The following is a 113,557-nucleotide window of genomic DNA, read 5'->3' on the forward strand; positions in this document are numbered from 1 at the left end:
ATTTTGCAGTGCAACAGAAAACGTCGATGTGTGCAGCAAAAATGTTGCGATGCAGCAAGAGCTGTACTAGCATTCCCTCGGGTGGGCCAACAGCGGTCGAGTGTTTATGCTGCATGTCTTGTACCTTGTGCACGACGTTTCCGACCCGGCGGTGCGCCGGCGGATCACGATGCTCAGGGCAGGTGGGGCCCAGGTCACTTTGGCCGGCTTCCGTCGCACCGCGAATCCGATTGCGGATATCGAGGGACTGCGGCCGATCGACCTCGGCGCGACGCGTGACGGGCGATTCGGCCAACGCCTCGCGGCCATCGCCAAAGCAGCCGTTTCGACAGGCTCGAAGCTTGGCGGCATGCCAAAACCGGATCTCATCATCGCGCGCAACCTGGAAATGCTGGCGCTTGCCCGCCGCGCCAGGTCAGCCTTCGGTGCATCGGTCCCGATCGTATACGAGTGCCTCGACATTCATCGGCTTGTGCTGCGCAACGATGTCCTGGGCAAGGCGCTGCGCGCCACCGAACGCTTTCTGGCCAGGGATGTGAAGCTGCTGGTGACCAGTTCTCCTGCCTTTATCGCCAATTATTTCAAGCCGTTCGGCCAGGTCGCGGCACCCATCGAGCTGGTCGAAAACAAATATTTCGAGGCCGCGACGATCTTGCCCGGCGCTCCGGAGGCTGAAGAGAGCCCGGCCGGTCCGCCATGGCGGATCGGCTGGTTCGGTGCGCTGCGCTGCCGCCGCTCGCTCGAGCTGCTGGCCGATTTCTCCCGCCGCATGGAGGGCCGCTTTGAAATCGTGCTGCGCGGACGTCCGGCTTTGTCGGAATTCCCTGACTTTCACGGCTTTGTCGAAGCCGAGCCGTGGCTGTCGTTTCTCGGGCCCTACCGCAATCCGGAAGACATGGCGGCGATCTACAACGATGTCCATTTTTCCTGGGCGATCGATTTCTTCGAAGCGGGGCAGAACTCCGAATGGCTTCTGCCCAACCGGCTCTACGAAGGCTGCCGTTTCGGCGCGGTGCCGATCTCTATGGGCAACACCGAGACCGGGCGGTTCCTCAAACAGCAGGACATCGGCGTGCTGTTGCCGCAGGCTTCGCCCGAGGCACTCGAAGCCGCGCTAGGCAAGATGGAAGAGCATCGCTTCGCCAGGCTGAAAGGGCGTGTTCTGGCGCGCAATCCGAGGACCTGGAGCTACGATCGCAGCGACTGCCGGGCGCTTGTCGAGCGGCTGCGCAGCCTGACGGCCGTGCCCGGCTCCTTTGCCGCCGAGGCATTGGCATAGGATGGCCGGGGATGGACAGAGGCAAGATGGACAGGGGTTGATGACGCAAACCGAAAGACCCTCATCCAACCTGATCGTTATTCCGTGCCTGAATGAAGCCGCCCATATCGGTGCGCTGCTCGATCAATTGCGGCCCGCGGCCGCCCGGCTTGGCGCCCGGATCATCGTCGCCGATGGCGGCAGCACCGACGGCACGCTTTCCATCGTCGAGGACGTGATTGCCAAGGACCCGCGGGTTATCCTGCTCCACAACAAGCGGCGCATCCAGAGCGCGGCGATCAATCTCGCCGTCGGTACCTTCGGCGATGGTGCCGACTATCTCATCCGCATCGATGCGCATGGCGGTTATCCCGACGATTATTGCGACCGGCTGGTCGAGGAAGCCCTGGCTACATCAGCGGATTCGGTTGTCGTTTCGATGCTGACCAGCGGCAGCGGTGCCGTGCAGAAGGCGGCCGCTGCGGCGCAGAACTCCAAGCTCGGCACCGGCGGCTCGAAGCATAGGCATCTTTCGCAGGGACAGTGGATCGATCACGGCCATCATGCACTGATGCGGATATCGGCGTTCGGCGCTGTTGGCGGCTATGACGAAACGTTCAGCCATAACGAGGACGCCGAGCTCGATTATCGCCTGCGCAAGGCCGGCTACAAGATCTGGATGAGTGGCAAGACGCAGATGGTCTACTATCCGCGCGCCTCGCTCTCAGGCCTCTATTTCCAGTATCTCGGCTACGGTCGCGGGCGTGCCAAGAATGTGCTGAAGCACCGCGTCATCCCAAAGATCCGGCAGATGGTGCCGCTGGCGGTGTTCCCGGTGGTTCTTCTTGCGGCCTTCTCCTTCGTGCATTGGATTGCGGCAGTGCCTTTGTTGCTGTGGGTGTCGGTGTGCCTGGGCTACGGACTGGTGGCGGCTATCCGCCAGCGCAAGGCTGACGTTGCGCTGGCCGGTGTCTCGGCCATGGTCATGCATCTTGGCTGGTCGGTTGGCTTCTGGCTGCAGCTTCTCGGCCTCGGCTCGCGACGCGGAGTGGCCTGATGGCAGTGTCGGCAAAGAACCGCAGCATCGACATCGGCGTCTGCACGTTCCGCCGGCCGGAGCTGGCTGACACGCTGCGCTCGCTCGACGCCATGGAGATGCCGGCGGGATTCGATATCCGCATTATCGTCGCCGACAATGACGACACCCCGACGGCCCGTGACCTGGTGGCGGCGCTGTCGCGGGAATTGACGGTGCCGATCCACTATCGGCATGCCCCGGCGCGCAACATCTCGATCGCCCGCAATGCCTGCCTCGATGCGAGCACAGCGGATTTCGTCGCCTTCATCGATGACGACGAGACGGCCACGCATCAATGGCTCGCCGAACTGGTCGTGATGGCGCAGCAAAGCGGTGTCGCCGTCGTGCTCGGCCCGGTCAGGGCGCGCTATCGCCCAGATGCGCCGGACTGGATGCGGCGCGGCGATTTCCATTCGACCTTGCCCGTCTGGGTGCGCGGCGAGATCCGCACCGGCTACACCTGCAATGTTCTGCTGCGGATGGGCTCGGATAGCCTGCGCGGCCGCCGCTTCAGCCTGGCGCGTGGCCAGACCGGCGGCGAGGACACCGAATTCTTCGATCAGATGCACAAGGCGGGCGGCCGCATCGCGTTCTCGCCCGAGGCCTGGGTCGACGAGGTGGTGCCGCGCTCAAGGGCGGCATTCGACTGGCTCGGCCGCCGCCGCTTCCGCGTCGGCCAGACGCATGGCCATCTCCTGGGCAGCAGCGCCAGCGGCATCGGCCTGGTCAAGCAGGTCGGCCTGGCCTCGGCAAAGGCCATCTATTGCTTCGCCTCGGCACTTCCGGTCGTCGTCAGTCCGGTCCGCAGGAACCGCAGCGTGCTGCGCGGCATTATGCATGTCGGTGTCGTCAGCGGCCTCGTCGGCATCCGCGAAATCCGCCTCTATGGCCAGCCGTCGCCACAGGAGGGAGGCAAGCGTGCAGTCTGACGTCAGCTCTGTCCCCGATGTTTCCTTCGTCATTGCCGCCTACAACGCCGAGGCGACCCTTGATCGGGCGATTGCCAGCGCCATCGCCCAGAAGGGTGTCAGCGTCGAAATCATCGTCGTCGACGACAAGTCGCGCGATGCTACGCTCGACGTGGCGCGGGCCTATCCAGGGGATATCGTCCGTGTCGTCGCCCTGGCCAGCAACCGCGGCCCCGGCGGCGCCAGGAATGCCGGCCTCGACGCCGCCCGAGGCAGATGGATCGCGGTTCTCGATTCCGACGACGCGGTCTTTCCCGGCCGGCTCGCGGCCATGATCGCTCGTGCCGAAAGCGCGGATGCCCAGATCGCCGTCGACAATCTGCAGGTCGTTCGCGAAGATGGCGTCATCGAGGACGCGATGTTTCCGCGGCAGTATCTGGAAGGCTTGCGCGAGATTTCGCTGGCCACCTACATCGCCGGCAACGTTGTCTTCGAATCCAAGTTCAACCTCGGCTATCTCAAGCCGATCTTCCAGCGCGAGTTCCTGAACGAAAACCGGCTTCGCTACGACGAAAAGCTGAGGATCGGCGAAGACTACGTCCTGTTTGCCGAAGCCCTGGCCAAGGGCGGCAAATGCGTGGTCGAGCCCGATATCGGCTATGTCTACCATATTCGCAGCGGCTCCATTTCGCGCGTGCTCGAGCTTCACCACGTCGAAGCGATGCGCAGGGCGGATGCCGTGTTCGCTCAAACCCATCGGATGGATGAGGCCGCGCAGGCCGCGTTTGCCCGGCGCGGCCGCAGCCTGCGCAAGGCGGCATCGTTTCTGTCACTGGTACAGCACATCAAGGCGCGGTCCCCGCTCAAGGCGATCCGGACAGCGCTCAGCGACCCGGCGGCGGTCAGGCATATGGGCATGCCGATCGCCGTGCGGTTGCGAAGAATAGCGGCACAATTTGCCGTTGGGGCGGGGAGGTGAAGATGCAGGCACATGGAGGGATTTTTCGTGGCCTGTGAATGGACTGAAGTCGATCTCCTCAGAAGGAATTTGCGATGAAGAAAATCAGGAAGGCCGTGATACCGGTGGCGGGGCTTGGAACACGGTTCCTGCCGGCGACCAAGTCGATGCCGAAGGAAATGCTTCCCGTGGTCGACAGGCCTGTCGTGCAATATGCGGTGGACGAGGCCTTCGAAGCGGGCATCGAGCACATCGTCTTCGTGACCGGTCGCAACAAGGCGGTGATCGAGGACTATTTCGACCTGCATCCGGAATTGATCGGCACCCTGGAGCAGACCGGCAAGAAGACCCAGCTGGAGGCGCTCGAAAGCATGCTGCCTGTGGCCGGTGCCACCAGCTTCATCCGCCAGCAATCGCCGCAAGGCCTCGGCCATGCCGTCTGGTGCGCGCGCGAGGTTATCGGCAACGAGCCCTTTGCCTTGCTGCTGCCGGACATGGTGTCCTTCGGCGGGCGCGGATGCCTAGCCGAAACCGTCGAGCTTTATGAGCGCACGGGCGGCAACGTGATCGCCGTCGAGCGTTGCGAACCGAGCGAGACCAACAAATACGGCATCGTTGGCCGTGGCGCCGAGATCGGTGGCGGTTTCGAGGTGACGGCCATGGTCGAGAAGCCGGCGCCGGCCAATGCGCCGTCGAACTTCTACATCAACGGCCGCTACATCCTGCAGCCCGAGATTTTCGCTCTTCTGGGCAATCAGCAGCGCGGCGCCGGCAACGAGATCCAGTTGACGGATGCCATGGTTCGTCTGTCGAAGGATCAGCCGTTCTTCGCCCAGCCTTTCCTCGGCCGCATGTTCGACTGTGGTTCCAAGGAAGGGTTCATCCAGGCCAACATCGCCTTCGCGCTGGCGCGCGATGACATGAAGGGTCCGGTTTTCGAGATGCTTCAGGAGTTCGTCCGGTCGCATGAACGCCAGGAAGAAGCCGCATAATGCCCATCTTTCGGGAGCATGGTCAGATGGCTGGCGAAGAGGGGCCGGCAGGTTCTCGCCGTCTGGCACGACGCTTGCTTCGCTTCTGGCGATGCTCCCGATCTTCGAGGCGCCTGCAAGCCAAGGCATGATCCCGGAAAGTGGGTCCCGGTTTCCGGAAAAGATCATGTTGAAACAGTGAGATAGAGCCCATTGCGACGGACCGGCTCTAGAATTGGACCGAAGATGAATTATGCCAATTTTCCTCTCGACAAGAGGATGCCATTGCCGAATTCGGACGCAGGAGACGGCGAAGACTTCATCGATATCGAGCGGCTGCTTGGCATGGCCGCACGGCAGGCCAAGGTGGTTGCCGTGTGTGCCGTCATCGGTCTCTTCCTGGGCCTGTTCTATTTGCAGACAACGCCGCCCAAATATCAGTCGGTCGCGAGCGTGCTGATCGACGAAGGCTTGAACAAGATTGTCGACGATATCTCGGCGGCGTCGACAACCATGCAGACCGATTCCGCCATCCTGAGCCAGATCGAGATCCTGACCTCGACGCGGCTTGCCGCCGTGGTCGTCGACAAGCTGAAGCTCGACCAGAACGACACGTTCATGAATCCGCCCCAGTCGGCGCTTGCCCAAGGCATAGGCCTTATCCGCAGCGTGATTCAGTATGTCCGCCCCAGCCCTTCCCTTCCGGGTGGCGCCGACTTCAGCAAGCTCGACCCCGCCGCCCGCGATGCGCTGATCGCCACGTCGCGCCGCGACTACGCTATCCTCAAGCTGCAGAACGAGATCCGGGCGGAACGCGTCGGCCGAAGCTACGTCATCGCGCTCGGCTATCAGGCGACGGATCCGGCCTTGGCAAACGCCATCACCAAGGCCTATGCCGATGCCTATCTCGCCGATCAGCTCGATGCGAGCTTCGATGCCACCGAGCGGGCTGCGGTGTGGCTGCAGGGCCGGTTGACGGAGCTGCGCCAGAGTTCGCAGGCAGCTTCGCTCGCGGTTGAGAAATTCAGGGCCGAACATGGGCTGGCCGCCAACAGCGATGGCCAGCTGATGAGCGACAAGCAGCTTTCCGACCTCAACGCCCAGCTTATCGTGGCGCAGGCCGACACCGCACGCGCCAGCGCCCGCTACCAGCAGTACAAGGCCATTGTCGACAGCGGCTCCGAAAACGCCTTCAAGGATGCCGCCATATCGAGCGACCAGCCAAGCAGTTCGGTCATATCGGCGCTCAAGACCCGCTACCTCACAGTGGCCAAGCGGCTGCAGGACGTCGAGGCGAATTTCGGCCCCGAGCACCCGCAGGCGGTGGCTCTCTCCAAGGAGAAGGCCGACATATCGACGCAGATTTTCGGCGAGCTGAAGCAGCTGACCGAAAGCTATCGCAACGAGTATGAGGTGGCGCAGGCACGCGAGACCGCGCTCAGGGCCAACGTCGCGGCCGCGCAAGGCAAGAGTTCCGTCGACAACCAGACGCAAGTCAAGCTGCGTGAACTCGATCAGCAGGCGACGGCGCTCACCACGCTCTATCAGACATTCCTGGGTCGTTACGAGGAAGCCGCGCAGCAGCAATCCTTCCCGGTCGGCAAAATCCGCATCATCTCGGACGCCTCGATGCCGTTTGCCGCGTCAAGCCCGCGCACCATCGTCGTGCTCGGACTTTCGCTGGTGCTTGGCCTGCTGATGGGCGCCGGCTTTGGTGGGCTGAACGAGTTCAACGAACGCTTCTTCAGGACCGGCGAGGACGTGCGCGACCGCGTCAACCTGAAATTCCTCGGCTATCTGCCGACGATCGGCGGCAAGCTCGGCAAGGAAGAAAAGCCGGGCGATACCCAGGTGGACGCCAAGACCACTCAATCGCTGTCGGCGGCCGAAAGGCGGGCGCGCATGCGGGTCAGCATCGATTCTCCAGCCTCGATGTTCTCCGAAACGCTGCGCAGCGCCAAGATCGCCTTCGACGTCGTGATGGAAGGGCAAGGCAGCCGCGTCATCGGCATTATCTCGGTGCTTCCCGGCGAGGGCAAGTCGACGGTCGCGGCAAATCTCGCGGGCTTGCTTGCCGCCAATGGCGCCAAGACGCTGCTGATCGACGGCGACTTGCGCAATCCCGGCCTCAGCCGGGGCCTTGGCATGGAAGCCGAGCAGGGTTTGATGGAAGCGGTTGTCAGCGGCCAGACTTGGCAGTCTGTCGGCAAGATCGACAGGCAGACGAAGCTGGCGATCATCCCGGCGGTGCTGCGCGGTCACTTCTCGCATACCAGCGAACTTCTCTCCTCGGCCGGCATGCGGCGCTTCATCGAGAACGCCAAGGAGACGTTCGAATACATCGTCGTCGATCTGCCGCCGCTCGGACCGGTGGTCGACGCCAAGGCCTTCGCCCCCTTGGTCGACGGGTTTGTCCTGGTCACCGAGTGGGGGCGCACGCCTCGCGCGATGGTCAGGTCGATGCTGGAATCCGAACCCTATGTCGCCAACAAGATCGTCGGCGCGGTGCTGAACAAGGTCGATTTGAAGAAACTGGCCAAATACGGATCGTTCGGTGGCTCGGAAAAGTTCTTCGATAAATATTCGAGCTACTATCTGGAAAAGTCGGAAGTGCGCGGCAAGGCGCCGGTCTGACATCGGTCATTGCGCGCGTGGGGCCACTTTGAGGTGTATCGATCTTCAGGTCAGCACACCTGAACATCGATGCGTCAGGAGAAGATCAGCCTGCCTTGCTTGTCGGCGATCCTGACGGCGGTCAGGCGTCCGCTCTGGAAGGCGGCTGTGTCGATGCCGAGCCGGCGCCCTTCGAGCTTCGGGACATCCACCGGCGTATGCCCGTGCACCACCCAGCGGTCGAGCAGGTGTGTTGCCTCGAAGAAGTCCGAACGGATGGTAATTAGGTCGTGGTCGGTTTGCGCCGCAAGGTCGACGCCGGGCCTGATGCCGGCGTGGACGAACACGAACTTCCGCGAGCGGACCATGATCGGCAGCCCGCGTAGGAAGCTGACGTGATCCTCTGGAATGATCTCCCTTATGCGCCTGTCGATCTGCGCGCTGCTCCCGTAGAGGCTGGTGAGGCGCGCCGGATCGATGCCGTAGGAAAACAGGGTTTGCAGGCCGCCCGTCGCCAGCCAGGGCTCGCGCGACAAATGTCCGTCGAGATAGTTCAGCATGGCCACTTCGTGGTTGCCCGCAAGACAAATGCGCTGAAACCCTTTCGGCGCCGGCGCCAGAAGGTGATCGAGCACCCGCGCCGACTGGAGCCCCCGGTCGATGTAGTCGCCAAGCATGACGATGATCTTGCGGCTCTGGAAGCGCAGCGAATCGAGCAGGATGTTCTGCTCCAGGGCGCGGAGTTCCTTGTAGCAGCCATGCACGTCGCCGATCGCGTAGACAACGGCATCCTGCATGTCGATATCCAGGCGCGGACGCGCCGCGATGCGGGGTTTTCGCTGGAACAGGGTCACGTGCGGCGTCTCGAGGCGAACTCTCATGCGGAAGGCATAAGCGCCTGATATCTTGCCCGAAACGGAGAATTCCGCAATCGTGGAAAATGCAACCACGCCGGGTTGGGACCGCCAATGCATGTCGCCCAAAAATGAGCTCGGTTTTGGAAGAACGGCCTGTGTGGAAACAAAGCCTGAATCCGCTCAGGCGCGACATGCTTTACGTCGGCCGTTGGGCCGGTAATGCCGGATCGTCGTCAGGCTGCCTTGAGCCGATAACGGAAAACGGTGTGGTCGAGCAGCAGCCGGATGCGTGGTTCGGCCTCGATCGCCACCAGCCAGCTTGCCGCGATCATCGTCGCGCCGACGACCGCCATCGAGAACAGATGTGGCAGACCGGCGCGGACCAGGATGCCGAGCAGGGCCGCGCCGACGACATCGTGCAGCAGGTAGAGCGGATAGGTCATCAGGCCGATCCGGCGCCAGCCGCTCCACGAAAGGTCGAGCCGCAGCGACCATGCCATCAGCGCGATGCCGATGAGGAAGATGAGGATCGGCGGCGCGAACGGCATATCCCGCCCGACCTTCAGGATATGAACGTCGACCGAACTAGCGATCTGCAGCACACCACCGGCCAGGAACAGGGCGCAGAAGGCAAGTCGGGCGCCTGTCACCGCCTTGAAGCGCATCAGCCACAGCATGACGCCGGTGGCGAAGAAAACGCCGTGATGCACCAGAAGCAGGGCGAGCGTGCGTGTTTCGGCAAGATCGGCCCAGCCGAGCGGGTAATACAGGCACCAAAACAGCGTGCTGACCAAGCCGATGGCGACGGCCACAATCTCCATCAGATGGAAGCGGCCAAGGCTGAGTAAGATCCAGACGATAGCATAGAAGGCGATCTCGATGCCCAGCGTCCAGTAGACGCTGTCCACCCAAGGCGCGTACGGAACGAACAGGCCGGTGCGTAGGAGCCTGATAACGGCATCGGTCGGCCAACTGAGGCCGACAAGCAGCAGCACCACCGCCGTGACCGGTGCGCAGATCCAAACCGCCGGCGCCAGCCGTTTCACCCTTGCTTCGAAAAACTGTAGGGGTGTCGACCTTTCGGCGCTGAAGGCGATGACGAAACCGCTGATGACGAAGAAGATCTGGACGCCGACCCAGCCGGATTCGACCCAGGCGCCTATTGCCGGCTGCGGGGGAACGCCGCCCGTCGCGCGCGCCGAAACACCGTCCGGATACGCCCACACCCAGAAGCCATAGTGGTAAACCATGACCATGAGGGCGGCGAGAAAGCGCAGGATGTCGACGCCGCCAAATGTAATCTTCTTTTGAGCCATGCGACCTGTGTCGATGGCCCCCCGCAAGCACTGTAGGGCGCATTGCTGCGTTGCACAATAAAAGATTGCTCGTCGATCCGAAAAGCGGCCTCGACAAGCCAAAGCCTTCAGCCGCTCAAAGGCCGATCCCACGGTCCTTCAGGGCCTTGGTGATCTCCTCGAGGATGATCGGATCGTCGATCGTCGCCGGCATGGTCCATTCTTCCTTGTCGGCGATCTTCTGCATGGTGCCGCGCAGGATCTTGCCCGAACGCGTCTTGGGCAGGCGCTTGATCGTCACCACCGTCTTGAAGGCGGCTACCGGGCCGATGCGTTCGCGCACCAGGCCGACCACCTCGTTCTCGATGGAGCCGACATCGCGGGTTACACCTGCGTTCAACACCACGAAGCCCAGCGGAACCTGGCCCTTCATGGCGTCGGCAATGCCGATGACCGCGCATTCGGCGACATCGGGATGGGCCGAAAGCACCTCTTCCATGGCGCCGGTGGAGAGCCGGTGGCCGGCGACATTGATGATGTCGTCGGTGCGGGCCATGACGTAGAGATAGCCGTCGTCGTCGACCATACCGGCATCCGCCGTCTTGTAGAAGCCGGGGAACTCGTCGAGATAGGCTTGGCGGAACCGTGCGTCGGCATGCCACAGCGTCGGCAGGCAGCCGGCCGGCAGCGGCAGTTTGACCACCACATTGCCCAGTGTGCCGCGAGGCACCTGATGGCCAGCATCGTCGAGCACGCGGATGTCGTAGCCGGGCATCGGCACGCCGGGCGAGCCGTATTTCACCGGCAACAGGCCAAGGCCGGCGGGATTGATCGTCATCGGCGAGCCGGTCTCGGTTTGCCACCAATGGTCGACCACAGGCACACCTAGCTTCTGCTCCGCCCATTTGATGGTTTCCGGGTCGGCGCGCTCGCCGGCAAGAAACAGCGTGCGGAATTTCGAGAGGTCGTGTTTGGCAATGAACTCGCCCTTCGGGTCCTGCCCCTTGATGGCGCGGAATGCGGTCGGCGCGGTGAACAGCGCGACCACGCCATGCTCCGCTATCACCCGCCAGTAGGTGCCGGCATCGGGCGTGCCGACAGGCTTGCCCTCGAACAGGATGCTGGTGCAGCCATGCAGCAGCGGTCCGTAGACGATGTAGGAATGGCCGACCACCCAGCCGACATCGGACGCCGCCCAGAACACCTCGCCCGGCTTGACGCCGAACTCGTTTTCCATCGTCCATTTCAGCGCGACCATGTGGCCGCCATTGTCGCGCACGATGCCCTTGGGCTGGCCGGTCGTGCCCGATGTGTAGATGATGTAGAGCGGATCGGTGGCCAGCACCGGCACGCAATCGACATTGGCGCCCGCTGCCCGTTCGCGGGCGACCGCATCGGCATAGTCGATGTCGAAATGCTCCTTCATCTCGCAGCGCAACTGGTCGCGCTGCAGGATCAGGCAGGCGTCCGGCTTATGGCGGGAGATCTCTATCGCCTTGTCGAGCAACGGCTTGTAGGCAACGACGCGGCCCGGCTCCAGGCCGCAGGATGCCGAAATGATCAGCTTCGGCCTGGCATCGTCGATGCGGGTGGCAAGCTCATGCGAGGCAAAGCCGCCGAAGACCACCGAATGCACCGCGCCGATGCGGGCGCAGGCGAGCATGGCGATGGCCGCCTCGGCCACCATCGGCATGTAGATGATGACGCGGTCGCCCTTGCCGATGCCGCGATTCTTCAGCACAGAGGTGAGTGCAACTACCTCGCGCTTCAGCTCGGCATAGGTGAACTTCCTGACCATTCCTGTGATGGCGCTGTCATGGATCAGCGCGATCTGATCGGCGCGCCCGCCCGCGACATGGCGGTCGATGGCGTTGTAGCAGGTGTTGCAGGTGGCGCCGGTGAACCAGCGGCCATAGACGCCGGCCGCGGCGTCGAACACCTTGTCCCAGGGCGAATACCAGTCGATGCCGCTAGCCGCGTCCGCCCAGAAGCGCTCCGGGTCGCGCTTCCAGCCTTCATAGACCTCGTGATAGCGTGAAGCCATCCGTACCTCCCCGGGAAATGTTTTCTTCCTTCCAGATAGCGCGCTCTAACCTTGGCCGCAAATCCACGCCATTGTGGCGACGGCATCGACCTGGCGCTTGGGGGCAAGCAGCTATGAATTGCGAGACAGGATTGGGGTTGGTGATGTTTGCTGCTGTGCGGTTCATCGGGCGCTTTGCGCAATCATCGGTCACGGGCGCCCTACTTGCTATGTCCACCGGAACCGCTGAAGCCGGCGATGCCGCGGCACGGCACATCATCGGCTTTTCGCCGGATGGCGCTTATTTCGCCTTCGAGCAATATGGAACGCTCGACGCCGGTGTCTCGGACTCCGGCTGGTCGCAGATCGATATCATCGATACCCGTACGGATCAGGTGGTTGGCGGCAAGCCGATCCTCGTCGTCGACGAGACGGAGGAAGCGACACTGACCCTGGAGCAGGCGAGGGCGCAGGCCGCCGCTCAGGCAGCGCCCGTTCTCGCCCAATATGCGATCACATCTGTGGCCGAGCAGGCCGCTTCCGACAAGTTTACCTTCCCGGGCGAAATGGTTGCCTACAACGACATCTCCCGCCTCGAACAGGTGTCGCGGAAATGGCTGGCGCCGCTCCATGGCGAAACAGGCATTTCGACCATCCAGCTCGACGAAATCCTGACGGCCAGCGCGACCGATTGTTCGGCGAGTTTCGATGCGACGCAGCAAGGCGACCAGGCACTTCAAGGGGAAAAGCCACTTCAAGGTGAGAAGGCAGGCAAGGCGCTCGGCTTCCGGCTGACGCTCCAAGGCCAGGATGGCAAGCCGATCAAGATCCTGCACGAGGACAAGACCGTGCCGGGCTCAAGAAACTGCCCGACCTCCTACAGCCTGTCGGAATCCTACCAATTCACCCCGGCCGGCAAGCCGGCGGTGATCGTCGTGCTGGTCCAGCGTTTCAGCCAGGGTTTCGAGGGGCGCGATCGTCGCTTCCTCGCGGTGACCGGGCAGCCACGCTGAGAGGTTGCGCCCAGGCGCCGGCAGCCGCTGTGTCTGAAGGTTGTTTCTAGATCGGCAGGGCCACAAGCATGAAGCCAATGCCGCCAGCGATCAAAATGGCTGTAGCCAGCGCTTTTCTGTGACGTTCGAAGCTCGTCGGAGCTCGCTCCCAATTGTAACGCATACGCTATCTCCCCAATACCCGGACAGGTTTTATCTTACTTAGGGGAAGAAATGCAACGTCCGCTGCCGGCCGGCCCGCTGCTTGTCACATTTCACCGATGACTATTTCTGGGACGAATGCGGCCGGGAAGACGCAACCGAGCAGGTTCTAACGCGACTGGGGCGGAGAATCTGTCAGCAAAGCCGTTGGTCCGGTGCACTGGGCTCCCATGATCGGCTGATAGACAGCGCTCCACCTCCGCGCTATCTGATTTCCGGGATGAGCGTGGCTTGGAGGGGCGTGGTGGAAATAGTCTCTGGAACCGTTCTGCGGCTAGCCGAGGATGCCTCCGTGCAGCATGTGGGCGATGGCGCAGTCGTGCTTTTGGCGCGCAGCGGCCAGCTTTATACATGCAACGGCACGACCGAAGCCTTTCTCGACAAGGTGGACGGCGCGCGCAACCTCGACCAGATCGTCGACCTGCTTTGCGAGGAGTTCGAGGTTGACAAGGGGACGCTCGATCAGGACATGGCGGCACTGGCCACGGATCTGATCTCTGAAGGTATCCTCGCCGCGCCAGGTGCTTGATGGCTGACGGCCCGCTCCTGCGCGCTCTGTTTCGCTGCCATCTCTGGGCAAGCGCGCGGCTGATGCCGGTCCTTGTCACCAACCGGAGCTTCGAGGAGGTGCTCAAATGGGCGCCGCTCGCCTCGTCGACGCCCTATCGCGGTCTGCCGTCCGCCTACATCGTCGCGAGTGTCAACCGCGCCGTCCGCCATCCCTGGCTGATGCGTGACCGCAGGTGCCTGAGGGAGGGTCTGCTAGGTCATCGTTTCCTGCGCCTAGCCGGTTTCGATCCGGACCTGCGCTTCGGCGTCGATCCGCAGTCGATGCAAGCGCAGCGCCTGGCAGCGCATTGCTGGGTCTGCCTCGATGGCACGCCGGTGGTCAGCGACAAGCTTCCCGGCATGGTCGAAATCTATCGTCATCATGCCGATGCCGTAAAGGCGCGCCCCGCTTGACCAGACCTTCAGCCTGCTATGGCCTCAACGGCCTGATCCTTGGCATATCGGCCGAGCGCCCCGAGCTGTGGCAGGATTTCGACCGGATGCTGGGCAGCCTGCGTATCGCGGAACCCGTCGAGCCGGACTTTCGTCTCGAGATCGCCGAGACAGTCACCTTGGACGAGGCACCCAACGGATCCCTCGTCTTCGATGGCGAGGTGCCGGAGGATGGTCACTGCCGGATGATCGAGGATGGTGGTATCATCCATCTGGTCTTTCCCGAGCGTCAGACCGTTGCCATCAATGGCGTGGCGGGCTGGGCCGAACTCCGGATCCGCCCTGGCGCGAAAGCCGCGTGGACACCGGCAATGCTGGTGCTCGACGCCGCGCTCGACGCCGGTGGCCAGCATATGCTGCACACTGCCGGCTTGACGTTGCCGGACAGCGATGCGGTGGTGCTGATCCATGCTCCGAGCGGCACCGGCAAGACCACGACGTCGCTCGCGCTGGCAACACAGGGCTTTGGCCTCTGCTCCGACGACGCCATGATCCTGAATGTCGCTTCTGGCAAGGTCGTCGCCTGGGGCTTGCCGCGCGCCGTAAAAATCCACCAGAAGACTGCCGAAATGATCCCGCAGGTGGCGCGATGCCTTGGCCAGACGTGGGATCGCAACAGCGAACAGCCCGTCCCGCTTGAAAGGCTGAGTGGGATCGTTCGGGTCGAAAACGCGACCGCCCGGCCGGTGGCGGCCCTCCTGCACCTGGCGCGTTCCGCCGACAGCCAGACCCGGCTCGTCGCCATGGCCGGGACCGACGCAATGGTGGCGCTGGCAGTGGACAATGTCCGCACGGGCATGACCGGGCTGCTGCCCATGCAGAAGCGCCGGCTGGCGACCATCGGCGGGCTGGTCAATGCGGTGCCGACCTTCCGGCTGGAGGTGGGCGCGCGCCCGGCTGACGCTGCGGCGCTGATCAGCGCCACCCTGGATTGACGTCAAGTCAGGCTACTTGCGGCCTGGCCTTGGCCAATCTCTGGATCCACCGGAAGGCGTCGCGGCGCAGGCGCGAGCCCAGTCTGTCCCTGGAATTGACGCCGAGCAGCGTATTCGTGGTGATCAACCGCTTGGCCAGCCGTATCGAGAGATCGGGCTTGATCCGGGCGGCGAGTTCAAGCGCTCGGCTCTCCTTGAACAATTGGCCCGTCACATCGAGCACAACAGCCAGTTCGAGTTCGATGCCGGTCATGCGGGCAGCATCGAACAGGCATGTTTCCGCTTCCGGCGACTGCAGCGCCCGCACCCCTTGCAGCACGTCGACGCAAAGCTGCAGCCGGTGGAATTTGTGGCCGCCGGCGGCGTGAACGATGGCGATCGTCAGAAGAGCCGCCGGCGTGTCGGTCGCGTCGCCGTCAATGGCGCGCAATTCTGGGAAACCCAGCGACAGGCGCCGCCGCATGCCGGTGTCATGCACGAGGTCGCCATGCAGTTCGACCAGCAGGCTGGAATTCTCCTTTTCGAGCCATTTGAATTCCTGCAATTCGTAGGATTCGGCCTCGTTGCTGCCAAGCTCGAAGCCGCATGCCGCGATCACCCGGTTTGCCCTGGCCAGATTGGCGGGTTCGACGAGGATGTCGATATCGGTGAACGGCCTGTCGGCGACGTTGCGGTAGAGCTTTCGCGCGAAGGCCGGCCCCTTGACGATCCGCGCCGGAATATTGTCCGCCGCCAGTCCCTTCATGATGCGGTCGCCATGATACTTCAACAGCATCGACTGGCCGGTGGCGATCGTCGCTTTCTGGCGCAGGTCCTCCAGTTTGTCTCCCAACTCCTGATCCGATGGCAGTTGCGCGTCGCCGCTGAGCTTGCGCAGCATGATCGGCAGGACGCCATGGAATTCGGCGTTGTCGAGCAGCGACATCAGCGTCTTTGCCGACAAATTATCGACGTCGACAGTCGGCGCTTCCGGATCTGCGTAGCGCAGCAGCAGCTTTTCTTCGGCAGGGGTAAGCGGTGGCAGCATCAACCCGGACAATGTTGCGATTGAAGGGAAAGATGTTGCAGAAAAGCAGGGTGGAAGCCAGCTTTACATACCCCAGCGCAGCGCTGCCGTGTGTACCGGCGCATCCCAAAATCCGGTCGTCTCGTCGTCGAGCATGGTCAGCGTGATCGAGCAGCCGGCCATGTCGAGCGAAGTGACGTAGCAGCCGACCAGCGAACGGGCCACCGTCACGCCACGCTTCTCGAAGATCAGCCGTGCGCTGTTGTACATCAGATAGAGTTCCATCAGCGGCGTGCCGCCGAAGCCGTTGACGAACAGCAGCGCCGGGCCTTTCGCCTTGTCGCCGAGATCGCCCAGGATCGCGGCACAAATCTCCTGCGCGATCGCATCGGCGCTTTTCAACGTGTCGCGCCGGCGGCCGGGCTCGCCATGGATGCCGACGCCGAATTCCATCTCGCCGTCGCCGATGCCGAAAGTCGGCTTGCCCGCCGCCGGCACCGTGCAACTGGTCAGCGCCACGCCCATCGAGCGGGTTGCCGTGTTGACGCGGTCGCCCAGCGCCTTCAACGGCGCCAGCGCCAGGCCATGTTCGGCCGCCGCGCCGACGATCTTTTCCACCACCAGCGTGCCGGCGACGCCACGCCGGCCCGTCGTATAAGAAGAATTCTCGACGGCGACATCGTCATTGGTCACGATCTGCTGGACGCCGTCCGACATCTCGGCCGCCATGTCGAAGTTCATCACGTCGCCCTCATAGTTCTTGACGATGAACAGGCAGCCGGCGCCGGTGTCGACGGCTTGCGCCGCCGCCAGCATCTGGTCCGGTGTCGGCGAGGTGAACACCTGGCCGGGGCAGGCGGCGTCCAGCATGCCGTGACCGACAAAGCCGCCATGCAGCGGCTCGTGGCCGGAGCCGCCGCCCGAGATCAGCGCCACCTTGCCCGGCCGCAAGGTCTTGCGCCGGATGAATTTGTGCGCGTCGCCAAGCACCAGGATGTCGGCATGGGCGGCCACGAATCCGTCGAGGCTCTCGGTCAGCACCGTGTCCACCGAGTTCATGAACTTCTTCACGATCGTCTCCTCCGGAAATAGGCCTTCCAAACAATTCCAGGAAAAGTGTGTCGCGTTTTTTCCGGAATTGCGTAAAACAAAGCGTTCGATCAGCTACCCTTGCCAGTGATGCTGGTGATCTTCTGGATGAAGTCGTTTACCGCTTTGTCGAGCGCGGCGTTCTGCTTGTCGTCGCCGAAATCCGGCACGATCAGCGAGACATGCCGCGTCTTGCGCATGCCTGATGCGATCGACATTTTTCCCGGATGCGCCTGATGGTAGGCGGCGAGAAACTGGTCACGCTCGGCCGGGCTGAAATGGCACACCGAAAAGATAGCCGGCAAATGTTTTGACGGAATCGGGATCGAATAGGCCGGGCTGGAAATCTGCGTGACGAAGCTGCGGTGCTTGCCAAGCGCATCGGCAAGGCGCTGGCGCATGCCGGATGGGCGCTGGTCGATGACGTGCGACAGGATCGTCTTGTAGGCGCGGATCGCCTCCTCGGAGCCAGGTTCGGGTTTGATGTCGACCATGCCAGCCGCGCCTAGACAGAAACGTCCGCGATGGCTGCCTTGGCCATGGCGAGTTGCGCCGGAGCGACGGAAAGATCGCGCAGGCCGGCCTCGAGCAGTGACGGTATCGAGGCGGGATCGCCGCCGGCATCGCCGCACAGGCTGACCGGTATTTTTTCTCGTTCGCCAAACGCGGTCACGGCAGCGATCAGCCGCAGCACGGCTGGATGACGGACCGAATTGAGATGGGCCACGGCAGCGTTGTCGCGGGCGGCCGCCATGACATATTGGGTGAGGTCGTTGGAACCGATCGAGAAGAAGGCGGCCTCTGTAAAGGCTTCCGGCACGATCGCCACCGAAGGCACCTCGACCATGATGCCGAGCGGCGGCATCTTGTTCGCGATACCGCGCGCGGCAAGTGCTGCCTGTTCCTCGGCGAACATCGCCGCAGCCTGTCGGTATTCCTCCACAATGGCGATCATCGGGAACATCACTTTCAGACTGCCATGCACGGCGGCGCGCAGCAGCGCACGGATCTGTACACGAAACACCTCCGGTCTTGCCAGCGACAGCCTGATTCCGCGTTGGCCGAGGAACGGATTGCTCTCGTCGACCGTGAAGCCTGGCACCGGCTTGTCGCCGCCGGCATCGACGGTGCGGATCGTCACCGGCTTGTCGCCGGCCCACTCCAGCACCTTGCGGTAGGCGCGATACTGCGTCTCCTCATCCGGCAGCGACTTGCCGAACAGGAATTCGGTGCGCATCAGGCCGACACCGTCGCAGGTGGCGATGTCGATGCCGTCGACTTCGGACGGGTCGGCGATGTTGACCTGCACGCGTACCGGCGTGCCGGTCCTGGTCGCCGCCGGCCGCGCCAGGAAAGTCCCGGCTTGGTCGCGGCGCACCGTGAACGACGAAGACAATTGGCGGAAGGCGTCGATTTCAGCCTTGGACGGCAACAGCACGATGCCGCCATGTTCGGCATCGAGCAGTACAATGCCGGCAAAGTGAGCCGGCAAAGCACCAAGCCCGACTATCATGGGCACGCCGCGCGAGCGCGCCAGCATGGCGACGTGGCTGGCTGTGCTGCCCGCCTTCAGCGCGATGCCGCCGCCGCTGCTCCAGTCGGTTTCGAGAAAGCGCGTCGGCGCGATGTCCTCGCCGTAGAGAATGGCGCCGGCTGGAACCTGGACGTCACCAGCCTCGGTCAGTGCCCGCAGCACCTGATCCCTGATGTCGCGTATGTCGGCGGCACGTGCGCGAAAGTAATCCTGGTCGGAAGCATCGTAGCCGGCGATTTCGGCGTCGAGCGCCTGCCGCCATGCCTGATCGGCCGGCTGGCCGGCGTGGATAGCGGCAAAGGCCAGGCTGCTCAGCGCATCATCTTCCAGCATGGCGATCTGGAACTCGAGGATGTCGGCGGCGTCGCCTTCAGCCGCGTCTATCAATGCGGTGAGGCGGCCCGCCGCGATGGCGATTGCGGTTTCGAGCGCCGCCTTCTCGTCGTCGGCCGTTTCTTTGCCGACATAGGAGCCGACAGTCTGGTCGAGATCGAACAGCGGCCCTTCGGCATAGCCGGCCGAGGCCGAAATGCCTTGCAGCCTAAGCGGTTCGGACATGGTCCGTGCCTTCGTCGAAATCGCGGCGCACCAGCTCGACCAGCGCATCGACGGCATCATCGGCGCCGTCGCCGCTGGCCCTGATATGCAGCAGCGTGCCTTTCGGCGCCTTGGCCGCCATCACCTTGACGATGCTCTTGGCGTCGAACCATGGCCCGTTGGCGGCCAGCGCTATTTCCACCTCGGCGGCGAAAGTCTTGGCCAGCTTGGTGAACTTCACCGAAGGACGCGCGTGCAGGCCCACCTCGTGGGTGACGACAACGGTCGCTTCGGCGGATGCGGACATGTCTTCAAGCTTCCCGTTCACTCACGACGGCGACAATTCGTGCGCCGTCGCCACCACTTCCCTGAGCGAGGCGCCGCCTGAGGCCTCGGTCGCCGCCATCACCGCGCCTTCGACGATCGGGGCGTTGCAGACGATGATCTTGTGCGAGCGTGGCTCGCCGATCATCTCCACCGCCATTTCCGAGTTGGTCTCGGCACCGCCGAGATCGACCAGAATGGCGACACCGGCTTCCGACCAGGCCTTGTCGATGGCGCCCATGATCGCCTCGACATTGGTGCCGAGCCCGCCATGGCCGTTTCCGCCGCACCATGCAAGCGGCACTTCGTCGCCCACCATCTGGCGCACCATGTCGGCCGTGCCCTCGGCAACCAGCGGCGAATGCGAAACGATGACGATGCCGACATTGCTCATGGCTGACCTTCCAACGTTTCGACGATCGTGCGCACCAGAAGCGCGGTCGAACGTGCACCGGCATCCATGTGGCCGATCGAGCGGTCGCCAAGGAACGAGGCGCGGCCACGCAAGGCTTTCATAGGCACGGTCGCCTCGGCCGCCGCGTCGGCGATATCGGCGATTTCAAGAGCTGTCTTTCCCTGCAGCAGCGCGTCATGCACCGGCTGCAGCACGTCGAGCAGGGTTTTTTGTCCGATCTGCGATTTGCCCCGCGCGGCCACCGCTTCGATCGCCTTGCCGAACGCTGCCGTCAGATTGGCGCGATCAGGCGCCGCTGAAATCTCCTTGCCGAGCGCCAGGAACAGGGTGCCGAATAGCGGGCCGGAGGCGCCGCCGACCGTCATCACCAGCTTGGTGCCGATCGCCTTCAGGGCATCGGGCAGCGGTTTGGCCGAAAATGCTTCGGCTTCGGCGCGCACGGCCTCGAAGCCGCGCTTCATGTTCAGCCCGTGGTCGCCGTCGCCGATCGCCTGGTCGAGCGCCGTCAACTCCTCGGCGTGAGCGGCAATGGTATCCGCAGCGGCCGCGATCAGCCGGGCAAGGTTCAATGCCGCCATGTCACCCGCATTCCCGGTTTCCATGCCGCCCGCAGTATCGAAAGAACGCTCATTCGACAACTGGAGCATGAATCAGGCCGCTTCGTGGAGCGCGGCCGCCGCCGCGAAAACCTCGGCCACTGCATAGGCGCCGGGGTCGGCCACGCCTTGCAGCTTGCTGCCGACATAGGCGGACCGCCCGGATTTTGCCCTGTCCATGGCAGCGGTGGCCTCGGCACCATGGCGAGCCGCGATAGCCGCTTCGTCCAGGCTCTTGGCATCGAGCGCTCTGAGGGCAGGCTCCAGGGCATCGACCATTGTACGATCCCCCATCCTTGCGCCGCCATAAAAGGTCATCCGCTCAAGGCCGGCAAGCAGCGCCTTGGCCAAGCTCGCGCCGCTATCCAGAGCCTGCGCCGCCGCCGTGAAGAAGATCGACAGCAGCACGCCGCTGGAGCCGCCCATCGAGGCGCTCAGAATGTCGCCCATCGCGCCAAGGGTCGCCGCCGGCTCGGCAAGCGGCAGCGCATCAAGCCGCTCGAGGATGCTGCGCGCGCCGGTCGCCACCGTCGAGCCCGTGTCGCCGTCGCCCGCCTTGGCGTCGAGCCCGTTCAACGTGGTTTCCAGCGCGATCAGTCGTTCGCAGATGGTGACGAGAAGAGAGCGGGTCCGTGCATCCTGGCTGGGCTTGCGTGCCGCGCTCTGTCCGGCCGCTTTCGCCATCGGCACCACGGCAGGCGGCACAACCGGCTTTGCCGGCATCCAGGCGTGCGGACCGACCGGCGCCTGCAAGGCCGTCTCGCGCGCGGGGTCGAGCCGGATCAGCGACAGCGAGAAGCCGTTCATGTTGAGCGCCGTCATCAGCGGGCCCGGGCCGATCGCCAGCTTGATGGTTTTGGCCAGCGGCGAGGCAAGCACTGCGTTGGCGATAACGGACATTTCGAGCGGCGGCACCGAACCGAGATTATTGATCAGCAAGGCGTGGCCGGCCTTGGGATCAAGCCGTGCCGCTAGGCGCGCCGCCATGATCGCCACCAGCCTGTCGGCGCTCTGCACCGCAATCCGCTCGACGCCCGGCTCGCCATGGATGCCGAGGCCGAGCTCGCCATCGTTCTCGCCGAACCTGTCTTCGTGCGGCTGGCCGGGAATCGAGCAGGACGACAGCGACATGCCGAGCGAAACAACGTCCTTCGCTGCCGCTCGCGCGACAGCCGCTATATCGGCAAGATCGTGCCCGGTCTCCGACAGGTGGCCTGACATCTTGTGGACGAACAAGGTGCCGGCAACGCCGCGCGGCTGGGCAATGTCGGGCAGCGCGATGTCGTCGGCGACGATCACCATCTCGACGGCAAAACCCTCGGCGCGCGCCTTCTCTGCCGCGAGGCCGAAATTGAGACGGTCGCCGGTGTAGTTCTTGACGATCAGCAGGCAGCCGGCCGAACCGGTGACCGCGCGAATCGCTGCCAGCACCGCCTCGACGCTTGGCGAGGCAAAGATCTCGCCCGAAACCGCCGCCGTCAGCATGCCCTTGCCGACGAAGCCGGCATGGGACGGTTCGTGCCCGGCCCCGCCGCCGGAGACGACGCTGACTTTCGTCCTGTCCCAGTCGGTGCGCAGGATGACCTTGATCTCGGGATAGCCGTCGAGGCGCGCGAGATCGCCGGAGCCAATGGTCCGTAACAGGCCGTCGAGCGCCTCGGTGACGATCGTTTCCCTGCGATTGAAAAAGTGCTTCATCGAATTCGTCCCGTACTGGCAAAGTCAAAACCGGTGCTGAATCACCGAAAACCGCTCACATCAATCGCTGTCCATCGGCGTCGAAATACAGCGGCGCCCGGTAGCGGATCACCACTCTGTCGCCCTGCGCCAGATCCGTGTCGGGATCGGTCAGCGTCACCAGTTTCTTGGTCCCTACCGTCACATGCAAATGGTTCTGATCACCGAGATGCTCCACCCAGTCGACAACGCCGTCGGCGTGACCATTCGCGGCCTTCGCGATCGAAAGATGTTCGGTGCGCGCGCCGATCGTCTTGGTCCCGGCCGGTGCGCCGCCGTCAGGCAGCAGTCCGGTTGGCAGAAGATTGATCGCCGGCTGGCCGAGCCTTGCCGCGACATGCAGGTTTGCCGGCTCGGAATAGATGGTGCGCGGCGAACCGATCTGCACCAGCACGCCATCGGCAAGGATGCCGATACGGTCGGCCATGGTCATCGCCTCGATCTGATCATGCGTGACATAAAGCATGGTGGCGCCGAGTTCGGTCTGGATGCGCTTCAGCTCGAGCCTGAGATCGCCGCGCAGCTTGGCATCGAGCGACGACAGCGGCTCGTCCATCAGGTAGATCGAAGGCTTGCGCACCAGCGCCCGGCCGATGGCAACGCGCTGCATTTCGCCGCCCGAAAGCTTGGTCGAGCGATTGGCGAGCTTGTGATGGATGCGCACCATCCTGGCCACCTCCTCGACCCGGCGGCGGATCTGGTCTTCCGGCATTTTCCGCGCCGGCGAGCGCAGCGGGAAGGCGAGATTGTCGAACACCGAGAGGTGGGGATAGAGCGAATATTGCTGGAAAACGAAGGCCGTGTCGCGCTCGGCCGGCGACAGTGTCGTGGCATTGTGGCCCCCAATCTCGATCATGCCGGAATCCGGCCGTTCCAAACCGGCGATGAGCCGCAGCGTCGTCGTCTTGCCTGCCCCCGTCGGCCCGAGCAGCACGACGAACTCGCCATCTGATATATGCAGATCGAGGCCGTTGACGGCGGCATGATCGCCGAAACTCTTGGTCACGTTCTTGATGTGCACCTCAGCCATGCTGGGTCCTCCGCTCCGAGGCGACATCATGGATTGCGGTTCTCACCGCGCGGCCCGATCCCTTCTCGAACAGCGATAGCCGCGCGCTGCTCAGCGTCAGGCCGACATGGTCGCCGGTGGAGAGCCGGATTTCGGCCGGCACGCGTGCCTTGATGATACCGTCCGCCGTTTCGACTGCGACGATCTGCGTGGTGCCGAGATATTCGGTGCCATAGATGGCGCCGCGCAGCTTGGAGGCGTCGTCGAAGCGTATGTGCTCCGGGCGGATGCCAAGGGCCATGTCGCTGGGTGCGATGTCCTCTCGCACCTCCGGCACCGCGACCTTCGCACCTTGCACGATGATCTCCCTGGCGCCTTTGGCCAGCCCGCCGCCAAAACCCAGAAAATTCATCGGCGGCGAGCCGATGAAGTCGGCAACGAACATGGTCGCCGGGCGGTCGTAGATTTCGCGTGGGCTTCCGAACTGTTCGATGATGCCATGGTTCATCACCGCGATCTTGTCGGCCATCGACATCGCTTCCATCTGATCATGCGTGACATAGACCGTCGTGGCACGGATGCGGTTGTGCAGTTCGCGCAGTTCATGGACCATTAGATCGCGGAATTCGGTATCAAGGGTCCCCAGCGGCTCATCCATCAGGAAGCATTTTGGCCGCCGCACGATGGCGCGGCCGAGCGCGACGCGCTGGCGGTCGCCGCCGGCCAGGCCGGAGACGGATTTGTTGAGCAGATGGTCGATGCGCAGCAGCTTCGCCGTCTCCTCGACACGGGTGCGGATTTCGGCCGAAGGCATGCCTTGCGCCAGGAGCGGGAAGCCGATGTTCTTGCGCACATTCATGTGCGGATAGAGCGCGAAGAGCTGGAAGACGAAGGCGATGTCGCGCTCGCGGGCCCGCAGCATGGTGACGTCGTCGCCGCCGAGCAGGATCTGGCCGCCGGTCGGCAATTCGAGCCCCGCGATCATGCGCAAGGTCGTCGTCTTGCCGCAGCCGGACGGGCCGAGCATGACGAAGAACTCGCCATCCTCGACAACGAAGTTGGAATCCTGCACGGCGACGAAATCGCCGAAGGCCTTTCTCAGGTGCTGGACGCGGATTTCGGCCATGATTATTCCGGGAATTTCGAGACGATGATGAACATCACGGTGCCGGCGAGCATGGTGATGAAGGAGTAGGTGTAGAGCGACAGCACGAAGGGCTGGAATAGCATCAGGAAGCCGATGGCGATCAGCGCCGTCGCGATGTTTTCCATCAGCCCGCGCCGTGCCCAGCGAGGCCATGATGATTTCCTGGAGATGGCGGCGCGCGTCATACGTAGCCTTCCTTTTCCACGTCCAAAGGGAGAGATGGCTGCCAGGTGGTTCCCCCACTCCGTCGCTGCTTCGCAGCGCCACCTCTCCCCCCTCCGGAGGGAGAGGAAGGGAGCCTGGCTGAATTAAGTTCGCGCCCTTCCTCTACCCCGTCGATCGGGGGAGAGGTGTCGAGCGAAGCTCGACGGAGTGGGGGTCGACCTGACGCGGCGCGAGACGATACACGTGCCTGCTTGCCATGCACGCTCTCGCTAAATGCTAAGCGTTCGCAAATGTGTCGATCCCGTAGCCGTGAACGAGGAGAGGGTAAACGGTGACACCGGCGGCCTCTTATTCCCACATCAATCATTTGCGCACCGCGCCGAAGGTGATGCCGCGCAGCAATTGCTTGCGAAGCAGGATGGTGAAGACCAGGATCGGCACCAGGAAGATCGTCGTGCCGGCTGCGACCGCCGGCCAGTCCTGGCCGCCTTCGCCGATGATGGTCGGGATGAAGGGCGGCGCGGTCTGCGCCGTGCCGGAGGTCAGAAGCGCTGCGAAGGCATACTCGTTCCAGGCGAAGATCAGGCAGAAGATGGCGGTCGCTGCAATGCCCGTGGTCGCCTGCGGCAGCACGGTGCGCCAGAAGGCCTGCAGCCGCGTATAGCCGTCGATCATCGCCGCCTCTTCGTACTCGCGCGGGATTTCGTCGATGAAGCCTTTCAGCAGCCACACCGCCAGCGAAACATTGACTGCCGTGTAGAGCAGGATCATGCCAAGCGCGGTGTCGGACAGGCCAAGCTCGCGGTACATTAGGTAGATCGGAATGGCGACGGCGATCGGCGGCATGAAGCGCGTCGACAGGATGAAGAACAAAAGGTCGTCGGCGAGCGGCACCTTGAAGCGCGAGAAGCCATAGGCCGAGAGCGTGCCGAGGAACACGGCGCAAAAGGTCGAGCCGAAGGCGATGATCAGCGAATTGACGAAGCGCGGCAGGAAGTTGGACGGGCCGGCGATCACCATGTTGCGCTTGCGCGTGGTCTCGTCGCAGAAGCCCGTCGCCGGGCCCAGCGAGTTGATGTATTCCGGCGTCTGCCGGGTCCGCGTCGTGAACAGATTGCAGTAGCCCTCGAGGCTGGGCTGGAACAGGATCTTGGGCGGATAGGCGATCGAATCCGGCGGCGTCTTGAAGCTGGTGGCGAAGATCCACAACAGCGGCACGATCGAGATCAGCGCATAGGCAATGATGATCGCGCCGGCGATCCGCTTCGAATTGCTGCTCGGTGCGACGACCGAGTGGGCTGTGGTCAGGCTCATCTCTGCTTCACCTTGTTGAGCGCCTTGACGTAGATGTTGGCGAGGCCGAACACCGCCACGAAAAGAATGATGGCGAAGGCCGATGAATAGCCGGTGCGCCAGCTTTCGAAAGCCTGCCGCTTCAGCGTTATCGAGGCGACCTCGGTGGTCGAGCCCGGCCCGCCGCCGGTCAACAAATTGACCATGTCGAACATCTTGAAGTTCTCGATGCCGCGAAACAGCACCGCCAGCATGATGAAGGGCAGCGCCATCGGTAGCGTGATCGACCAGAATTGCCGCCAGTTCGAGGCGCGGTCGACCTCGGCCGCCTCATAGATGTATTCGGGGATGGAGCGTAAGCCCGCGAGGCAGATCAGCATCACGTAAGGCGTCCACATCCAGGTGTCGACGATGATGATCGACCACGGCGCCAGCGACACGTTGGAGAGCATCTGGATATCGGTTGGCGGGATCCTCGTGACGAAGGAGATCGCGTAGGCGAACAGGCCGATCTGCGGCTCGTAGAGGAAGCGCCAGAAATTGCCGACCACCGCCGGCGACAGCATCATCGGCACCAGGATCAGCGTCGTCCAGAAGGCATGGCCACGGAACTTCCGGTCGATCAGCCAGGCCAGCGTGAAGCCGATCAGCGTCTGCAGCAGGATGGTCCAGAACACGAAATGCGCCGTCGTCTGCATGGCGATCCAGATATCCTTATCGCCGAGGATGCGCTGGTAGTTGGCGAGCCCGAGATTCTTCACCACCTCGTTCGGGCGGTTGGCCCGGTAGTTGGTGAACGACAGATAGATCGCCCAGAACAGCGGAAAGATGTTGATGGCCAGCAGCAACAGGATCGTCGGCGAGATGAACAGCCAGGCGAGGCCCTTGTCGCTGATGCCCCGGACTTTGCGGGCCAACGGCTCCGGGGTCGCCCGAACAACGTTCTCCGCGGTCCGATTGAGCATGGTGAGTCCTGCTTCGGTCACTTGGTCGTCTCTGTCATGGAATTTATCTGAACTGCGTCCCGTGCCAAGGGCGGCACGGGACGCTAGGGCCCTAGCTCGGGAGGAGCCGATTACATCTTGCCATCGTCCTGGAAGACCTGCGTCCAGTCCTTGACCAGGCCGTCTAGCGCATCCTTGGCCGAACCCTGGCCGGCCACGACATAGTCATGGAAGCGCTTCTGCGAAGCCTGCAGCAACGGTGCGTAGCTCGGTTCGGCCCAGAAGTCCTTCACGATGGCCATCGAGTCGAGGAAGGTCTGCGCGTAGGGCTGGCTGGCCGGGAAGCCCGGATCCTTGACCACCGCGTTGAGGCAGGAATAACCGCCGAGCGACCACCACTTGGACTGCACGTCCTTGTTGGCGAACCACTTGATGTATTTCAGCGCCGCCTCCTGCTTGTCGGAATAGGACACCACGGAGATACCCTGGCCGCCGAGCTGCGCGAATTGCTCGCCGTCAGGCCCCTTCGGGTTGACGAAGTAGCCGATCTTGTCGCCGCCGACATTCTCGTCCTTCTGCAGGCCCGGCCATGTGAAGGCGAAGTTCATGTGCATCGCCACCTGACCGGATTTGAAGGCATCGACGCCTTCGCCCATGTAGCTGTTCGACGCGCCGGGCGGCGTGCAGCAATCATAGAGCGCCTTGTAGAACTCCAGGCCCTTCACCGACTTGTCGGAGTTGACAAAGCCTTCCATTTCGTAGGGCTTCTTGGGGTTTTCGTACTGGAAGCCATAGCTGTAGAGCACGTCCATGGCGCCCATGGTGATGCCTTCAGAGCCGCGCTCGGTGTAGATCGAGGCGCCGTAGACGGTCTTGCCGTCGATCTCACGCTTCTGGAAGAACTCGGCGACCTGCTTCAGCTGGTCGAAGGTGGTCGGCGGGCCGAGATCCCAGCCGTACTTCTCCTTGAATTCCTTCTGCAGCTCCGGCTTGGAGAACCAGTCCTTGCGGTAGGTCCAGCCGACGACGTCGCCCATGGCCGGCAGCGCCCAGTAGTTCGGCGTGTTCTTCGGCCATTCCGAATAGCCGACGACGGTTGCCGGCACGAAATCGTCCATGCTGATCTTCTCCTTGTCGAAGAAGTCGTTCAGCTTGACGTAATGGCCGTTCTCGGCCGAGCCGCCGATCCACTGGCTGTCGCCGATGATCAGGTCGCACAGCTTGCCGTGCGAGTTCAGCTCGTTGAGAAAACGGTCGGCATAGTTGGTCCACGGCACGAACTCGAATTTCATGCCGATGCCGGTTTCCTTGGTAAAATCCTTGGACAGTTCGACAAGCGCGTTGGCCGGGTCCCAGGCGGCCCAGCACAGCGTCAGGTCTTCAGCGTGCGCGACGTTCGAGACGGCTGTCGACGCTGTGATCGCCGAGGTCAGTCCCAACGCCAGTTTCAAGCTCGATTTCATGCCTTCCTCCCATTTGCGAAACGCGCCCGGATGACGGTTTCAAAAAGCCCTCAACCCCTCTCCTCAGGGGCCCAAACATGGCGGCGCGATTACGCTGCGGATGTTTAGTAATTTGTTTAGTGATGCAATTTTTACTAAACAAGGCAAGCGAATTCGTTGCTGCGCCGCAGCATGCTTATGGCGATGTCTGAAAACGTTGGGAAAAGCGCGGGCCGCTGGTCGGCTTACCGAAGCTGCTCGGGCCGATTCTGACCAGGACGTGGGGCAGCCTCGGCTTTCAATCGACCCTTCTGGTGCTCACCATCACCTTGCGGATCGGCGGCGCCGGCGGCAGCAGCGCGCGGATATCGGCGAACGGGAACGACGGTTCGAAACGGAACGCTTCGGCCGATGAGCCTTGCGCGCTGTTGCACTGGCCGGCGCGAAAGGCGTTCTGTGTCCGCGCAATGTCGACGAAGCGGTCGGGATCCTGCGACTGATGCATGCGGATCGCCTGCGACTTGACGTCGGCGTACGCGGAAATGTCGACGTAGTGCGTCGGCGAAAAACCGGTGCCGCCCATCGTGTCGGCATGCAGCACCGGGACAGTGAAAGACGCCGCGATGCGCACGCCGTCCGACAGCGCGCGATGGTCGGCGTGATAGTCGTTGGGCGCATGCGTGATCACCAGATCCGGGCCGGTTTGACCGATCAGTGCTTTCAGAGCTCCGATCAGCGCCGCATCGGCCACCAACTCGCCGTCCGGAAAGTCCAGGAAGCGTGGCATTGCGCCTACCAGCGCGGCCGCGGCCGTTGCTTCATCGCGACGGACACGAGCGAGAACAGCGGGATCACTCGTGCCGCCCCTGGCACCATCCGTGGCCATGGCAAAAGTGAGCTCTGCGCCTTGCGCGGCATAGGCGGCCATCGTACCGAACATGAAGATCTCGATGTCGTCCGGATGCGCACCGAGCGCTAGGATTTTCAAATCACTCTCTCCCCGGAACTGGAACAACGTGACGAACGGAATCCTGCTCGCCCTGATCGCCTACGCAAGCTATTCGGGCAGCGATGCCGTTGTCAAAAGCCTGGGCGGTCAGCTCACGATCTTCGAGATCGGCTTTTTCATAACCTTGTTCGCGGGCTTCTTCCTGTTCTTCACGCGACCTGCGGGCGAACGCTGGCGCGATTTCTGGCGCACCAAAAGGCCATGGGCGGTGCAGGCGCGCGCCTGGGCGGGCATCGCTTCCGGCGTTCTCAGCGTCTACGCCTTCACCACCATTCCGCTGGCCGAGTCCTATGCGCTGATCTTCCTGGCGCCGCTCTGCGTCACCATCCTCTCCACGGTGATCCTCAAGGAGAAGGTCGGCCCCTGGCGCTGGCTGGCGGTGGTCGCCGGTTTTGCCGGAGTCATGCTGGTGGTGCGGCCTGGCTTTCGCGAGCTCAATCTCGGCCATCTTGCTGCCTTCGGCGTTGCCTTCCTCGCCGCCACCAGCGTCATCCTGATGCGCTCGCTGGCGCAGCAGGAAAAGCGCACCACCATGCTCGGCGTGCTGGTCGGTTGCGGACTGCTGTTCAACGGCATCGGTGCCGCCGCCACCGCCTTCACTGTTCCCAGCGGAAAGCAGTTGCTGTGGCTGGTGATGGCCGGTGCCTTCACCGCGGGCGGACAATTCCTTCAACTGCTGGCCATGAAATACGCGCCTGCCAACCGCGTCGCGCCGACGCATTATTCGCAGATCGCCTGGGCGGTGATCCTCGGCGCGTTGTTTTTCCAGGAATATCCGGACGGACTGTCGCTGGTTGGCCTGGCGGTCGTTGGCGGCGCCGGCCTGTTGACCATGGTGCGTGAGGAAGCGCGGCTGGGCACCGTGCGCTGGAACCCGTTTTCGCGCACCCGGCTTTGAACCGTCTCTGGTTGCGCCGTGGCCGTAACCGCTGATATGCGGGCGCCATGACCACAAAACCCCTGCCGGAGCTTCCTGTATCCGCCGTGCTGCCGGCGCTGCGCGAAGCGCTCGGCCTTGGCAACAGAGCCGTGCTGGTGGCGCCGCCGGGCGCCGGCAAGACGACGCTGGTGCCGCTGGCGCTGCTTGACGCGCCTTGGCTCGGCGCCGGCAAGATCATCCTGCTTGAACCGCGCCGCCTCGCCGCCCGCGCCGCCGCTCGCCGCATGGCTGAATTGCTTGGTGAGGAGCCCGGCGCCACCGTCGGCTATGCCATGCGCATGGAAAACCGCATTTCGGCAAAGACCAGGATCGTGGTCGTCACCGAAGGCGTGCTGGCGCGGATGATCCTCGACGATCCCGAATTGCCCGGCGTTTCGGCTGTGATCTTCGACGAATTCCACAAGCGCTCGCTCGACGGCGATTTCGGTCTCGCTCTGGCCCTCGACGTGCAAGGGGCGCTCAGGCCGGATCTGCGCTTAGCTGTGATGTCGGCGACGCTCGACGGCGCACGTGTCGCCAAACTCATGTCGGGCGCGCCGGTGATCGAGAGCGAGGGTCGCGCCTTCCCTGTCGACATCCGCTATGACGAGCGTCCCGCCGGCATCGCCATCGAGGATGCGATGGCCAAGGCGATCCGCGCCGCCCTTGCCGACGAAAGCGGCAGCGTGCTTGCCTTCCTGCCCGGCCAGCGCGAGATCGAGCGCACCGCCGAACGGCTGGCCGGCAAGGTCGGCACCGATACCGACATCGTGCCGCTCTACGGCATGCTCGACGGCAAGGCGCAGGACGCCGCGATCAAGCCGCCGCCGGCAGGCCGCCGCAAGGTGGTGCTGGCCACCTCGATCGCCGAGACCTCGATCACCATCGACGGCGTGCGCGTCGTCATCGATTCGGGCCTGTCGCGCCTGCCGCGCTACGAACCGGCCAGCGGCCTCACCCGGCTCGAAACCGTGCGCGTCAGCAAGGCTTCCGCCGACCAGCGCGCCGGCCGTGCCGGACGCACGCAGCCAGGCGTCGCCATCCGGCTGTGGCGGGCCGAGCAGACGGCTGCACTTCCCACTTTCACGCCGCCGGAAATCCTCGAGGCCGATCTGTCCGGACTGCTGCTCGATTGCGCTGCCTTTGGCGTTGCCGATCCGGCAGGGCTCGCTTTTCTCGATCCGCCGCCTGTTCCGGCCCTTAATGAGGCAAAGGGGCTGTTGCGCGCGCTGGACGCCATCGACGAGACGGGGCGCCTGACGGAGGCGGGTGCAGCGATGCGCAAGCTCGCTCTGCCGGTGCGGTTGGCGCACATGGTTGCCGAGGCAGCCCGGAGCGGCCATGCCTTCGAGGCGGCGATGCTTGCCGTGCTGCTCACCGAACGGGGTCTTGGTGGCGACGGCGCCGATCTGGAGCGACGGCTGATGCGCTTTCGCGGGGAAAGATCTCCGCGCGCTACCGCCGCCAAGCAGCTCGCCGAACGGCTGGCGCGGCAGGCCGGCACCTCTTCACCCTCCCCCTTGTGGGGAGGGTCGATCCGCGAAGCGGAGCGGGGTGGGGGTAGGCCGAGCGCTGCACCCCCACCCCGTCTCCCGCGCCTTGCTGCGCAAGGCGCGCTCGCCGACCCTCCCCACAAGGGGGAGGGTAAGTCAGCCGGTCCCCTGCTCGTCCACGCCTGGCCGGATCGGGTGGCGAAGGCGCGTGGCGAGCGTGGTCGTTTCGTGCTGGCCAACGGCTCCGGCGCCATGCTCGACGCCGGCGATCCGCTGGCGGGCGAGCCGTTTCTGGTCGTCGCCGACCTGCAGGGCAAGGCACAGAATGCGCGCATCACGGCGGCGGCGGCGATCGGCGAGGACGATGTCCGCGCTGCGCTGGCGGACAGGATCGAGGTCCGCCGCGAAACGAGCTTCGACCGCGACAAGCGCGCCGTGCGTGTGCGTGAAACCGTGCGCCTTGGCGCCATCACGCTCGCCGAACGCATGCTGCCGCCGCCAACGGGGCCCGACGCCGACCGCGCCGTCCTCGATGCGGTGCGCCAGCACGGGCTGTCGCTGCTGAATTGGAGCAAGGAGGCGCAAACGCTGCGCCAGCGGCTTGGCTGGCTGCATCGCGGCCTTGGCGCGCCCTGGCCCGACATGGCGGATGCCGCCCTCATCGAGCGCCTCGACGACTGGCTGCTGCCTTACCTCGCCGGCGCGGCATCGTTTGCCGCCATCGATGCGGGCGTTGTCTCGGCCGGACTGGCCAGCCTCGTGCCGCACGATCTGCAGCGCAGGATCGATACGCTGGCGCCGACCCATTTCGATGCCCCGTCGGGCAGCCATGTGCCGATCCGCTATGACGGCGAATGGCCGGTGCTGGCGGTTCGCGTGCAGGAGCTGTTCGGCCTCGACCGCCATCCCGCCATCGCCAATGGCAGTGTGCCGCTGACGCTCGAACTCCTGTCGCCGGCGCACCGGCCAATCCAGACGACGCGCGACCTGCCCGGCTTCTGGCGCGGCTCCTGGGCCGATGTGCGCGCCGACATGCGCGGCCGCTATCCCAAGCATGTCTGGCCGGAAAACCCGCTGCTCGCCGCCGCCACCGCCCGCGCCAAACCGCGCGGGACCTAGCGTTCCTGGTCCTACGGCTGTAATCCATGGCCATGATCAACGTTTTGCGTTCGCCCGATTTCCAGCAGAGCCAGAGACTGCGCCTCAACACGCTGATCCGGTTGCGCTGGCTTGCCATTGTCGGTCAGAGCCTGACGGTGCTCGTCGTCGCCTATGGGCTGAAGTTTCCGCTGCCGGTCAGCCTCTGCTTTGCCCTGATCGCCTGTTCGGCCTGGATGAACCTGTTTCTAGCCTTTCGCTTTCCGGCGGCGCACCGGCTCACGCCGCTTGCGGCCTTCGGCATCCTCATCTTCGACAGCCTGCAGCTTGCCGGCCTGCTCTACATGACCGGCGGCCTCACCAATCCGTTCTCGCTGCTGATGACCGTGCCTGTCGTCATTTCGGCGACATCGCTGCCCCTGCGCCTGACCGCCATCCTCGGCGGGCTGGTCATGTCGGCGGCGACCTTTCTGGTCTTTGTCCATCTGCCGCTGCCCTGGCATGAGGACGCGCCGCTGGCGATGCCTTTTCTCTATGTCGCCGGCATGTGGATGGCGGTGCTGTCCTCGATCGCCTTCACCGCCATATACGCCTTCCGGGTGGCCGCCGAAGCCCGGCTTCTGGCCAATGCGCTCGCCGCAACCGAGCTCGTGCTGCAGCGCGAACAGCACCTTTCGGCACTCGACGGGCTGGCCGCCGCGGCCGCGCACGAGCTCGGCACGCCGCTCGCCACCATCGCGCTTGTCGCCAAGGAGATGGAAAAGGCGCTCGGCAAGGATCCGAAATACGGGGAAGACGTGACGCTGTTGCGTTCGCAGAGCGAGCGTTGCCGCGAGATTCTCAAGCGGCTGACCAGCCTGTCCTCCGAGGGCGAGGCGCATCTTTCGCGGTTGCCATTGACTTCGCTGGTGGAGGAGGTCACCGCGCCGCACCGGGACTTCGGCATCTCGATCAAGCTTCGGCCGGGCGAACGCATCGGCCCCGAGCCGGTCGGGCGACGCAATCCGGGCGTCATCTACGGCCTCGGCAACCTGGTCGAGAACGCCGTCGATTTTGCCCGCAAAAGCGTCACCGTGCGCTGGAGCTGGGACGAGGCCACCGTCACCTTCTCGATCATCGATGACGGCCCCGGCTTTCCGGCCGAGATCATCGACCGCATCGGCGAGCCCTATATGTCGACGCGCCAGGGTAATGAAACCGGCGGCGGTCTGGGCCTCGGCCTGTTCATCGCCAAGACCCTGCTCGAACGCTCTGGTGCCGTGCTCGATTTCCGCAATTCGAGCGGCCTGGGCGAGGGCGCCATGGTCCAGATATCGTGGCCTCGTGGTGTGTTCCTCAATCCGGAAATCACTTCGGCCAGCATGTTCGACACCGCCTGAGAGCCTTTAAGGACCTCTAAAAATTGGACAAGGAGGCTCAGGAACTATATTTGCGTAAAATTAAGGCAGCAGGAATTTTGAGACTATGACAGGCGACGAGAATATTGGCGCAATGGTTGAAGGCGAGGACACCTCGCTGCTTGTCGTCGATGACGACAAGCCGTTCCTCACGCGTCTGGCCCGCGCCATGGAAGCCAGGGGCTTCGTGGTCGAGACGGCCGAGAGCGTCGAGGAGGCGGTTGCCAAGGCGCGCGCCAATCCACCCGCCTACGCCGTGGTCGACATGCGGCTCGGCGACGGCAACGGCCTCGACGTGGTCGCGGCCATCCGCGAAAAGCGCGAGGATTCCCGCACCATCATCCTGACCGGCTATGGCAACATCGCCACCGCGGTGACCGCGGTGAAGCTCGGTGCGGTCGATTATCTCTCCAAGCCCGCCGACGCCGATGATATCTTCGCGGCACTCACCCGCACCGCCGGCGAGCGCGCGGCGCCGCCTGAAAACCCGATGTCGGCCGACCGCGTCCGTTGGGAACATATCCAGCGCGTCTATGAGATGTGCGAGCGCAACGTCTCCGAGACAGCGCGCCGGCTCAACATGCATCGCCGCACCTTGCAGCGCATACTGGCCAAGCGGGCGCCGCGTTAAGGCCGCCGTTTGCCATCTTGCGGGATCGAAGCCCGCCAAAACAGACGGCATGACGGAGGCGACATGCAGGACTTGAAGCATCGGCCGGTTTCCGTCTTCCGCGAATTCCTCGATAGTGAAGCGGCTGGCGGCATCATCCTGATGGTGGCGGCGGCACTGGCCCTGATCGTCGCCAATTCGCCGCTCGCCGAAACCTATTTCTCCGCGCTCCACGCCTATCTCGGCCCGCTCAGCGTCTCGCATTGGGTCAATGACGGGCTGATGGCGGTGTTCTTCCTGCTCGTCGGACTGGAGATCAAGCGCGAGATGCTGGACGGCCAGCTCTCCACCTGGCCCCGGCGCGTGCTGCCCGGCATTGCAGCCGCCGGCGGCATGGTGGTTCCCGCACTCGTCTATGTGGCCGTCAACCGCGACAATGCGGCCGCCCTGTCCGGCTGGGCGATCCCGACCGCCACCGACATCGCTTTCGCGCTCGGCGTGCTGTCGCTGCTCGGCAGCCGCGTGCCGGCTTCGCTGAAGGTGTTCCTCACAGCACTGGCGATCATCGACGACCTCGGTGCCGTCATCATCATCGCCATCTTCTACACCAGCGGCCTGTCGCTGGCTTATCTGGGTGCTGCCTTCGCCGTCATTGCCGCGCTTGTCGTGCTCAACCGCATGCGGGTGATGACGCTGGTTCCCTATCTCGTGCTCGGCGTCATCTTGTGGATGCTGGTGCTGAAATCCGGCGTCCATGCCACGCTCGCCGGCGTGGCGCTGGCGCTGACCATCCCGCTTGAGCGCTCCGCCGGCATTGGCCACGATCTCGACCATTCGCCGCTGCACCGGCTCGAGCACGGCCTGCACAAGATTGTGGCCTTCGTCGTCATCCCGATCTTCGGCTTTGCCAATGCCGGCGTTTCGCTGGCCGGCCTCAGCGTCAGTGCGCTGATCGAGCCGTTGACGCTGGGTGTCGCCGCCGGCCTGGTGGTTGGCAAGCTGGTCGGCGTGTTCGGCTCCTCGGCACTTGCGATCCGGCTCGGTCTTGCCGACCTGCCCGCCAATGCCGGCTGGACGCACATGATCGGCATATCGCTGCTGTGCGGCATCGGCTTCACCATGAGCCTGTTCATCGGCCTGCTCGCCTTCGCCGGCGACGTGGCGCTGCAGGACGCGGTCAAGGTCGGCATCCTCGCCGGCTCCTTCATCGCCGCCATTCTGGGTGCTGCCGTGCTGCTCATGGCGCCCGCCAAGGGTGGCGTGGAGGACGATGAAGAGCAGAGCCGGTCATAGACTGAAGGACGGGCCGTTACTCGCTCTCACCCTCCAGCGCCGGCACCGACACGCCGGCAAGCTCTGCCGCCAGCAGCCGCGAAGCGCCGGCCCGCGCGACCCGCAGCATCAGCGCCTTGCGCGTTGCCGCTGCCATGCGGTGCTCGGGCGCATCGCGCAGGATCTCGGCGCCATAGCCGTCGGAAAGGATGAAGCCGCATTCCTGCGGAAAGATTTCCGAGGGCACGCCGGGATGGGTGGCGAAGAAGAAGCGGTCGGAATGCAGCCGGTAGTCGGGCCATTTGCGGTCGACCCTGAAATCCTCGATCGAGGATTTGATCTCGATTATCCAGATATCGCCCTGCCGGGTCAGCGCGACGAGGTCGGCGCGGCGGCCCGTGGCCAGCGACAGCTCGGGCAACACATGTGCGCCCATATCCATGAGCAGCCGCTGTACGCCGCGCCGCACCAGCATGGCGCGTTCGGACTGGCGGCCGTCGATGAGAGGATTGATGGGGATGGGGGAGATGATCGGCATGCCAGGCACCATGCCAGATTCTGTTCACGGTTTGAACCTGTTTTATGTGGGCGCTTTCAGGTAATCGTCGGGCTTCCACTCTTTCATCGCGGGCTACTTCCGCGCGATCCATTCCGCTAAACCGGGCTCAATGTCGTCGCTATCCGTATACTCCCGGATCAAAAGCTCGGCCTCGGCCCGCCATTTGTCCTCTGGAATGTTCTTCTGGATGACGATTTTTATGAACGCGCTGCGCAAAATATCGCAGTCAAAAGCCGATACCGAGCTATCGAACTGAGACATGGCCAACCTCCCATCCATAAGGGCGGGAGCTTAGCGTTACTCTCAACCACCGGTGCGCCGTTAACCCGTAGCCGGTGACCTTGGGATTTTAATACGCTGTGAGGTGGCTTCAATAAGGATTCACTGTACGTTTTTAACCAAGCGGCTGGGCCTCAATTGCCGGCCAATTCGCGCGCTCTAGCTCCCGGCAGGCGGCAACCCCTCAAAGAAGCCGCAGTGGCCGGCGCGGATCATCATTCATCCGGCAACCTGCGCCGGCCATTTTGGCGTTAGGCCTGTCAAATATATAACCGCCTTTATGTAGGCGATCGTGTAGTTGTCGGACCTCAATGAACGCCCGTTTTGGACAGCAGGTTTAAAACCAGCACTCCAGCCAAGATCAGGCCCATGCCGACAAAACCTGCCACGTCGGGCCGTTGCCCGTAGACAATCCAAGCGACCAGCGCGACCAGAACAATGCCGCCGCCCGCCCATACTGCATAGGCAACGCCGACCGGTATGCGGTCCAGCACCTGGGACAGAAAGAAAAACGCCGTGGCGTAACCGAGCAGCACCAACATCGACGGGCCAAGCCTGGTGAAGCCTTCCGAGGCCTTCATCGCGCTGGTCGCGATGACCTCACCGACAATAGCCAGGGCAAGAATGGCATAAGCTGGCATTCGATGAACCTCCAGTGGCGGGAGGCATCTAATGATCAGAACGCTACGATGGCGTCACGTTCACTTCCCGTGATCGTGCCTCGCCGCGAGCGGCGCAGGGTCTCGTCGATTGCAAGGGCGCGCGCCTGTCCGATGAGGCCACCCAGCTACACTCCGGGCTGCGTCGCTCCTGTTAATTAGCTAGAGAGAATATAAGTGAAAGGTGATATTTTCGAAGCAGCCGGGGCTCCCCCAATACACCCCGCTCCGGTCAGGCCCGGTGGCGGTCCACCCAAAGGAAGGCTACCGGGCCGATCCCTGCAACCAACCGGTGACCCGCTCGTTGACCCATGCCGGGTTGATCCCCCGGCACTCCAGGACCTGCCCGCTGCCGAGGGGCGGCGGGCCTTTTTTACCGATTGGGTTCAAGCCTGCAGCGATAGCGAAGGCGTCGGCGGACTCCGGGACCTTCGCGTTGCAGGTCTCGTCAGAAGTGGATCCAGAAGGATCTGCGGAAACACCTGCGGCGCCAGGAACCGTGGCGCCAATAGCGACGGCAAACCCGCCTCCACCCGCGTCGACGACGGCGGCGGTGCCACCTGCGGTGCCGCACGAACTCGACGCCGTCCTGGACATCGGGACCATCCGGGTCGAGAATGTCGTCGGACGGTTTGTCGAGCTCATCGAGAATGCCGGGCCCCGTATTGGGGATGCCGGCCAAGGCGGTGGCAGGACGCGCGATTGCGACGACGGTCGCAGCCCCTGCCAGCCCAAGCATTCCAGTCAGAAACAATCGCCGATCCATGCCAATCTCCATCGTTGATCATTGCAACAAGGGAAGACATAGCGCGTCAGATTGACGCGCCCAGATGCCGAAGAAAATTGGATCAATCGCTCTGCCGTGCCGGCGGTGGGCCTATTTAGCGATCTCTGACAATCCACGCGGCCAAATGCGCCTGTTCCCGGGGATCATTCCTCCGACAAGCCGGTCGCCGTTGCGTCCGTTTCGATGCTCACCGGCACGCCCTGGCGCAGGGAGTTGCTGACCGTGGAAATCGCCGCGGCCCTTGTGATGATCTCCGCCGGGTCGGAGCCGTCCAGCGTCGTGCAGGAAACCGTCATGGTTGACGAAGTCGCGAGCAAAGGCTTGCCTTCGAGGTTCAGCGTCACGGTCACGGCGATCTTGTTGAGCGTTATGCCCATTTCCTCGGCAACGTAGCGAAGGTCGTTCAGAAGCAGCCGCCGATCGCCAGGGCGAGCAGCTGGCCGCCATTGAAGCCCAGGCCCATGCCGCCGGCCTTGCCTTCGGGCCGGTCGACGATGATCGTGTGGCCGCCGACCCAGCCCATGGCCGCCTGCGTGCCCCCCATATTGCGCAGTTCGACGCTCATCGAGACCATTTGTGGACGTCCTCCCGGCAGGAGTCGACCAGGCGTCGGGCCTCGTCGACGTAGGGTCATTATGCAGCCGCAGAGGTGCCCCTGTCGCTGAGCAACGCCGCTCCCGCCATGTCATCAAGGATCGGACAATCCGGCCTTTCGTCGCCGTGGCAGGCATGGATCAGTTTCTGCAGCGTCGAGCGCATCGACTGCAACTCGCGCACTTTCTCCTCGATCGCCGTGACATGGGCGGCGGCGATTTCGCGCACGTTGTGGCTGGCGCGGCTGCGATCCTGGTAAAGCGCCATCAACTGGCGGCAATCGTCGATGGAAAAGCCGAGATTGCGCGCGCGGCGCAGGAAGGCCAGCCGATGGATGTCGTCTCCGGAATAATCGCGGTAGCCGTTGGCGGCCCGCGCCGGGGCGATCAGGCCGATCTCTTCATAGTAGCGGATAGTCTTGGCCGGCAGGCCGGAGCGGTGGGCGGCGTCACCGACATTCATGACGGTTCTCCTCGATTTCCAGGAGCCCATGGAGCAGGCCCATTGAATTTGCTTCACAATCCTGTGAGTCCTGTTGCCAAAATGCCATAGTGATACGCTTACCGGTACGTCAAGGCAGGCATATAGGCATCGCGCGCTTGGCAAGCAAAGCAAATGCCAGCATGAATGACGATGAGAGAGCGGCCGACTCGTGCCGCCGAATTTGGGCGGGGCACCGGATCACCTGATGCGCATGAAGTCGTTTGCAATCATCGCCGCACTGGCGCTCTCCACTGCTATCGCCGGTTGCAGCACCATCGGCTCGCAGATCTTCTCCAACGACTACGGCGCGGTCACCGACGCCGGTTATCAGCTACCGCGCATCCCGATCGAGAAAGTGCCGATGAAGTACCATCGGCAGGAAGTGAACTACGACAGCCCGGAAAAGCCGGGCACGATCATCGTCGATACGCAGAACAAGTTCCTCTACTTCATCGAGGGCGACGGCAGGGCCATTCGCTACGGCATCGGCGTCGGCCGCGAGGGCTTCGAGTGGCATGGCACCGCCCACATTGCGCTCAAGCGCGAATGGCCGACCTGGACGCCGCCGAGGCAGATGATCCAGCGCCAGCCGGAATTGGAAAAGTTTGCCGGCGGCATGGAGCCGGGCCTGAAGAACCCGCTCGGCGCGCGCGCCATGTACCTGTTCAACAAGGGCGGTGATTCAGGCTATCGCCTGCATGGCAGCCCGGAGTGGAATTCGATCGGCAAGGCTATGTCATCTGGCTGCATCCGCCTAATGAATCAGGACATTATCGACCTCTATGACCGCGCCTCGGTCGGCGCCAAGGTCATCGTTCTCTAGAGGCAGTTTTCGTACGCGGACCGTCTAGGCAACAACGGACGTCCCAAGCAGAAAACCGGGCAATTCGGCCCGGTTTTTTGTTGTTTGCCTCTAATGCGTCGAGAAGGAGGTCTCTACGAGACCTGCTCGACCTGCTGCACTTCCGGCACGAAATGGCGCAGAAGGTTCTGGATGCCGTGCTTCAGCGTCGCCGTCGAGGACGGGCAGCCGGCGCAGGCGCCCTTCATGTGCAGGAACACCGTGCCGTTCTCGAAGCCGCGGAAAGTGATGTCGCCGCCATCCTGGGCGACCGCGGGGCGCACCCGTGTATCGAGCAGTTCCTTGATGGTGATGACCAACTCCTCGTCGGCCTTGTCGTAGAACTCACCGGTCTGGCTGGTCTCGGCGGCCGGGCCGGCTTTGGCCATGACGGGCGCGCCGGACATGAAATGCTCCATGATGGCGCCGAGGATCGCCGGCTTCAAATGCTGCCAGTCGGGGCCATCCTTGGTCACGGTGATGAAGTCATAACCGAAGAAAACGCCGGTGACGCCAGGAATTTCGAACAGCCGGCCGGCCAGCGGCGAGGCGACGGCGGCACTGTCGGCATCGCGGAAATCGGCGGTGCCTTCCAGAAGCACTTCCTTGCCGGGCAGGAATTTCAGCGTCGCCGGGTTTGGCGTCGATTCAGTCTGGATGAACATGGCCGTCTCCGTGCCCGTTTGGGCATCTAGTTTGGAACAATTCTAAATAGGCTCAATTGGCTGGACATTCAAGCGAAACGCATCGCCGGAACAGCTCGCTGGCGGAATGTTTTTTCGCGCCCAAAATCGGACCGGCATCACCTGAAGAGCAAAATCTCAGGCCAGGCTGTCTATTTCCTCGTCCGACAGGTTCTGCGGCACCACAGTCACTGGGATCGGGAAGGCGGCCCCCTTGCCGGCCACGGCGCCGACAAGCGGCCCAGGGCCTTCCTTGCCCGCACCGGCGGCCAGCACCAGGATGGCGATGTCCTGGTCTTCCTCGATCAATTTGTGGATCTCTTCCGTCGGCTTGCCTTCGCGCACCACCATCTCGGGCTCGATGCCGAGCTTCTGGCGCACCTTGTTGGCATAGCTGTCGAGTGCGGCGCGCGCCGTGGCGTTGGCTTCCTCGCGCATGATCTTCTCGACACCCAGCCAATGCTGGAAATCGTCCGGCACGATGACATAGAGCAGGACCAGCGTGCCGCTGGTGCTCTGCGCCCGTTTCGAGGCATAGGCGACGGCGCGCTCGCATTCCGGCGTGTCGTCGATGATCGTCAGGAATTTCCTGCGATGGCCGGCTTCGCGGCTGAGGCGTTTGGAGACCATGTCTATCTACTCGGTGTCGTGCGGCCGCAATCTGCCACTGCGGGGGACCGGCGGCAAGCCGCCGGCCTTGTGCCAGTGCACCCGATGTCGCGATCAGCCCTGCAGCAGGCCGATAATGTCGCGCACCGTCTTCATCGTCGCTTCGGCCAGCAAGCCGGCGCGCTCGCCGCCATCCTTGAGCACCGCGTCGACATAGGCGCGGTCATCCGAAATGCGGCGCATCTCGCTGGCGATCGGCGCCAGTTTTTCCACTGCAAGATCGGCCAAGGCCGGCTTGAACACGGAAAACTGCTGGCCGGCGAATTCCTTGAGTACATCCGCCTTCGACATCTCGGCGAGACCCGCATAGATGCCGACCAGGTTCTCCGCCTCGGGTCGGCCGGCCAGGCCGTCCGGCTCGCTCGGCAACGCTTCCGGGTCGGTTTTGGCCTTGCGGATCTTCTTCGAGATCTCGTCGGCATCGTCGGTCAGGTTGATGCGCGACAGATCCGACGGGTCGGATTTGGACATTTTCTTGGAGCCGTCGCGCAGCGACATGATGCGCGCCGCCGGCCCACCGATGACCGGCTCGGTCAGCGGGAAATAGCCGTTCACGGTCTCTTCGCCGACCTGCATCTCGACGCCGATGCCAAGGGCCGCGATGCGGTCGGAGAAGTCGTTGTTGAATTTCTGCGCGATGTCGCGTGTGAGTTCCAGATGCTGCTTTTGGTCCTCGCCCACCGGCACGTGGGTGGCACGGTAGAGCAGGATGTCGGCAGCCATCAGCGAAGGATAGGCTAGCAGGCCGAGCGACGCGTTCTCGCGGTCCTTGCCGGCCTTGTCCTTGAACTGCGTCATACGGTTCATCCAGCCGATGCGCGCCACGCAATTGAAGATCCAGGCAAGCTCGGCGTGCTGCATGACCCGCGACTGATTGAAGACGATGTGCTTCTTCGGGTCGATGCCCGAGGCCAGGAACGCAGCGGTGATCGACCGCGTCTGATCGGCTAGGTCTTCATAAACGAGTTGGGCTGTCAGCGAATGCAGGTCGACGACGCAATAGATGCAATCGGAGGTGTCCTGCAGGGCGACGAATTTCTTGATGGCGCCGAGATAGTTGCCGAGGTGCAGATTGCCGGTCGGCTGGACACCGGAAAAGACGAGTGGCTTGAAGGCGGTCATGATTGTCCTCATGGCTTGTGGAGGGCCGTATAAGCGTGATTCCGAAAAGTTGCAGACTTTTCGGAGCCAATCACGCGGCTGGAAACCGCGCGCGGCGAAAGTCTTGCGACGGCGCGCTTATGGACGAGAGCGGTGAGAGGATCAAGAGGCCATTGGGCCTTGGAGCAGACTATAAGGAACAGGGACAAGAAACCGGGAGTGTCTCGGTTTGAAGTTTGAAATATGCGAAAGCACCCATATGCTTCGCGGAAAGCAGGGGCCGGAGACTTGGCGCGAGTTTGGAAGATTGTACGCCACGGGGCGCCCGATCAATGGGAGGATTCCATCCCAGAGAAGTCGCTGGCCGAAGGGCAATTAGTCGTGCTTCTATCGCGGCTAGCCGCGAGCCATCTGCCACTCGTCGCCACGACCCCATTACCACGAAACGCTCCGCGGTTCACTACGTCGCTCACTGTCAAAAACGACCGCTTTGGCAACAAGCACTTCATCATGTACGCGAGCGGCAGCCGGGTGCATTACATAGCGACCTTGGAGGAGACGCCTTGAATGCCCACCGGATCTGAAGGTCAGAAGCGCCCCGCCGGCGTGGTCGGTATGCAAGAGGCACTGCAGCGCAGGCGCAGCCGCGAGACGCCGCTGGAGACCGCGGCACGGCTTCGGGCCGAACTCGGAATTGAACTGAGGGGGCAGGCGCGCAACACCTTGCCACCCTCCGTCTATGACGAATTGTCTGGAGAAGACTAATGTTTGTCGAAGCAGCCGCTATCGTCGCAATGAGGGGTGGGACATTGCAATAAATTCCGGCTCACGGATCTGGAGACTGTTCCCTAGTCGGCGGCGATCCTTTCCGTCCGACATTGCGCCGGATCATCCCGAAATCGGCGCCGCCGGTGGCAAACGCGGTGATGAAATAAAGCAGCGCCCCACCGGCAACCAGCGACAGCAGCGTCGCCGCCTTGACCACCAGCGGCGAGCCCGGCCCAAGCCTGATGGCGAACCAGTGTTCGGCAAAATAGAGCGCAGCGCCCATCACCACGGCGGACAGCACCAGACGTGGAATGCGCTTCATCAGCGGTACGTCGCGGCCCCAATGGCCGCGCCGGATCAAGACGCCGAGCAGCATCACCGCGTTGACCCAGCCGGCGACGGCCGAGGCCACCGCAATGCCGGGCGCCCCCATCCGTGGAAACAGCGTCAGCGCCGTGGTGACGTTCACCGCCACCGAGATGGCGGCAAAGATCATCGGCGTGCGCGTATCCTCACGGGCGAAATAGCCTGGGGTGAACGCCTTGATCAGCACGAAGGCCGGCAGGCCGAGGCCGAAGATGGCCAGGATCGCCGCCACCGTCGGCGTCGATCCGTTGGCGGCGAACGCGCCGCGCTCATAGACCAGCCGCACGATCGGCTCAGACATCACCCAGAGTGCCGCGGCTGCCGGCAAGGTCAGGAACAGCGTGAACTCGACCGAGCGGTTCTGCAGATTGGCCGCCTCGATCAGATTGCCCGACTTCAGCGCCCGCGACAGTTCGGGCAACAGCACGATCGCCACCGCAACACCGACCACGCCGAGCGGCAACTGGTAGATGCGGTCGGCATAGGCGAGCGAGGACACCGCGCTGTTCTGCGCCGAGGCGATCGCCGTACCGATCAGCTGGTTGATCTGGGTGATGCCGCCGGTGATGGCCGCCGGCAGCGCCAGGATCAGCAGCCGCTTGACCGCGGGCGTCATTTTGGGACGGCGAAAGCCGATCGAGATGCCGGCATGGCGCACCGCCACCCAGACGATCGCCAACTGCACCAGTCCGGCGGCAAGCACGCCCCAGGACAGCCCGTAGCCGACTGTGAGGGCATCCGAGCCCTTGTACCAGGCATAGGCGAGCACGCCGATCAGGATGATGTTGAGGAACACCGGTGCCACCGCGGCGGCGAAATAGCGGCGCAGCGAATTCAGCATGCCCGCCATCATGGCACCCAGCGACATGCAGATCAGATAGGGAAACATGATCGTCGCCAGCGTCACCGTGGTGTCGAACTTCCCCGGCGTGCCGGCAAAACCCGGCGCCACCAGATAGCGCACGATCAGCGGCATCGACAGTTCCATGATGATCGTCAGCGCCAGCAGCGCCGTGAACAGCACGCCGAACACTTCCTCGGAAAAGCGCTTGGCGCCGTCGGTACCGTGGGTCTCGATCTCCTTGGCGAATAGCGGCACGAAGGCGGCGTTGAAGGCCCCCTCGGCAAACAGCCGGCGAAAGGTGTTGGGAAACTGGAAAGCGGCGTTGAAGGCATCGGCAACCGGTCCGGTTCCGAGTGCAGCAGCCATCAGCATCTCGCGGCCGAAACCGAGCGCGCGGCTCATCAGCGTGCCGGAAGCGACCGTTGCGAATTTCTTGACGAGGCTCATGCTTTTGGGAACTGCCTGCGCAATTGGGACAAAGTGATGGTCGTTGTCACTCGGCCGCCGCCCTGGGCTTGCCGCCGCGTTCGGGCACGATGCCTTCGAGCGTTGCCATCAGCCGATTGCGGATGGTGGCGATGCGGGCCGGGCTATCTATCTTCTGGCCAGTGAGATCGGTGACATAGAAGGTGTCGATGACCTTTTCGCCGAAGGTGGTGATGTGGGCCGATGCGATGTCGAGCGACAGGTCGGAAAGCGTTCCGGTGATCTCCGACAGCAGTCCCGGCCGGTCGAGGCCCTCGACCTCGATGACCGAAAAACGGTTTGACAGCGTGTTGCGGATTTCGGCACGCGGTGGGATCTTGAACACCTTGGAGCCGCGCCGCGGCTTGGTGCGCTTCTCGATCATTTCCGGCAGCCAGCTCTTGCCCGACAGCACGTCCTCGATCAGCCGGCCGACACGCTCGGCACGCCGGCGCTCGTCCTCGTCGCGATCGAATTCTCTGCTGATCAGGATCGTGTCGAGCGCGCGGCCATCCGACGTCGTGAAGATCTGCGCGTCGACAATGTTGCCGCCGGCTCCGGCGCAAGCCCCGGCGATGACCGAGAGCAGGCGGGGGTGGTCCTGCGCCAGCACGGTGATTTCGGTCACCGCCTCGAACTGGTGGGTCTTGACCATGGTGGCAAGCTTGTTGCCTGACACGTCCGCTTCGCGGATGAACTCGGCATGGCGCAACTGGTCTGCGAGATCGACGGTCAAAAGGTAATTCTCGTAGTGTTGGCCGACATAGCGCTTGCGGGCCTTGTCCGGCCAGTCGGCAAGCGCCTCGGCCAGGCGCTCGCGCGCCGCCGCCGTGCGCTGCGCGCGCGACACTTCCGAAAACCCGCCGGTCAGCAGCAATTCGGTCTCGTAGTAGAGCGTGCGCAGCAGCTGGCCCTTCCAGCCGTTCCAGACACCGGGTCCGACGCCCCTGATGTCGCAGACGGTGAGGATCAAAAGCAGCTTCAGCCGCTCGACCGACTGCACGATCGCGGCAAAATCCTCGATGGTCTTGCGGTCGTTGAGGTCGCGGGTCTGCGCCGTCATCGACATCACGAGGTGGTTCTCGACCAGCCAGGCCACGGTTTCGGTATCGGCAGGCGACAGCCCCATATGCGGGCAGATGCGACGGGCGATCCTGGCCCCCGCCTCGGAATGGTCCTCCGGCCTGCCCTTGGCAATGTCGTGCAGCAATACGGCGACATAGAGCGCCTCGCGGCTCTTCTTCAGGCCCGGCATCAGCGTGTGCGAGAGGGGGTGGACCTTTTCGCCGTCGCCGCGCTCGATCTCGGCCAGCACGCCGATGCAGCGGATCAGGTGCTCGTCCACCGTATAGTGGTGGTACATCGAGAACTGCATCATGGCGACGATCTTGCCGAAATCCGGGATCAGCCTGCCGAGCAGTCCGGCTTCGTTCATGCGACGCAGATTGAGTTCGGCATTGCGATCCGAGGTCAATATGTCGAGGAACAGCCGGTTGGCCTCCTCGTCGCGCCGCAGCGACTTGTTGACCAGGCCGAGCGAACGGGTCAGCAGCTTGAGCGCGTCAGGGTGGAATTCCAGACCGTGCTTGTCGGCGAACCAGAACAGCCTGAGCAGATTGACCGGATCGCGCTCGAACACCTGGTCGTCGGCGATGTTGATGCGGTGGTTGTCGACAATGAAATCGGAGGTGCCGGCCAGCTTGCGTTTGCGCCTGGAGAAAGTCAGGAAGATGCGGTTGAAGCCAGGAACGTGCTTGGCCTGCTCCTCCTCGAGCGCCGCGCAGAAGATGCGGGTCAGGTCGCCGACGTCCTTGGCAACGAGGAAGTAGTGCTTCATGAAGCGCTCGACCGCCGACAGGCCGGGGTGTGTGGTGTAGCCGAGCCGTTCGGCGATCTCGCGCTGGATGTCGAAATGCAACCGCTCTTCGGCCTTGCCGGTGAGGAAATGCATGTGGCAGCGTACCGCCCACAGGAAATCCTCCGCCTTCTGGAACTCGCGGTATTCGCCCTCGGTGAAGACGCCCTTGTCGACCAGTTCCTCGCCGGTACGCACCCGATAGAAATATTTGCCGATCCAGAACAGCGTCTGCAGGTCGCGCAGGCCGCCCTTGCCGTCCTTGACGTTGGGCTCGACCAGATAGCGGCTTTCGCCGGCCTTGGCATGGCGGTCATCGCGTTCGGCAAGCTTGGCCTGGACATATTCGGGGCCGGTCGTGCGCACCACCTCATGATCGAACCGCAGCATCAGTTCATCATAGAGCTTTTCCTCGCCCCACAGGAAACGTGCTTCGAGGATCGAGGTGCGAATGGTGACATCGGTGCGCGACAGGCGCAGGCATTCGTCGATGTTACGGGTGGCGTGGCCGACCTTCAGCCCCAGGTCCCACAGCATGTAGAGCATGTATTCGACTGTCTGTTCGCCCCACGGCGTCTGCTTGTAGGGCAGCAGGAACAGAAGGTCGATGTCGGATCCGGGCGCCAGCGTTCCACGGCCGTAGCCGCCGACAGCGACGACGGCCATGCGCTCCGCCGAGGACGGGTTCTTGACCCGGTAGACATGGGTGACGGCGAAATCGTAAAGCGCCCGGATGATCTCGTCCATGAGATGCGACAGCCGCGCCGCGCAGGCGCTGCCGCCGCCATCGTCCATCAGCATTCGTTCGGCAATGGCGCGCCCTTCCGCCAGTCGTCCCTTGAGCAGTTGGAGCACGCCATTGCGCGCGGCCTGCCCTGAGCCATCATCCGCCGTGGCCGCGGTCAGCGCGGTCATCTCGCGGCGCAAGGCTTCGCCGTCGATCAATTCGTCGAGCTTCAGGGAGATTCTTGCCATATATCCAGTCGGCCTTGCCGTTCGGCGGCGTCTATAGCGCGTTTTCGTGGCGCTGGGTATGGGGCGTTGAAAGCCGGTTCAAGACCCGGTTGAGCTTTGGCTCGGATAAGTAAATGGAATAACCATTCTCCGCTTCAGTCGACAGAAATCGACAATGCGCTTGCCTATCCGCCGAGCCTCGGCTTTGACCTTCGCTATGGCTGTCTTTCTGCGTTTCCCGGTCCCGGCGGCGCACTGGATATCCCGCTTTTCCCTGAGCAGGCTTGGCAATTGGAGCGCCCTGTCGCCAAGGAACTGATCTTGCGCGCAGAGCGCAGGAACAAGCTGATAGATTGTCTCGCCTCGCAAAACCGAAAACTCGGGGTTGAAGACAAGGTCGTCGACAGCGATGCCGATCTCCTCGGTGGCCTTGATCAGGTCGAGCGCGGTTTGCCTGGAGATGATGTAGCCGGCGGTTCCTATATGTCCAGCGTCGAGTTTGGATGTGGAAAAGCCGTGACCGATGTCAATGCGCTTGCGTCGGATCACGGTCTTGCAAAAATAGCTTTCGAGCTTGACGACTTCGGCATCGGCTGGAATCCAGTTGCTGTCGCGAAGCAATGCGCCGGCTTTCGCGGCAAAGACGATGTCGTCCTCGAAGATTGCCCCGTAGCGAGCGTCGCCTTGCGCTATGGCGGCCCAGCAGGCCCGGTGACTGAGCAGGCAGGCGATCTCGCCGTCAGTCAATGGCAGCCTGTTCCGATATCCGACATTTTGCGGCAGCTGGTCCAGGTCCGGCCGATCCCGTGCGTCGATGGCCTGAACGCGTTCGAACGGGACGCCGATGCGGGCAAACTCCGCCGTCACACGGGCAAGGCGATCGGGAGACCGATCGAGATTGATGACCAGACGCTTCATTGCCAAAGAAAATCTCACCCCCGGGACGCTCGCTCTCTAGCAGGCGTGGTGTTGCCGCGTGAGACTTTTCTGGGGGAGGATGGACGCGCCGTGGACCGGAGAAGAAAAGTCGAAACAGCCCTTGACCTTCCAGTTACTGGAAGCCCTATCTCCACGTCACACGCCGATAAATCAAGGCATTTTCGAATGACGCATTCCGATCACGATCATCACGCGCATAGTAGCTGCTGCTCGACAAAAGGCGCCGTGCCCACCACGAAGAGCGTCGTCCGCGATCCGGTCTGCGGCATGACTGTCGATCCGGTCGCCGGCAAGCCGACGACCGAGCATGATGGCCATCCCTATCATTTCTGCAGCCAGGGCTGCCGCACGAAATTCGTCGCCGAGCCGGAAAAATTCCTGACGGCCACCGATCCGGTCTGCGGTATGAGCGTCGATCGCGCGACAGCCAGGCACTTTGCCCGCCACGAAGGCCAGGGCTTTTACTTCTGCTCGGCCGCCTGCCAGGCGAAATTCGAGGCGGAGCCGCAAAAATATCTCGGCGACAGGCCGGCACCGCAGCCGATGCCCAAAGGCACGCAATACACCTGCCCGATGCATCCCGAAATCATCCGCGACAAGCCAGGATCCTGCCCGATCTGTGGCATGGCGCTGGAGCCGATGGGCGTGCCGACGGGCGATGAAGGGCCAAATCCCGAGCTGGTCGATTTCACCAGGCGGTTTTGGGTGAGCGCTGTCCTTTCGGTCCCCCTTCTGATCATCGCAATGGCGCCCATGATCGGCTTGATGTTTGAAGGCCTGGTCGAGGACCGGACAAAGGTCTGGATCGAACTGGTCCTGGCAAGTCCGGTGGTGCTTTGGGCCGCCTTTCCCTTCTTCCACCGCGGCTGGGACTCGCTGGTCAACCGCAGCCCCAACATGTGGACGCTGATCTCGCTCGGCGTTGGCGCTGCCTATCTCTACAGCGTCGTCGCCACGCTGTTTCCGGACATTTTCCCGCATCAGTTCCGCGGCCATGGCGGTGCGGTGCCCGTCTATTTCGAGGCTGCCGCCGTCATCGTTGCGCTGGTCTTCCTTGGTCAGGTGCTGGAGCTGCGCGCCCGTGAAAAGACCGGTTCGGCGATCCGCGCCTTGCTCGATCTGGCGCCGAAGACCGCGCGGCTGATTGCCGCCGATGGTTCCGAAAACGACGTGCCCCTCGACGCCGTCAAGGCCGGCGATCGCCTGCGCATACGCCCCGGTGACGCCGTGCCGGTCGATGGCACGGTGCTGGAAGGGCGGTCCTCGATCGACGAATCGATGATCACGGGCGAGCCGTTGCCGGTCGAGAAGGTCGAGGGCGATGCGCTGACCGGCGGCACGCTCAACAAGAATGGTGCGCTGATCATGCGCGCTGAGAAGGTTGGCGCCGAGACGACGCTGGCGCGCATCGTCGAGCTCGTCGCCAAGGCGCAGCGCTCGCGCGCCCCGATTCAAGGGTTGGCCGATCGCGTTTCTTTCTACTTTGTCCCGGCCGTCGTCCTTGTCGCGATTGTCGCTTTCACCGCCTGGGCCGTGTTTGGACCCGAGCCCAGCCTGATCTTTGCCATCGTCTCGGCGGTGTCGGTGCTGATTATCGCTTGCCCCTGTGCGCTCGGCCTTGCCACGCCGATGTCGATCATGACCGCCACCGGGCGCGGAGCGCATGCCGGTGTGCTGATCAAGGAGGCCGCAGCACTCGAACGCTTTGCTTCCGTCGACACGCTGATCGTCGACAAGACGGGGACGCTGACCGAAGGCCGGCCGAAGCTGACCGATGTCGTTGCGGCAAACGGTTTTTCCGAGGAGGAATTGCTGGCGCTTGCCGCCGGTCTGGAGAAGGGGTCGGAGCATCCGCTGGCTGAAGCCATCGTCGACGGCGCCGCTACGCGCGGCGTGACAGTTGCCGAGGCCAGCGCCTTCGAGGCGGTCACCGGCAAGGGCGTGTCCGGTTCGGTCTCGGGAAAGACGGTCGCGCTCGGCAATGCCGCGATGATGGCCGACCTTGGCGTCGACATCGCATCCATCTCGGCCAAGGCCGAGGCGTTGCAACTCGAAGGCAAGACGGCGATGTTCGTCGCTGTCGACAAAAAACTGGCCGGCATCGTCGCCGTCGCCGACCTTATCAAGGCAACGACGGCCGAGGCGATCAAGGCGCTGCATGAAAGCGGCTTGCGGATCATCATGGCAACCGGCGACAATGAACGCACGGCCAACGCGATCGCCAGAAGCCTCGGCATCGACGAGGTCCGCGCCGGCCTGCTGCCGGAACAGAAGGCAGCCCTTGTCGAGGAACTGCGCGCAAAAGGCGCCGGCGTTGCCATGGCCGGCGACGGCGTCAACGACGCACCGGCCCTTGCCGCTGCCGATGTCGGCATCGCCATGGGCACCGGCGCCGATGTCGCCGTCGAAAGCGCCGGTATCACTCTGGTCAAGGGCGACCTCAACGGTATCGTGCGCGCCCGCACGCTGGCGCAGGCGACGATCCGCAACATCCGCCAGAACCTGTTCTTCGCCTTCCTCTACAATGTGCTTGGCGTGCCGGTCGCCGCCGGCGTGCTCTATCCGCTCACCGGCACGCTTCTGTCGCCGATGCTGGCGGCGGCGGCGATGAGCCTGTCTTCGGTGTCGGTGATCGCAAACGCATTGCGGCTGAGAACATTGAAACTCTGACCAAAGCCCCCAAATACGAAACCCACTCAACAGGAGACCATGAATGACCTTGGCCAAAAAACTCGTGCTGCTGCTGATGGCGGCCGGAATGCTGGTTGCCGTCTTCCTCGAAAGTGTTCCGGCGCAAAGTGAGGAGATGAAACACGACATGGGCGCCATGGCGACGGATGCGACCAGCCCCTCGACCGAGGGCTACAAGGCAGCGATGGACAAGATGCATGCCGACATGATGGCATCTGAATATACCGGCAATGCCGATGTCGATTTCGTCAAGGGCATGATCCCGCACCATCAGGGTGCCATCGACATGGCCAAGGTCGAGCTTGCCAACGGCAAGGATCCGGAAATCCGCAAGCTGGCCGAAGGCGTCATCGCCGCGCAGGAAGCCGAGATCAAGCAGATGCAGGCCTGGCTCGCCGCCCATCCGGTGAAGTAAGTCTTCAGCCATCGCCAGCTCGGCGAGAACGCCTCTGGATTTCTCGTCCAGCCTGTGATGCGATCGGCCCAAATGGAGCCCGCCATGCCGCCGACCATCAGAACCACCAAACTGCCCTCAGGCGAAGCCGTTCAGGTGCTTGGCCAGGGCACATGGAAGATGGGCGAGGATATCAGTCGCCGTGCCGATGAGGTGAATGCCCTCAAGCTCGGCCTCGACCTCGGCATCACACTGATCGACACTGCCGAAATGTATGCCAGCGGCGGCGCCGAGGAGGTGGTGGCAGAGGCTATTGCCGGGCGCCGTGACGAGACCTTCCTGGTCTCGAAAGTTCTGCCATCGAACGCTTCGCGCGCGGGCGTGCAGCGCGCCTGCGAAAACAGCCTGAAGCGCCTGCGCACTGACCGCATCGATCTCTATCTGCTGCATTGGCCGGGCAGCGTGCCGCTGGCGGAAACGGTCGCGGCCTTCGAGGCCCTGAAAAAGGCGGGCAAGATCCGTCACTGGGGCGTCAGCAATTTCGACACCGACGAGATGGAAGAGCTGATCGGCTTGTCGGATGGCGGCAATGTCCAGACCAACCAGGTGCTCTACAATCTGGTCCGGCGCGGCCTCGAATTCGACCTGGCGCCGTGGAGCCGGCAGCGCGGCATTCCGCTAATGGCTTATTCGCCGGTCGAGCAGGGCGCGCTGGCGCGCAATGCCAGGCTGGAAGCCATTGCCGCCCGCCACAAGGCCACGGCGGCACAGATCGCCCTGGCCTGGGTGATGCATCAGGAGGGCGTCATCGCCATCCCGAAGGCCAGCAGCCAAGAGCATGTCCGCCAGAACGTCGCGGCGCTCGACATCAAGCTTACGCCGCAGGACATCGCCGATCTCGACCGTGGCTTTCCGCCACCGACGCGCAAACGCGGGCTGGAGATGATTTAGGCGCGCAGATAGCGAAGGCCGCGTTCCGTCACACCCCCCTCTGGCCTGCCGGCCATCTCCCCCGCAAGGGGGAGATAGGCAGCTTCCGCGCTCCGCTCTCCTTGCATGGTGATTGGCGAAAGCCAAGGTGACGTCCGATCTCCCCCCTTGCGGGGGAGATGCCCGGTAGGGCAGAGGGGGGTGCTGTCCCGCCGACCTTTACTGGCTACGCCAGTCCCTTAAGCCGGTAAAGCGCCTCCAGCGCTTCCCTTGGCGTCATCTCGTCGGGATTGATGTCGCCGAGCGCGGCACCCAACGCGTCGCCCTTGGCCGGCTTCGCCGCTTCCCGCTTCACCGCCACCGAAAACAGCGGCAGGTCGTCGACCAGCCGGTTGGTCTTGCCGGAAACCTCGCCTTCCTCCAACTGGTGCAGGACTTCCTTGGCCCGGTCGACCACCGCTTCCGGCAGCCCGGCCAGCCGCGCCACCTGCACACCGTAGGAGCGGTCGGCGGCGCCCTTGCCGACCTCGTGCAGGAAGACGACGTCGTTTTCCCATTCCTTGACCCGCATGGTGACGTTGTGGAGCCGCGCCAGCTTGCCGGCCAGCGAGGTCATTTCGTGAAAGTGAGTAGCGAAGATCGCCCGGCAGCGGTTCTTCTCATGCAGATATTCGACCGCCGCCCAGGCGATCGACAGGCCGTCGAAGGTGGCGGTGCCGCGGCCGATCTCGTCGAGGATCACCAGGGCGCGCTCGCCGGCCTGGTTGAGGATTGCCGCCGTCTCGACCATCTCGACCATGAAGGTCGAGCGGCCGCGCGCCAGATCGTCCGAGGCGCCGACACGCGAGAACAGCCGGTCGACGACGCCGATATGGGCCGAGGTCGCTGGCACGAACGAGCCGGTCTGCGCCAGGATGGCGATCAGCGCGTTTTGCCGCAGGAACGTCGACTTGCCGCCCATGTTGGGGCCGGTCAGAAGCCAGATCGCGCCATTCTTGGCGCTGCCCTCCGGCGACAGGTCGCAATCATTGGCGACGAACGGGCCTTCGCCCGAACGGCGCAAGGCCTGCTCGACCACCGGATGCCGGCCCCCCAAAATGTCGAAAGCAAGGCTCGAATCCACCACCGGCCGGCACCAGGCTTCGCTTTCCGAGAGAAGCGCAAGTGCCGCCGAGACATCGAGCACGGCCAGCGCATCCGCACCGGCGCGGATCTTCTCCGCTTCGCCGACCGCTTCCGCCGTCAGCGCGTCGAAGGCGGCAAGCTCGATGCTGAGCGCCCGGTCGGCGGCGTTGGCGATCTTGGTCTCGAGTTCGGCAAGCTCGGTCGTCGTGAAGCGCATGGCGTTGGCCATGGTCTGGCGGTGGATGAAGCGAGCCTTGGCGCCGTCGCTGCCGGTCATGATCGCGTGGTGATTGGCGGTCACCTCGATGTAGTAGCCAAGCACATTGTTGTGGCGGATCTTCAGCGAGCGGATGCCGGTCTCGTCGATCAGCGAGCGCTCCAGCCCGGCGATCACTTTGCGCGACTCATCGCGCAGCGCCCGCATCTCGTCGAGATCGGGGTGATAGCCGCCGCGAACGAAGCCGCCGTCACGCTTGAGCAGCGGCAGTTCGTCGCCAAGCGCCTGTGTCAGGTGCTGGGCCAGCGCCTGGGGCAGCGCGTGGATGGCAGCGAGTGCCGCCGTCAATTCCCTGGGCAGGGCGGTCGCGGCAAAGATCTCGGCGATCGCGCCGGCAGCCTCGAAACCGGCGCGCAGCGCGCCAAGGTCGCGCGGGCCGCCCCGGTTGAGCGCCAGCCTGGACAGCGCGCGCGGCATGTCGGCGACGCTCTTCAGGCTCGACCGTACCGCCTGGCACAGCCGCGTTTCGGCACGGAAGAACGAAACCGAGTCCAGCCTGCCGCCGATCGCCACCGGGTCGGTCAGTGGCGCCATCAGCCGGTCGGCGAGCAGCCTTGCGCCGCCGCCCGTCACCGTGCGGTCGATCGCCTTGAACAGCGAGCCTTCGCGGCTACCCGACAGAGTGCGTAAGAGTTCCAGATTGCCGCGCGTGGCCGGATCGATGAACAGGGTCGATCCTTGCTCTTCGCGCTCGGGCCGCGATAGCGGCGGGCGCTCCGCCTTCTGCGTCTTCTCGACATAGGCGATGGCGCCGGAGATCGCCGACAGTTCGGCGCGCGAAAAGGCGCCAAAACTATCCGGTGTCGCCACATCGAAGAAGCGGGCGATGCGTCCCGTGGCCGAGGCCGAATCAAACAGCGACGGCGGCTGCGGGCTGGCGACGCGGCCAAGCACGTCGAACACCGGTTTCAACTCCGGATCGTGGAACACCGGCTCGGCGACGATCAGCTCGCGCGGATCGACGCGGAAAATGTCGGCCAAAAGCCGGTCGGCGGTGGTGTCGGTGACGCGGAAGGCGCCCGTCGAGATATCGATCCAGGCCAGCGCAAAGGAGTGGTCCGCTCCGCCTTTCACCCGCCCCAGCGCCATCAGGAAACTCGATTCCGACGGCGCCAGCAATTTGTCCTCGGTGATGGTGCCCGGTGTCACCAGCCGCACCACGTCGCGGCGCACCACCGATTTGCCGCCGCGTTTCTTGGCCTCGGCCGGATCCTCGATCTGTTCGCAGACGGCAACGCGGAAACCCTGGCCGATCAGCTTTTGCAGATAATCGTCGGCGGCATGCACCGGCACGCCGCACATCGGAATGTCGAGCCCTTGATACTTGCCGCGTTTGGTCAGCACGATGCCCAACGCCCGGCTCGCCTTCTCGGCATCGTCGAAGAACAGCTCGTAGAAATCGCCCATGCGATAGAACAGCAGCGAATCGGGGTTCGCCGCCTTGATCTCGATGAATTGCTCGATCATCGGCGTGGCGCCGGCGTGGGCGGTCGGCACCGGCGTCATCGCCTCGGGGGCGTCTGGCTCGTTCGGGCTGTGCATGTTCATGCGCGGCACGCTAGCAGATGTGATGATGCGGTTTAATGCCAGAGCTTCGAAAAACAGGGGACGACGGGACGGCAGCTTGTCCGCAATTGCCGATGCGGACGGCGATTCCAGCGCGCTGGCGGTTTACACGCGGCGGCGCGTGGTCTTAATTCGGTCCGACACAAAGCACCCGCTTCAACGAGGTGCTGCACCGGTGAGGAAATCAAGAACATCATGGCCAGGAAAACCGAGAACAACGGTCCGTCCGTCAGTGCGCAGGAAGCGCTCGAATTCCACGCCATGGGTCGCCCCGGCAAGCTGGAGGTCGTTGCCACCAAGCCGATGGCGACGCAACGCGACCTCAGCCTCGCCTATTCGCCTGGCGTCGCGGTTCCTGTTCTGGCCATCGCCGAAGACCCCTCGCGCGCCTTCGACTACACGACGCGCGGCAATATGGTCGCCGTCATCTCCAACGGCACCGCCATTCTCGGCCTTGGCAATCTCGGCGCGCTGGCCTCCAAGCCGGTGATGGAGGGCAAGGCGGTGCTGTTCAAGCGCTTCGCCGATGTCGATTCCATCGACCTCGAGGTCGATACCGAGGACGCCGACGAGTTCATCAACTGTGTGCGTTTCCTCGGGCCCTCTTTCGGCGGCATCAATCTCGAGGACATCAAGGCGCCGGAATGCTTCATCATCGAGCAGCGCCTGCGCGAATTGATGGACATCCCGGTCTTCCATGACGACCAGCACGGCACTGCGATCATCTCGGCCGCCGGCCTGATCAACGCGCTGGAAATCACCGGCCGCGACATGAAGACCACAAAAATGGTCTGCAACGGCGCCGGTGCAGCCGGCATCGCCTGTATCGAGCTGATGAAGGCGATGGGTTTTGCCCCCGAAAACATCACTTTGTGCGACACCAAGGGTGTGGTGTTCCAGGGCCGCACCGAAGGCATGAACCAGTGGAAGTCGGCGCATGCGGTCAAGACCGAGGCGCGCAGCCTCGCCGAGGCGCTCGACGGCGCCGACGTCTTCCTCGGCCTCTCCGCCAAGGGCGCGCTGACCACCGCCATGGTGCAGTCGATGGCCAAGAACCCGATCATCTTCGCCATGGCCAATCCCGATCCGGAAATCACGCCGGAGGAGGTCGCCGAAATCCGCACCGACGCCATCATGGCCACAGGGCGTTCTGATTACCCCAACCAGGTCAACAACGTGCTCGGCTTCCCCTACATCTTCCGCGGCGCGCTGGATGTCAGGGCAACCACCATCAATGACGACATGAAGATCGCCGCCGCGCAGGCGCTGGCGGCATTGGCACGCCAGGATGTGCCCGACGACGTCGCCGCCGCCTATCAGGGCAACCGGCCGAAATTCGGCCCCAACTACATCATCCCGGTGCCGTTCGACCCGCGCCTGATCTCGGCCATCCCGATTGCGGTGGCCAAGGCGGCGATGGATTCCGGCGTCGCCCGCAAGCCGATCCTCGATCTCGATCGTTACGCGCAGGAACTGTCGGCCCGCCGCGACCCGATCGCATCGACCCTGCAGCGCATCTACGACCGCGTGCGCCGCCAGCCCAAGCGCATCGTCTTCGCCGAGGGCGAGGAGGAGCAGGTCATGCGCGCCGCCGTCTCCTATGTGAACCAGCGGCTCGGCACCGCCATCCTGCTCGGACGCGACGACGTCATCAAGGAAAACGCCAAGCACGCCGGCATCGACCTCAACAAGCAAGGCATCGAGATCATCAACGCCCGCCTGTCGCGCCGCAACGGCATCTACACCGACTATCTCTACGAGCGCATGCAGCGCAAAGGCTTCCTGTTCCGCGACTGCCAGCGGCTGATCAACAACGACCGCAACCATTTTGCCGCCTGCATGGTGGCGCTGGGCGACGCCGACGGCATCGTCACGGGTGTGACCCGCAACTATTCCACCGCACTCGACGACATCCGCCGCGTCATCGACGCCAAGCCCGGCCACCGCGTCATCGGCGTCTCGATCGTGCTGGCGCGGGGCAAGACCGTGCTCGTCGCCGACACCGCCGTGCACGACATGCCGAACGCCGAGCAGATCGCCGACATCGCCGAGGAGGCCGCGGGCTTTGCCCGCCGCATGGGCTATGAGCCGAGGCTCGCCATGCTCGCCTATTCGACCTTCGGCCATCCGCAGGGCGAGCGCTCCGAGCGCGTCCAGGAAGCGGTGCGCATCCTCGACAAGCGCCGCGTCGATTTCGAATATGACGGCGAAATGGCCGCCGACGTGGCGCTCAATGCGCGGGCCATGGCGCAATATCCGTTCATAAGGTTGACCGGCCCGGCCAATGTGCTGATCATGCCGGCGTTCCACTCGGCCTCGATCTCGACCAAGATGCTGCAGGAACTCGGCGGCTCCACGGTCATCGGCCCGCTGCTGGTCGGCTTGAACAAGCCAGTTCAGATCGTGTCGCTCAACGCCAAGGACTCGGACATCGTCAACATGGCGGCGATCGCGGCGTATACGGCGGGGACTTGAGCGGCGAGCCTTAGCGGTGAGTCTGCGAGGCGTTCAGCCCGGCGCGAATACGCGCGCGGCTTCGATCACCTCGTCGACCTGATCCTGCCGAAGCAGGTCGACGGGAATGCGGCCGTCGAGCTGCGCCGAGGGCCGCGTCAGCCACAGCCATGCGAGCCTTGGATTGGTGATCAGCGACAGCACGTCGCGAATGCCCGCAACCGGCCGTCCATCGACGAACTGCGCCAGCGGGAAGACATGTTTGCGGCCGCCCTTGCGCAAGGCGATGACCTCGCCCCGCCGTTGCCAGCGATGCAGGGTCGAGCGGGCGATACGCAAATTCTCTTCCAGATAGGTCGAGCCGGCGACGCGGCCCGCCCAGTCCTCGATCAGCATCGATTCGAGATCGTCGGACTTTGGCAGCGAAGGAGGCTCGACATCGGCCAACGGGGTCGTCGGCGGATTGATTACGCCGGCTATACCGGCTTCGCTGCGGCGCGCGGCTTCCGCCGCCAGCGCGCGCACGAATTTCGAGGCCAGGCCGGGCAGGTCGGCATGGATGGCGTCGATGGCGCGCTGGTGCTTCGGTGACAGCAAGGTGACGGCGGACGCTATGCTGCCGGCGATCTTGCCGACCGAGACCATGGTGGGCTTGTTGATGGCCTCGTCATAGTGCGCAAGCGCGCGCTCGACGTCCTCCGCGACCATCTCCGCGAAGTCGTCCTGTTTGAGGCCCTGGATCTGAAATCTGTTCATGCATCTGTCTTTTGGCCGCGCGCTCCCCTCAGCTGCGGCCGATTGTTGAATTTCTAGTGCGGAAAACGGAAATCGCGGCGGCAACGAATCCGGCCGCCCGACAGCATGCTGTCCAGCATTTCTTGACACCCCAACTGACTGAGGGCGCACCGAAATGTCAGTCGCGGGACGCCCAGATTGCGTGTAGGTGCGATGTATGACAGCCGCGCGACGGTGAGAAGCGGTCCGCGCAGCGGACGAAAAGCCAATTGCTTGGCTTTTCGAGCTTCGAACGCCCTGAGCCTGCGAAGGGCAGCGGCGCGACCGGCCGCCTACGGCACAAGCGCCGGGCTTTAGGGTTACAGTAACCCCGCCTGCTCGGCCTCGCGACGCAAATTCTGCCGCGGCCTGGGGCCGATCTGCTGGATCACCAGTCCGGCCGCCAGTGAGCCAAGGTCGCCGCAGGTCTGCAGGTCGCGGCCTTGCGTGTAACCATGCAGGAAGCCGGCGGCATAGAGATCGCCGGCGCCTGTCGTGTCGACCAGTTCCTTGATGGCGGTCGCCTTGATGACCACGGTCTCGTCGCCGCGCACGATCACCGAGCCTTTTTCCGAGCGGGTGACGGCGGCGATCCTGCAATCCTTGCGGATTTGCGCCAGCGCCTCGTCGAACGACGACGTCTGGTAGAGCGACTTGATCTCGTGGCTGTTGGCAAATACGATGTCGACCGTGCCCGAACGCATCAGGTCGAGGAATTCGTCGCGGTAGCGGTCGACGCAGAACGAATCCGACAGCGTCATCGACACTTCGCGACCTGCCGCGTGCGCCAGCCTCGCCGTCTGGCGGATTGCTTCCTTGGCGCGCGGCGGGTCCCACAGATAGCCTTCGAAATAGGTGACCTTGGCGCCGGAGGCCTTGTCGGCCTCGACGTCCTCCGGTCCAAGCTCGACGCAGGCGCCGAGATAGGTGTTCATCGAGCGCTCGCCGTCGGGGGTGACGAAGATCATCGAGCGCGCCGTCGGCGGCTCGCCCTTGAGCGGCCTGGTGTCGAAGGCGACGCCCTGCGCATGGATGTCGTGGGCATAGATTTCGCCCAGCGCATCGTTGGAGACCTTGCCGAAGAAGGCGGCGCGGCCGCCGAAACTGGCGACGCCGGCCGCCGTGTTGCCTGCGCTACCGCCGGAGGCTTCGATCGCCGGCCCCATGCGGCTGTAGAGCAGTTCGGCGCGCTTTGTGTCGATGAGGTTCATCGCGCCCTTGATGATGCCGTTGGTCTCGAGGAATTCCTCGTCGCACTGGGCGATGATGTCGACAATGGCATTGCCGATGCAAAGCACGTCATAATCCGGCATCAAAATCTCCGCCAAAAACCCGAGCCGGCTTCTTGCCACGCCGGCCCGGCGCGGGTCTAGCGATTTGAAACCGGTTTGCCTAGGGCGAGACACGCAACTTTGGCGGAACAGGCAAAAGGCGCCTCAGCCGCGAGGCGCTATGACAATTCGACCGTGGCCGAAGCATTTCTTCGCCGCACCGCCTACAAGCCTGGTTCAGCCGATCCCGTTTCGAAGGCGAGCCAGCCCCATGTCTACAAAGAAGATCTCGACAAAGAACGAGCCTGCAAAGAACGACATGACCACCGACCTGGCGCTGCTCGTCGTGCTGGCGGTGCTCTGGGGCGCCTCCTACACCTTCATCAAGATCGGCGTCGAAACCATCCCGCCGGTCACCTTCATTGCCGCCCGCACCCTGATTGCCGGTGGTATCCTGTTCGCCATCCTCCGCTGGCGCGGGCTCGCCATGCCGGGCGATGCGGCAAGCTGGCGCCGCTTCGCCTTCCAGGCCTGCCTCAACAGCGTCATCCCGTTCACCCTCATCGCGGCGGCGGAACGTTCGGTCGATGCCGGCCTCGCCACCATCCTGAATGCCACCTCGCCGATCTTCACCTTCCTCTTGACAGCGCTCATCACCCGCCACGAGCCGGTCACGGTGCGCAAGCTGATTGGCGTCGGCGCCGGCATTGCCGGCATCTGCCTCATCATCGGCACGCAGGCACTGGGTGGCCTCGGTCACGAGTTGTGGGCGCAGTTGGCCATCGTAGCGGCAACAATCTGCTATGCGGGTGCGGCCATTTTCGGCCGTGGTTTCAAGGGCCTCGACCCAATGCTGCCTGCCGCCGGTTCCATGCTGTGCGGCGCCGTCATACTCGTGCCCATCAGCCTTGTGTTCGACCAGCCATGGACGCTCGCGCCCTCGACCGCATCTATCCTGGCCCTGCTCGGCCTGTCGGTGTTTTCGACGGCGCTGGCCTTCGTCATCTATTTCCGCCTCATCCACACGCTGGGTTCGGTCGGCACCACCTCGCAGGCCTATCTGCGGGTGCCGATCGGCGTCGGCATCGGCGCCCTTTTCCTCGGCGAAAGCCTAGGCTCGACGGCATGGCTGGGCATGGCGTTCGTCGTGGCCGGGGTCGCTGCCATGACCATCCCGATTCGAAAGCCGGCGTTTGCGCGGTAGAGCAATTCCAGGAAAAGTGTGAGCGGTTTTCCCGGGAAAAGCGGATAGCGCTTTCCCTTGGGAATTGCGTCAAAGCAAAGAACCAGCCCGCTTGTGCTCATGGCCTGCGCTGCCTATCTCGGAAGCATCCGCCTTTTAGGCGGCGTCCGCTAACCGGGGTGTGACAAGGTGATTTTCGACGCTGCCCGCACTGCGGCCCTCGAGCTGCTCTCGCCTCCCTTTCGGGCCGTGTTCCTCAAGACATTGGGTCTGACGCTGCTGGCGCTTGTCGCCTTGTGGTTCGGCCTGACCAGCCTCGTCGAGTGGCTGGCGCTGCCGTGGCTGCAGACGCTGTTGCCCGGCATGCCGTCCTGGGCCGGGTGGCTGGGCGGCATCATCGCGGCAATAGCGCTTGCCTTCGGCATGGCGTTGCTCATCGCGCCGGTGACGGCTGTTGTCGCCGGCCTGTTCCTCGACGATATCGCCGAAGTGGTCGAGCGCACCGACTATCCCGGCGATCCGACCGGCCGCGCCATGCCGGCGCTGCGCTCGCTGGTGCTGTCGGCGCGATTCCTCGGCGTCGTCATTCTTGGCAACATCGTCGCGCTGCTGCTTCTCTTGGTGCCGGGCGTCAACATAGCCGCCTTCTTCATCGTCAACGGCTATCTGCTCGGGCGCGAGTTCTTCGAATTCGCCGCCATGCGCTTTCGTAGGGAAGAAGAGGCCAGGGCCTTGCGCAGGCACTATGCCGCCACAGTGTTTCTCGCCGGGCTGCTCATCGCGGCTTTCCTCGCCGTGCCGTTGCTCAACCTGCTGACGCCGCTGTTCGCCGCCGCCATGATGGTGCATCTGCACAAGGCGATCTCGGTGCGGGAAGTGGCTCGCTCCTCGCGCCACTGAGCATTTTCTTCAGAGCAACAGGAATCCGCGTCCGAGCTCGTCGTCCGCTTCGACGATAAACTCAGTCCTGCCACTATAATAGGCGCGGCCGCCGACGCGGGCGATGATCGCCTCGTGCGGGCCAGCCTTTGCAGTCCGCACCACGGCTCCCGAAAAACGCGAGCCGGCAATGCTTTCGAATGTGCGCGTCTGTCCGATCGCGATCTCGCCCTTGGCATGCATGGCCGCCAGCCTTGCGGTGACGCCGGAGCCGGTCGGCGAGCGGTCGACCTCCGCCTCGGCGAAGACGCAGATGTTTTTAGTCACCTCGCTGGAAAACGCATCGCGGCCATCGGTCAGGATGGTGCCATAGAGGAAGGCTAGGTCGGCATGGTCGGGATGCGACAGCGGCAATTCGGCCTTGAGCCTGTCCGTCAGCGCGGTTGCCGCATCGACGAAATCGCGCACCCGGCTTCTGCCGAATTCAAGCCCGAATTGGTGACAATCGGCCAGCGCGTAGAAGGCGCCGCCATAGGCGACGTCGAAGCCGATCGTGCCATGGCCCGCCAGCTCTATCGTCTGCCCGCCGGCGAACAGGAAGGCCGGCACGCTTTCGAACGACACCGCACCGGCCTTGCCGTCCCTGACCTCGACCGAGGCGACGACCAGCCCGCACGGCGCCTCGATATTGACTGTCGTGATTGGTTCCTGTTTCGCCACCAATCCCTCATCTACGGCGTAGCGGCCGAGCGCGACGATGGCGTGGCCGCACATCGTCGAGTAACCCTCATTGTGCATGAACAGCACGGCGAGGTCGGCGCCGGGCAGGTCCGGCTCGACCAGCAAGGCGCCATACATGTCGTAATGGCCGCGCGGCTCGAACATCAGGATTTTCCTGAGACGATCGAGATGGTCGCGCACATAGGCGCGCTTTTCCAGGATGGTGCCCTTCGGGATATCCGGATAGCCGCCGGTGACGATCCTGAGCGGCTCGCCGCCGGTATGCATATCGACGACGGTCAGCGTCATGCGACGGGCCCCATTAATCCGAAGATTTGCCGAAGAGGGCCTGCAATTTGCCGAACGGCATGGCGGCGCGGGTGAAGCCGAAGGTGCCGTCCTGCTGGATCTCGCGTGCCGCCGTTTCCAGCATGCCATAGGCGAAATTGGTCAGCCACGGCCCGAGCGAGATGCGCTTGACGCCGGCCATGGCGAGGTCGGCGATGGTGAAGCCAGGCTTTGCCATGACATTGACCGGCTTGCTGACCGCCGAGCAGAGCGTGCGGATCATCTCGACGTCGCCGATGCCTGGCGCATAGAGCACGTCGGCGCCGGCCTTCTCGAACGCCTGCAGCCGCTTGATGGTATCGTCGAGGTCGGACTTGCCCCACAGGAAATTCTCGGCCCGCGCCGTGAAGACGAAATCGCGCTTCAGCGCCCGCGCCGCCTCCACCGCCGCCGCAACGCGCTCGACAGCGTGCGCGAAATCATAGATTGGCTTGTCGGGGTCGCCGGTGTGGTCTTCGATCGAGCAGCCGGCAAGACCGGCCGCTTCGGCCGCGAAGATGGTTTCGGCGGCCTGCTCGGCGCCGTCGCCCTTGCTTTCTCGAGGTCGGCCGAGACCGGCAGGCTGGTCGCCCCCGACACCTCGCGGCAATGGTGGATCATCTGGTCGAAGGTCACCGCGCCGTCCGGCAAGCCGCGCGAAAAGGCAAAGCCGGCGCTGGTTGTCGCCAGCGCCGTGAAGCCGAACGAGCCGAGCAGCTTCGTCGTGCCGATATCCCAGGGATTGGGCATGACGAAGGTCGAGGCATGCAGGTCGCGGAAGATCTTGCCCTTGTCCATGGTAGTACCCCCATCATATGCGGTGTGGCTAAGTGGATTTTATCCTGCCCCATTTGGCCGGGCAAACGAATGCGGTTGGTTCAGAAGCGTTTGGCGTTCTCTCCTGCCAATTTGTCCAGCGTGTCGGAATCCTTGATGTAGTGCGATGTCTTCTTGTCCCAGTGATAGATGACGGAAATCGCGTGGGACTCTGGTCGGGGCGGAGTGTCGTCGCAGCTTTCGCCGTTGAGCACCGTGGCATCGGTCACCGTCACTTTGATGGCAGCATAGGACTTCCCCTCCGCGATGGCCTGAAAAGCTACATCCTGCTTGCGGCTGTAGGCGCACAGGTTTTCGTCGAACGTATAGATCATGTCGATCAGTTCGAATTTGTCGTCGCGGACCATGATCAGCGGCGTGATCACATAGTTCTGGCTCGAGTTGAAATGCGCGCTCATGGTGATCAGGACGTCATCGTTGGCGCTGACCGAAAGCTTGCCCGGTTCGCGGAAGTAGGTGCCGCGGTCGAGCGCGACATTGACGGCGTCGAGCAATTTTGGCTTGGCCGTGACGTCGTAGAGCGCCAGCACCGCATAGCCTTCGGCGCTGTCGGGAGAGTCACCGAGGTCGAACAGCATGGCCAGCCGGTCCTTGCCGCCGGCCTTGATCGCAAGCACCGCGGCATTGGAAAAGCCCGAAGTTTCGGGCGGCGAACCGCCGCCATCCGGTCGCTCGATATGTCGCATCTCGATCGGTAACCCGCCCCTGTAGAAGCCGTCCTGGTCCGCGGCGAGATCTGGAATGACCATCCTCGCGAGGTCGAGATAGGTGGCATCCGTGCGGCCGGGCAAAGCACTGCCGAGTTCCGGGAAGCCGACGGCTTGCGCGCCGGCCGCAGTCCACAAAAACGGCAGCAGCGTCAAGGTAAGGAAGAAGCGGAACAGGGCGGGTTTCATGCGTGGCCTCGAATTGGCGGGGCCAAGCTAGCACGGACGATCGAGGCGTACAGCCGCGGGCTGAAGATCAGCTTAGTGGATCGGCACCAGCCCGGCCAGCTCGCGCATGTCGTCGAACAGGATGCCGCCGGCCTGGATCAGGCCAGCGCGGTCGGAATAGGGATCGGCATGATAGGAAAACACCCGCATGCCGGCGGCGATCCCGGCCTGCGTGCCGGCGACGCTGTCCTCGATGACGATGCAGTCGGCGGGCGCGAAGCCCATGGTCTTGGCCGCATGCAGGAACAGGTCCGGGAACGGCTTGCCACGGCTGACCATGGTCGAGGAAAACATCGCGCGTTCGAACAGCGGCAACAGCCCGGTCTGGCCAAGCGTGATGTGCATCTTCGACACTCGGGCCGAAGTGGCGACGCAATAGGCGATACCGGCTGAACGCACGGCTTCGACGAACTCGCGGACGTAGGGGATCGCTTCGACGCCGTGGGCAAACAGATCCGGCAGGCCGGCGTTCCAGCGATCGACGAAATCGACGCCGAGCCTGACGCTGGTCTCTGCTTCGATCTCTTTCTGCACCGACGCCATGCTGCGGCCGGAGAAATTCTTGCGGCAATATTCGAAGCTTGTCGGATAGCCGGCAGCGGTCAGCCATTCGGCGAGACGCCGATTGGCCAAATTCTCTGTATCGACCAGGATGCCGTCGCAGTCGAAGATGACAAGTTTAGGCAGTTCAGACATCAGGCGGTGCCGGTCGATCCGAACCCGCCCGAGCCACGCGCCGTGCCGCCGGCCAAAGTGCGCTCTTCCACGGCCGCCTGCGTCACCGCCGCGAAGACGATCTGGGCGATGCGCATGCCGCGCGTCACCGCGAAATCCTCGTCGCCGAGATTGATCAGCAGCACCTTCACCTCGCCGCGATAATCGCTGTCGATGGTGCCGGGCGTGTTGAGCACGGTCAGGCCGTGCTTGAAAGCAAGTCCGGAGCGTGGCCGCACCTGACCTTCCATGCCCTCGGGAATCTCCAGGATCAGCCCGGTCGGCACCAAAGCGCGTTTTCCGGGCAGGATCAGCAGCGGCCGGTCGTCGGGCACCGCGGCGCGCAAATCCATGCCGGCGGCACCGATGCTTTCATAGGCGGGGAGGGGAAGTCCTTCAGCATGCGGCAACCTGACGAAGCCGACGGTCGGACCGATGACGGAGGGAGTTTGAAGGGCTGCGCGCATAAAATCGATCCTATCGGCGCGAACGGCGATTCGGTCAACTCGACTGTAATTCTATCAACGGCTTTCTTTTGGGCGGCACTGTGACCTCAGCGCAGTTCCATCGGAACGACGGTGGTCTCCTTGATCTCCTCCATCACGAAGGACGCGGACACATCCGACAGCGCCACCTTGGCGATCAGCCGCTGGTAGAGCCGGTCATAGGCCTTCACGTCGGCGACGCGGGCGCGCAAGACATAGTCGAGGTCGCCCGACATGCGGTAGACGCCGGTGATCTCGGGAAAGCCGGTCACTGCCGCGCGGAATTTCTGCAGCCACTCCGGGTCGTGGTTGGACGTGCGGATCAGGATGAAGACGGAAAGGCCAAGTCCGAGCTTTTCGGCATCGACCAGCGCCACGCGGCCGGTGATGACGCCATCCTCCTCCAGCCGCTTCACCCGGCGCCAGCAGGCATTGCGCGACAGCGCCACCCGTTCCGACAGCTGGTCGACCGACAGCGTGCCGTCGCGTTGCAATTCGGCAAGCAATTTCCGGTCGATTTCGTCGATTTCCAACGCCATGTGGGATGTTTGTCCCATCAACGGGTCAAATACAAGGATATTTTGAGACCGATGAACCGGCGAAGCGTGTCAGGATACTCATATCAGGAACTTCAAGCGCTGAAGGGGACCAGCATGTCGGTCGCAAGGATTTTCACCTCTCATCCGGCCAAGGTCGGCGAAACCTATTTCACTCATATGGCCTTTGCCGGCTGGTTCTCGTCGCGGCTGCTGATGGCGGCTGGCGCCGCGCTCGTTCACGCTTTCTTGCCATTTCTGTTTGAGACTACCGCCAGCCGAATCGTTCGTGAGCTTTACGAGCGGACGCACAACAGAGGCACACACGCGATCAAGGAGCCTGCGGCTCTTATGGATCGCGCCTAGAGGGCGACAGAAGCGATGTGCCGGTGGGCGGCCTATCTCGGTGAAGCAGTCTTTCTCGAAGACATGCTCACCGCGCCCTGTCACTCGCTGATCGCCCAGAGCCATTGCGCCCAGGAAGCGAAATCGCCGACCAATGGTGACGGTTTTGGCCTTGCCTGGTATGGCGACCGCCCGGAGCCGGGTCTCTACCGAGACATCCTGCCGGCATGGTCGGATCCCAATCTGAAGAGCCTGTGCCGGCAGATCAAATCCGGCCTGTTCCTCGCCCATGTGCGGGCGTCCACCGGCGGCGCCACCAGCCGCATGAATTGCCATCCGTTCATCTCCAGCTCTTGGTCGTTCATGCACAACGGCCAGATCGGCGGCTTCGAAAAAATCCGCCGCGCGCTGGAGAATTCGCTGTCCGACGCTGTCTTCGACCAGCGCGAAGGCACCACCGATTCCGAATTGTTTTTCCTGCTGATGATCGACGAGGGATTGACCGGCGATCCGCAAGGCGCCGTCTCCCGCGCCACCAGCCGCGTGCTCGAAGCCTCGCGCCGCGCCGGCCTCGAACCGGCGCTGAAACTCACCGCCGCCTTCTCCGACGGGCAGGCGCTGCATGCGGTGCGCTACGCCACCGACGCTCACGCACCGACGCTCTACACGTCTGTCCTGCGCAAGGGCGGCGGCCGCTGCATCGTTTCCGAGCCCTTCGACCGCGAGGGCGGCGACTGGCAGGCGATCCCGCCGTCGAGTTTTGTGACGATCACTGGCGATGGCATGGTCATTCGCCCTTTCGCACCCGCATCGGCCAGGCTGGCACTGGCCGTCTAGTTGCAAAAGTGCGGCAACGCCGCGGGACAGCCCCCCTCTGTCCTGCCGGACATCTCCCCCACACGGGGGGAGATTGGCACCTGCGACTGCCGCGCTATTCCTTGCAACGTCCGAGATTGGCGAAAGCTGTCGTGACATCCAATCTCCCCACCTGTGGGGGGAGATGTCCGGCAGGACAGAGGGGGCGCCGTAGAGTGCAGACTTGGACAGTCCAGTCTGCACAATTTCGATCAAACGCAGACAATCCTCGAATGCTCAACTCCATTTGAAGCAGCGCCGCTGTCCGCCATCCGATCAGGCGAACGCGGCCAAGCCGGAGCATTGTCAATGGACCTCGTCTTTTCCTCAACCATCGAGCTGGCCACTGCCATCGCCGCGCGGAAGATCTCCGCCGTCGAGGCACTCGACGCGCATCTGGCGCAGATCGATGCGCACAACGATGCGGTCAACGCCGTCATCTCGCTCGACAGGGAAGGGGCTCGCGAGTGCGCCAAGAAGGCCGACGCGGCCCAGGCGCGCGGCGAGGCCCTCGGCCCGCTGCACGGCGTACCGTTCACGCTGAAGGACATGCACGATACATCCGGCATGAAGACCACGGTCGGCTTTCCGCCCTTTGCCGACTATGTCGCCAAACAGGACAGTCCGGTCGTCGCCCGCTTGCGTGCGGCTGGCGGCGTGCTGATGGCCAAGACCAATGTCGCGACCATGCTTTCGGACTGGCAGTCGAACAATCCGCTGTTTGGTCGCACCAGCAATCCCTGGAATCTCCAGCGCACGGCGGGCGGTTCCAGCGGCGGCGCGGCGGCTGCACTTTGCTCGGGGATGACGCCGTTCGATGTCGGCACCGACATGCAGGACTCAATCCGGCTGCCGGCCAGTTTCTGCGGTGTCTATGGCCTGAAGCCGACGGAGCACCGCGTCTCGCTGGCCGGCGTCTTTCCCGATCCCGGCGGTACTGCGCGCAGCGTGCGGCTGATGTCCTGCCTTGGGCCGCTGGCGCGCAGTGTGGAAGATTTGGCGCTGATCTATCAAATCATTGCCGGTCCTAATGGAAGCGACACCGATCTTGCGCCGGTGCCGGTCGAGGATATGCCAAGCCTCGACCTCAAGACATTGCGCATTGCCTTCGCGCCGTTCTTTCCCGGGTTTCCAGTGGCGGGCGACGTCAGCGCCGCGGTCGAAAGTCTCGCAAGGCAGTTACAATCCGCAGGAGCGGTCGTCGAAGAAGCAAAACTGCCGAAACTCGACCTGCATGACGATCTGGAGCAGGGCGGCGCGCTGATCGGCATGATGCTGGAGGCCGCTCAGCCTGAGCCGCCGGAGGAACCGACACCGGTCTCGCGCTGGTTCGAGGCACTCGCCCGCCGCGACAAATCCATTCTCGCCTGGGACCGGTTTTTCGAGGCCTACGACGCGTTGATCTGCCCGGTCGCCATGACCACCGCCTTCCCGCATTGCGAGCCGGGCACGCCGATCAAGGTCGACGGCAAGGAGCAGAGCTACTGGATGCTGCCGGCCTATGGCGCCGTGTTCAACTACAGCGGCCATCCAGCGCTTTCCATGCCGTGCGGACTGGACAGCACCGGCCTGCCGATCGGCCTGCAACTGGTCGGCAAACGCTGGTCGGAGTCACGGCTGCTCGGCATCGCCAAGGCAATCGAACCACTCACCGGCGGCTTTCGCCGTCCGCCCGCCTATTGAGCGAAGCGCGACAATCCATAAGGGGCAAGTAAGGGGTCGCGCTCGCCGTCGAGGATTTCCCTTGTGGCGAACAGGCCGACGGCCGGCGCCAGCGTGATGCCGGAATGCATGACCGCGACATAGACACCGTCCATGCCCACCGCGCGGCCGATGATCGGAAAGCCGTCGATCGGCGTCGGCCGGTAGCCGACCGTGTGGAAATCGAGTTCCAACCCGTCGCTGTCGCGCAGCATGGCCTTCATGGCCGCAAACAGCGCGTGGGCGGTGGCTTCGGCATTCATACCCGGATCGGCGCCGCCAAAATCCGAGCCGGCGATGATGCGGCCTTCCGCCGTCTGGCGCATGTGCAGCCGCTCGGCCAGAACCAGACCGTTGAGCAGCTTTTTGTAAGGCCGTGAGTGGACGATCAGGCCGGGCGGCGTTTCGATCGGCAGGTTGATCCCGGCGGTCGCGGCGATCTCCGGCGAGCCGACGCCGGCCGCGACCACCACCTCGTCTGATGCAATCAATCCGTGCGAAGTGTCGACACCGGTGATCCTGCCGCCGGTCTGGACCAGGGCCGTCACCGTGCTGGAGATGGTCTTCGCGCCATGTCGCTTCGCGTCTGCCAATAGGGCATGGGCGGCGGCCACGGGCTCTGCGACACCTTCCTCAGCCACATGCAGGGCAAAGTCGGGAAGCTCGGCGAGATTGGGCTCGATGCGCGCGGCACCGGCGCGGTCGACGCGTTCGATGCCGTAGCCCCAGGCGGAATGCTCCGTGGCGTAGATTTCCATGTCGGTGGCCGACAGATCCCAGCACAGGCCACCGCACCAGCTGAGCGGCAGGCCGGGTAGGTCCTGCGCCAGCCGCGACCATTCGGCCATCGCGCGGGTGCGCAGCCGGAAATAGGGCTCCGGATTGCCCCAGCTGGCATTGATCCAGGCAAACGAGTTTGGGGTGGCGATTCCACCGACGGGGCTGTCGGAAATGACCGTGACCTGTGCTCCCGCCTTGCTCAGATGCCAGGCGATGGAGGCGCCGATGATGCCGGCGCCGATGACGATCACTTGTTTCGCCGCAGTCATGCTTGCTCCTCTGCCTCGCCATCCGGAGGGATGTTCGTCCAGTGCCATCCCGGCAGCCGCTTGCCAACATTGCGCAGCGCAAAATATGCGGCAATGCACTGGCCGGAGCCACAGCACGGCTGAGCTGTATGCTCTGACGGTGAGGCGGCGATCAGCAGCTTCCGAGCCGCCGGACCGGTCGACAGCCCGGCACTGCGCTGCTAGAAGCCCGGCCTGTCACACGGAAATCCCAGAGAATGCCCGAAGCAATAGAAGAAGAAGTGGCGCGCCGCCGCACCTTCGCGATCATCGCGCACCCGGACGCCGGCAAGACGACGCTCACCGAAAAGCTGCTGCTGTTCGGCGGCGCTATCCAGCTTGCCGGCGAGGTCAAAGCCAAGAAGGACAAGATCCAGACCCGCTCCGACTGGATGAAGATCGAGCGTGAGCGCGGCATCTCGGTCGTCACCTCGGTGATGACCTTCGAGTATGAAGACAATGTCTTCAACCTGCTCGACACGCCCGGCCACGAGGATTTCGCCGACGACACCTACCGCACGCTGTCGGCGGTCGACTCGGCGGTCATGGTCATCGATGCCGCCAAGGGCATCGAGCCGCGCACACTGAAGCTGTTCGAAGTCTGCCGGCTGCGCGACATTCCGATCATCACCTTCATCAACAAGATGGACCGCGAAAGCCGCGATCCGTTCGAGATTTTGGACGAGATCGAGCAGAAGCTGGCGCTGGATACTGCCCCCGTCACCTGGCCGATCGGCCGCGGCAAGAATTTTGCCGGCACCTATCATCTGGCGCTGAATGCCGTGCGCAGGGGCGACGCGGAGAAAGAACGCACGCCGGTTAATGGTCCCGATTCCAACCGCGTTGCTGGCCTTTTGCCAGAAAACGAACGCGAAGCCTTCATCGAGGAACTGGAGCTCGCGCGGGAAGCGTGCAGACCCCTTGATATAGAAGCCTTCCGAGAGGGCCATCTGACGCCGGTCTATTTCGGCTCGGCGCTGCGCAATTATGGCGTGCGCGACCTGATCGAGGCGCTTGGCGCTTTTGGACCGCCGCCGCGCGCGCAGGAGGCCGACACCCGCAAGGTCGAGGCAACCGAGGAGAAGATGACGTCCTTCGTCTTCAAGATCCAGGCCAACATGGATCCCAACCACCGCGACCGCATTGCCTTCGTCCGCGTCTGTTCGGGCAAGCTCGAGCGCGGCATGAAGGCCAAGCTGGTGCGTACGGGAAAGCCTATGTCGCTGTCGGCGCCGCAATTCTTCTTTGCCCGCACCCGCGTCACCGCCGACGAGGCGTTCGCCGGCGATGTCGTCGGCATTCCCAACCACGGCACGCTGCGTATTGGCGATACGCTGACCGAGGGCGAGGAAATCCTGTTCCGCGGCGTGCCGAATTTCGCACCGGAAATCCTGCGCCGCGTTCGCCTCGGCGACGCGATGAAAGCGAAAAAACTCAAGGAAGCGCTGCACCAGATGGCCGAAGAGGGCGTCGTGCAGCTGTTTTCGCCGGAGGACGGCTCGCCTGCCATCGTCGGCGTCGTCGGCGCCCTGCAGCTCGACGTGTTGAAGGAGCGGCTGAACTTCGAATACACGCTGCCGGTCGAATTCGAGATGTCGCGGTTTTCGGTCTGCCGCTGGATCTCGGCCGACGACAAGGCCGAGGTCCTGCGCTTCATCGAGGCGCATCGCGGCGACATCGCCCGCGACCTCGACAACGATCCGGTGTTCCTGGCCCAGCACGCCTTTTCGCTGAACTACGAAGCGGAACGCTGGAAGGCGATCAAGTTTGCCACGATCAAGGATTATCAGGTCCGCGACAAGGCGGCGTAAGTCGCGCTTTTTCCTTCTCCCCGTTTACGGGGAGAAGATGCCCGAAGGGCGGATGAGGGCGGCGCCAGCGTTGAAGGTTTCGCTCAGCCTTTGGCCGCTTCTTCGATCTTGGCGATGTCGATCTTGCCCATCTGCATCATCGCCGACATCACCCGGCCGGCCTTCGCCCGGTCCGCATCCCCGAGCAGCCTGGGCAATTGCTCCGGCACGACCTGCCAGGAAACGCCGAATCTGTCCTTCAGCCAGCTGCAACGGCCGGGTTCGCCACCGCCTTCGGTGAGTTTGCTCCAGAAATGGTCGACTTCAGCCTGCGTCTTGCAGTCGATCGACAGCGACATGGCCTCTGTGAATTTGTATTGGGGGCCGCCATTGAGCGCCTGGAACTGCACGCCGTCGAGTTCGAATGAGGCCACCAACACCTTGCCTTCCTGGGCGTGGCCCTGTGGCCAGCGCGTGACGCTCAACACCTTGGAATTCTTGAAGATCGATACGTAGTGGTTCATGGCCTCTTCGGCCTGGCCGTCGAACCACAGGGAGGTGGTGATCTTTTGCATTGTCTGTCTCCTTGGCATTTCTTTGGGGAAGGGTCAGGCGGCGCCCTTAGCGGCGTCCTGGAGTGAAAAAAGATAGGCGTCGAGCTGGGCGTAGCTGTTGGCCATGCCGCTGGTCATGCCGGTGCCGAGAGCGCCGTCACGGGCTGTTTGCGAAGCGTAGAGCACCGTCTGCGTTAAAAGGGTTTTGCCGGTCTGATCGGTAAAGGTCACCGTTCCGATCGTTTCGCCACCGGTCCAGTCCTCGTCGAACAGTTCGGTTGCGACGATCCGGCTCGGCCGTACGATTTCGCGATAGGCGCCGCTCATACCCATACTGCGACCGTCGCGGTGCTGCCAGACATAACGCGTCGCGCCGCCGACTCTGAGGTCGATCTCGCAGACCGTCAGACGCCAGCCGTCCGGGCCGTGCAGCCAGCCCTTCAGCAGCTCCGGCACCGTCCAGCAGTCGAAGACCATCGGCCGTGGCGCCGCGAAGAGGCGGGTGATCTGGATCTCACGGTCGCTGGGCGTGGTCACTGTCAAGGTGGCGACGGTTGAGCCGGGAAGAATTGTGGTGCTCACGATGATCCTCCTTATGTTGTCCAAGGACGGCCGGCCGGCCGGCGATCCGACACAGGTCCCGATTTTTTCCGGCTATTGGTCTGCCTCGCCGGGAGCTTTTTCGGCTTGCATGGCGCCCAACAGGGCGTCGAGGCGCTGGAAATTGCCTTCCCAGATTTTGCGATAACGCTCCAGCCAGTCATTGGCCTCGGCTAGCGGCTCGGCTTCCAGCCGGCATGGCCGGCGCTGCGCGTCGCGGCCACGAGAGATCAGCCCAGCGTTTTCCAGCACCTTGAGATGCTTGGAAATAGACGGTTGGCTCATCGCGAAGGGTTCGGCGAGCTCCATGACCGAAGCTTCGCCCTGGATGAGCCGCGCAAGGATGGCGCGCCGTGTTGGATCGGCGAGCGCGGCAAAGATAGCGTCCAGCTGGTTCATCTGTCATCCATAGCCAATAAGGTATATACCCATTTGGCTATATACAGATGAATGATCCTCGTCAACCAAGTTGCGCCTTGCGTTCTGGCGCATTGCAAAATTGTGGCCAGACCGGGCTTGCGCGTCTATAACGCCTGCGGTCCGAATTCAGCTCCGCCGCGCCATGCCTGGCTGTGGCCAGCCACCAAGGAAAAAACATGCCTGCCTATCGCTCCCGCACCACCACCCATGGCCGCAACATGGCCGGCGCTCGCGGCCTCTGGCGCGCCACCGGCATGAAGGACTCGGATTTCGGCAAGCCGATCATCGCGGTGGTCAACTCCTTCACCCAGTTCGTGCCGGGCCATGTCCATCTCAAGGATCTCGGCCAGTTGGTCGCGCGCGAGATCGAGAAGGCCGGCGGCGTCGCCAAGGAATTCAACACCATCGCCGTCGACGACGGCATCGCCATGGGCCATGACGGCATGCTCTATTCGCTGCCGTCGCGCGAATTGATCGCCGACTCGGTCGAGTACATGGTCAACGCTCACTGTGCCGACGCCATGGTCTGCATCTCCAATTGCGACAAGATCACGCCCGGCATGCTGATGGCCTCGTTGCGCCTCAACATCCCGACCGTCTTCGTTTCCGGCGGTCCGATGGAAGCCGGCAAGGTGGTTCTGGCCGGCAAGACGCAGGCGCTCGACCTGGTCGATGCCATGGTCGCGGCCGCCGACGACCGAATTTCCGACGAGGACGTCAAGGTCATCGAGCGCTCGGCCTGCCCGACCTGCGGCTCCTGCTCGGGCATGTTCACCGCCAATTCGATGAATTGCTTGACCGAGGCGCTGGGCCTTTCGTTGCCGGGCAATGGCTCGACGCTGGCTACCCACGCCGACCGCAAGCGGCTGTTCGTCGAGGCCGGCCACTTGATCGTCGATCTCGCTCAGCGCTATTACGAGCAGGACGACGAAACCGCGCTGCCGCGCAACATCGCCTCGAAGGGCGCCTTCGAGAACGCTATGACGCTCGACATCGCCATGGGCGGCTCGACCAACACCGTGCTGCACATCCTGGCTGCCGCGCATGAGGGCGAGATTGATTTCGATCAGGACGACATCGACGCGCTGTCGCGCAAGGTGCCGGTGCTGTGCAAGGTTGCTCCAGCCAAGTCCGACGTGCACATGGAAGACGTCCACCGCGCCGGCGGCATCATGGCCATCCTCGGCCAGCTCGACAATGCCGGCCTGCTCAACCGCGACCTGCCGACGGTGCACACGCGAACGCTGGGCGAAGCGCTCGACCATTGGGATATTTCTCGCACGACCAGCCAGAGTGTGCGCGATTTCTTCCTCGCCGCCCCTGGTGGCGTGCCGACACAGGTCGCTTTCAGCCAGGACCGCCGCTGGGACGAACTCGATCTCGACCGCGAGAAAGGCGTCATCCGCTCGACCGAACATCCCTTTTCCAAGGATGGCGGCCTCGCCGTGCTGAAAGGCAATCTGGCGCTCGACGGCTGCATCGTGAAGACGGCCGGCGTCGATGAATCGATCCTGAAGTTCACCGGCCCGGCCCGCGTGTTCGAAAGCCAGGATTCCAGCGTCAAGGCGATCCTGTCGAACGAGATCAAGGCCGGCGATGTGGTCGTCATCCGCTATGAAGGGCCGCGCGGCGGCCCAGGCATGCAGGAAATGCTTTATCCAACCAGCTATCTGAAGTCGAAAGGGCTCGGCAAGGCCTGCGCTCTGGTCACCGACGGCCGCTTCTCCGGCGGCACCTCGGGCCTGTCGATCGGCCACGCATCGCCGGAAGCCGCCGAAGGCGGGCTGATCGGGCTCGTGCAGGAGGGCGATACGATCGAGATCGACATCCCCAACCGCAGCATCCGCCTGGCTGTCGACGATGCCGAACTGGCAGCGCGCCGTGCTGCTATGGAGGCCAGGGGCGCCCTGGCCTGGAAGCCCGAGGAAAAGCGCAAGCGCAAGGTGACGACCGCCTTACGCGCCTATGCCGCGATGGCGACCAGCGCGGCCAAGGGCGCGGTCAGGTTTGTGCCGGAATAAGGTTCGCGCCCAGGCCCCCTCATCCGGCCGCTACGCGGCCACCTTCTCCCCGCAGGGGAGAAGAGGCTGGCGCCGGCGCTGACGATCTCTTCTCCCCTCGGGGAGAAGGTGGCCCGAAGGGCCGGATAAGGGGGGCTGGCTCCAACATCCGGAACACCATCACGGCATCAACTGATACTCATAAAGCTTCTGGTAAAGCCCGCCCTGCTTGAGCAAGGTCTTGTGCGGGCCGCTTTCCACCACCTTGCCGGCTTCGAGCACCACGATCGTGTCTGCCTGGTGCACGGTTGACAGACGGTGCGCGATAACGACCGTCGTGCGGCCTTCCGTCAATTGCTGCAGCGCGTCTCGGAACAGCGCTTCAGATTCGGCGTCGAGCGCGCTGGTCGCTTCGTCCAGAAGCAGGATCTCGGCATTGCGCAGCATGGCGCGTGCTATCGAGATCCGTTGGCGTTGGCCGCCCGATAGCAGGCCGCCATTCTCGCCGACATCCGTCTCGTAGCCTTTCGCCTGCGCGCTGATGAAGTCATGGGCGTTGGCCGCCTTGGCGGCGGCGATCACCTCTTGGTCGGTCGCACCCTCGCGCCCAAGCCGGATGTTGTGCATGATGGTGCCGGCAAACAGGAACGTATCCTGGCTGACATAGGCGATCTTTTCCCGCAGCGACGCCAGCGTCGCATGGGAAATGTCCTGGCCGTCGAACAGCACCTTGCCGCTCTTCGGGTCGTACATGCGCATGATCAGGTTTAGAATCGTCGACTTGCCGCCGCCGGAAGGCCCGACCAGCGCCGTCATCTTGCCGGGCGCAAGCGTCAGATCGAATCTGTCCAGCACCGGCGGCCCGTTCTGATAAGCGAAGTCGACGGCGTCGAACCGGATCTCGCCCGGTCCGGCCAGAAGCGGCTTCGCGTCGGGCTTCTCCACCAGAGTCAGCGGCTGGTCGGCGAGCTCGAACATCATGCGCACGCCGACAATACCGCTTTCCAGCGATATGCGCACGCGCGCAAGGCGCTTTGCCGGCTCATAGGCAAACAGCAGCGCCCCGATGAAGGCCATGATGTTTCCCGGCATCTGGCCGCCCTGCAAGACCAGGAAGCCGCTGACGAAGATGGCCCCGGCAATTGCCAGCCCGGCCAGCGTCTCCATCACCGGGCTTGTCGCAGCCTCCAGCGTCGCGATGTTGTTGGCCCGGTTCTCGACGTCCGACACAGCCTTGTACATGCGGTTGCGCATTGCGCCTTCGAGGTTGAAGGATTTGACGACGCGGACGCCGATTGCCGTTTCCTGCATCACCTGCACGATCTGGCCGACCGAGCGAAACTCCATCGCGGCGAACTTGCGAACACGTTTGAGGATGCGGTTGACCCCGTAGATAGCCAAGGGGCCGACGACGAAGCAGATTATAGACAAGGCTGGCTGCTGCCAGACCATGACTCCTACCAGCACAACCAGCGACAACAGGTCGCGCACATAGGACGTGACAACGAGGTCGAGCACGTTGCGCGCCGCCTGCGCATTGTTGGTCATGCGTGTGATCAGGTCGGACGAGGAGGTCGAATGGTAGAATTCGATGCCTTGCGCCAGGATTCGATCGTAGATCTTGCGCTGGCGATCGGCGATGATGGCGTTGCCGACCCGGCTCATGAAATAAGCCTGGATGAAGTTGGCGAGACCCTTGAGAATGAAGATCGTGGCGACCCCCGCCGCAATCAGGTTGACGCGGTCAATCCGCTTGAAGACCACGAATTCGTCGGTGATCTCTTTGAGAATCCAGGCGCTGGCGCCGGTCGTGGCGGCCACCACAAGCATCGACAAGATCGCGGCGCCGTAGCCAAACCTGTGCTGATAAAAGGATTCCCGGATCAACCTCGCAACGAGGCGCTGGTTTTCCGTCGAGCGGAAGAAACGAAACAAACGGCGGATCCTTGAAACCGGGACAACGAAGGCGGCTTATAGAGGGAGTTGCGGCCGGATGGAACCATCCGCGGCCGCCGCGGACAAACCGCTGTTGCAAGCGGCATCGACGGGATGCGATTTTCAGCCTCGGCTATATCAGATGATTCTTTTGACGGGATGACGACAGATGGATTTCGACCTTATCGTTCGCGGCGGCACGCTGCCTGATGGCAGGGTTGCCGACATAGGCATCAGCGGCGAGACGATCGCGGCGATCGAGCCCATTATGCAGGGTTCCGCGCGAACCGAGGTCGACGCCCGCGGCAATCTGGTCTCGCCGCCCTTCGTCGATCCGCATTTCCACATGGACGCGACGCTCTCATACGGCATTCCACGCATCAACGCGTCGGGTACGCTGCTCGAAGGCATTTCGCTATGGGGCGAGTTGAAGCCGCTTTTGACGCATGAGGCGGTGCGTGATCGCGCATTGGCCTATTGCGACTGGGCGGTGTCGATGGGCCTGCTCGCCATCCGCACCCATGTCGATGTCTGCGATGACAGGCTGCTGGCGGTCGAGGCGCTGCTCGAGGTCAAGAAGACGGTCGCTCCCTATATCGACCTGCAACTGGTCGCTTTCCCGCAGGACGGGTTTTATCGCGCTCCATCTGCGCGTGAAAACACCATTCGCGCGCTCGACATGGGCGTCGACATTGTCGGCGGCATCCCGCATTTCGAGCGCACCATGGCCGACGGCACGCGCTCGGTAACGGAGCTGTGCGAGATCGCGGCCAGGCGCGGCCTGATGGTCGACCTGCATTGCGACGAGACCGACGACCCGCTGTCGCGTCACATCGAACAGCTTGCCTATGAGACGCAGCGCCTTGGTCTGCAAAACAGGGTGGCCGGCTCGCATCTCACATCGATGCATTCGATGGACAATTACTACGTCTCGAAGCTGCTGCCGCTGATCGCCGAGGCCGGCGTCTCGGTCATTCCCAATCCGCTGATCAACATCATGCTGCAGGGCCGCCACGACACCTTCCCGAAGCGCCGCGGCCTGACTCGGGTCAAGGAGATGCTGGCGCTCGGCATTCGCGTCGGCTGGGGCCAGGATTGCGTGCTCGATCCCTGGTATTCGCTTGGCACCGCCGACATGCTCGATGTCGCCTTCATGGGTCTGCACGTTGCTCAGATGTCGAGCCCGGCCGAGATGGCGCGCTGCTTCGACATGGTCACCAACGTCAATGCCGCGATCATGGGCCTCGATCATCTCGGCCTGGCGGTCGGCAAGCGCGCCAGCCTTGTCGTCCTCGATGCCGGCAATCCGGTCGAAGCCCTGCGCTTGCGCGCCGAGCGCCTGTGCGTCATCGCCAGGGGCAAGGTGGTGGCGGAGCGGACGAAGCAGGAAACCAGGCTGTCCATCGACGGAAGGCCGGGAATGGTGAACCGGCGGCACATATCCAGCTAGATACAGCCGATTCCTGGCGCTGGTCTTACCCATTGCCCGAATTCTCCTCGTCAAAGCCGCCGCTTCCGTCTACGACGCGGCTTACTAGGGAGGAATCGGGATCGGCATGACGCAGCCCGTGGCGCAGAATTCGACGATCAGGAATGTGCTTCTGGCCGGCATTCTGCTGATGCTGGCCGGCGACTTCCTGTTTGCGCTGAACGACGCCATGGGCAAGTGGCTGGTCGCCAGCTTCTCCGTCGGTCAGGTGGTGCTGATCCGCTCCATCGGCGCCTTTTTCGTGCTTGGCCCGATGATTGCCCATCAAGGCACGGCCAAGCTGTTTCGCATGGAGCGCTTGGAGCTGCAGCTGCTGCGCGTTGTCATGACCACGCTCGACACCGCGCTCTTTTATGCCGCCGTGGTCTATCTGCCGCTTGCCGATGTCATGAGTTTCTACATGGCCGGGCCGATCTACGTTGCGGCGCTCTCGCACCTCTTGCTTGGCGAAAAGGTCGGTTGGCGCCGCTGGATGGCGATCCTGCTCGGCTTCTGCGGCGTTTTGATCATGCTGAAACCGTCCTCGGCGGCGTTCTCGCTGTCGTCGGGCTTTGCGCTGGTGGGCAGCATCTCCTTCGCCTTCGCCATCATCCTCAACCGCCGGCTGCGCGGCACCAGCGACACCAATCTGGTGACATGGCAGACTATCGGCACGCTGCTGGTCGGGGGTGTGCTGACCATCGGCGCCTGGCAGACGCCGTCGGCGCTCGATCTCGGCGCCATGCTGCTGCTCGGCATCGTCTCCTGCGGCGCGCATCTGATGATCACCAGGGCGCTCAAGCTGGCGCCGGCTTCGACATTGGCGCCGCTGCACTACACGCTGCTGCTGTGGGCGGTGGTGTTCGGACTGGCATTCTTCGGCGACGTGCCAGGCCCGCGCATACTGATCGGCTCGGGCATCGTCGTTCTGGCCGGCCTGTTCATCTTCCACCGCCAGAAAGTGGTCGAGACTGCGGTGCCGCCCGAAAACGTGCCGAAGGGCGTGAATTAGTAGGCTCAGCCCTGACGTATCGCCGCCAGGTGCCGTGAAAACTCCGTCGTCTCCATCAGCGCCTTGCAGCGCGCGAACCGACCGTCGGCATAGGCGCGAAAATCATCGACCGGATTGTTGTTGGCGAGCTGGATCAGCCCCCACAGCGTCCACAACAGGTCGCACATCGCCTTGTAGATGACGATGCGGCCGCGCTCCGCCGGCTTGGCCTCGCCGCCGAAATAGGCGCGCATCATCTCCTCATCCTGCCCCGTGTCGAATTTGCCTTCCACGCTGAGGTCGCCAAGGTCCCAGAGTGGGTCATTCATGCCCGAATACTCCCAGTCGACGATCCACATCCGCTCGCCGGTATCGAGAAAGTTCTCGCACAGCGGATCGCAGTGGCAGGCAACGAGCGGCAGCGGATAGGCGGCCAGCGCCGAGCGCACGCTCTCGGCGTCGCGCACCACGTCATGATAACCGGCGGGCAGGGCGACCTCCTTGGTGGACAGCACCTTGAGGTAATCGTCGATCATCGCGAACAATTCGAAGCGGAAGGGAAACACCGCGCCTGAATCGTGCAGCTTGCGAAAGGCCTCGCCGGCGCGGGCCGGACTGCCCGGACGTGTCCGGAATTTCTCCGGCGACATCGTTTCGGCGCCGGCGATGTAGCGTGTCACCATCACCCCGGTGCCGGGGTCGACATGCAGCACCTCGGGACTGACCCCTGCCTTTGCCGCTTCGCGTGCAGCCACTGCTTCGTTGGCCCGGTTGATGTATTCCTCGGTGCCCTTGCCGGGAATGCGCAGGCAGAAGTCGCCGGCCTTGAAGACGAGGTTGGTGAGGCCGCCCAGCCGTTCCAGCGGCCCGCTGTAGCCGGCCAGCATGGGAATGGCGTCCAGTGCCGCACGCGCCTCGTCAGTCACCATGCCTGCGCCCCCACGCCGTTATTTGTCGCAGCGACGGTTCCACAATTTTCGCGCTTTGGCTATCATCACTGCGAGATCAAAAATTGGCGGACTGGATAAAAGTGGCGGACAGCAAACATCATGGCGCGCTCGGCGCGGCCTACGCGGCAAAGCGGCCCGAAGAGGTGGCCGCACTCTATGATCGCTGGTCGGAAACCTATGACGCCGACATGTCGGCCGCCGGCTATCGCCATCCGACGATCTGCCTTGCCTTGCTGGCCCGCCATCTGCCGCGCGGTTCAGCACCGCTGCTCGATGCCGGGGCCGGCACCGGGCTCATCGGCGAATGGCTTGATATTGCTGGTTACCCGCAAGTCGAGGCACTCGATATTTCACAAGGCATGCTGGATCAGGCGGCCCGCAAGGGCGTCTATTCCGCGCTCCATTGCCTGGCGCTCGGCGGTCATCTGCCCTTTGCCGATGATGCCTATGCCGGGATCATCTCGGCCGGCGTCTTCACCTCGGGCCATGTCGGCGTCGAGGGGCTGGACGAGCTAATCCGCATCTGCCGCCCGGGCGGCGTGATCGTGCTGACGGTCAAGAACACGCTGTGGGATGCCGGCTTTGCCACGCGTGTCGGCGAGATCGAGGCGCAAGGCCTCGTCACCCGCGTCGAGGAAACGCGTCCTTACGTCTCGATGCCCGGCGAGGCCGACACGGTACCAAGCCGCGGCCTCGCTTTGCGCGTTATTTGACCTACGCTTTGACCCTGGCGCCCGCCGGATCATACATCGGCTCGAGGTGGATATTGGCCGCTGTCCTCTCCATCGCAACCACCAGTTCATAGTCGCCGGAAGCGAGAAAATCATCGCTCACCCCGTCGGCGTTGCGCACATAGCCGTAGCCGATGTTCCTGCCCAGCGTGTAGCCGTAACCGCCGCTGCTGAGATAACCGACCGGTTCGCCATTGCGCAGGATGGTTTCGCGGCCGAGCAGCACGATCTCGGGGTTGTCGACCGTGAAGCCGGCAAAGCGTTTCTTCAGTGCCGCGCCGCTGGTCTTCTCCAGCGCGCGCCGTCCAACGAAATCGGTGTTCTTGCGCAGCTTGACCGCCCAACCGAGCCCGGCTTCCTGCGGCGTGTCGTTGGGGGTGATGTCGGAGCCCCAGGCGCGATAGCCTTTTTCCAGCCGCAGCGATTCCAGCGCCCGATAGCCGACCGGGCGGATGTCATGCTTCTCGCCTGCCGCCATCAGTGCGTCGAAGACTTCGCCGGTGGCCGCGATCGGCACATGCAGTTCCCAGCCGAGTTCGCCGACATAGGTGACGCGCAGCGCCCGAACCGTGCGGCCGGCGATGGTAATCTCGCGCACATGGCCGAACGGGAAGCCGGCATTCGACACGTCGGCTCCGGTCGCCGCCGAGAGCACGTCGCGCGCCCGAGGACCCATCAGCGACAGCGTGCCGAAATCCTCGGTGACGTCGACAAGCCTGGCATCGAGCCCTTCGCCGATATGATCGCTGATCCATGAGGAATCATGCGTGCGGAAACCGGTGCCGGTGACGATATAGAATTTCTCCTCGGCCAGCCTCGCCACAGTGAGATCAGCTTCGATACCGCCGCGCGTGTTGAGAAGCTGCGTATAGGTCAGCCGGCCGACCGGCTTGCTGACGTCGTTGGCACAGATCCAGTCCAGCGCCTTCAGCGCATCAGGCCCGCTCAGCTCGTATTTGGCGAAAGACGATTGATCGAAAATGCCGACCTTTTCACGCACATGCCGGTGTTCGTCGCCGACCGCCGCGAACCAGTTCTGCCGGCCCATCGAATAGATGTCCTGCGGCTCGACGCCTTCGGGCGCGAACCAGTTCGGCCGCTCCCAGCCGAGCTTCGAGCCGAACACGGCGCGCTGCTGTTTCAGCCGCTCGTACAGCGGCGAGACGATGCGCGGCCTCCCGCTGGCGTACTCTTCATGCGGAAAGCCGATCGTATAGTGTTTGCTATAGGCCTCCAGCGTGCGGTCGCAGACCCACTGACGGTCGCGGTGCAGGTTGGAAAAGCGCCTGATGTCGACCACCCACAGGTCGAGCGGTGCTTCGTCATCGACCACCCACTGCGCCAGCACCCAGCCAGCGCCGCCGCCCGAGGCGATGCCGAAGGCGTTGAAGCCGGCGCCGACGAACATGTTGGCGCATTCGGGCGCTGTGCCGAGAATGAAATTGCCGTCCGGCGTAAAACTCTCCGGCCCGTTGATCATCTGCTTGACGCCGACGGTTTCCAGCGCCGGCACACGCGCGATCGCTTGGCTCATGTGCTGCTCGAAATGGTCGTAGTCGTCGTCGAACAGCCTGAATTCCCAATCATTGGGAACGTCGTCGCCGGGGAGACCAGTCGCCCAGGCCTGCGGGTTAGGCTCATAGCCGCCCATCACCAGCCCGCCGACTTCCTCCTTGAAATAGGTGCGTCGGTCAGGGTCGCGGATGGTCGGCGCGTCGGTCGCCAGACCGTCGATCTTCTCGGTGATGATGTACTGGTGCTTCACCGGCTGAAGCGGCACGTTGATGCCGGCCATGGCCCCCACTTGCCGCGCCCATTGGCCCGCACAGTTGACCACCTTGTCGCAGGCGATGTCGCCCTTGCTGGTCTTCACCGCCGTGATGCGGCCGTCCTTCATCTCGAAGCCGGTGACGCGAGCATCCTCGAGCAGTTTGGCGCCATGCATGCGCGCGCCCTTGGCCAGCGACTGCGTGATGTCGGAGGGGCTCGCCTGGCCGTCGGTCGGCAGCCAGGAGGCGCCGACGAGATCGCCGGTCTCCAGCAGCGGCCACATTCTTTTCACCTCGTCCGGCGACAGCAATTGCATGTCCATGCCGAAGCTTTTTGCTGTCGTCGCCAGCCTTTTGTACTCCGTCCAGCGGTCGGCATTGGTGGCGAGCCTGAGGCAGCCGGTCATCTTCCAGCCGGTGGCGAGACCGGTCTCGGCCTCCAGTCCCTTGTAGAGGTCGACGGAGTATTTCAGCACGCGGGTGATAGACGCCGACGAGCGCAATTGCCCGACAAGGCCGGCGGCATGCCAGGTCGAACCCGAGGTCAGCTTGCCCTGCTCCAGCAGCACCACGTCAGCCTTGTGGTCGCGCGCCAGATGATAGGCCGTCGAACAGCCGATGATGCCACCGCCGATGACGACGATGGCGGCCTGACTCGGCAATGTCATGATTTCTGTATCCCGTATTTTGTCCGGTAGTTTTCCAGTGCCGCGTCGAGCCGGACGAGATTTTCCTCGGTGTAGGCGACGTAGTCGATGCCCGGCGCGTCCAGATAGAGCTCGGAGACCATGCTCCACATCGCCTCGCGCAGCAGCGAGGCGCATTGCATGGCCGCGTGCGAACGGCGGATCGCATCGTCCGGTTCCTTCATGAAGTAGGCGGTCAGGAAGGCAAAAGATTCCTCGTCGCTCATGCCGGCGTTGGAGGCGGCGCCTGCGAGGTCGAACATCGCCGTGTTGAAACCGGCATATTCGAAGTCGATCAGCCATAGCCTGTTGCCGTCATCGAGAATGTTGGCCGGCAGCAGATCATTGTGGCCAAAAACGATCGGCAGCAGCTTCTGCGCGCGCTCCAGTTCGTCGGCCAGCGTCAGCAGATGCGGCAAGTCGCTGCGCTTGCGGCTGCCGCCTTCTTCAAGCGTGCGCGCATAGTCGCGAATGACATGGAACACCCAGAACATGAAGCCGGCGCCGGAGACGTGATTGGGCATTTCCCGGTGGAAGGCGCGCATCAGAGCCGCGACGCGGCCGAGATTGGCGCGCACGTCTTCCGCCAGATAGGTTTTCGCACCGAGAAATTCCGTTACCAGTATGCCCGGTTCGGCATGGCGGACGGCTGGCGCGAAACCGGCGGCATGCGCCGCCCGCGCGGTCATAACCTCGCGCTCCCGAAAGACATGGTGGAACGGATAGTCCTTGCCGAAGCGCACGACATGTCGTCCGGCCGCGTCCGTGACCACATAATTCGCGTTGCTCAGGCCGCCGGGCAGCGGTGCGATCTCGATGCCACCGGTCCAGCAGGGCAGGGCGCGGATGCGATCTTCGGCGGTCACGGAACATCCCTGGTTTGCTGGGCTTCGACAAGGCGCCGTGAACAGCGCAACGATGGCGGGAGAAACGTAAATAATCTCGTCGGTGCGGGACGCCAGGATCGGTATCCCGCACCGCACCGACGAGCCCCTTGGCCAGGTTTTTGAGCCCGGCATCCGCCCCCGCGGATCTGAAAATTCCTTGAACAGGCACGTTCCAAACGGCCTGATCACTGAGTTGCGGCTCTGCCCCAGTCGCAGATCTGAAGCCGTTGATGTCTTTGATTTCACGCCAGGGCTGCCCGCTTGTCAATAAAAAGGTGTGACCTTTTTTGGGTATTTTGCCCGAAAGCATAAGGTAGTTCCTTTAAAAGCATGTGAATTACCTTAAAATCGGTCAAGAGCATCAGTTCGGGAAACCAGATGGCCCAGTCCAAACGACACGGCGAGATCCTGCGTCTCGTGCAGGAAGAGGGCACCGTCACCATCGCCAGTCTGGCCGACCGGCTGGGCGTGTCGCTGGAGACGGTGCGCCGCGACGTCAAGCCACTGACTGGTGATGGCTCTGTCCTCAAGATGCATGGCGCCATCGGCCTGCCGTCGATGATCGGCGAAGCGCCGTTCGAGCGGCGTATGCGTGAGAACGCCGACGCCAAGCGCGTCATTGCCCGCATGGTCGCCGCCACCATACGCGACGGCGAATCGATCATGCTCGACACCGGCACGACGACCTCGTTCCTTGCGCGTGAACTGCTTGGCCACCGGCGCCTGACGGTCGTCACCAATTCCTCGGATATTGCCCGCACGCTGGCCACCATCAACGGCAACAAGGTCTACATGGCGGGCGGCGAGCTGCGCAGCGATTCCGGCGCTGCTTTCGGCGCCTCGGCAATCGATTTTGTCAGTCGTTTTTCGGTCAGCCACGCCATCATTTCCACCGGCGGCGTCGACGCGGTGATGGGCGTCATGGATTTTGATCTGGATGAAGCCGAGTTCGCCCGCATGGTGCTGTCGCGCGGCCAGCGGTCCCTGGTCATCACCGATCACTCGAAATTCGGCCGTCTTGGTCTGGTCCAGGTCTGCGGCTTCGACAGCTTTTCCGAACTCGCCACCGATCGCTCGCCGCCGCACGACCTGGCCGCCGCCCTTGCGCAGGCCGGCGCGCGGCTTAGCATCGCCGACGAGGAAGCCGGGTTTTAGCCAAACACCAGCGACTGGTGGGCGCAGACGCCCGCAAAGGTGCCAGCCGATACCGCAAAGGCGATGTTGTGCATCGAACGTGCCGCGTCGCCGGCGGCGTAGACGCCGGGCACGGTCGTCTGCTGCCTGTCATCGACGGTAATTATCGGACCGAGAAGGCCTTCGGTGAAGCCGCAGCCGAGCTGTTCGGCCAGCGGGCTGGCCATGGTGTTGCGCGGCGCGGTGAACATCGCCCTGACGCCGGCCTTTCGGCTATCGTCGAGGTGGACGATCAACCCGCCGGAGCCGTCTTCCCGCAGCTCGGCAACGCTGGTGGGCTCAAACCGCACCTTTCGGCTCTCCAGCGCGCGCATCTGCTCTGTGTCAGGCTCGAACAGGCCGTTGCCGAACAGCGTGACATCGCCCCAATCGGCGATCAATTGCGCCTGATGCAGGGACATCGGGCCGGTTGCGAGCACGCCGAGCGGCCCGCCGGAAACCTCGTAGCCGTGGCAATAGGGGCAGTGCAGCACTTTTCTGCCCCAGAGCTCGGCAAGACCGGCAACCTCCGGCAGGATATCGCGCACCCCGGTGGCCAGCACCAGCCGTGTGGCGCCGAATGTCTCGCCGCCGTCGGTGGCGATTTCGAAATCGCTGCTGTCAGCAGCAACGGCCTTGTCCGCACGCCTGTCGACAACCCTGGCTGTCGGATAGGCCAGCAGCTGCCGCCTTGCGTCATCCAGGATTGCGCCGGGCGCGCGCCCGTCATGTCCGAGGAAGCCGTGCGAATGCTCGGCAAAGCGGTTGCGCGGCTGGCCGGCGTCGATCACCAGCACCTTGCGTCCTGCGCGCGCCACCTGGATGGCGGCGGACAGGCCGGCAAAGCTGCCGCCGACGACGGCAAGATCATACTGCATGGCTGGAGACTCCAATGAGGTCAAAACGGCGGCGGAAATCGGCGGTCAGGTCGGCCAGCGTGATGCGGCTCAGTTTCTCCGCCAGCAGCTTTTCGGCGGCGATGCGAAAATCGTCGAGCACGGCGATCACCGCCTGCTCGACGAGGCAGCCGGGGCTTTCCGGCTCGGTGCTGAACGGCAGCAGCGTCTCGCCAAGGGCGACGCTGATCTCGGCCAAGGATATTTTCTCGGGCGCCCGCCCGAGCAGCCAGCCGCCACCGTGCCCGCGCGACGAGGTGACGATGCCGGCATCGCGCAAGCCTGCGATGGTGCGACGGACCACAACCGGATTGGTGTGGATGAAGGTGGCAAGCTGCTCGGAGGTCAGCGCCTGTTCGGGCTTCTCGGCCATGTGGACGAGAATGTGCAAGGTCGAGGACAGTCGGCTGTTGCGCTTCATGTAACTTAGTTAGTTACGATTTGCGAAGCCGTCAAGTGTTCGCCGGTTGCCACTTCCCAGCATCGCGTCCGCCGTGTTTAGTCCGGCCATGGCTTTCACCATCCGCCAGTTGCAGTTCTTCATCGCCGTCGCCGAGCAAGGCACGGTCTCGGGCGCCGCGCAGAACCTGTCAATCTCGCAATCGTCGGTCACCGAAGCGATCAAGGAGCTCGAAAGCGATCTCGGCGTCGAACTGTTCGAACGCCATCCGCGTGGCCTCAACATCACCCACAAGGGCCACCAGTTCCTGCGCCACGCGACGAAGATTCTCGCGGACGTTTCCGACGCGCGCCGCTCTTTCTCGGGCGAGCAGACGGTGGCGGCCGGCCGGCTGCAGCTCGGCGTCACCTCACTGGTCGCCGGCTATGTGCTGTCGGATCTGCTCGCCCGCTACCGCCGCGCCTATCCCGGCGTCGAGGTCTCTGCCATCGAGGACAATGGCGATTATCTCGAACACCTCCTGATCGGCGGCAAGCTCGACATTGCCGTCATGGTCACCTCCAATTTGCGCGACCGCACCGCGTTGCAGTCGGAAATCCTCGAAGTCTCGGCCTATCGGCTGTGGCTGCCGCTCGGTCATCCGCTCGTCGGCGCCGACATCATCGGCATTGGCGACATTGCCTCCGAAACGCTGATCATGCTGACCGTCGACGAGATCGAGGAGAATACCGGCAAGCTGCTGACGGCGATCGGCGCCAAGCCGCATGTCGCCTTCCGCACCCGTTCCGTGGAGGCCGTGCGCAGTCTGGTCGCCACCGGCGCCGGTGTGGCGCTGCTGCCCGACCTCGTCTACCGGCCCTGGTCGCTGGAAGGCGACCGCATCGAATCGCGCGACATTTCCGGCTCCTTGCCGGTGGTCCAGGTCGGCATGGTCTGGCGGCGCGGCTCCGGTCTGCCGCAGGCGGCGCGCGATTTCATCGGCCTTGCCCAGTCGCAACGGACGGTCCGCCAGCGTCCCTGAGAGATCGACTGCCCACCTATCGGAAAAACCGATATCGCCCTTCTGATAAATGAATTTGCGAAACCGGAGTTTTCAAAGCACTTTCGGTCCAGGGACCAAAGCCGCCATCAGAGCGGCATCAAGCCCAACGGACGAACTGACAGTTTTCAGTCCGCGCGTGACCCCTAGCGAAGACCGAAACCGGCTTTCAGGGTCAGGCGCCTAAATGGGAGATCGACAATGAATTCATTCCTGAAGTCATGCACTGCTCTGACGGTCGCGCTGACCTTTTCCGGTCAGGCCGTCGCCCAGGTCAAGGAACTTGGCAAGGGCGAAGGCCAGGTCAACATCGTTGCCTGGCCGGGCTATATCGAGCGCGGCGAAACCGACAAGGGCTATGACTGGGTGACCTCCTTCGAGAAGGAGACCGGCTGCAAGGTCAACGTCAAGACCGCCAACACCTCCGACGAGATGGTCTCGCTGATGAATGAGGGCGGCTTCGACCTCGTCACCGCTTCAGGCGATGCCTCGCTGCGCCTCGTTGCCGGCAAGCGCGTGCAGCCGATCAACACCGATCTCATCCCGAGCTGGAAGACGGTCGACGAGCGCCTCAAGGACGCGCCGTGGTTCACCGTCGGCGGCGCCCATTACGGCGTTCCTTACCAGTGGGGCCCGAACGTCCTCATGTACAACACCGACGTGTTCAAGGAGGCTCCCAAGAGCTGGAACATCGTCTTCGAGGAAATGAAGCTGCCTGACGGCAAGTCCAACAAGGGCCGCGTCCAAGCCTATGACGGGCCGATCCACATCGCGGATGCCGCCAACTATCTGATGTTCCACAAGCCGGAACTCGGCATCAAGGACCCCTACGAACTGAACGAGGATCAGTACAAGGCTGCGCTGGAATTGCTGCGCGTCCAGCGCACGCTGGTCGGCCGCTATTGGCACGACGCCGCCATTCAGGTCGACGATTTCCAGAACGAAGGCGTCGTCGCTTCCGGCTCGTGGCCGTATCAGGTCAACACGCTGGTCGCCGCCAAGAAGCCGGTCGCGTCCACCATCCCGGAGGAGGGCGCCACCGGTTGGGCCGACACCACGATGATGGAAGCCGATTCGGCCAACCCAAACTGCGCCTATATGTGGATGGAACATTCGCTGTCGCCCAAGGTGCAGGGCGATGTCTCGGCCTGGTTCGGTTCGCTGCCCGTCGTGCCCGCCGCCTGCAAGGGCAACGAGCTTTTGACCGACGAAGGCTGCAAGACCAACGGCTACGAGAATTTCGACAAGATCAAGTTCTGGAAGACGCCGGTGTCGAAATGCACCACCCAGAACGACCAGTGCGTGCCCTACTACCGCTGGGTGTCGGACTATATCGGCGTCATCGGCGGGCGGTGATTTTTCTTACCCTCCCTCTCGTGGGGAGGGTCGACGCATAGCGTCGGGGTGGGGTCGGCTCGGCGTTTTTCGAGGCACCCCCACCCGCGGCTTCGCCGCGACCTCTCCATAAGGGGGGAGGTAGGACGTCGCGCGACATCAGCACACCAAACCGGCAACGGACTGACAGCCCATGACCTCCGCCGTCTCCTTCCAGAAAGCCTCGCGCCATTTCGGCAGCGTGCGCGCCGTCGACGCGGTCGATCTCGATATCGCGCCGGGGGAATTCTTCGCCATGCTCGGGCCGTCCGGTTCCGGCAAGACCACTTGCCTGCGCCTCATCGCCGGCTTCGAGCAGCCGACATCGGGCTCGATCTCGATCTTCGGCGAACGCGCCGAGGGCGTTCCGCCCTATCGCCGCAACGTCAACACCGTGTTTCAGGACTATGCGCTGTTCCCGCATCTGAACGTGCTCGACAACGTCGCCTACGGGCTGATGGTCAAGGGCGTCGGCAAGGTTCAGCGGCACAAGGCGGCGGAAGAGGCGCTGTCACTGGTGCGGCTGCCCGGCTATGGCGCCCGCCGCCCCGGCCAGCTTTCCGGCGGCCAGCGCCAGCGCGTCGCGCTCGCCCGTGCGCTGGTCAACCAGCCAAAGGTGCTGCTGCTCGACGAGCCGCTCGGCGCGCTCGACCTCAAATTGCGCGAGAACATGCAGGAGGAGCTGAAGTCGCTGCAGAAGGCGCTCGGCATCACCTTCGTCTTCGTCACCCACGACCAGGGCGAAGCACTGTCGATGGCCGACCGCGTCGCCGTTTTCAACGACGGCAAGATCATGCAGATCGGCACGCCGGAGGATATCTACCAGCGGCCGAAGACGCGTTTTGTTGCCGATTTTGTCGGCTCATCGAATGTACTGCCACCGGATTTCGTCCAGCGTTATTCCGGCCAGCATCGCTGGGGGAGTCTCCGCCCTGAATCCATTCGCGTCGGCCGCGCGGCCAGCGGGGGCACAAGTGGTGAAGGCGTGTCCGCCCGCCTCGTCTCGACCAACTATCTCGGCGCCACGACAAAACTGGCGCTCGACGCCGACGGCCTTCGACTGCACGCCATCGTGCCGGCCGGCACGGCCTTGCCTGGGGAAGGCGAGGCGGTCGTGCTGACTTTCAACCGCGAGCACCTGCATCTGATGGACGAGCCGGCATGATGAAGGTTTGCGCATTGCACCCCCCTCTGTCCTGCCGGACATCTCCCCCGCAAGGGGGGAGATTGGCTGTTACCACTGGCTTCGCCAGCTTCCAACGCTGCAGAGCCGGTGAGGCGGACAAGCTGCTGATCTCCCCCCTTGCGGGGGAGATGTCCGGCAGGACAGAGGGGGGTGTGAAGGATCTCGGCCTCTCATACATCCTCCATGAGTACAGAGCTCCATCATGACGACCGCCGCGCTCAGCTCCAATCCCGCGCCCGCCATCCTGCCGGGCAGCGGCGGCCTGCGTGGCGCGCTGTCGGACCTTTTCTGGCGCAAGCCGAAGGTCCTGCTGTTGCTCATGCTGCTGCCGCCGGTGCTTTGGCTGGGCATCGTCTATATCGGCTCGCTGTTTGCGCTCCTGGCGCAGAGCTTTTTCTCCATCGACGAGTTTTCCGGTCTCATCAACCGTGAGTTCACGCTCAAGACCTATGGTGACCTGTTCCAGGCCGCCAATCTCGATATCATCCTGCGCACGGTGACGATGGCGGCTCTGGTCACGCTGGCCTCGGCCGTCATCGCTTTCCCCATCGCCTACTACGCGGCGCGCTATGCGCGCGGTCGCTGGAAGGCCTTGTTCTATCTCGGCATCATGCTGCCGCTGTGGTCGAGCTATCTGGTCAAGATCTACGCCTGGAAGCTCATCCTGGCCAAGGAAGGCATCCTCACCTGGCTCCTCGCCAAGCTGCATTTGTTGTGGGTGCTCGACGCCTGGCTGTCGCTGCCGATCGTCGGCGGCAATTCGCTGTCGGTATCGTTCACCGGCACTTTCATCGTCTTCGTCTATGTCTGGCTACCGTTCATGATCCTGCCGGTACAGGCGGCGCTCGAGCGCGTGCCCGGCAATCTCGTCGAGGCCTCGTCCGATTTGGGCGCTTCGCCCGGCCAGACCTTCCGCAACGTGCTGTTCCCGCTGGCGCTGCCGGGCATCGTCGCCGGTTCGATCTTCACCTTCTCGCTGACGCTCGGCGACTATATCATCCCGCAGATCATCGGCACCTCGCGGCTGTTCATCGGCCAAGCCGTCTATTCGCAGCAAGGCACGGCCGGCAACATCCCGCTCGCCGCCGCCTTCACCGTGGTGCCGATCGTCATCATGGGCTTCTATCTCTGGGGCGCCAAGCGCATGGGGGCCTTCGATGCGCTCTGATGGTTCCCAGTCGGCGCCGCTCGGCCTGAAGATCGCCGCCGCCTGCGGCCTGCTGTTCCTGCATCTGCCGATCCTGCTGATCTTCGTCTACGCCTTCACCACCGAGGAGAAGAGCTTCGTCTGGCCGCCGCCAGGACTGACGACGCAATGGTTCGCCGTCACCTGGAACCGGCCGGATGTCTGGCAGGCATTGTCGCTGTCGGTCAGGGTTGCCGCGATCTCGACGGCGATCGCGCTCGTCCTCGGCACGCTCTGTTCGGCGGCGGTTTCGCGGACAAAATTCTTCGGCCGCGAAACCATCTCGCTGCTGGTCATCCTGCCGATCGCGCTGCCCGGCATCATCACCGGCATCGCGCTGCGCTCGGCCTTTTCGCTGGCAGATATCCCGTTCTCGTTCTGGACGATCGTGCTCGGCCACGCCACCTTCTGCGTCGTCGTCGTCTACAACAATGCCGTCGCCCGCTTTCGCCGCACCTCCGGATCGATGATCGAGGCGTCGATGGATCTCGGCGCCGACGGTTTTCAGACCTTCCGACATGTCGTGCTGCCCAACATTGCCACGGCGCTGCTTGCCGGCGGCATGCTGGCCTTCGCGCTGTCCTTCGACGAGGTCATCGTCACCACCTTCACCGCCGGCCAGCAGCAGACATTGCCGATCTGGATGCTGGAAGAGCTGATCCGTCCGCGCCAGCGCCCGGTGACCAATGTCGTCGCCATGGTCGTGGTGCTGGTGACGCTGCTGCCGATCCTTGCCGCCTATTACCTCACCCGCGACGGCGACCAGATTGCGGGCAGTGGAAAATGAAATCAGCGAATAGGGAGTGACGAATAGCGAATAGGGAAGATCGACAGTCAAACCCTACTCGCTATTCGCTACTCGCTACTCGCTCCTGTTAAGGAGAAACCTTATGGACACCCAGATGCTGATCGGCTCGAGATTCGAGAAGGGCACCGAAACCGAGGAGCCGATCCTCAATCCAAAGACCGGGGCGACCATCCTCAGCCTGCCCGAGGCCAGCCAGGCACAGATTGAGGCGGCGATCACTGCCGCCGAACAAGCGTTCGTCTTGTGGTCGCGCACCACGCCGGCGCAGCGCTCCGGCTATTTGCTGAAGATCGCCGACCGCATCGAGGCCGATGCCAAGGAATTCGCCACGCTCGAGGCGCTCAATTGCGGCAAGCCGATCAACGCCGTGCTCAATGACGAAATCCCGGCGATCGTCGACTGCTACCGCTTCTTCGCCGGAGCCGTCCGTTCGATGCCGGGCGTCGTCGCCGGCGAATACATTCCCGGCCATACTTCGATGGTCCGCCGCGATGCCATCGGCATCGTCGCTTCCATCGCGCCGTGGAACTATCCGCTGATGATGATGGCCTGGAAGCTGGCGCCGGCGATCGCCGGCGGCAACACCGTCGTCTTCAAACCGTCCGAGCAGACACCGCTGACGGCGCTGAAGCTGGCGAAAATCCTTGCGGACATCTTGCCCGAAGGCGTGGTCAATGTCGTGCTCGGCCGCGGCGACAGCGTCGGCAACACGCTGATCAACCATCCCAAGGTCAACATGATCTCGATCACCGGCGATGTCGCCACCGGCAAGAAGGTGCTGCAGGCAGCTGCCAAGTCGGTCAAGCGCACGCATCTCGAACTCGGCGGCAAGGCGCCGGTCATCGTCTTCGACGACGCCGATCTTGGCGCCGTGGTCAACGGGCTGCGCGCCTTCGGCTATTACAATGCCGGCCAGGACTGCACCGCCGCCTGCCGCATCTACGCCGGCAGGAAGATCTATGACAAGCTCGTCGCCGATCTCTCCTCGGCCGTCTCGACCATCAAATACAACCGTCCCGACGACACCGAAAACGAGATCGGTCCGCTGATCTCGCGCCGTCAGCGCGACCGCGTGTCCAGCTTCGTCGAGCGCGCCTCGGAACTGAAGCACATCGAGATCACCACCGGCGGCAAGCCGGGCGAGGGATCTGGTTTCTACTACCAGCCGACTGTCGTTGCCGGCGCCCTGCAGGAAGACGAGATCGTGCGCCGCGAAGTGTTCGGACCGGTCGTCTCGATCACCCGTTTTTCGGAAGTCGACGAGGCGGTGAACTGGGCCAACGACAGCGACTACGGCCTGGCGTCATCCGTATGGACCAAGGACGTGTCGCGCGCCATGGCGACGGCCGCCCGCCTGCAATATGGCTGCACCTGGATCAACACCCACTTCATGCTGACCAACGAGATGCCGCATGGCGGGTTGAAGCAGTCCGGCTACGGCAAGGACATGTCGCTATATGCGCTCGAGGATTATACCGCCGTGCGCCATGTGATGGTTGCGCATGGGTGAGAGGTGGTCCGCGTAGCGGACGAAAAGCCAATTGCTTGGCTTTTCGAGCTTCGAACGCCCGGAGCCTGCGTAGGGCCGGGCGTGGCTATTTTCTCTTCTCCCCGTTCACGGGGAGAAGAGTCGCTACTCCACAACGCGATAAATATTCCACAGGCTGGTGCCCGACACGACATAGGGCTCGATCTCCTTGCCCCATTTTGCATGCCCGTCGATCTTGCCGATCTTGGCGAAGAACGCCTCCAACTGGGCCAGGCTTTCGACCTGGTGATGGGACTCGACCGTCGCCTCCCGCGCGCCGATCGAACCGGTCATGATCTGGAATTCCAGCTCGTCGAGGCCGACCTGCGAGCCGATCTCGCGTTCCCATTTCTTCAACAGGTCGAGCACGGTCTGCTTGTGCCCGAACTTGGCGTCGATCTGCCATCTGGCGCTGAACATCGTCTTCTCCTCCAGCTTTGCGGCCCAGGCCGCGATTGATCCACCGGCTGTTGGTCTACTCGTCCCAGGCCTGCACGACGGTCTGCCTTGCGATCCGCCCGTCCTTCAGCTCCAGCATCGCCGCGCAGAACACCTTGGTGCCGTCCGGATAGGCGCAGGCCTGGGTGAAGGCGAGACTGTCGCCGTCGGCGATGGTGGTATCGACCTTGTGGGTCATCGCGCGGCTGCAGATGTCGTCCCAGAATGTGGTGATCGCGGCGCGCCCGCGGATTTCACGCGGCTTGCTCGGCGGGTTGTTGCGGTCGATCACCCGCACCAGCGCGTCGTCGGCGTAGAAGCTCGACAGCATCTTTCCATCACGGGTTTCGATGGCCTTCTTGATCGCCGCGCCATCCACTGTTTGGGTCTTGGTCAGCATGTCATTCTCCATTGGCCCGTCTTCCGGGCGGTTGATGGTCGAAGTGCTGCCCGGCGCTTGTCGCCAGGCAGTGGTTTTTACTGCGACTTCGCCTTGACGGCCGCGAACACGTCGTCGGCCTGCTTCTTGAAGGTCGTCAGATCGACCTGGCTGCCGTTGAGCATCGTCGACCAGTGGCGCACGATCGCGGACATCGCCACCGCCTCCTTGATCTCCTCGTCGCTGGCGCCGTTGAGCCTGGCCGCCTCGGTGTGGAAATAGATGCAATACTGGCACGGGATTTGTGCTGCGACGGCGAGGCCCAGCAGTTCCTTGGTCTTGCCGTCAAGCGCCGTCTTCGGGTTGAGCTGCACGCCCTTGATCTCGGCCCAGGCGCCGGCGACGGCCACATCCGGCAACGTCTTGAACATGTCCGGCACCGAGCCGAGCGTCGCCTCAATGTCCTTGTAGGTCGCCGCCGCGGACGCATCCTCGGCCTTTGCCGGAGCGATGGCGAACAGCGCTCCAATGCCTGCCGCTATCACAAGCGATTTGAGTGTTTGGTTCGACGTCAGCATTTCCTCCTCCGTTCGCAGCACCTTTCCGGCGACATCCGCCTGGCCTGCATGGGAGAATTGATAGCGCCTAGCCGCCCTTGGCCGCTTCGCCCGAAAGCGCCATGGCTCTCATGGCCCGTGCGGGCCAGGGTGCCTGACTGAGAACGCCGCCGCCGCCGCCCGCGACGGCAGGTCCAGCTTGAGCAGTATGTTGGCGACATGGCGCTTGACCGTGTGTTCGCTCAGCCTCAATTCGGCGGCGATCGCGGCATTGCTCTTGCCGTCGGCGACGAGGCTCACCACCTCGGTTTCGCGCGCCGTCAATGCGGCAGGCTCGGCAGCCTTGGGTTTGGGCCGGCAGGCGGGTTCCAGGTGTTGTTCGGACGTCGCATGGACCAGCGCCAACGGCTCCTCCAACTCGTCGACGCTGATGCGCCCGGCGTCGGTGAAATGCAGGCCCGACCCAGCCGCTAGATCGGCGATCAGACGCGACGCGATAATGTCGCCGCGGCCGGCATGGGCGGCTAGTTGCATCGCCACCCGCGCCGTCATCCCAACGGGCGGACCGCGCACTTCGATCTCGCCGACATGCGCCCCTTGCGCGCTTGCCACGCCGATTTCCTGCGCCGCCTCGCGCAGCGCCGCCGCGCAGCGAATGGCGCGTGCCGGGCCATCGAAGCGCGAAATCATCAACTCGCCCTGCAGGCCCACAGAGCGCCCGCCATGGCGCCCGACCAGCAGCTGCCAGGTTTCCTGAAAGCGTTGGCTGCGTTCGCTCCACATGCGGTCGCCGAGCCGCGCCGTGTCGTAGATGCGTGTCACCAGCAGCGCCGCCAGCACACGGTCCACTTCGCCTACGGCGCGCTCGCCGGTCAGGAATTCCTCGATCAAGTCGGCCACCCCATCGACATCGCCGGTCCAGATCGGATGATCGCGTCCCGGAATCTCGACGAGCCGGGCATCGGGAATCTTTTGCGCAAGGAAGCGGCTGGCATCGGGGTCGACCCGCGCATCGTTGCGGCGATGTATCACAAGCGTCGGCGCGCTGATCACGCTCAGGATATGGCGGATGTCGACGTCGGCGTTCATGCGCCACAGCGCCGCCGCCGAAGTCGGGCTCGCCGATAATCGTTCGAAACGTGCCCACCACTGAGCGAAATGCGCGTCGTCGACCCGGCTCGGCGCGAAATGGGGCAGCGTGGCGCCGGTGCCCCAGGCTGTCTCCGCCATCTCGATGAAAGCGTCGAGGCGTTCGCGCGACATCACCCATTTGTGGAAATGCGCATAGCCGCCATAGAGCGCCAGAGCTCGCGTCCGCTCCGGATAGGTGGCGGCGAACAGCATCGCCATCGGCGCGCCTTCGGAGGAGCCGAGCAGGGCTGCACGGCCGCTGCCGGCGGCGTCCATAACCGCGCGCACATCGTCCATCCGCGTTTCGAGACTGGGCAGGTTATGCGCGTCGACGCGGTCGGAAAGACCGGTGCCGCGCTTGTCGAACAGGATCAGCCGCGAGAATGCCGAAAGCCGCTTCAAGAGCCTGGTATAGCCCTCGTCTTCCCAGTGCAGGTCGAGGTTGGAAATGAAACCCGGCACGAAGACGAGATCGAACGATCCCTGCCCGACCACCTGATAGGCGATCCGCACATCGCCGCTACGGGCGTATCGCGTCTCGATCGGCCTCACGAGATTTCCACCCCGGCCTGACGATTTCTGGTCGTCAAACCATAGCAGAACAGCGCAGATTGCCGCAGCTAAACTTTAGCGATGGAGAATATAAGCCGGCGCGGCTTGGCGACTATTCCTGCGAGGCGGCGACATCGGCAGGGGAGGGCTCGAGTCCGAGTTTGAGGTCGGCCGCAGCCGGCGTGATCGGCCGCCTGATCCTGGCGGAGGCGGCCACCACCAACTCGTTGAAGTTCCCGGTGCCGTCGTCCAGCATTTCGAAGAACTGCCGCCGCATCCTCGGCTCCCAGAACTTGTTGATGTGCTCGGCGACGCCGGCAATGCCTTCCTCGCGCGGCTTGGAATGGAAGAAATCGGCGATCTGGTTTGCCATGCGCACCAGCTTGTCGGCGGTGCTCATAATGTGTTCTTCGTCATGCGACATGCTTGGCAACTCCGCAAACCACCCGGTCGGGGTGGGTGAAAATATCAAAATCGTCGCCGCGAACCAGCGCCACCAGCGTCATGCCGGCCTCTTGCGCCGTGCGGATGGCAAGTGCGGTCGGCGCCGAGACGGCGATGATGAAGGCCGAGCCGATAGAAGCCGTCTTCTGCACCATTTCAACCGAAACCCTGGATGTCACCACGACAGCACCGGATGCGCCGTCGATGCGGGCTTTGGCCAGCGCGCCGGCCAGCTTGTCGAGCGCATTGTGACGGCCGACATCTTCGCGCGCCATGACGATGCCCTTGCCAGGTACATAGAAGCCGGCGGCGTGCACGGCTCCGGTCTCGGTGTGCAGCGGCTGCACTTTCGACAGAAGCTTGACCGAACGGACAATGTCGTCGGCATCAAGCGTAAGCTTTGAAGCACCAACCGCATCGACCGAGCGCATTGCTTCCTCGATCGATTCGATGCCGCAGAGCCCGCAGCCGACCGGGCCGGCGAGCCTTCGCCGCCGCGCTTCAAAACGAGTGTTGGCTCGGTCCTTCAGCCGGATCTGGATGTCGATGCCGGCGCCATGGTCCTCGACCTCGATCGCTTCGATCTCATCCGGTAACGAGATGATGCCTTCGGTCAGCGAGAAGCCGAGCGCGAAATCCTCGAAGTCGGCCGGGCTCGCCATCATCACGGCGTGGGTGGTGCCGGCAAAGGAGAACGCCACCGGCGTCTCTTCCGGCACCATGCGGTCGGCAGCAGCCGTGCCGCTGGCGCGATGCGCCAAGCGGGAAATTTGGCTGAGAGGCTGGCGGGTACGCATCAGGTTCGCTTCATCCAAACAGGCGCCAATTCGGGAACATCATGGGCAATGGCTTCAAACGCCTCGTAGTGTCCGTTGCCCATTATCTTGCCGACGATGCTCCGAAGCTTTTCGAAATCCTCTTTGGCAGCATGTCCCTGAATATCACTTAGGAAGCGATCCAGATCGGCGCCTTGCTTCTCACAAAGGCGAAGGAGCATTTCGTAGGCTTCCTTTCGAGTCACCTTTGTTCCTCCGTCATTGCAACGTCGCCCTCATTTTATCGAAAGCGAGGTTCCCAAAAGCTATTCCGCCGCTTCCAGCTTCGCGATGCGCCGGCTCTGCTTGGCCTGCTCGTCATAGTCGCGCTGCCATTCCGACGGTCCGTTGGAGGCGCCGACCTGCACCGCCGTCACCTTGTATTCCGGACAGTTCGTCGCCCAGTCCGAGAAGTCGGTGGTGATGACGTTGGCCTGCGTGTCCGGATGGTGGAACGTCGTGTAGACCACACCGGGCGACACCCGGTCGGTGATCAGCGCGCGCAGCGTCGTTTCGCCCGAGCGGCTCGTCAGCCGGACCCAGTCGCCGTCGCGCAAGCCGCGGTTCTCGGCATCGTGCGGGTGGATCTCTAGCCGGTCCTCCGAGTGCCACATGCTGTTGTCGGTGCGCCTGGTCTGCGCGCCGACATTGTACTGCGACAGGATGCGGCCGGTGGTGAGCAGCAGCGGGAAGCGCGGCCCCGTCCTTTCGTCCGTCGCCACATATTCGGTCCGGATGAACTTGCCCTTGCCGCGCACGAACGCATCGATGTGCATGATCGGGGTGCCGAGCGGCGCCTTCTCGTTGCAGGGCCATTGCACGGATCCTACGCGGTCGAGCAACTCGAAGGAGACGCCGGCAAAGCTCGGCGTCGTCATCGCGATCTCGTCCATGATCTCCGAGGGATGCTGATAGTTCCAGTCCAGCCCGATCGCGCGGGCAAGCTCCTGCGTCGCCTCCCAATCGGCGTAGCGCGCCTTCGGCTCAAGAACCTTGCGCACCATGTTGATGCGGCGCTCGGCGTTGGTGAAGGTGCCGTCCTTCTCCAGGAAAGTCGAGCCCGGCAGGAAGACATGCGCATAGTTTGCGGTCTCGTTGAGGAACAGGTCGTGCACGACGACGCATTCCATCGCGGCAAGGCCGGCGGCGACATGCTTGGTGTCGGGATCGGACTGCAGAATGTCTTCGCCCTGGATGTAGATGCCCTTGAAGCTGCCGTCGACGGCGGCGTCCAGCATGTTGGGGATGCGCAGGCCGGGTTCGTCGTCCAGCTTCACGCCCCACAAGGTCTCATAGATATCGCGCACGGCTTCGCCGGAGATGTGGCGGTAGCCGGGCAGTTCGTGCGGGAAGGAGCCCATGTCGCAGGAGCCCTGCACGTTGTTCTGGCCGCGCAGCGGGTTCACGCCGACGCCGGGCCGGCCGATATTGCCGGTGGCCATGGCGAGATTGGCGATTGCCATCACAGTGGTCGAACCCTGGCTGTGTTCCGTCACGCCGAGGCCGTAATAGATCGCGCCGTTGCCGCCGGTGGCGTAGAGACGCGCAGCACCGCGGATCAGCTCGGGATCGACGCCGGACAATTTGCCGACGGTTTCGGGGCTGTTTTCCGGCAAGGCGACGAACGATGCCCAATCCTGGAACTCCGTCCAGTCGCAGCGTTCGCGGATGAAGGCTTCGTCGAACAGGCCCTCGGTGACGATCACATGCGCCAGCGCCGTCAGCACGGCCACATTGGTGCCGGGCTTCAGCGGCAGGTGGTAATCCGCTTCGATATGGGCCGACTTGACCATCTCGGTGCGGCGCGGATCGAGCACGATCAGCTTGGCGCCCTGGCGCAGCCGCTTCTTCAGCCGCGAGGCGAACACCGGGTGGGCGGAAGCCGGATTGGCGCCGATGATGACGGCGACGTCGGTGAAGTCGACGGAATCGAAATCCTGCGTGCCAGCGGAGGTGCCATAGGTCTGGCCGAGCCCGTAGCCCGTCGGCGAATGGCAGACTCGTGCGCAGGTGTCGACATTGTTGTTGCGGAAACCTTGCCGCACCATCTTCTGGACTAGGTAAGTTTCCTCATTGGTGCAGCGCGAGGAGGTTATGCCGCCGATCGAGGTGCGTCCATACTGGTACTGGATGCGGCGGAATTCCTTGGCCGTATGGGCGATCGCCTCTTCCCAACTCACCTCGCGCCACGGGTCGGTGACCTTTTCCCGGATCATCGGCGACAGGACGCGGTCCTTGTGGGTGGCATAGCCATAGGCGAAACGGCCCTTGACGCAGGAATGGCCGTGGTTCGCCTTGCCCTCCTTATAGGGCATCATGCGAACGACTTCGTCACCCTTCACCTCGGCCTTGAATGAGCAGCCGACGCCGCAATAGGCACAGGTGGTGACGGCGGAGCGCTCCGGCAGGCCCTTGGCAAGCACCGTCTTCTCACGCAGCGCATCGGTTGGACAGGCCTGGACGCAGGCGCCGCAGGACACGCATTCCGAATCGATGAACGCCTCGTGCATCCCCGCCGAAACCCGGGATTCGAAGCCTCGTCCCTCGATGGTCAGCGCGAAGGTGCCCTGCACCTCTTCGCAGGCCCGCACGCAGCGCGAGCAGACGATGCATTGCGAGGCATCATAGGTGAAATAGGGGTTGGACTCGTCGCGGGCGATGTAGTCGACCGCCAGCGAGCCATGGCCGGGCGCCACGCCACCTTCCGGCTTGACGTGGTTGCGACCTTCGATGCCGTAGCGGTTCTCGATCAGGCCGATCGACTTCGCCATTGCATCGAACTCGCTGGCGCCGGTTCCGGCCTGTTCGTTCCAGCCGGTCGGATGGTCGGAGACGTAGAGTTCCATGACGCCTCGGCGAATGGCGTCGAGCCGCTCGGTCTGCGTGCGCACGATCATGCCTTCGCCGACGGGCGTCGTGCAGGACGCCGGCGTGCCGCCACGTCCTTCGATCTCGACAAGGCAGACACGGCACGACCCGAAGGAGTCCAGCATGTCGGTGGCGCAAAGCTTCGGGATCTCGACCCCGCCCTCCATGGCCGCACGCATGATCGAGGTGCCTTCCGGCACGGTGATGCTGCGCCCGTCGACGTTCAGCGTGACCTGCTTCTGCGCCTTCGATTGGGGGGTTCCGTAGTCGATCTCTTCGACGAGGGAGGGGAAGTCGGCCTTGATGTTCATCTGCCAGCTCCTATTCGGCAGCCACGCGCACGGGCGCTGGCTTGAAGTCGTCGGGGAAATGGGTGATCGAGCTCATCACGGGATAGGGCGTGAAGCCGCCCAGCGCGCAGAGCGAACCAAACTTCATCGTGTTGCAGAGATCGGTGACCAGAGCGAGGTTCTTCTCCGGCTCAATGCCCGCAACTATTCTGTCGATGGTCTCAACCCCGCGCGTCGAGCCGATGCGGCAGGGCGTGCATTTGCCACAGCTTTCGATGGCGCAGAACTCCATGGCAAAGCGCGCCTGTTTCAGCATGTCGGCGGTGTCGTCGAACACCACGATGCCGGCATGGCCGATCAGCCCGTCCTTGGCGGCGAAGGCTTCATAATCGAATGGCGTGTCGAACAGCGCGCGCGGGAAATAGGCGCCGAGCGGCCCGCCGACCTGCACGGCCTTGACGGGGCGCCCTGTGGCCGTGCCGCCGCCGATCTCGTCGACGATCTCGCCCAGCGTCATGCCGAAAGCGGCTTCGAACAGACCGGCATATTTGACGTTGCCGGCGATCTGGATCGGGATCGTGCCGCGCGAGCGGCCCATGCCGAAATCCTTGTAGTAGGCCGCACCCTTGTCCATGATGACAGGCACCGAGGCCAGCGAGATGACGTTGTTGATCACCGTCGGCTTGCCGAACAGCCCTTTGTGAGCCGGCAGCGGTGGCTTTGCCCGAACCATGCCGCGCTTGCCCTCGAGCGAATCGAGCAGCGCCGTCTCCTCGCCGCAGACATAGGCGCCGGCGCCGACCCGGATCTCCATGTCGAAAGCGTAGGGTGAGCCCAGCACGCTGGCGCCAAGAACGCCAGCCTTGCGGGCGATCTCGACGGCCTTGTTCATCATCGCCACCGCATGCGGATATTCCGAGCGGACATAGACGAAGCCCTTCGTCGCGCCCGTGGCTATACCGGCGATCGTCATGCCTTCGATCAGCACGAAGGGATCGCCCTCCATGATCATGCGATCGGCGAAGGTGCCCGAATCGCCTTCGTCGGCGTTGCAGACGATGTATTTGCGGTCGCCTGCGGCATCGAGCACCGTTTTCCACTTGATGCCGGTCGGGAAGCCGGCGCCGCCGCGCCCGCGCAGGCCCGACTCGGTAACCTGGGCGACGATGGCGGCAGGCGTCAGCGCCAGCGCGTTCGTCAGTCCGTTCAACCCGCCATGCTTCTTGTAGGATTCGAGCGAAAGCGGATCCGTGACGCCGCAGCGCGCGAAGGTCAGCCGCGTCTGCTTGGCCAGGAAGGGGATCTTGTCCGGCGTGCCCAGCCAGCGTTTGTGGTGGCCGCCGGTGAGAAAGCCGCCGTCGAACAGGCCTTTGACGTCGGATGGTTTGACCGGCCCATAGGCGACGCGGCCATTGGCTGTCGCGACTTCGACCATAGGCTCGAGGAAATAGGCGCCGCGCGAACCGTTACGCACGATCTTGGCTTCGATGCCGCGCTCGGCGAGTTCGCCGGCGATCGCCTTGGCGACCTTTTCGGCGCCCAGCGCCAGCGCACCGGAATCGCCTGGAATGTAGATACGCGGGATCATGAGCGCACCTCTGCAACGATCTCGTCGAGCTTCTCGTCATCGAGCCGCCCGATCACCTCGCCATCCAGCATTGCGGCGGGCGAACAGGCGCACAGGCCGAGACAATAGACCGGCTCCAGCGTCACCGAACCGTCGCGGGTCGTCTCATGGAAACCGATGCCCAGCAATTGCTTCAGCTTGGCGGCGATGGCGTCCGAACCCATCGACTGGCAGGATTCCGCCTGGCAGAGCTTCAGCACATGCCTGCCTGCCGGGTGGCTGCGGTAATCATGATAAAAGCTGACGACGCCGTGCACCTCGGCCCTGGAAATGTTCAGCGCCTCGGCGATGACCGGCAGCGCATCCTTGGGCACATGGCCGAACTCTTCCTGGATGCCGTGAAGGATCGGCAGCAATGGGCCTTCGAGGCCCTTCATCTCCTGGATGATCGCGGCCGTGCGCGACGTAATCTCGGTACTTGCAGGCTGCATTGTCATGCAGCGCCCTCCCTATCGTAGCGACCATACATATCGGCCAAGAGCATCAAGCTGTTTTGGAACAACGACATGCGCGTGCCGCTTTATCGCTAAGTGCTTAAGAAACCAGAGAAAACCTCTGAAATCAATAAAGCGGTTTCGTTGTACGATAGAAATTTTCTATCGTTCCGTTTGACTAACCCTGTCTAGCGGAACGGTTGGCGTGGAAATCGTCCGCCAGCGCCATTGCCTCGTCCAGCAGCGCCGAGACCAAAGGTGTGTGCGGTTCGCGCGGTGTCGCCACCAGGCCGACCGTGTGGCTGGCATCTGGCTCGATGATCGGAATGGCCCGGATCGGCTCGGAAAAGCCGAATGTTTCCGCAAGGTTGAGCGGCATGATCGACGACCATTTGCCGGTGCGGATGTGCGAAAACAGCACGATCATCGAATTGGATTCCAGCGTCGGTCGCACCTGCACGCCGGCTTCGGCCAGATGCTGATCGATGATGCGGCGGTTCTGCATGTCCGGCGTCAACAGACACAGCGGCAGGCTCGAGAGCTCCGCCCATGTCACTTTGTCGCGGTCGGAATAGGGATTCCCCATCGCGGTGATCAGTTGGTAGCGCTCGTCATAGAGCGGCACGCTGGTCACCCGCCCCAGCGGCTCGTTGTCGAGATAGGTGATCCCGGCATCGATGTCGAAATTGCCGAGCAGCGACAGCACCTCGATCGAGGTCCGCGACAGCACCGAAAAGGTGACGCCGGGATGCTTTTCGCGAAACGGCGTCGTCAGCCGCGGCAGCATGGCGAGCGCCGTCGGGATGGCGGCGATGCGGATACGGCCGGAAAGTCCGTGGCGCGCCGCGCGCATTTCCTCGCGCATGGTTCTGGTGTCGCCGACGATGCGGCGTGCCCACACCAGCACCTGTTTTCCCTCCGGCGTCAGCCCCTGGAAGCGTGAGCCGCGCAGAACCAGCATGACGCCAAGCTGGCCTTCCAACTGCTTGATGCCGGCCGAGAGCGTCGGTTGGGTGACACCGCACACCTCCGCCGCCCGGCCGAAATGCTCCTCCCTGGCGAGCGCGATGAAGAATTCCAGCTTGTCGATCATTATGCGATCTTTCCGGTCGTTCGCTGCAAGGTCGGGGAAATTGTGCTCTACCGCAAGCACCACGCACAATTGCCCGGCATCCACACCTTTAAGCCGGCTACCTATTTCCCGCGGCGCGATGCGGCGCTATGTGGATGAAACTGGGAGATCGACCATGCTGGGCTGGTTCCGCAAGCTTTTGCCGCGCGAAGATCGCTTCTTCGACCTGTTCGAACGACATTCGCGCACCGTGGTCGGCGGTGCCGAGGCGCTGGAGCAACTTCTCCAGGGCAGGGATATCGACCTCTGGTGCCAGAAAATCATCGATCTCGAAGATGAGGCCGACCACATCACCGCGGAAGTCCTGCTGGCGGTGCGGCGCTCCTTCATCACGCCTTTCGATCGCGGCGACATCAAGGACCTGATCCAGTCGATGGATGATGCCATCGATATGATGCACAAGACGGTCAAGACGGTGAAGCTGTTCGAGCGCAAGGAGTTCGATCCGCTGATGCAGGAAATGGGTGGCGTCATCGTCGCCGCCGCCAAGCTGGTGGCCGAGGCGATCCCGCTGCTCAGCAAGGTCGCGACGCATACTGTGCGCCTCAACGCCATCGCCGAAGAGGTAATGCGCGTCGAAAGCCGGGCCGACGACCTGCATGAGCAAGGGCTGAAGGATCTCTTCAGGAAGCACGGCAGCAGCGATCCGATGGCCTATATGATCGGCTCAGAGATTTATGGCCAGCTGGAAAAGGTGGTCGACCGCTTCGAGGACGTCGCCAACGAGATCAGCGGCATCGTCATTGAGAATGTCTAGGTGATGGAAGCCACCATTGCCTTTCCCGTGCTGGCCGGCCTCGTCGCCGTCGCACTGTTCTTCGACTTTCTCAACGGCCTGCACGATGCCGCCAATTCCATCGCCACCATCGTTTCCACCCGCGTGCTGCGGCCGCAATATGCGGTGCTGTGGGCGGCATTCTTCAATTTCATCGCCTTCATGTTCTTCGGCCTCCACGTTGCCGAGACCGTGGGCAAGGGTATCATCGACGTCAGCATCGTCACCCCGGCGGTGATCTTTGCAGCGCTCGTCGGCGCCATCGTCTGGAACATCGTCACCTGGATCGCCGGCATCCCGTCGAGCAGCTCGCACGCGCTGATTGGCGGTCTGGTCGGCGCCGGTGTGGCAAAGGCAGGCGTGGGCGCCATCGTCTGGACAGGGCTTGGCAAGACGGTTGCGGCAATCGTCTTGTCGCCAGCGACCGGCTTTGTCCTGGCTCTTGTCCTGATCCTTGCCGTTTCCTGGCTCTTCGTGCGCCAGACACCGTTTGCGGTCGACAGCACCTTCCGCGTCATGCAGTTCTTTTCCGCCTCGCTCTATTCCCTCGGGCACGGCGGCAATGACGCCCAGAAGACCATGGGCATCATTGCCGTGCTGCTCTATTCGCAAGGCATGCTCGGCGCGACTTTCTATGTGCCGCTGTGGGTCGTGCTCACCTGTCAGACGGCGCTGGCGCTCGGTACGTTGTTCGGCGGCTGGCGCATCGTCCACACCATGGGCTCGAAGATCACCCGGCTGAACCCGATGCAGGGTTTTTGCGCCGAGACCGGTGGGGCGATCACGCTGTTTGCCGCCACCTGGCTCGGAATTCCCGTATCGACCACGCACACCATCACCGGCGCCATCATCGGCGTCGGCGCCGCCCGCCGCGTCTCGGCCGTGCGCTGGGGCATTGCCGGCAATATCGTCATTGCCTGGATCGTCACCCTGCCGGCCACCGCTTTGATTTCGGCGCTCACCTACCTCGCGGTTGGCCTGGCGAGGTGAGGTGAGGAAATCTACCTGTCCACAAGGTTCAGGATGTTGCCGTCTGGATCCTTGAACCAGGCGACCTTCATTCCGTAACCGACGTGGATATCGCCCTCCAGTGTCAGGCCCGGCATCTGATAGTGCTCGAAGGCGACGCCCTTCGACTTCAGCGCCTTGACGATATCGCCGATCCCGTCGCCAACCATCCAGGTCACCGCTGTCGCCTTGTTGGTTCCGGCAAATTGGGAATGATAGACGTTGAGGGTGGTATCGCCACTTTTGTAGACGATCAGTTCGCCGCCCTCATCGTGCACCTGTTGCAGGCCAAGCGTTCCCTCGTAGAAAGCCTTGGCCTTTGCCAGGTCGCTTACCGCCAGATTTGCCGTTGCGTTGCTGTTTGCGAGCATGATGGTCTCCTTTCCTGGTTGTCGGCCCGTGCTGGTCACCGAAATAGGTCGCCGCGATCGTTTGACGACTGTCGCTTGACCTGATTGTTGGCCGCATCGGCGCTCGATTATCTGGAAGACGTTTGGCGCGGATGAAATCCGACAGGACCCGCCGCTTTTTCAGGCACGCCAAGACAGCCATTGCTCCACGGCTTGGTTCTGTCCGGAAACTGCATTATCTCAGGTGCAAGCTGCATCTCAGGCGCAAGCTGCGTAAGGAAAAACTGCCATGTCCGTCACCAAGGAAATCGTCACCGAGCGTCTGAAGACGGTCAACGGGCCGGATTTCACCGGCAACATCGTCGACCTCGGCATGGTTTCGGAAATTTTCATCGCCGACGGGAAGGTCTTCTTCTCGATTACCGTTCCCGCCGCCCGCGCCCAGGAGATGGAGCCGCTGCGCGCTGCCGCCGAGCGTGTCGTCAAGGCGATCCCCGGTGTCGCCGGCGCCGTCGTCGCGCTGACGGCCGAAAAGAAGGGCGGCGGCATGGAGGCGCCGGTTCCCTCGCGCCCCGCACCCAGGCCCGCGCCGCCGGCTCAGCCCGCTGCCGCCGCGGCGCGTGCGACTCCGCACGCACCGGCCTCGCACAGCTCGGGCAAGCGTGGCGTGCCCGGTATCGAGGCGATCATTGCCGTTGCCTCCGGCAAGGGCGGCGTCGGCAAGTCGACCACCGCCGTCAACATCGCGCTCGGCCTCGCCGCCAACGGCTTGCGCGTCGGCGTGCTGGATGCCGACATCTACGGACCGTCCATGCCCAGGCTGCTCAACATCCACGGACGGCCGCAGACCGTCGACGGCAAGATCCTGAAACCGATGGAGAATTACGGCCTGAAGGTGATGTCGATGGGCTTCCTCGTCGACGAGGAAACGCCGATGATCTGGCGCGGCCCGATGGTGATGTCGGCGCTGACGCAGATGCTGCGCGAGGTCGAATGGGGCCGTCTCGACGTGCTCGTCGTCGACATGCCGCCCGGTACCGGCGACGCGCAACTGACCATGGCCCAGCAGGTGCCGCTGGCTGGTGCTGTCATCGTCTCGACGCCACAGGATCTGGCCCTGATCGACGCGCGAAAAGGCCTCAACATGTTCAAGAAGGTCGACGTCCCGTTGCTCGGCATCGTCGAGAACATGAGCTATTTCATCGCCCCGGACACCGGCAAGCGCTACGACATCTTTGGCCATGGCGGCGCGCGCCGCGAGGCCGAGCGCCTCGGCGTCACCTTCCTTGGCGAAGTGCCGCTCGAGATGGGCATCCGCGAAAGTTCGGATGCCGGCACGCCGGTTGTCGTCTCGAAGCCTGACGGCGCCGAGGCGAAAATCTATCGCGACATCGCTTCGAAGGTCTGGGACCGGGTCAATGAAGAGCGTGGCGCGGCGGCAGCGGCGGTGCCGAGTATTGTGTTCGAGTGACGCCCGCTTGAGGGCTCAGCCGCCGACCTTTTCGCCGAACGACGAAAAAAACTGTCCGGCCAGTTTCTTCGAGGTCGATTCGATCAGCCGGCTGCCGAGTTGGGCGATCTTGCCGCCGACATCGGCCTTGGCCGCGTAGTTCAATATCGTGGCGTCAGGTCCATCTGCCGTCAGCGTCACGTCGGCACCACCCTTGGCGAAGCCGGCAATGCCGCCCTTGCCTTCGCCCTGGATGGTGTAGGAGTGCGGCGGCTTCAGGTTCTTCAGCGTCACTTCGCCGTTGAATGTCGCCTTGATCGGTCCGATCTTCACCACCACGGTTGCCGCCATCTCGGTCGGCGACTTCATCTCCAGGCTCTGGCAGCCGGGAATGGTCGCCTTCAAGACCTCGGGATCGTTCAGCGCTTCCCACACTTTTTGCAGCGGTGCGGCAATGCGCTCCTCGCCTTCGATCACCAAAGCCATGAAAACCTCCCGGACAAGACTGTCGGAACCCGTAACGCACGGCTTGGTGCGTGTCTATCGCACCAAAGTCCGGTTGCGACCGCACGCCCTCTTGCCTGCTCCCGCGCGTTGCCATATCGATTTGTCTTACAAATACGGAGACCATGATGGCAGGCGCCCCAACCCACAAGAAAAAATTTCGCTCGCAGGAGTGGTTCGACAATCCCGACAATCCGGGCATGACGGCGCTCTATCTCGAGCGCTATCTCAATTACGGCCTGACGCGCGCCGAACTGATGTCCGGCAAGCCGCTGATCGGCATCGCACAGACCGGCTCGGATCTGTCGCCTTGCAACCGTCACCATATCGAACTCGCTAAGCGTGTGCGCGAAGGCATCGTCTCGATGGGCGGCATTCCTTTCGAATTCCCCTGCCATCCGATCCAGGAGACCGGCAAGCGCCCGACCGCGGCACTTGACCGCAACCTTGCCTATCTCAGCCTTGTCGAAGTGCTCTACGGCTATCCGCTCGATGGCGTCGTGCTCACCATCGGTTGCGACAAGACGACGCCGGCGCTGCTGATGGCGGCGGCCACCGTCAACATCCCGGCGATCGCGCTGTCGGTCGGGCCGATGCTCAATGGCTGGCACAAGGGCAAGCGCACCGGCTCCGGCACCATCGTCTGGGAATCGCGCCAGCGCCTGTCGGCCGGCGAGATCGATTATGACGAGTTCATGGACATCGTCGCCTCGTCGGCGCCGTCCACCGGTTATTGCAACACCATGGGCACCGCCACCACGATGAACTCGCTGGCCGAAGCGCTTGGCATGCAGTTGCCGGGCTCGGCCGCGATTCCCGCGCCCTACCGCGAGCGCGGCCAGATTTCCTATGAGACCGGAAAGCGCATCGTCGAGATGGTGCATGAGGATCTGAAGCCGTCCGACATCATGACGAGAGAGGCTTTCGAGAATGCCATCGTCGTCAATTCGGCCATTGGCGGCTCGACCAACGCGCCGATCCATCTCAACGCCATCGCGCGCCACCTCGGAGTCAAGCTCGACAATGACGACTGGCAGACGGTCGGCCTCAATGTGCCGCTACTGGTCAATTTGCAGCCGACGGGCGAATACCTTGGCGAGGACTACCACCATGCCGGCGGCGTGCCGGCGGTCATCGCCGAACTGATGAAGGGCGGGCTGTTGCCGCATCCCGGCGCGCGCACCGTCAACGGCAAGTCGATCGGTGAGAATAGCGAGGGCGTCGCCAACGAAAATCCCGACGTCATCCGCTCTGTCGCCAAGCCGCTGAAGGCCAATGCCGGCTTCATCAATCTTCGGGGCAATCTGTTCGATTCGGCGATCATGAAGACCAGCGGCATCTCGCCGGAATTCCGCGAACGCTATCTCTCCAACCCCAAGGATCCCGAGGCTTTCGAAGGCAACGCCATGGTTTTCGATGGGCCGGAGGATTACCACGCCCGCATCGACGACCCGGCGCAAGGCATCGACGAACACACCATCCTGTTCATGCGCGGCGCTGGCCCGGTCGGCTATCCAGGCGGTGCCGAAGTCGTCAACATGCAGCCGCCGGCCTATCTCATCAAGAAGGGCATCCACGCGCTCGCTTGCATCGGGGACGGCCGCCAGTCGGGTACGTCGGGTTCGCCATCGATCCTCAACGCCTCGCCGGAAGCGGCGATCGGCGGCGGACTGGCGCTGCTCAAGACGGGCGACAGGGTCCGCATCGACTTGCGCAAGGGCACGGCCGACATCCTCGTTACCGACGACGAGATCACCCGGCGCCGCGCCGAACTGCAGAACAATGGTGGCTTCCACTATCCCAAGCACCAGACACCCTGGCAGGAGATCCAGCGCGGCATGGTCGCGCAGTTCTCGGAGGGAATGGTGCTGAAGCCGGCGGTGAAGTATCAGGACGTCGCGCACACCAGCGGCGTTCCCAGAGACAATCACTGATTGCTCCGGGGACAATCACTGATTGCTCCGGGGACAATCATTGATTCTGGATCGACGGATGGCGGCTTGATCAAATCAAGCCGCCGTCGGTTTTCCGGTCAGCGTGTTGCCGGGTAGGTCGAGAACGGTCACCGTCCTTGACAAGCGCGCCCAACAAATCCACCATCATGACAAGGGGTGCATCGCGACGACCCCGTGAGGCGTCAGCCCAACGTTCGCGTCCAAGCTTCTCTTCCAGGAGGTGGACGCCATGCCGTCAACAACCGCTATCACTGTATCGCAACTGTCCCGGCTCATCGGTCTGCCGGGCGCGCCTGTCATTATCGATGTTCGCATCGATGACGATTTCGACGCCGACCCGCGCCTGTTGCCGGCTTCGTGCCGGCGCGATTTCAAAACCGTTTCGACCTGGGCGGCCGCATTCGCCGGCAAGCCGGTGGCCGTCGTATGCCAGAAGGGGCAAAAGCTCTCGCAAGGCGTCGTTGCATGGCTGCGCCATGAGGGGATATCAGCCGAATCCCTTGAAAGCGGGTTTGAGGCCTGGCGCGATGCCGGGGGACTTCTGGTCCGCACCGCCAAAATGCCGCCGCGCAATGAAAAGGGCGCCACCGTCTGGGTGACGCGATCGCGCCCGAAGGTCGACCGCATCGCTTGCCCATGGCTGATCCGGCGTTTCCTCGACCCCGACGCGGTGTTCCTGTTTGTCGAGCCCGCTGAAGTATTGGCTGTTGCCGACCGCTTTCAGGCCGTGCCGTTCGACATCGACAATGTGTTCTGGAGCCATCGTGGCGAACGCTGCACCTTCGACACGATGATCGAGGAGTTCGGGTTGGAATCCGAGGCGCTCGATCGCCTCGCCGTAATCGTGCGCGCGGCCGACACCGCAAGCCTCGACTTGGTGCCCCAGGCGGCCGGTTTTCTGGCTGCCTCGCTGGGTCTGTCGCGTATGTACCGCGACGATCTGGAACAACTGGAAGCAGGCATGCTGCTCTACGACGCGTTCTTCCGCTGGTGTCGCGACGCCACCGAAGAAACGCACAACTGGCCCGCTGCGGGTAAGCCGTCATGACCATTCTTGTCCCCGACAACAAGGCGGTGGCCGTCGAGCCGCCGGCTGCGCCGACCTTCGCGGAAGCCACGAAGGTCTGGGCGAGGATCGGATTGCTCAGCTTCGGCGGACCTGCCGGGCAGATCGCGCTGATGCACAAGGAGCTGGTCGAGGACCGGCGCTGGATCGGTGAACAGCGCTTCCTGCATGCGTTGAACTACTGCATGTTGCTGCCTGGCCCGGAAGCCCAGCAACTCGCCATCTATGTCGGCTGGTTGCTGCACAGGACGATCGGCGGCCTTGTCGCCGGCATCCTGTTCGTCGTGCCGGGCGCGCTGGTCATGCTCGTCTTGAGCAGCCTTTACATGCTCTACGGCGACATGCCACTCG

At 63.5% G+C, this 113,557-nt stretch carries 105 protein-coding genes and 1 pseudogene (1 of these 106 only partly in view); 44 read left to right on the forward strand and 62 right to left on the reverse strand.

Annotated features, from left to right (window positions below; all coding sequences use genetic code 11):
• Nucleotides 1-106 precede the first annotated feature (106 nt).
• From NKI66_RS12345 to NKI66_RS12370, 6 genes are all read left to right on the forward strand, one after another.
• Nucleotides 107-1,279, forward strand: a complete 1,173-nt coding sequence (locus NKI66_RS12345; RefSeq protein WP_023811598.1) for a glycosyltransferase family protein — start codon at nt 107-109, stop codon at nt 1,277-1,279.
• Nucleotides 1,280-1,319: 40 nt separating this feature from the next.
• A complete protein-coding gene (locus NKI66_RS12350; protein ID WP_023811599.1) occupies nt 1,320-2,315 on the forward strand; it encodes a glycosyltransferase family 2 protein in 996 nt (331 codons plus the stop codon).
• Nucleotides 2,315-3,265 carry a glycosyltransferase family 2 protein gene (locus NKI66_RS12355; RefSeq protein WP_023811600.1) on the forward strand — a complete coding sequence of 317 codons (951 nt, stop codon included), beginning with the start codon at nt 2,315-2,317 and terminating at the stop codon, nt 3,263-3,265. The genes NKI66_RS12350 and NKI66_RS12355 overlap by 1 nt, the downstream gene beginning before the upstream one ends.
• Nucleotides 3,255-4,223, forward strand: a complete 969-nt coding sequence (locus NKI66_RS12360) for a glycosyltransferase family 2 protein (protein WP_023811601.1) — start codon at nt 3,255-3,257, stop codon at nt 4,221-4,223. Before NKI66_RS12355 ends, NKI66_RS12360 begins: the two co-directional genes overlap by 11 nt.
• A gap of 74 nt (nt 4,224-4,297) precedes the next feature.
• On the forward strand, nt 4,298-5,194 hold the full coding sequence (locus NKI66_RS12365; protein ID WP_013528099.1) for a UTP--glucose-1-phosphate uridylyltransferase: 897 nt from the start codon (nt 4,298-4,300) through the stop codon (nt 5,192-5,194).
• A 225-nt stretch (nt 5,195-5,419) separates the two neighbouring features.
• Nucleotides 5,420-7,807 carry a polysaccharide biosynthesis tyrosine autokinase gene (locus tag NKI66_RS12370; protein ID WP_023811602.1) on the forward strand — a complete coding sequence of 796 codons (2,388 nt, stop codon included), beginning with the start codon at nt 5,420-5,422 and terminating at the stop codon, nt 7,805-7,807.
• A gap of 74 nt (nt 7,808-7,881) precedes the next feature.
• On the opposite strand, the gene NKI66_RS12375 is transcribed toward NKI66_RS12370, so the two are convergent.
• The 3 genes from NKI66_RS12375 to NKI66_RS12385 all read right to left on the reverse strand — a co-directional run bounded on the left by NKI66_RS12375 (nt 7,882) and on the right by NKI66_RS12385 (nt 11,982).
• Nucleotides 7,882-8,640 (reverse strand): metallophosphoesterase family protein, encoded by a 759-nt coding sequence (locus NKI66_RS12375; protein ID WP_023811603.1) that lies wholly within the window; start codon nt 8,638-8,640, stop codon nt 7,882-7,884.
• A 236-nt stretch (nt 8,641-8,876) separates the two neighbouring features.
• Entirely contained in the window at nt 8,877-9,959 is a 1,083-nt protein-coding gene (locus tag NKI66_RS12380) for an acyltransferase family protein (RefSeq protein WP_023811604.1), read from the reverse strand.
• Nucleotides 9,960-10,074: 115 nt separating this feature from the next.
• Nucleotides 10,075-11,982 carry a propionyl-CoA synthetase gene (locus tag NKI66_RS12385; protein WP_023811605.1) on the reverse strand — a complete coding sequence of 636 codons (1,908 nt, stop codon included), beginning with the start codon at nt 11,980-11,982 and terminating at the stop codon, nt 10,075-10,077.
• 209 nt (nt 11,983-12,191) lie between these two features.
• On the opposite strand from NKI66_RS12385, the gene NKI66_RS12390 reads away from it, so the two are divergent.
• From NKI66_RS12390 to NKI66_RS12405, 4 genes are all read left to right on the forward strand, one after another.
• Entirely contained in the window at nt 12,192-12,974 is a 783-nt protein-coding gene (locus NKI66_RS12390; RefSeq protein WP_352751744.1) for a DUF2259 domain-containing protein, read from the forward strand.
• A 445-nt stretch (nt 12,975-13,419) separates the two neighbouring features.
• On the forward strand, nt 13,420-13,704 hold the full coding sequence (locus NKI66_RS12395) for a PqqD family protein (RefSeq protein ID WP_013528093.1): 285 nt from the start codon (nt 13,420-13,422) through the stop codon (nt 13,702-13,704).
• Nucleotides 13,704-14,138: a lasso peptide biosynthesis B2 protein gene (locus NKI66_RS12400; RefSeq protein WP_352751746.1), complete on the forward strand. Its 435-nt coding sequence runs from the start codon at nt 13,704-13,706 to the stop codon at nt 14,136-14,138. Before NKI66_RS12395 ends, NKI66_RS12400 begins: the two co-directional genes overlap by 1 nt.
• Nucleotides 14,135-15,112, forward strand: coding sequence for a phosphoenolpyruvate carboxykinase (ATP) (locus NKI66_RS12405; protein WP_023811608.1), 978 nt, complete (start codon nt 14,135-14,137; stop codon nt 15,110-15,112). Before NKI66_RS12400 ends, NKI66_RS12405 begins: the two co-directional genes overlap by 4 nt.
• A gap of 7 nt (nt 15,113-15,119) precedes the next feature.
• Here NKI66_RS12405 and NKI66_RS12410 read toward each other — a convergent pair whose 3' ends face one another.
• From NKI66_RS12410 to NKI66_RS12480, 15 genes are all read right to left on the reverse strand, one after another.
• On the reverse strand, nt 15,120-16,139 hold the full coding sequence (locus tag NKI66_RS12410) for a nucleotidyltransferase family protein (RefSeq protein WP_023811609.1): 1,020 nt from the start codon (nt 16,137-16,139) through the stop codon (nt 15,120-15,122).
• Between the two features lie 63 nt (nt 16,140-16,202).
• Entirely contained in the window at nt 16,203-17,189 is a 987-nt protein-coding gene (gene dhaK, locus NKI66_RS12415; RefSeq protein WP_023811610.1) for a dihydroxyacetone kinase subunit DhaK, read from the reverse strand.
• Between the two features lie 89 nt (nt 17,190-17,278).
• Nucleotides 17,279-17,701: a hypothetical protein gene (locus NKI66_RS12420; protein ID WP_128302874.1), complete on the reverse strand. Its 423-nt coding sequence runs from the start codon at nt 17,699-17,701 to the stop codon at nt 17,279-17,281.
• An 11-nt stretch (nt 17,702-17,712) separates the two neighbouring features.
• A complete protein-coding gene (ptsP, locus tag NKI66_RS12425) occupies nt 17,713-19,299 on the reverse strand; it encodes a phosphoenolpyruvate--protein phosphotransferase (RefSeq protein ID WP_023811612.1) in 1,587 nt (528 codons plus the stop codon).
• A complete protein-coding gene (locus NKI66_RS12430) occupies nt 19,283-19,585 on the reverse strand; it encodes an HPr family phosphocarrier protein (protein WP_023811613.1) in 303 nt (100 codons plus the stop codon). The genes ptsP and NKI66_RS12430 overlap by 17 nt, the downstream gene beginning before the upstream one ends.
• Before the next feature lie 21 nt (nt 19,586-19,606).
• Nucleotides 19,607-19,996 carry a dihydroxyacetone kinase phosphoryl donor subunit DhaM gene (dhaM, locus tag NKI66_RS12435; RefSeq protein ID WP_013528085.1) on the reverse strand — a complete coding sequence of 130 codons (390 nt, stop codon included), beginning with the start codon at nt 19,994-19,996 and terminating at the stop codon, nt 19,607-19,609.
• Nucleotides 19,993-20,595, reverse strand: coding sequence for a dihydroxyacetone kinase subunit DhaL (gene dhaL / locus NKI66_RS12440; protein ID WP_352751748.1), 603 nt, complete (start codon nt 20,593-20,595; stop codon nt 19,993-19,995). The genes dhaM and dhaL overlap by 4 nt, the downstream gene beginning before the upstream one ends.
• Before the next feature lie 72 nt (nt 20,596-20,667).
• A complete protein-coding gene (locus NKI66_RS12445; RefSeq protein WP_352751750.1) occupies nt 20,668-22,311 on the reverse strand; it encodes a dihydroxyacetone kinase subunit DhaK in 1,644 nt (547 codons plus the stop codon).
• 55 nt (nt 22,312-22,366) lie between these two features.
• Nucleotides 22,367-23,380, reverse strand: coding sequence for an ABC transporter ATP-binding protein (locus NKI66_RS12450; protein ID WP_352612511.1), 1,014 nt, complete (start codon nt 23,378-23,380; stop codon nt 22,367-22,369).
• Nucleotides 23,373-24,485: an ABC transporter ATP-binding protein gene (locus NKI66_RS12455; protein WP_352751753.1), complete on the reverse strand. Its 1,113-nt coding sequence runs from the start codon at nt 24,483-24,485 to the stop codon at nt 23,373-23,375. Before NKI66_RS12455 ends, NKI66_RS12450 begins: the two co-directional genes overlap by 8 nt.
• 2 nt (nt 24,486-24,487) lie before the next feature.
• Nucleotides 24,488-24,691: a hypothetical protein gene (locus tag NKI66_RS12460; RefSeq protein WP_352751755.1), complete on the reverse strand. Its 204-nt coding sequence runs from the start codon at nt 24,689-24,691 to the stop codon at nt 24,488-24,490.
• Between the two features lie 343 nt (nt 24,692-25,034).
• Nucleotides 25,035-25,985, reverse strand: a complete 951-nt coding sequence (locus NKI66_RS12465) for a carbohydrate ABC transporter permease (RefSeq protein ID WP_352551118.1) — start codon at nt 25,983-25,985, stop codon at nt 25,035-25,037.
• Nucleotides 25,982-26,929 carry a carbohydrate ABC transporter permease gene (locus NKI66_RS12470; protein WP_352751757.1) on the reverse strand — a complete coding sequence of 316 codons (948 nt, stop codon included), beginning with the start codon at nt 26,927-26,929 and terminating at the stop codon, nt 25,982-25,984. Before NKI66_RS12470 ends, NKI66_RS12465 begins: the two co-directional genes overlap by 4 nt.
• Before the next feature lie 110 nt (nt 26,930-27,039).
• A complete protein-coding gene (locus NKI66_RS12475) occupies nt 27,040-28,371 on the reverse strand; it encodes an ABC transporter substrate-binding protein (RefSeq protein WP_352751759.1) in 1,332 nt (443 codons plus the stop codon).
• A 277-nt stretch (nt 28,372-28,648) separates the two neighbouring features.
• Nucleotides 28,649-29,338 carry a PIG-L deacetylase family protein gene (locus NKI66_RS12480; RefSeq protein ID WP_352751761.1) on the reverse strand — a complete coding sequence of 230 codons (690 nt, stop codon included), beginning with the start codon at nt 29,336-29,338 and terminating at the stop codon, nt 28,649-28,651.
• A gap of 28 nt (nt 29,339-29,366) precedes the next feature.
• On the opposite strand from NKI66_RS12480, the gene NKI66_RS12485 reads away from it, so the two are divergent.
• From NKI66_RS12485 to nhaA, 5 genes are all read left to right on the forward strand, one after another.
• Complete coding sequence (locus NKI66_RS12485; RefSeq protein WP_127289944.1) at nt 29,367-30,257, forward strand: DMT family transporter; 891 nt, start codon at nt 29,367-29,369, stop codon at nt 30,255-30,257.
• A gap of 47 nt (nt 30,258-30,304) precedes the next feature.
• Complete coding sequence (gene hrpB, locus NKI66_RS12490) at nt 30,305-32,890, forward strand: ATP-dependent helicase HrpB (protein WP_352751763.1); 2,586 nt, start codon at nt 30,305-30,307, stop codon at nt 32,888-32,890.
• A gap of 26 nt (nt 32,891-32,916) precedes the next feature.
• On the forward strand, nt 32,917-34,248 hold the full coding sequence (locus tag NKI66_RS12495; protein ID WP_128302879.1) for an ActS/PrrB/RegB family redox-sensitive histidine kinase: 1,332 nt from the start codon (nt 32,917-32,919) through the stop codon (nt 34,246-34,248).
• An 85-nt stretch (nt 34,249-34,333) separates the two neighbouring features.
• Entirely contained in the window at nt 34,334-34,897 is a 564-nt protein-coding gene (locus tag NKI66_RS12500; protein WP_013528072.1) for an ActR/PrrA/RegA family redox response regulator transcription factor, read from the forward strand.
• A gap of 63 nt (nt 34,898-34,960) precedes the next feature.
• Nucleotides 34,961-36,169 (forward strand): Na+/H+ antiporter NhaA, encoded by a 1,209-nt coding sequence (nhaA, locus tag NKI66_RS12505; RefSeq protein ID WP_023811625.1) that lies wholly within the window; start codon nt 34,961-34,963, stop codon nt 36,167-36,169.
• Between the two features lie 16 nt (nt 36,170-36,185).
• On the opposite strand, the gene NKI66_RS12510 is transcribed toward nhaA, so the two are convergent.
• The 6 genes from NKI66_RS12510 to cueR form a co-directional block, all read right to left on the reverse strand.
• Nucleotides 36,186-36,686, reverse strand: coding sequence for an MmcB family DNA repair protein (locus NKI66_RS12510; RefSeq protein WP_023811626.1), 501 nt, complete (start codon nt 36,684-36,686; stop codon nt 36,186-36,188).
• A gap of 93 nt (nt 36,687-36,779) precedes the next feature.
• Nucleotides 36,780-36,968 carry a hypothetical protein gene (locus tag NKI66_RS12515; RefSeq protein ID WP_127289952.1) on the reverse strand — a complete coding sequence of 63 codons (189 nt, stop codon included), beginning with the start codon at nt 36,966-36,968 and terminating at the stop codon, nt 36,780-36,782.
• Between the two features lie 326 nt (nt 36,969-37,294).
• Nucleotides 37,295-37,627 (reverse strand): SMR family transporter, encoded by a 333-nt coding sequence (locus NKI66_RS12520; RefSeq protein ID WP_352673406.1) that lies wholly within the window; start codon nt 37,625-37,627, stop codon nt 37,295-37,297.
• A 948-nt stretch (nt 37,628-38,575) separates the two neighbouring features.
• Nucleotides 38,576-38,782: a hypothetical protein gene (locus tag NKI66_RS12525; protein WP_352751765.1), complete on the reverse strand. Its 207-nt coding sequence runs from the start codon at nt 38,780-38,782 to the stop codon at nt 38,576-38,578.
• 53 nt (nt 38,783-38,835) lie between these two features.
• Nucleotides 38,836-39,006, reverse strand: coding sequence for a hypothetical protein (locus tag NKI66_RS12530; protein WP_352751767.1), 171 nt, complete (start codon nt 39,004-39,006; stop codon nt 38,836-38,838).
• A gap of 59 nt (nt 39,007-39,065) precedes the next feature.
• Complete coding sequence (gene cueR, locus NKI66_RS12535) at nt 39,066-39,488, reverse strand: Cu(I)-responsive transcriptional regulator (RefSeq protein ID WP_023811630.1); 423 nt, start codon at nt 39,486-39,488, stop codon at nt 39,066-39,068.
• 226 nt (nt 39,489-39,714) lie between these two features.
• Between cueR and NKI66_RS12540 the strand changes: the two genes are divergently transcribed.
• Nucleotides 39,715-40,332 carry a L,D-transpeptidase gene (locus NKI66_RS12540; protein ID WP_013528066.1) on the forward strand — a complete coding sequence of 206 codons (618 nt, stop codon included), beginning with the start codon at nt 39,715-39,717 and terminating at the stop codon, nt 40,330-40,332.
• 113 nt (nt 40,333-40,445) lie between these two features.
• Here the strand turns inward: NKI66_RS12540 and NKI66_RS12545 are convergent, their stop codons facing one another.
• The 3 genes from NKI66_RS12545 to trpS form a co-directional block, all read right to left on the reverse strand.
• Nucleotides 40,446-41,015, reverse strand: a complete 570-nt coding sequence (locus NKI66_RS12545) for a NifU family protein (protein ID WP_023811631.1) — start codon at nt 41,013-41,015, stop codon at nt 40,446-40,448.
• A 156-nt stretch (nt 41,016-41,171) separates the two neighbouring features.
• Nucleotides 41,172-41,663: a universal stress protein gene (locus NKI66_RS12550; protein WP_013528063.1), complete on the reverse strand. Its 492-nt coding sequence runs from the start codon at nt 41,661-41,663 to the stop codon at nt 41,172-41,174.
• A 93-nt stretch (nt 41,664-41,756) separates the two neighbouring features.
• Complete coding sequence (gene trpS / locus NKI66_RS12555; protein WP_352751769.1) at nt 41,757-42,824, reverse strand: tryptophan--tRNA ligase; 1,068 nt, start codon at nt 42,822-42,824, stop codon at nt 41,757-41,759.
• Between the two features lie 546 nt (nt 42,825-43,370).
• On the opposite strand from trpS, the gene NKI66_RS12560 reads away from it, so the two are divergent.
• A complete protein-coding gene (locus NKI66_RS12560) occupies nt 43,371-43,568 on the forward strand; it encodes a hypothetical protein (RefSeq protein ID WP_050592693.1) in 198 nt (65 codons plus the stop codon).
• A gap of 61 nt (nt 43,569-43,629) precedes the next feature.
• Here NKI66_RS12560 and murJ read toward each other — a convergent pair whose 3' ends face one another.
• The 3 genes from murJ to NKI66_RS12575 form a co-directional block, all read right to left on the reverse strand.
• The gene (murJ, locus tag NKI66_RS12565; protein ID WP_352719568.1) at nt 43,630-45,228 is read right to left on the reverse strand and encodes a murein biosynthesis integral membrane protein MurJ; all 1,599 of its coding nucleotides are present in this window, start codon (nt 45,226-45,228) and stop codon (nt 43,630-43,632) included.
• Nucleotides 45,229-45,274: 46 nt separating this feature from the next.
• Complete coding sequence (locus NKI66_RS12570; protein WP_127289968.1) at nt 45,275-48,076, reverse strand: [protein-PII] uridylyltransferase; 2,802 nt, start codon at nt 48,074-48,076, stop codon at nt 45,275-45,277.
• A 78-nt stretch (nt 48,077-48,154) separates the two neighbouring features.
• Nucleotides 48,155-48,973, reverse strand: a complete 819-nt coding sequence (locus tag NKI66_RS12575; RefSeq protein WP_128302885.1) for a glycosyltransferase family 25 protein — start codon at nt 48,971-48,973, stop codon at nt 48,155-48,157.
• 186 nt (nt 48,974-49,159) lie between these two features.
• Between NKI66_RS12575 and NKI66_RS12580 the strand changes: the two genes are divergently transcribed.
• From NKI66_RS12580 to NKI66_RS12590, 3 genes are all read left to right on the forward strand, one after another.
• Nucleotides 49,160-51,664, forward strand: a complete 2,505-nt coding sequence (locus NKI66_RS12580; protein ID WP_352751771.1) for a heavy metal translocating P-type ATPase — start codon at nt 49,160-49,162, stop codon at nt 51,662-51,664.
• 43 nt (nt 51,665-51,707) lie between these two features.
• The gene (gene copM, locus NKI66_RS12585) at nt 51,708-52,100 is read left to right on the forward strand and encodes a CopM family metallochaperone (RefSeq protein WP_023811639.1); all 393 of its coding nucleotides are present in this window, start codon (nt 51,708-51,710) and stop codon (nt 52,098-52,100) included.
• Between the two features lie 84 nt (nt 52,101-52,184).
• On the forward strand, nt 52,185-53,030 hold the full coding sequence (locus tag NKI66_RS12590; protein ID WP_023811640.1) for an aldo/keto reductase: 846 nt from the start codon (nt 52,185-52,187) through the stop codon (nt 53,028-53,030).
• A 205-nt stretch (nt 53,031-53,235) separates the two neighbouring features.
• On the opposite strand, the gene mutS is transcribed toward NKI66_RS12590, so the two are convergent.
• Nucleotides 53,236-55,959, reverse strand: a complete 2,724-nt coding sequence (mutS, locus tag NKI66_RS12595; protein WP_023811642.1) for a DNA mismatch repair protein MutS — start codon at nt 55,957-55,959, stop codon at nt 53,236-53,238.
• Nucleotides 55,960-56,172: 213 nt separating this feature from the next.
• Here mutS and NKI66_RS12600 point away from each other — a divergent pair, with 213 nt between their 5' ends.
• The gene (locus tag NKI66_RS12600) at nt 56,173-58,452 is read left to right on the forward strand and encodes an NADP-dependent malic enzyme (RefSeq protein ID WP_023811643.1); all 2,280 of its coding nucleotides are present in this window, start codon (nt 56,173-56,175) and stop codon (nt 58,450-58,452) included.
• A 33-nt stretch (nt 58,453-58,485) separates the two neighbouring features.
• Here the strand turns inward: NKI66_RS12600 and NKI66_RS12605 are convergent, their stop codons facing one another.
• Entirely contained in the window at nt 58,486-59,187 is a 702-nt protein-coding gene (locus NKI66_RS12605) for an antitoxin Xre/MbcA/ParS-like domain-containing protein (protein ID WP_352610819.1), read from the reverse strand.
• 338 nt (nt 59,188-59,525) lie between these two features.
• Nucleotides 59,526-60,518 (reverse strand): adenosine kinase, encoded by a 993-nt coding sequence (locus tag NKI66_RS12610; RefSeq protein WP_023811645.1) that lies wholly within the window; start codon nt 60,516-60,518, stop codon nt 59,526-59,528.
• 229 nt (nt 60,519-60,747) lie between these two features.
• On the opposite strand from NKI66_RS12610, the gene NKI66_RS12615 reads away from it, so the two are divergent.
• Both NKI66_RS12615 and NKI66_RS12620 read left to right on the forward strand, forming a co-directional pair.
• Nucleotides 60,748-61,680, forward strand: coding sequence for a DMT family transporter (locus NKI66_RS12615; RefSeq protein ID WP_031213409.1), 933 nt, complete (start codon nt 60,748-60,750; stop codon nt 61,678-61,680).
• A gap of 168 nt (nt 61,681-61,848) precedes the next feature.
• Nucleotides 61,849-62,559, forward strand: coding sequence for a sulfate transporter family protein (locus NKI66_RS12620; RefSeq protein WP_023811647.1), 711 nt, complete (start codon nt 61,849-61,851; stop codon nt 62,557-62,559).
• 9 nt (nt 62,560-62,568) lie between these two features.
• On the opposite strand, the gene NKI66_RS12625 is transcribed toward NKI66_RS12620, so the two are convergent.
• From NKI66_RS12625 to NKI66_RS12650, 6 genes and pseudogenes are all read right to left on the reverse strand, one after another.
• A complete protein-coding gene (locus tag NKI66_RS12625; RefSeq protein ID WP_352751775.1) occupies nt 62,569-63,567 on the reverse strand; it encodes a proline racemase family protein in 999 nt (332 codons plus the stop codon).
• A 13-nt stretch (nt 63,568-63,580) separates the two neighbouring features.
• Nucleotides 63,581-64,383: pseudogene (locus NKI66_RS12630) on the reverse strand (isocitrate lyase/PEP mutase family protein).
• An 80-nt stretch (nt 64,384-64,463) separates the two neighbouring features.
• Complete coding sequence (locus NKI66_RS12635) at nt 64,464-65,318, reverse strand: hypothetical protein (protein ID WP_023811650.1); 855 nt, start codon at nt 65,316-65,318, stop codon at nt 64,464-64,466.
• Between the two features lie 72 nt (nt 65,319-65,390).
• Complete coding sequence (locus tag NKI66_RS12640; protein WP_023811651.1) at nt 65,391-66,053, reverse strand: HAD family hydrolase; 663 nt, start codon at nt 66,051-66,053, stop codon at nt 65,391-65,393.
• Nucleotides 66,053-66,538: a dUTP diphosphatase gene (dut, locus tag NKI66_RS12645; RefSeq protein ID WP_023811652.1), complete on the reverse strand. Its 486-nt coding sequence runs from the start codon at nt 66,536-66,538 to the stop codon at nt 66,053-66,055. Before dut ends, NKI66_RS12640 begins: the two co-directional genes overlap by 1 nt.
• A gap of 86 nt (nt 66,539-66,624) precedes the next feature.
• Nucleotides 66,625-67,095 carry an Lrp/AsnC family transcriptional regulator gene (locus NKI66_RS12650; protein WP_023811653.1) on the reverse strand — a complete coding sequence of 157 codons (471 nt, stop codon included), beginning with the start codon at nt 67,093-67,095 and terminating at the stop codon, nt 66,625-66,627.
• Between the two features lie 114 nt (nt 67,096-67,209).
• Here NKI66_RS12650 and NKI66_RS12655 point away from each other — a divergent pair, with 114 nt between their 5' ends.
• The 3 genes from NKI66_RS12655 to NKI66_RS12665 all read left to right on the forward strand — a co-directional run bounded on the left by NKI66_RS12655 (nt 67,210) and on the right by NKI66_RS12665 (nt 69,975).
• Nucleotides 67,210-67,458 (forward strand): DUF6356 family protein, encoded by a 249-nt coding sequence (locus NKI66_RS12655; RefSeq protein WP_023811654.1) that lies wholly within the window; start codon nt 67,210-67,212, stop codon nt 67,456-67,458.
• A gap of 15 nt (nt 67,459-67,473) precedes the next feature.
• The gene (locus NKI66_RS12660; protein WP_023811655.1) at nt 67,474-68,274 is read left to right on the forward strand and encodes a class II glutamine amidotransferase; all 801 of its coding nucleotides are present in this window, start codon (nt 67,474-67,476) and stop codon (nt 68,272-68,274) included.
• 327 nt (nt 68,275-68,601) lie between these two features.
• Nucleotides 68,602-69,975 carry an amidase gene (locus NKI66_RS12665; protein ID WP_023811656.1) on the forward strand — a complete coding sequence of 458 codons (1,374 nt, stop codon included), beginning with the start codon at nt 68,602-68,604 and terminating at the stop codon, nt 69,973-69,975.
• Here the strand turns inward: NKI66_RS12665 and NKI66_RS12670 are convergent.
• The gene (locus NKI66_RS12670) at nt 69,969-71,042 is read right to left on the reverse strand and encodes an NAD(P)/FAD-dependent oxidoreductase (RefSeq protein ID WP_128304827.1); all 1,074 of its coding nucleotides are present in this window, start codon (nt 71,040-71,042) and stop codon (nt 69,969-69,971) included. The two genes, NKI66_RS12665 and NKI66_RS12670, sit on opposite strands and share 7 nt — an antisense overlap.
• 236 nt (nt 71,043-71,278) lie before the next feature.
• Between NKI66_RS12670 and NKI66_RS12675 the strand changes: the two genes are divergently transcribed.
• Nucleotides 71,279-72,871, forward strand: coding sequence for a peptide chain release factor 3 (locus tag NKI66_RS12675; RefSeq protein ID WP_023811658.1), 1,593 nt, complete (start codon nt 71,279-71,281; stop codon nt 72,869-72,871).
• Between the two features lie 83 nt (nt 72,872-72,954).
• Here the strand turns inward: NKI66_RS12675 and NKI66_RS12680 are convergent, their stop codons facing one another.
• The 3 genes from NKI66_RS12680 to NKI66_RS12690 all read right to left on the reverse strand — a co-directional run bounded on the left by NKI66_RS12680 (nt 72,955) and on the right by NKI66_RS12690 (nt 74,403).
• On the reverse strand, nt 72,955-73,425 hold the full coding sequence (locus tag NKI66_RS12680; RefSeq protein ID WP_023811659.1) for a VOC family protein: 471 nt from the start codon (nt 73,423-73,425) through the stop codon (nt 72,955-72,957).
• Between the two features lie 33 nt (nt 73,426-73,458).
• Nucleotides 73,459-73,986, reverse strand: coding sequence for an SRPBCC family protein (locus tag NKI66_RS12685; protein ID WP_245273228.1), 528 nt, complete (start codon nt 73,984-73,986; stop codon nt 73,459-73,461).
• 72 nt (nt 73,987-74,058) lie between these two features.
• On the reverse strand, nt 74,059-74,403 hold the full coding sequence (locus NKI66_RS12690; RefSeq protein ID WP_023811661.1) for an ArsR/SmtB family transcription factor: 345 nt from the start codon (nt 74,401-74,403) through the stop codon (nt 74,059-74,061).
• Nucleotides 74,404-74,600: 197 nt separating this feature from the next.
• Between NKI66_RS12690 and ilvD the strand changes: the two genes are divergently transcribed.
• Nucleotides 74,601-76,445 (forward strand): dihydroxy-acid dehydratase, encoded by a 1,845-nt coding sequence (gene ilvD / locus NKI66_RS12695; RefSeq protein ID WP_023811662.1) that lies wholly within the window; start codon nt 74,601-74,603, stop codon nt 76,443-76,445.
• A gap of 159 nt (nt 76,446-76,604) precedes the next feature.
• On the opposite strand, the gene NKI66_RS12700 is transcribed toward ilvD, so the two are convergent.
• The gene (locus NKI66_RS12700; protein WP_023811663.1) at nt 76,605-78,359 is read right to left on the reverse strand and encodes an ABC transporter ATP-binding protein; all 1,755 of its coding nucleotides are present in this window, start codon (nt 78,357-78,359) and stop codon (nt 76,605-76,607) included.
• A 169-nt stretch (nt 78,360-78,528) separates the two neighbouring features.
• On the opposite strand from NKI66_RS12700, the gene NKI66_RS12705 reads away from it, so the two are divergent.
• On the forward strand, nt 78,529-79,809 hold the full coding sequence (locus NKI66_RS12705) for an amidohydrolase family protein (protein WP_023811664.1): 1,281 nt from the start codon (nt 78,529-78,531) through the stop codon (nt 79,807-79,809).
• A gap of 106 nt (nt 79,810-79,915) precedes the next feature.
• On the forward strand, nt 79,916-80,839 hold the full coding sequence (locus NKI66_RS12710) for a DMT family transporter (protein ID WP_023811665.1): 924 nt from the start codon (nt 79,916-79,918) through the stop codon (nt 80,837-80,839).
• A gap of 5 nt (nt 80,840-80,844) precedes the next feature.
• On the opposite strand, the gene NKI66_RS12715 is transcribed toward NKI66_RS12710, so the two are convergent.
• Nucleotides 80,845-81,747, reverse strand: coding sequence for a phosphotransferase family protein (locus NKI66_RS12715; RefSeq protein ID WP_023811666.1), 903 nt, complete (start codon nt 81,745-81,747; stop codon nt 80,845-80,847).
• Nucleotides 81,748-81,848: 101 nt separating this feature from the next.
• Between NKI66_RS12715 and NKI66_RS12720 the strand changes: the two genes are divergently transcribed.
• On the forward strand, nt 81,849-82,481 hold the full coding sequence (locus NKI66_RS12720) for a class I SAM-dependent DNA methyltransferase (protein WP_023811667.1): 633 nt from the start codon (nt 81,849-81,851) through the stop codon (nt 82,479-82,481).
• A 1-nt stretch (nt 82,482) separates the two neighbouring features.
• Here the strand turns inward: NKI66_RS12720 and NKI66_RS12725 are convergent, their stop codons facing one another.
• Complete coding sequence (locus NKI66_RS12725; protein ID WP_023811668.1) at nt 82,483-84,936, reverse strand: GcvT family protein; 2,454 nt, start codon at nt 84,934-84,936, stop codon at nt 82,483-82,485.
• Complete coding sequence (locus NKI66_RS12730; RefSeq protein ID WP_023811669.1) at nt 84,933-85,820, reverse strand: phosphotransferase family protein; 888 nt, start codon at nt 85,818-85,820, stop codon at nt 84,933-84,935. Before NKI66_RS12730 ends, NKI66_RS12725 begins: the two co-directional genes overlap by 4 nt.
• Before the next feature lie 399 nt (nt 85,821-86,219).
• Here NKI66_RS12730 and NKI66_RS12735 point away from each other — a divergent pair, with 399 nt between their 5' ends.
• Nucleotides 86,220-86,996 carry a DeoR/GlpR family DNA-binding transcription regulator gene (locus tag NKI66_RS12735; RefSeq protein ID WP_023811670.1) on the forward strand — a complete coding sequence of 259 codons (777 nt, stop codon included), beginning with the start codon at nt 86,220-86,222 and terminating at the stop codon, nt 86,994-86,996.
• Here NKI66_RS12735 and NKI66_RS12740 read toward each other — a convergent pair.
• Nucleotides 86,993-87,892: an NAD(P)/FAD-dependent oxidoreductase gene (locus NKI66_RS12740; RefSeq protein WP_023811671.1), complete on the reverse strand. Its 900-nt coding sequence runs from the start codon at nt 87,890-87,892 to the stop codon at nt 86,993-86,995. The genes NKI66_RS12735 and NKI66_RS12740 overlap by 4 nt on opposite strands.
• Nucleotides 87,882-88,331 carry an RrF2 family transcriptional regulator gene (locus tag NKI66_RS12745; RefSeq protein ID WP_023811672.1) on the reverse strand — a complete coding sequence of 150 codons (450 nt, stop codon included), beginning with the start codon at nt 88,329-88,331 and terminating at the stop codon, nt 87,882-87,884. The genes NKI66_RS12740 and NKI66_RS12745 overlap by 11 nt, the downstream gene beginning before the upstream one ends.
• A gap of 88 nt (nt 88,332-88,419) precedes the next feature.
• Here NKI66_RS12745 and NKI66_RS12750 point away from each other — a divergent pair, with 88 nt between their 5' ends.
• The 6 genes from NKI66_RS12750 (at nt 88,420) to NKI66_RS12775 (ending at nt 95,413) form a co-directional block, all read left to right on the forward strand.
• Nucleotides 88,420-89,331, forward strand: a complete 912-nt coding sequence (locus tag NKI66_RS12750; protein ID WP_023811673.1) for a LysR family transcriptional regulator — start codon at nt 88,420-88,422, stop codon at nt 89,329-89,331.
• A 219-nt stretch (nt 89,332-89,550) separates the two neighbouring features.
• Entirely contained in the window at nt 89,551-90,705 is a 1,155-nt protein-coding gene (locus NKI66_RS12755; RefSeq protein ID WP_023811674.1) for an ABC transporter substrate-binding protein, read from the forward strand.
• 172 nt (nt 90,706-90,877) lie between these two features.
• Nucleotides 90,878-91,888, forward strand: a complete 1,011-nt coding sequence (locus NKI66_RS12760) for an ABC transporter ATP-binding protein (protein ID WP_023811675.1) — start codon at nt 90,878-90,880, stop codon at nt 91,886-91,888.
• A 223-nt stretch (nt 91,889-92,111) separates the two neighbouring features.
• Nucleotides 92,112-93,077: an ABC transporter permease gene (locus NKI66_RS12765; protein ID WP_023811677.1), complete on the forward strand. Its 966-nt coding sequence runs from the start codon at nt 92,112-92,114 to the stop codon at nt 93,075-93,077.
• A complete protein-coding gene (locus tag NKI66_RS12770) occupies nt 93,067-93,882 on the forward strand; it encodes an ABC transporter permease (protein ID WP_023811678.1) in 816 nt (271 codons plus the stop codon). The genes NKI66_RS12765 and NKI66_RS12770 overlap by 11 nt, the downstream gene beginning before the upstream one ends.
• A 103-nt stretch (nt 93,883-93,985) precedes the next feature.
• On the forward strand, nt 93,986-95,413 hold the full coding sequence (locus NKI66_RS12775) for a gamma-aminobutyraldehyde dehydrogenase (RefSeq protein ID WP_023811679.1): 1,428 nt from the start codon (nt 93,986-93,988) through the stop codon (nt 95,411-95,413).
• A gap of 123 nt (nt 95,414-95,536) precedes the next feature.
• On the opposite strand, the gene NKI66_RS12780 is transcribed toward NKI66_RS12775, so the two are convergent.
• The 11 genes from NKI66_RS12780 to NKI66_RS12830 form a co-directional block, all read right to left on the reverse strand.
• Nucleotides 95,537-95,851 (reverse strand): hypothetical protein, encoded by a 315-nt coding sequence (locus tag NKI66_RS12780; RefSeq protein ID WP_023811680.1) that lies wholly within the window; start codon nt 95,849-95,851, stop codon nt 95,537-95,539.
• A gap of 55 nt (nt 95,852-95,906) precedes the next feature.
• Complete coding sequence (locus tag NKI66_RS12785) at nt 95,907-96,269, reverse strand: nuclear transport factor 2 family protein (protein WP_023811681.1); 363 nt, start codon at nt 96,267-96,269, stop codon at nt 95,907-95,909.
• Between the two features lie 77 nt (nt 96,270-96,346).
• A complete protein-coding gene (locus NKI66_RS12790; RefSeq protein ID WP_023811682.1) occupies nt 96,347-96,826 on the reverse strand; it encodes a carboxymuconolactone decarboxylase family protein in 480 nt (159 codons plus the stop codon).
• Nucleotides 96,827-96,934: 108 nt separating this feature from the next.
• Complete coding sequence (locus tag NKI66_RS12795) at nt 96,935-98,488, reverse strand: alpha/beta fold hydrolase (RefSeq protein ID WP_352719599.1); 1,554 nt, start codon at nt 98,486-98,488, stop codon at nt 96,935-96,937.
• Nucleotides 98,489-98,600: 112 nt separating this feature from the next.
• Nucleotides 98,601-98,912 (reverse strand): formate dehydrogenase subunit delta, encoded by a 312-nt coding sequence (locus NKI66_RS12800; protein ID WP_352610808.1) that lies wholly within the window; start codon nt 98,910-98,912, stop codon nt 98,601-98,603.
• Nucleotides 98,902-99,729, reverse strand: coding sequence for a formate dehydrogenase accessory sulfurtransferase FdhD (fdhD, locus tag NKI66_RS12805; RefSeq protein WP_128304839.1), 828 nt, complete (start codon nt 99,727-99,729; stop codon nt 98,902-98,904). Before fdhD ends, NKI66_RS12800 begins: the two co-directional genes overlap by 11 nt.
• The gene (locus tag NKI66_RS12810) at nt 99,729-99,929 is read right to left on the reverse strand and encodes a thioredoxin domain-containing protein (protein ID WP_155930580.1); all 201 of its coding nucleotides are present in this window, start codon (nt 99,927-99,929) and stop codon (nt 99,729-99,731) included. The genes fdhD and NKI66_RS12810 overlap by 1 nt, the downstream gene beginning before the upstream one ends.
• Before the next feature lie 84 nt (nt 99,930-100,013).
• Nucleotides 100,014-102,926: a formate dehydrogenase subunit alpha gene (gene fdhF / locus NKI66_RS12815; protein WP_352751781.1), complete on the reverse strand. Its 2,913-nt coding sequence runs from the start codon at nt 102,924-102,926 to the stop codon at nt 100,014-100,016.
• A 10-nt stretch (nt 102,927-102,936) separates the two neighbouring features.
• On the reverse strand, nt 102,937-104,493 hold the full coding sequence (locus NKI66_RS12820) for a formate dehydrogenase beta subunit (RefSeq protein ID WP_352751783.1): 1,557 nt from the start codon (nt 104,491-104,493) through the stop codon (nt 102,937-102,939).
• On the reverse strand, nt 104,490-104,969 hold the full coding sequence (locus tag NKI66_RS12825) for a formate dehydrogenase subunit gamma (protein ID WP_023811689.1): 480 nt from the start codon (nt 104,967-104,969) through the stop codon (nt 104,490-104,492). The genes NKI66_RS12820 and NKI66_RS12825 overlap by 4 nt, the downstream gene beginning before the upstream one ends.
• Nucleotides 104,970-105,144: 175 nt before the next feature.
• Nucleotides 105,145-106,059 carry a LysR family transcriptional regulator gene (locus tag NKI66_RS12830; protein ID WP_013528010.1) on the reverse strand — a complete coding sequence of 305 codons (915 nt, stop codon included), beginning with the start codon at nt 106,057-106,059 and terminating at the stop codon, nt 105,145-105,147.
• Nucleotides 106,060-106,213: 154 nt separating this feature from the next.
• On the opposite strand from NKI66_RS12830, the gene NKI66_RS12835 reads away from it, so the two are divergent.
• Together NKI66_RS12835 and NKI66_RS12840 are read left to right on the forward strand one after the other, a co-directional pair.
• Nucleotides 106,214-106,855, forward strand: coding sequence for a DUF47 domain-containing protein (locus NKI66_RS12835; RefSeq protein ID WP_023811691.1), 642 nt, complete (start codon nt 106,214-106,216; stop codon nt 106,853-106,855).
• A gap of 3 nt (nt 106,856-106,858) precedes the next feature.
• The gene (locus tag NKI66_RS12840) at nt 106,859-107,863 is read left to right on the forward strand and encodes an inorganic phosphate transporter (protein WP_352751784.1); all 1,005 of its coding nucleotides are present in this window, start codon (nt 106,859-106,861) and stop codon (nt 107,861-107,863) included.
• 11 nt (nt 107,864-107,874) lie between these two features.
• Here the strand turns inward: NKI66_RS12840 and NKI66_RS12845 are convergent, their stop codons facing one another.
• Nucleotides 107,875-108,252: a VOC family protein gene (locus tag NKI66_RS12845; RefSeq protein WP_023811693.1), complete on the reverse strand. Its 378-nt coding sequence runs from the start codon at nt 108,250-108,252 to the stop codon at nt 107,875-107,877.
• Nucleotides 108,253-108,520: 268 nt separating this feature from the next.
• On the opposite strand from NKI66_RS12845, the gene NKI66_RS12850 reads away from it, so the two are divergent.
• Complete coding sequence (locus tag NKI66_RS12850; protein ID WP_128304844.1) at nt 108,521-109,702, forward strand: Mrp/NBP35 family ATP-binding protein; 1,182 nt, start codon at nt 108,521-108,523, stop codon at nt 109,700-109,702.
• Nucleotides 109,703-109,717: 15 nt separating this feature from the next.
• Here the strand turns inward: NKI66_RS12850 and NKI66_RS12855 are convergent, their stop codons facing one another.
• Nucleotides 109,718-110,167 (reverse strand): SRPBCC family protein, encoded by a 450-nt coding sequence (locus tag NKI66_RS12855; protein WP_127256475.1) that lies wholly within the window; start codon nt 110,165-110,167, stop codon nt 109,718-109,720.
• A 146-nt stretch (nt 110,168-110,313) separates the two neighbouring features.
• Here NKI66_RS12855 and NKI66_RS12860 point away from each other — a divergent pair, with 146 nt between their 5' ends.
• From NKI66_RS12860 to chrA, 3 genes are all read left to right on the forward strand, one after another.
• Complete coding sequence (locus NKI66_RS12860) at nt 110,314-112,119, forward strand: IlvD/Edd family dehydratase (RefSeq protein ID WP_023811496.1); 1,806 nt, start codon at nt 110,314-110,316, stop codon at nt 112,117-112,119.
• A gap of 250 nt (nt 112,120-112,369) precedes the next feature.
• Nucleotides 112,370-113,188 (forward strand): chromate resistance protein ChrB domain-containing protein, encoded by an 819-nt coding sequence (locus tag NKI66_RS12865; RefSeq protein ID WP_127290063.1) that lies wholly within the window; start codon nt 112,370-112,372, stop codon nt 113,186-113,188.
• Nucleotides 113,185-113,557, forward strand: the start of a protein-coding gene (chrA, locus tag NKI66_RS12870) for a chromate efflux transporter (protein ID WP_352751786.1). Its footprint extends 1,016 nt past the window's final position; 373 of the gene's 1,389 nt are visible here — the first part of the coding sequence; its start codon is at nt 113,185-113,187; its stop codon lies off the right edge, out of view. Before NKI66_RS12865 ends, chrA begins: the two co-directional genes overlap by 4 nt.

Source organism: Mesorhizobium sp. M0518, from assembly GCF_040321125.1.
Classification (GTDB): Bacteria; Pseudomonadota; Alphaproteobacteria; order Rhizobiales; family Rhizobiaceae; genus Mesorhizobium.

Coding starts and splice junctions, on each gene's coding strand:
- NKI66_RS12345 (WP_023811598.1), top strand. CDS start 107: ATGCTGCATGTCTTGTACCTTGTGCACGACGTTTCCGACCCGGCGGTG.
- NKI66_RS12350 (WP_023811599.1), top strand. CDS start 1,320: ATGACGCAAACCGAAAGACCCTCATCCAACCTGATCGTTATTCCGTGC.
- NKI66_RS12355 (WP_023811600.1), top strand. CDS start 2,315: ATGGCAGTGTCGGCAAAGAACCGCAGCATCGACATCGGCGTCTGCACG.
- NKI66_RS12365 (WP_013528099.1), top strand. CDS start 4,298: ATGAAGAAAATCAGGAAGGCCGTGATACCGGTGGCGGGGCTTGGAACA.
- NKI66_RS12370 (WP_023811602.1), top strand. CDS start 5,420: ATGAATTATGCCAATTTTCCTCTCGACAAGAGGATGCCATTGCCGAAT.
- NKI66_RS12380 (WP_023811604.1), bottom strand. CDS start 9,959: ATGGCTCAAAAGAAGATTACATTTGGCGGCGTCGACATCCTGCGCTTT.
- NKI66_RS12385 (WP_023811605.1), bottom strand. CDS start 11,982: ATGGCTTCACGCTATCACGAGGTCTATGAAGGCTGGAAGCGCGACCCG.
- NKI66_RS12390 (WP_352751744.1), top strand. CDS start 12,192: ATGTCCACCGGAACCGCTGAAGCCGGCGATGCCGCGGCACGGCACATC.
- NKI66_RS12400 (WP_352751746.1), top strand. CDS start 13,704: ATGGCTGACGGCCCGCTCCTGCGCGCTCTGTTTCGCTGCCATCTCTGG.
- NKI66_RS12410 (WP_023811609.1), bottom strand. CDS start 16,139: ATGCTGCCACCGCTTACCCCTGCCGAAGAAAAGCTGCTGCTGCGCTAC.
- NKI66_RS12420 (WP_128302874.1), bottom strand. CDS start 17,701: ATGGTCGACATCAAACCCGAACCTGGCTCCGAGGAGGCGATCCGCGCC.
- ptsP (WP_023811612.1), bottom strand. CDS start 19,299: ATGTCCGAACCGCTTAGGCTGCAAGGCATTTCGGCCTCGGCCGGCTAT.
- NKI66_RS12430 (WP_023811613.1), bottom strand. CDS start 19,585: ATGTCCGCATCCGCCGAAGCGACCGTTGTCGTCACCCACGAGGTGGGC.
- dhaM (WP_013528085.1), bottom strand. CDS start 19,996: ATGAGCAATGTCGGCATCGTCATCGTTTCGCATTCGCCGCTGGTTGCC.
- dhaL (WP_352751748.1), bottom strand. CDS start 20,595: ATGGCGGCATTGAACCTTGCCCGGCTGATCGCGGCCGCTGCGGATACC.
- NKI66_RS12445 (WP_352751750.1), bottom strand. CDS start 22,311: ATGAAGCACTTTTTCAATCGCAGGGAAACGATCGTCACCGAGGCGCTC.
- NKI66_RS12450 (WP_352612511.1), bottom strand. CDS start 23,380: ATGGCTGAGGTGCACATCAAGAACGTGACCAAGAGTTTCGGCGATCAT.
- NKI66_RS12455 (WP_352751753.1), bottom strand. CDS start 24,485: ATGGCCGAAATCCGCGTCCAGCACCTGAGAAAGGCCTTCGGCGATTTC.
- NKI66_RS12460 (WP_352751755.1), bottom strand. CDS start 24,691: ATGACGCGCGCCGCCATCTCCAGGAAATCATCATGGCCTCGCTGGGCA.
- NKI66_RS12465 (WP_352551118.1), bottom strand. CDS start 25,985: ATGAGCCTGACCACAGCCCACTCGGTCGTCGCACCGAGCAGCAATTCG.
- NKI66_RS12470 (WP_352751757.1), bottom strand. CDS start 26,929: ATGCTCAATCGGACCGCGGAGAACGTTGTTCGGGCGACCCCGGAGCCG.
- NKI66_RS12475 (WP_352751759.1), bottom strand. CDS start 28,371: ATGAAATCGAGCTTGAAACTGGCGTTGGGACTGACCTCGGCGATCACA.
- hrpB (WP_352751763.1), top strand. CDS start 30,305: ATGACCACAAAACCCCTGCCGGAGCTTCCTGTATCCGCCGTGCTGCCG.
- NKI66_RS12495 (WP_128302879.1), top strand. CDS start 32,917: ATGGCCATGATCAACGTTTTGCGTTCGCCCGATTTCCAGCAGAGCCAG.
- NKI66_RS12500 (WP_013528072.1), top strand. CDS start 34,334: ATGACAGGCGACGAGAATATTGGCGCAATGGTTGAAGGCGAGGACACC.
- nhaA (WP_023811625.1), top strand. CDS start 34,961: ATGCAGGACTTGAAGCATCGGCCGGTTTCCGTCTTCCGCGAATTCCTC.
- NKI66_RS12510 (WP_023811626.1), bottom strand. CDS start 36,686: ATGCCGATCATCTCCCCCATCCCCATCAATCCTCTCATCGACGGCCGC.
- NKI66_RS12515 (WP_127289952.1), bottom strand. CDS start 36,968: ATGTCTCAGTTCGATAGCTCGGTATCGGCTTTTGACTGCGATATTTTG.
- NKI66_RS12520 (WP_352673406.1), bottom strand. CDS start 37,627: ATGCCAGCTTATGCCATTCTTGCCCTGGCTATTGTCGGTGAGGTCATC.
- NKI66_RS12530 (WP_352751767.1), bottom strand. CDS start 39,006: ATGGTCTCGATGAGCGTCGAACTGCGCAATATGGGGGGCACGCAGGCG.
- cueR (WP_023811630.1), bottom strand. CDS start 39,488: ATGAATGTCGGTGACGCCGCCCACCGCTCCGGCCTGCCGGCCAAGACT.
- NKI66_RS12540 (WP_013528066.1), top strand. CDS start 39,715: ATGCGCATGAAGTCGTTTGCAATCATCGCCGCACTGGCGCTCTCCACT.
- NKI66_RS12545 (WP_023811631.1), bottom strand. CDS start 41,015: ATGTTCATCCAGACTGAATCGACGCCAAACCCGGCGACGCTGAAATTC.
- NKI66_RS12550 (WP_013528063.1), bottom strand. CDS start 41,663: ATGGTCTCCAAACGCCTCAGCCGCGAAGCCGGCCATCGCAGGAAATTC.
- trpS (WP_352751769.1), bottom strand. CDS start 42,824: ATGACCGCCTTCAAGCCACTCGTCTTTTCCGGTGTCCAGCCGACCGGC.
- NKI66_RS12560 (WP_050592693.1), top strand. CDS start 43,371: ATGCCCACCGGATCTGAAGGTCAGAAGCGCCCCGCCGGCGTGGTCGGT.
- murJ (WP_352719568.1), bottom strand. CDS start 45,228: ATGAGCCTCGTCAAGAAATTCGCAACGGTCGCTTCCGGCACGCTGATG.
- NKI66_RS12570 (WP_127289968.1), bottom strand. CDS start 48,076: ATGGCAAGAATCTCCCTGAAGCTCGACGAATTGATCGACGGCGAAGCC.
- NKI66_RS12575 (WP_128302885.1), bottom strand. CDS start 48,973: ATGAAGCGTCTGGTCATCAATCTCGATCGGTCTCCCGATCGCCTTGCC.
- NKI66_RS12580 (WP_352751771.1), top strand. CDS start 49,160: ATGACGCATTCCGATCACGATCATCACGCGCATAGTAGCTGCTGCTCG.
- copM (WP_023811639.1), top strand. CDS start 51,708: ATGACCTTGGCCAAAAAACTCGTGCTGCTGCTGATGGCGGCCGGAATG.
- NKI66_RS12590 (WP_023811640.1), top strand. CDS start 52,185: ATGCCGCCGACCATCAGAACCACCAAACTGCCCTCAGGCGAAGCCGTT.
- mutS (WP_023811642.1), bottom strand. CDS start 55,959: ATGAACATGCACAGCCCGAACGAGCCAGACGCCCCCGAGGCGATGACG.
- NKI66_RS12600 (WP_023811643.1), top strand. CDS start 56,173: ATGGCCAGGAAAACCGAGAACAACGGTCCGTCCGTCAGTGCGCAGGAA.
- NKI66_RS12605 (WP_352610819.1), bottom strand. CDS start 59,187: ATGAACAGATTTCAGATCCAGGGCCTCAAACAGGACGACTTCGCGGAG.
- NKI66_RS12610 (WP_023811645.1), bottom strand. CDS start 60,518: ATGCCGGATTATGACGTGCTTTGCATCGGCAATGCCATTGTCGACATC.
- NKI66_RS12615 (WP_031213409.1), top strand. CDS start 60,748: ATGTCTACAAAGAAGATCTCGACAAAGAACGAGCCTGCAAAGAACGAC.
- NKI66_RS12625 (WP_352751775.1), bottom strand. CDS start 63,567: ATGACGCTGACCGTCGTCGATATGCATACCGGCGGCGAGCCGCTCAGG.
- NKI66_RS12635 (WP_023811650.1), bottom strand. CDS start 65,318: ATGAAACCCGCCCTGTTCCGCTTCTTCCTTACCTTGACGCTGCTGCCG.
- NKI66_RS12640 (WP_023811651.1), bottom strand. CDS start 66,053: ATGTCTGAACTGCCTAAACTTGTCATCTTCGACTGCGACGGCATCCTG.
- dut (WP_023811652.1), bottom strand. CDS start 66,538: ATGCGCGCAGCCCTTCAAACTCCCTCCGTCATCGGTCCGACCGTCGGC.
- NKI66_RS12650 (WP_023811653.1), bottom strand. CDS start 67,095: ATGGCGTTGGAAATCGACGAAATCGACCGGAAATTGCTTGCCGAATTG.
- NKI66_RS12655 (WP_023811654.1), top strand. CDS start 67,210: ATGTCGGTCGCAAGGATTTTCACCTCTCATCCGGCCAAGGTCGGCGAA.
- NKI66_RS12660 (WP_023811655.1), top strand. CDS start 67,474: ATGTGCCGGTGGGCGGCCTATCTCGGTGAAGCAGTCTTTCTCGAAGAC.
- NKI66_RS12665 (WP_023811656.1), top strand. CDS start 68,602: ATGGACCTCGTCTTTTCCTCAACCATCGAGCTGGCCACTGCCATCGCC.
- NKI66_RS12670 (WP_128304827.1), bottom strand. CDS start 71,042: ATGACTGCGGCGAAACAAGTGATCGTCATCGGCGCCGGCATCATCGGC.
- NKI66_RS12675 (WP_023811658.1), top strand. CDS start 71,279: ATGCCCGAAGCAATAGAAGAAGAAGTGGCGCGCCGCCGCACCTTCGCG.
- NKI66_RS12680 (WP_023811659.1), bottom strand. CDS start 73,425: ATGCAAAAGATCACCACCTCCCTGTGGTTCGACGGCCAGGCCGAAGAG.
- NKI66_RS12690 (WP_023811661.1), bottom strand. CDS start 74,403: ATGAACCAGCTGGACGCTATCTTTGCCGCGCTCGCCGATCCAACACGG.
- ilvD (WP_023811662.1), top strand. CDS start 74,601: ATGCCTGCCTATCGCTCCCGCACCACCACCCATGGCCGCAACATGGCC.
- NKI66_RS12705 (WP_023811664.1), top strand. CDS start 78,529: ATGGATTTCGACCTTATCGTTCGCGGCGGCACGCTGCCTGATGGCAGG.
- NKI66_RS12710 (WP_023811665.1), top strand. CDS start 79,916: ATGACGCAGCCCGTGGCGCAGAATTCGACGATCAGGAATGTGCTTCTG.
- NKI66_RS12715 (WP_023811666.1), bottom strand. CDS start 81,747: ATGGTGACTGACGAGGCGCGTGCGGCACTGGACGCCATTCCCATGCTG.
- NKI66_RS12725 (WP_023811668.1), bottom strand. CDS start 84,936: ATGACATTGCCGAGTCAGGCCGCCATCGTCGTCATCGGCGGTGGCATC.
- NKI66_RS12735 (WP_023811670.1), top strand. CDS start 86,220: ATGGCCCAGTCCAAACGACACGGCGAGATCCTGCGTCTCGTGCAGGAA.
- NKI66_RS12740 (WP_023811671.1), bottom strand. CDS start 87,892: ATGCAGTATGATCTTGCCGTCGTCGGCGGCAGCTTTGCCGGCCTGTCC.
- NKI66_RS12745 (WP_023811672.1), bottom strand. CDS start 88,331: ATGAAGCGCAACAGCCGACTGTCCTCGACCTTGCACATTCTCGTCCAC.
- NKI66_RS12750 (WP_023811673.1), top strand. CDS start 88,420: ATGGCTTTCACCATCCGCCAGTTGCAGTTCTTCATCGCCGTCGCCGAG.
- NKI66_RS12755 (WP_023811674.1), top strand. CDS start 89,551: ATGAATTCATTCCTGAAGTCATGCACTGCTCTGACGGTCGCGCTGACC.
- NKI66_RS12760 (WP_023811675.1), top strand. CDS start 90,878: ATGACCTCCGCCGTCTCCTTCCAGAAAGCCTCGCGCCATTTCGGCAGC.
- NKI66_RS12765 (WP_023811677.1), top strand. CDS start 92,112: ATGACGACCGCCGCGCTCAGCTCCAATCCCGCGCCCGCCATCCTGCCG.
- NKI66_RS12770 (WP_023811678.1), top strand. CDS start 93,067: ATGCGCTCTGATGGTTCCCAGTCGGCGCCGCTCGGCCTGAAGATCGCC.
- NKI66_RS12775 (WP_023811679.1), top strand. CDS start 93,986: ATGGACACCCAGATGCTGATCGGCTCGAGATTCGAGAAGGGCACCGAA.
- NKI66_RS12780 (WP_023811680.1), bottom strand. CDS start 95,851: ATGTTCAGCGCCAGATGGCAGATCGACGCCAAGTTCGGGCACAAGCAG.
- NKI66_RS12785 (WP_023811681.1), bottom strand. CDS start 96,269: ATGCTGACCAAGACCCAAACAGTGGATGGCGCGGCGATCAAGAAGGCC.
- NKI66_RS12790 (WP_023811682.1), bottom strand. CDS start 96,826: ATGCTGACGTCGAACCAAACACTCAAATCGCTTGTGATAGCGGCAGGC.
- NKI66_RS12800 (WP_352610808.1), bottom strand. CDS start 98,912: ATGTCGCATGACGAAGAACACATTATGAGCACCGCCGACAAGCTGGTG.
- fdhD (WP_128304839.1), bottom strand. CDS start 99,729: ATGCGTACCCGCCAGCCTCTCAGCCAAATTTCCCGCTTGGCGCATCGC.
- NKI66_RS12810 (WP_155930580.1), bottom strand. CDS start 99,929: ATGCTCCTTCGCCTTTGTGAGAAGCAAGGCGCCGATCTGGATCGCTTC.
- fdhF (WP_352751781.1), bottom strand. CDS start 102,926: ATGAACATCAAGGCCGACTTCCCCTCCCTCGTCGAAGAGATCGACTAC.
- NKI66_RS12820 (WP_352751783.1), bottom strand. CDS start 104,493: ATGATCCCGCGTATCTACATTCCAGGCGATTCCGGTGCGCTGGCGCTG.
- NKI66_RS12825 (WP_023811689.1), bottom strand. CDS start 104,969: ATGACAATGCAGCCTGCAAGTACCGAGATTACGTCGCGCACGGCCGCG.
- NKI66_RS12830 (WP_013528010.1), bottom strand. CDS start 106,059: ATGATCGACAAGCTGGAATTCTTCATCGCGCTCGCCAGGGAGGAGCAT.
- NKI66_RS12835 (WP_023811691.1), top strand. CDS start 106,214: ATGCTGGGCTGGTTCCGCAAGCTTTTGCCGCGCGAAGATCGCTTCTTC.
- NKI66_RS12840 (WP_352751784.1), top strand. CDS start 106,859: ATGGAAGCCACCATTGCCTTTCCCGTGCTGGCCGGCCTCGTCGCCGTC.
- NKI66_RS12845 (WP_023811693.1), bottom strand. CDS start 108,252: ATGCTCGCAAACAGCAACGCAACGGCAAATCTGGCGGTAAGCGACCTG.
- NKI66_RS12850 (WP_128304844.1), top strand. CDS start 108,521: ATGTCCGTCACCAAGGAAATCGTCACCGAGCGTCTGAAGACGGTCAAC.
- NKI66_RS12855 (WP_127256475.1), bottom strand. CDS start 110,167: ATGGCTTTGGTGATCGAAGGCGAGGAGCGCATTGCCGCACCGCTGCAA.
- NKI66_RS12860 (WP_023811496.1), top strand. CDS start 110,314: ATGGCAGGCGCCCCAACCCACAAGAAAAAATTTCGCTCGCAGGAGTGG.
- NKI66_RS12865 (WP_127290063.1), top strand. CDS start 112,370: ATGCCGTCAACAACCGCTATCACTGTATCGCAACTGTCCCGGCTCATC.